General features: G+C 72.0%; 99 protein-coding genes and 2 pseudogenes (1 of these 101 cut by a window edge). 50 read left to right on the forward strand and 51 right to left on the reverse strand.

Going from position 1 to position 113,798, the window contains the following annotated elements; translation table 11 throughout:
• Together FRAEUI1C_RS25925 and FRAEUI1C_RS37720 are read left to right on the forward strand one after the other, a co-directional pair.
• A protein-coding gene (locus FRAEUI1C_RS25925; protein ID WP_013426325.1) for a hypothetical protein crosses the window boundary here: on the forward strand, positions 1-133 show its 3' portion. Its footprint begins 77 nt before the window's first position; 133 of the gene's 210 nt are visible here — the last part of the coding sequence; the start codon falls outside the window, past its left edge; it ends in the stop codon at positions 131-133.
• Positions 134-376: 243 nt separating this feature from the next.
• Complete coding sequence (locus tag FRAEUI1C_RS37720) at positions 377-1,252, forward strand: acyl-CoA thioesterase (RefSeq protein ID WP_013426326.1); 876 nt, start codon at positions 377-379, stop codon at positions 1,250-1,252.
• A gap of 849 nt (positions 1,253-2,101) precedes the next feature.
• Here FRAEUI1C_RS37720 and FRAEUI1C_RS42320 read toward each other — a convergent pair.
• From FRAEUI1C_RS42320 to FRAEUI1C_RS25960, 6 genes and pseudogenes are all read right to left on the reverse strand, one after another.
• Positions 2,102-2,800: pseudogene (locus FRAEUI1C_RS42320) on the reverse strand (flavin-containing monooxygenase); the annotation flags it as partial.
• 226 nt (positions 2,801-3,026) lie between these two features.
• A complete protein-coding gene (locus FRAEUI1C_RS25940) occupies positions 3,027-4,205 on the reverse strand; it encodes an ATP-binding protein (protein ID WP_013426328.1) in 1,179 nt (392 codons plus the stop codon).
• A 178-nt stretch (positions 4,206-4,383) separates the two neighbouring features.
• Positions 4,384-6,978 carry a beta-glucosidase family protein gene (locus tag FRAEUI1C_RS25945; protein ID WP_013426329.1) on the reverse strand — a complete coding sequence of 865 codons (2,595 nt, stop codon included), beginning with the start codon at positions 6,976-6,978 and terminating at the stop codon, positions 4,384-4,386.
• A gap of 337 nt (positions 6,979-7,315) precedes the next feature.
• Positions 7,316-8,602, reverse strand: coding sequence for an SAF domain-containing protein (locus FRAEUI1C_RS25950; protein WP_013426330.1), 1,287 nt, complete (start codon positions 8,600-8,602; stop codon positions 7,316-7,318).
• Positions 8,603-8,775: 173 nt separating this feature from the next.
• Positions 8,776-10,083, reverse strand: coding sequence for an apiosidase-like domain-containing protein (locus FRAEUI1C_RS25955; protein ID WP_013426331.1), 1,308 nt, complete (start codon positions 10,081-10,083; stop codon positions 8,776-8,778).
• A gap of 226 nt (positions 10,084-10,309) precedes the next feature.
• Positions 10,310-10,963, reverse strand: coding sequence for a TetR/AcrR family transcriptional regulator (locus FRAEUI1C_RS25960; protein ID WP_013426332.1), 654 nt, complete (start codon positions 10,961-10,963; stop codon positions 10,310-10,312).
• A 133-nt stretch (positions 10,964-11,096) separates the two neighbouring features.
• Here FRAEUI1C_RS25960 and FRAEUI1C_RS25965 point away from each other — a divergent pair, with 133 nt between their 5' ends.
• The 3 genes from FRAEUI1C_RS25965 to FRAEUI1C_RS25975 all read left to right on the forward strand — a co-directional run bounded on the left by FRAEUI1C_RS25965 (position 11,097) and on the right by FRAEUI1C_RS25975 (position 13,905).
• A complete protein-coding gene (locus FRAEUI1C_RS25965; RefSeq protein WP_013426333.1) occupies positions 11,097-12,128 on the forward strand; it encodes an ATP-binding cassette domain-containing protein in 1,032 nt (343 codons plus the stop codon).
• On the forward strand, positions 12,128-12,991 hold the full coding sequence (locus tag FRAEUI1C_RS25970; protein ID WP_013426334.1) for an ABC transporter permease: 864 nt from the start codon (positions 12,128-12,130) through the stop codon (positions 12,989-12,991). Before FRAEUI1C_RS25965 ends, FRAEUI1C_RS25970 begins: the two co-directional genes overlap by 1 nt.
• A 176-nt stretch (positions 12,992-13,167) precedes the next feature.
• The gene (locus FRAEUI1C_RS25975; RefSeq protein WP_013426335.1) at positions 13,168-13,905 is read left to right on the forward strand and encodes an enoyl-CoA hydratase-related protein; all 738 of its coding nucleotides are present in this window, start codon (positions 13,168-13,170) and stop codon (positions 13,903-13,905) included.
• A gap of 186 nt (positions 13,906-14,091) precedes the next feature.
• Here FRAEUI1C_RS25975 and FRAEUI1C_RS25980 read toward each other — a convergent pair whose 3' ends face one another.
• The 3 genes from FRAEUI1C_RS25980 to FRAEUI1C_RS25990 form a co-directional block, all read right to left on the reverse strand.
• Positions 14,092-14,736, reverse strand: coding sequence for a hypothetical protein (locus FRAEUI1C_RS25980; RefSeq protein ID WP_013426336.1), 645 nt, complete (start codon positions 14,734-14,736; stop codon positions 14,092-14,094).
• 256 nt (positions 14,737-14,992) lie between these two features.
• Positions 14,993-15,529, reverse strand: coding sequence for a GNAT family N-acetyltransferase (locus tag FRAEUI1C_RS25985; protein ID WP_013426337.1), 537 nt, complete (start codon positions 15,527-15,529; stop codon positions 14,993-14,995).
• Entirely contained in the window at positions 15,526-16,797 is a 1,272-nt protein-coding gene (locus FRAEUI1C_RS25990; RefSeq protein ID WP_157735043.1) for a hypothetical protein, read from the reverse strand. Before FRAEUI1C_RS25990 ends, FRAEUI1C_RS25985 begins: the two co-directional genes overlap by 4 nt.
• 278 nt (positions 16,798-17,075) lie before the next feature.
• Between FRAEUI1C_RS25990 and FRAEUI1C_RS26000 the strand changes: the two genes are divergently transcribed.
• Together FRAEUI1C_RS26000 and FRAEUI1C_RS26005 are read left to right on the forward strand one after the other, a co-directional pair.
• Positions 17,076-17,543 (forward strand): glycine-rich domain-containing protein, encoded by a 468-nt coding sequence (locus tag FRAEUI1C_RS26000; RefSeq protein ID WP_013426339.1) that lies wholly within the window; start codon positions 17,076-17,078, stop codon positions 17,541-17,543.
• A 60-nt stretch (positions 17,544-17,603) separates the two neighbouring features.
• Positions 17,604-18,440 carry an aminoglycoside phosphotransferase family protein gene (locus FRAEUI1C_RS26005; protein WP_157735044.1) on the forward strand — a complete coding sequence of 279 codons (837 nt, stop codon included), beginning with the start codon at positions 17,604-17,606 and terminating at the stop codon, positions 18,438-18,440.
• A 436-nt stretch (positions 18,441-18,876) separates the two neighbouring features.
• Here FRAEUI1C_RS26005 and FRAEUI1C_RS26010 read toward each other — a convergent pair whose 3' ends face one another.
• Positions 18,877-19,164: a hypothetical protein gene (locus FRAEUI1C_RS26010; protein ID WP_041259652.1), complete on the reverse strand. Its 288-nt coding sequence runs from the start codon at positions 19,162-19,164 to the stop codon at positions 18,877-18,879.
• A 59-nt stretch (positions 19,165-19,223) separates the two neighbouring features.
• Positions 19,224-19,649, reverse strand: a complete 426-nt coding sequence (locus FRAEUI1C_RS36690; RefSeq protein ID WP_013426342.1) for a hypothetical protein — start codon at positions 19,647-19,649, stop codon at positions 19,224-19,226.
• A 163-nt stretch (positions 19,650-19,812) separates the two neighbouring features.
• Between FRAEUI1C_RS36690 and FRAEUI1C_RS36695 the strand changes: the two genes are divergently transcribed.
• Positions 19,813-20,406 (forward strand): Rv1352/Rv1906c domain-containing protein, encoded by a 594-nt coding sequence (locus FRAEUI1C_RS36695; protein ID WP_013426343.1) that lies wholly within the window; start codon positions 19,813-19,815, stop codon positions 20,404-20,406.
• A gap of 79 nt (positions 20,407-20,485) precedes the next feature.
• On the opposite strand, the gene FRAEUI1C_RS26025 is transcribed toward FRAEUI1C_RS36695, so the two are convergent.
• On the reverse strand, positions 20,486-21,556 hold the full coding sequence (locus tag FRAEUI1C_RS26025) for an enoyl-CoA hydratase/isomerase family protein (RefSeq protein WP_013426344.1): 1,071 nt from the start codon (positions 21,554-21,556) through the stop codon (positions 20,486-20,488).
• 210 nt (positions 21,557-21,766) lie between these two features.
• Between FRAEUI1C_RS26025 and FRAEUI1C_RS26030 the strand changes: the two genes are divergently transcribed.
• The 3 genes from FRAEUI1C_RS26030 (at position 21,767) to FRAEUI1C_RS26040 (ending at position 25,781) form a co-directional block, all read left to right on the forward strand.
• Complete coding sequence (locus FRAEUI1C_RS26030) at positions 21,767-23,278, forward strand: CoA transferase (RefSeq protein WP_049806998.1); 1,512 nt, start codon at positions 21,767-21,769, stop codon at positions 23,276-23,278.
• A gap of 19 nt (positions 23,279-23,297) precedes the next feature.
• Positions 23,298-24,749 carry an amidohydrolase family protein gene (locus FRAEUI1C_RS26035; protein WP_095522676.1) on the forward strand — a complete coding sequence of 484 codons (1,452 nt, stop codon included), beginning with the start codon at positions 23,298-23,300 and terminating at the stop codon, positions 24,747-24,749.
• A gap of 138 nt (positions 24,750-24,887) precedes the next feature.
• Positions 24,888-25,781, forward strand: coding sequence for a sterol desaturase family protein (locus FRAEUI1C_RS26040; RefSeq protein ID WP_013426347.1), 894 nt, complete (start codon positions 24,888-24,890; stop codon positions 25,779-25,781).
• A gap of 47 nt (positions 25,782-25,828) precedes the next feature.
• On the opposite strand, the gene FRAEUI1C_RS26045 is transcribed toward FRAEUI1C_RS26040, so the two are convergent.
• The 3 genes from FRAEUI1C_RS26045 to FRAEUI1C_RS39790 all read right to left on the reverse strand — a co-directional run bounded on the left by FRAEUI1C_RS26045 (position 25,829) and on the right by FRAEUI1C_RS39790 (position 27,445).
• Positions 25,829-26,335: a pyridoxamine 5'-phosphate oxidase family protein gene (locus FRAEUI1C_RS26045; protein ID WP_013426348.1), complete on the reverse strand. Its 507-nt coding sequence runs from the start codon at positions 26,333-26,335 to the stop codon at positions 25,829-25,831.
• Between the two features lie 128 nt (positions 26,336-26,463).
• Positions 26,464-27,021, reverse strand: coding sequence for a DUF1442 domain-containing protein (locus FRAEUI1C_RS26050; RefSeq protein WP_013426349.1), 558 nt, complete (start codon positions 27,019-27,021; stop codon positions 26,464-26,466).
• A 16-nt stretch (positions 27,022-27,037) separates the two neighbouring features.
• The gene (locus FRAEUI1C_RS39790) at positions 27,038-27,445 is read right to left on the reverse strand and encodes a hypothetical protein (protein ID WP_013426350.1); all 408 of its coding nucleotides are present in this window, start codon (positions 27,443-27,445) and stop codon (positions 27,038-27,040) included.
• A 71-nt stretch (positions 27,446-27,516) separates the two neighbouring features.
• Between FRAEUI1C_RS39790 and FRAEUI1C_RS26060 the strand changes: the two genes are divergently transcribed.
• Positions 27,517-27,735, forward strand: coding sequence for a helix-turn-helix transcriptional regulator (locus FRAEUI1C_RS26060; protein WP_157735045.1), 219 nt, complete (start codon positions 27,517-27,519; stop codon positions 27,733-27,735).
• 15 nt (positions 27,736-27,750) lie between these two features.
• On the opposite strand, the gene FRAEUI1C_RS26065 is transcribed toward FRAEUI1C_RS26060, so the two are convergent.
• From FRAEUI1C_RS26065 to FRAEUI1C_RS26090, 6 genes are all read right to left on the reverse strand, one after another.
• Positions 27,751-28,422, reverse strand: a complete 672-nt coding sequence (locus FRAEUI1C_RS26065; protein WP_013426352.1) for a TetR/AcrR family transcriptional regulator — start codon at positions 28,420-28,422, stop codon at positions 27,751-27,753.
• 142 nt (positions 28,423-28,564) lie between these two features.
• Positions 28,565-29,680, reverse strand: a complete 1,116-nt coding sequence (locus FRAEUI1C_RS26070; RefSeq protein ID WP_013426353.1) for an NDMA-dependent alcohol dehydrogenase — start codon at positions 29,678-29,680, stop codon at positions 28,565-28,567.
• Between the two features lie 116 nt (positions 29,681-29,796).
• Complete coding sequence (locus FRAEUI1C_RS26075) at positions 29,797-30,465, reverse strand: response regulator (protein ID WP_013426354.1); 669 nt, start codon at positions 30,463-30,465, stop codon at positions 29,797-29,799.
• Complete coding sequence (locus FRAEUI1C_RS26080; RefSeq protein WP_013426355.1) at positions 30,462-31,760, reverse strand: sensor histidine kinase; 1,299 nt, start codon at positions 31,758-31,760, stop codon at positions 30,462-30,464. The genes FRAEUI1C_RS26075 and FRAEUI1C_RS26080 overlap by 4 nt, the downstream gene beginning before the upstream one ends.
• A 49-nt stretch (positions 31,761-31,809) precedes the next feature.
• Positions 31,810-32,271, reverse strand: a complete 462-nt coding sequence (locus tag FRAEUI1C_RS26085) for a hypothetical protein (RefSeq protein ID WP_013426356.1) — start codon at positions 32,269-32,271, stop codon at positions 31,810-31,812.
• 216 nt (positions 32,272-32,487) lie between these two features.
• Positions 32,488-34,026: a class I adenylate-forming enzyme family protein gene (locus FRAEUI1C_RS26090; protein WP_013426357.1), complete on the reverse strand. Its 1,539-nt coding sequence runs from the start codon at positions 34,024-34,026 to the stop codon at positions 32,488-32,490.
• A gap of 667 nt (positions 34,027-34,693) precedes the next feature.
• Here FRAEUI1C_RS26090 and FRAEUI1C_RS26095 point away from each other — a divergent pair.
• Together FRAEUI1C_RS26095 and FRAEUI1C_RS26100 are read left to right on the forward strand one after the other, a co-directional pair.
• Complete coding sequence (locus tag FRAEUI1C_RS26095) at positions 34,694-35,443, forward strand: enoyl-CoA hydratase-related protein (RefSeq protein WP_013426358.1); 750 nt, start codon at positions 34,694-34,696, stop codon at positions 35,441-35,443.
• Positions 35,444-35,638: 195 nt separating this feature from the next.
• Positions 35,639-36,568, forward strand: coding sequence for an aldose 1-epimerase family protein (locus tag FRAEUI1C_RS26100; protein ID WP_013426359.1), 930 nt, complete (start codon positions 35,639-35,641; stop codon positions 36,566-36,568).
• Between the two features lie 26 nt (positions 36,569-36,594).
• Here FRAEUI1C_RS26100 and FRAEUI1C_RS26105 read toward each other — a convergent pair whose 3' ends face one another.
• Together FRAEUI1C_RS26105 and FRAEUI1C_RS26110 are read right to left on the reverse strand one after the other, a co-directional pair.
• A complete protein-coding gene (locus FRAEUI1C_RS26105; protein WP_013426360.1) occupies positions 36,595-37,404 on the reverse strand; it encodes an SDR family NAD(P)-dependent oxidoreductase in 810 nt (269 codons plus the stop codon).
• A 39-nt stretch (positions 37,405-37,443) separates the two neighbouring features.
• A complete protein-coding gene (locus tag FRAEUI1C_RS26110) occupies positions 37,444-38,655 on the reverse strand; it encodes an acetyl-CoA C-acetyltransferase (RefSeq protein WP_041261479.1) in 1,212 nt (403 codons plus the stop codon).
• 366 nt (positions 38,656-39,021) lie between these two features.
• Here FRAEUI1C_RS26110 and FRAEUI1C_RS26115 point away from each other — a divergent pair, with 366 nt between their 5' ends.
• Positions 39,022-40,653, forward strand: coding sequence for an AMP-binding protein (locus tag FRAEUI1C_RS26115; RefSeq protein ID WP_013426362.1), 1,632 nt, complete (start codon positions 39,022-39,024; stop codon positions 40,651-40,653).
• A gap of 72 nt (positions 40,654-40,725) precedes the next feature.
• Here the strand turns inward: FRAEUI1C_RS26115 and FRAEUI1C_RS26120 are convergent, their stop codons facing one another.
• From FRAEUI1C_RS26120 to FRAEUI1C_RS26135, 4 genes are all read right to left on the reverse strand, one after another.
• Entirely contained in the window at positions 40,726-41,451 is a 726-nt protein-coding gene (locus FRAEUI1C_RS26120) for a GntR family transcriptional regulator (protein ID WP_013426363.1), read from the reverse strand.
• 305 nt (positions 41,452-41,756) lie between these two features.
• Positions 41,757-44,576, reverse strand: a complete 2,820-nt coding sequence (locus tag FRAEUI1C_RS26125) for an ABC transporter permease subunit (protein ID WP_013426364.1) — start codon at positions 44,574-44,576, stop codon at positions 41,757-41,759.
• A gap of 10 nt (positions 44,577-44,586) precedes the next feature.
• On the reverse strand, positions 44,587-45,402 hold the full coding sequence (locus FRAEUI1C_RS26130; protein ID WP_013426365.1) for an ABC transporter ATP-binding protein: 816 nt from the start codon (positions 45,400-45,402) through the stop codon (positions 44,587-44,589).
• Positions 45,403-45,516: 114 nt separating this feature from the next.
• The gene (locus FRAEUI1C_RS26135; protein ID WP_013426366.1) at positions 45,517-46,662 is read right to left on the reverse strand and encodes a thiolase C-terminal domain-containing protein; all 1,146 of its coding nucleotides are present in this window, start codon (positions 46,660-46,662) and stop codon (positions 45,517-45,519) included.
• Positions 46,663-46,799: 137 nt separating this feature from the next.
• On the opposite strand from FRAEUI1C_RS26135, the gene FRAEUI1C_RS26140 reads away from it, so the two are divergent.
• Genes FRAEUI1C_RS26140 through FRAEUI1C_RS26150 form a run of 3 tightly spaced genes read left to right on the forward strand, consistent with a single transcriptional unit; the run spans position 46,800 to position 48,234 of the window.
• Positions 46,800-47,327, forward strand: a complete 528-nt coding sequence (locus FRAEUI1C_RS26140; protein ID WP_013426367.1) for a MaoC family dehydratase — start codon at positions 46,800-46,802, stop codon at positions 47,325-47,327.
• Entirely contained in the window at positions 47,324-47,737 is a 414-nt protein-coding gene (locus tag FRAEUI1C_RS26145) for a Zn-ribbon domain-containing OB-fold protein (protein WP_013426368.1), read from the forward strand. The genes FRAEUI1C_RS26140 and FRAEUI1C_RS26145 overlap by 4 nt, the downstream gene beginning before the upstream one ends.
• Before the next feature lie 8 nt (positions 47,738-47,745).
• Positions 47,746-48,234, forward strand: a complete 489-nt coding sequence (locus FRAEUI1C_RS26150; protein WP_013426369.1) for an FAS1-like dehydratase domain-containing protein — start codon at positions 47,746-47,748, stop codon at positions 48,232-48,234.
• Between the two features lie 29 nt (positions 48,235-48,263).
• Here FRAEUI1C_RS26150 and FRAEUI1C_RS26155 read toward each other — a convergent pair whose 3' ends face one another.
• Positions 48,264-48,821 (reverse strand): TetR/AcrR family transcriptional regulator, encoded by a 558-nt coding sequence (locus tag FRAEUI1C_RS26155; RefSeq protein ID WP_013426370.1) that lies wholly within the window; start codon positions 48,819-48,821, stop codon positions 48,264-48,266.
• Positions 48,822-48,900: 79 nt separating this feature from the next.
• Here FRAEUI1C_RS26155 and FRAEUI1C_RS26160 point away from each other — a divergent pair, with 79 nt between their 5' ends.
• Together FRAEUI1C_RS26160 and FRAEUI1C_RS26165 are read left to right on the forward strand one after the other, a co-directional pair.
• Complete coding sequence (locus FRAEUI1C_RS26160; RefSeq protein WP_013426371.1) at positions 48,901-49,743, forward strand: class I SAM-dependent methyltransferase; 843 nt, start codon at positions 48,901-48,903, stop codon at positions 49,741-49,743.
• 108 nt (positions 49,744-49,851) lie between these two features.
• The gene (locus FRAEUI1C_RS26165; RefSeq protein WP_013426372.1) at positions 49,852-51,105 is read left to right on the forward strand and encodes a CaiB/BaiF CoA transferase family protein; all 1,254 of its coding nucleotides are present in this window, start codon (positions 49,852-49,854) and stop codon (positions 51,103-51,105) included.
• A gap of 440 nt (positions 51,106-51,545) precedes the next feature.
• Here the strand turns inward: FRAEUI1C_RS26165 and FRAEUI1C_RS26170 are convergent, their stop codons facing one another.
• A complete protein-coding gene (locus tag FRAEUI1C_RS26170) occupies positions 51,546-52,868 on the reverse strand; it encodes an ABC transporter substrate-binding protein (RefSeq protein WP_157735046.1) in 1,323 nt (440 codons plus the stop codon).
• A 269-nt stretch (positions 52,869-53,137) separates the two neighbouring features.
• On the opposite strand from FRAEUI1C_RS26170, the gene FRAEUI1C_RS26175 reads away from it, so the two are divergent.
• The 4 genes and pseudogenes from FRAEUI1C_RS26175 to FRAEUI1C_RS42230 all read left to right on the forward strand — a co-directional run bounded on the left by FRAEUI1C_RS26175 (position 53,138) and on the right by FRAEUI1C_RS42230 (position 55,132).
• Entirely contained in the window at positions 53,138-53,881 is a 744-nt protein-coding gene (locus FRAEUI1C_RS26175) for a helix-turn-helix domain-containing protein (RefSeq protein WP_041259654.1), read from the forward strand.
• 49 nt (positions 53,882-53,930) lie between these two features.
• The gene (locus tag FRAEUI1C_RS26180; RefSeq protein WP_232425130.1) at positions 53,931-54,392 is read left to right on the forward strand and encodes a GNAT family N-acetyltransferase; all 462 of its coding nucleotides are present in this window, start codon (positions 53,931-53,933) and stop codon (positions 54,390-54,392) included.
• Between the two features lie 197 nt (positions 54,393-54,589).
• A pseudogene (locus tag FRAEUI1C_RS42225) lies at positions 54,590-54,883 on the forward strand (NUDIX domain-containing protein); the annotation flags it as partial.
• A gap of 6 nt (positions 54,884-54,889) precedes the next feature.
• Positions 54,890-55,132 carry a hypothetical protein gene (locus FRAEUI1C_RS42230; protein WP_232425131.1) on the forward strand — a complete coding sequence of 81 codons (243 nt, stop codon included), beginning with the start codon at positions 54,890-54,892 and terminating at the stop codon, positions 55,130-55,132.
• Between the two features lie 27 nt (positions 55,133-55,159).
• Here FRAEUI1C_RS42230 and FRAEUI1C_RS26190 read toward each other — a convergent pair whose 3' ends face one another.
• From FRAEUI1C_RS26190 to FRAEUI1C_RS26205, 4 genes are read right to left on the reverse strand one after another with little or no spacing between them, the layout of a single operon-like run.
• Positions 55,160-57,316: an acetate--CoA ligase family protein gene (locus FRAEUI1C_RS26190; protein WP_013426377.1), complete on the reverse strand. Its 2,157-nt coding sequence runs from the start codon at positions 57,314-57,316 to the stop codon at positions 55,160-55,162.
• A 28-nt stretch (positions 57,317-57,344) separates the two neighbouring features.
• Positions 57,345-58,199 (reverse strand): enoyl-CoA hydratase/isomerase family protein, encoded by an 855-nt coding sequence (locus FRAEUI1C_RS26195; protein WP_013426378.1) that lies wholly within the window; start codon positions 58,197-58,199, stop codon positions 57,345-57,347.
• A 52-nt stretch (positions 58,200-58,251) separates the two neighbouring features.
• Positions 58,252-59,310, reverse strand: a complete 1,059-nt coding sequence (locus FRAEUI1C_RS26200) for an acyl-CoA dehydrogenase family protein (RefSeq protein ID WP_013426379.1) — start codon at positions 59,308-59,310, stop codon at positions 58,252-58,254.
• Positions 59,311-59,313: 3 nt separating this feature from the next.
• Positions 59,314-60,561 (reverse strand): acyl-CoA dehydrogenase family protein, encoded by a 1,248-nt coding sequence (locus FRAEUI1C_RS26205; RefSeq protein ID WP_232425132.1) that lies wholly within the window; start codon positions 60,559-60,561, stop codon positions 59,314-59,316.
• Positions 60,562-60,778: 217 nt separating this feature from the next.
• Between FRAEUI1C_RS26205 and FRAEUI1C_RS26210 the strand changes: the two genes are divergently transcribed.
• The 9 genes from FRAEUI1C_RS26210 to FRAEUI1C_RS26250 all read left to right on the forward strand — a co-directional run bounded on the left by FRAEUI1C_RS26210 (position 60,779) and on the right by FRAEUI1C_RS26250 (position 72,028).
• The gene (locus tag FRAEUI1C_RS26210) at positions 60,779-62,038 is read left to right on the forward strand and encodes an amidohydrolase family protein (protein ID WP_013426381.1); all 1,260 of its coding nucleotides are present in this window, start codon (positions 60,779-60,781) and stop codon (positions 62,036-62,038) included.
• On the forward strand, positions 62,035-63,345 hold the full coding sequence (locus tag FRAEUI1C_RS26215) for a hotdog family protein (protein ID WP_013426382.1): 1,311 nt from the start codon (positions 62,035-62,037) through the stop codon (positions 63,343-63,345). The genes FRAEUI1C_RS26210 and FRAEUI1C_RS26215 overlap by 4 nt, the downstream gene beginning before the upstream one ends.
• Positions 63,342-64,187, forward strand: coding sequence for an enoyl-CoA hydratase/isomerase family protein (locus FRAEUI1C_RS26220; RefSeq protein WP_013426383.1), 846 nt, complete (start codon positions 63,342-63,344; stop codon positions 64,185-64,187). Before FRAEUI1C_RS26215 ends, FRAEUI1C_RS26220 begins: the two co-directional genes overlap by 4 nt.
• 11 nt (positions 64,188-64,198) lie before the next feature.
• Positions 64,199-65,635, forward strand: a complete 1,437-nt coding sequence (locus tag FRAEUI1C_RS26225; protein WP_013426384.1) for an acyl-CoA dehydrogenase family protein — start codon at positions 64,199-64,201, stop codon at positions 65,633-65,635.
• A 14-nt stretch (positions 65,636-65,649) separates the two neighbouring features.
• A complete protein-coding gene (locus FRAEUI1C_RS26230; protein WP_013426385.1) occupies positions 65,650-66,522 on the forward strand; it encodes an enoyl-CoA hydratase/isomerase family protein in 873 nt (290 codons plus the stop codon).
• 37 nt (positions 66,523-66,559) lie between these two features.
• A complete protein-coding gene (locus tag FRAEUI1C_RS26235) occupies positions 66,560-67,531 on the forward strand; it encodes an enoyl-CoA hydratase/isomerase family protein (protein WP_013426386.1) in 972 nt (323 codons plus the stop codon).
• Complete coding sequence (locus FRAEUI1C_RS26240; RefSeq protein ID WP_013426387.1) at positions 67,528-69,060, forward strand: class I adenylate-forming enzyme family protein; 1,533 nt, start codon at positions 67,528-67,530, stop codon at positions 69,058-69,060. Before FRAEUI1C_RS26235 ends, FRAEUI1C_RS26240 begins: the two co-directional genes overlap by 4 nt.
• Before the next feature lie 30 nt (positions 69,061-69,090).
• Complete coding sequence (locus FRAEUI1C_RS26245; RefSeq protein ID WP_013426388.1) at positions 69,091-70,824, forward strand: alkaline phosphatase D family protein; 1,734 nt, start codon at positions 69,091-69,093, stop codon at positions 70,822-70,824.
• Positions 70,825-70,963: 139 nt separating this feature from the next.
• Entirely contained in the window at positions 70,964-72,028 is a 1,065-nt protein-coding gene (locus tag FRAEUI1C_RS26250; protein ID WP_013426389.1) for an NAD(P)H-dependent amine dehydrogenase family protein, read from the forward strand.
• A gap of 59 nt (positions 72,029-72,087) precedes the next feature.
• Here the strand turns inward: FRAEUI1C_RS26250 and FRAEUI1C_RS26255 are convergent, their stop codons facing one another.
• From FRAEUI1C_RS26255 to FRAEUI1C_RS26265, 3 genes are all read right to left on the reverse strand, one after another.
• A complete protein-coding gene (locus FRAEUI1C_RS26255) occupies positions 72,088-73,227 on the reverse strand; it encodes an ABC transporter substrate-binding protein (protein ID WP_232425133.1) in 1,140 nt (379 codons plus the stop codon).
• Between the two features lie 287 nt (positions 73,228-73,514).
• Positions 73,515-74,717 carry a thiolase family protein gene (locus FRAEUI1C_RS26260; protein ID WP_013426391.1) on the reverse strand — a complete coding sequence of 401 codons (1,203 nt, stop codon included), beginning with the start codon at positions 74,715-74,717 and terminating at the stop codon, positions 73,515-73,517.
• A 30-nt stretch (positions 74,718-74,747) separates the two neighbouring features.
• The gene (locus FRAEUI1C_RS26265; protein WP_013426392.1) at positions 74,748-75,140 is read right to left on the reverse strand and encodes a Zn-ribbon domain-containing OB-fold protein; all 393 of its coding nucleotides are present in this window, start codon (positions 75,138-75,140) and stop codon (positions 74,748-74,750) included.
• A 299-nt stretch (positions 75,141-75,439) separates the two neighbouring features.
• Here FRAEUI1C_RS26265 and FRAEUI1C_RS26270 point away from each other — a divergent pair, with 299 nt between their 5' ends.
• Complete coding sequence (locus FRAEUI1C_RS26270; RefSeq protein ID WP_013426393.1) at positions 75,440-76,051, forward strand: TetR family transcriptional regulator; 612 nt, start codon at positions 75,440-75,442, stop codon at positions 76,049-76,051.
• Positions 76,052-76,085: 34 nt separating this feature from the next.
• Here the strand turns inward: FRAEUI1C_RS26270 and FRAEUI1C_RS26275 are convergent, their stop codons facing one another.
• From FRAEUI1C_RS26275 to FRAEUI1C_RS26300, 6 genes are all read right to left on the reverse strand, one after another.
• Positions 76,086-76,409, reverse strand: coding sequence for a Rieske (2Fe-2S) protein (locus tag FRAEUI1C_RS26275; RefSeq protein WP_013426394.1), 324 nt, complete (start codon positions 76,407-76,409; stop codon positions 76,086-76,088).
• Positions 76,410-76,430: 21 nt separating this feature from the next.
• Entirely contained in the window at positions 76,431-77,213 is a 783-nt protein-coding gene (locus tag FRAEUI1C_RS26280) for an SDR family oxidoreductase (RefSeq protein ID WP_013426395.1), read from the reverse strand.
• Positions 77,210-78,487 (reverse strand): amidohydrolase family protein, encoded by a 1,278-nt coding sequence (locus FRAEUI1C_RS26285; protein WP_013426396.1) that lies wholly within the window; start codon positions 78,485-78,487, stop codon positions 77,210-77,212. Before FRAEUI1C_RS26285 ends, FRAEUI1C_RS26280 begins: the two co-directional genes overlap by 4 nt.
• A 101-nt stretch (positions 78,488-78,588) precedes the next feature.
• Positions 78,589-79,296: an ABC transporter ATP-binding protein gene (locus FRAEUI1C_RS26290; protein WP_013426397.1), complete on the reverse strand. Its 708-nt coding sequence runs from the start codon at positions 79,294-79,296 to the stop codon at positions 78,589-78,591.
• The gene (locus FRAEUI1C_RS26295; RefSeq protein ID WP_013426398.1) at positions 79,286-82,096 is read right to left on the reverse strand and encodes a branched-chain amino acid ABC transporter permease/ATP-binding protein; all 2,811 of its coding nucleotides are present in this window, start codon (positions 82,094-82,096) and stop codon (positions 79,286-79,288) included. The genes FRAEUI1C_RS26290 and FRAEUI1C_RS26295 overlap by 11 nt, the downstream gene beginning before the upstream one ends.
• Before the next feature lie 84 nt (positions 82,097-82,180).
• Positions 82,181-83,392, reverse strand: a complete 1,212-nt coding sequence (locus FRAEUI1C_RS26300) for an ABC transporter substrate-binding protein (RefSeq protein WP_013426399.1) — start codon at positions 83,390-83,392, stop codon at positions 82,181-82,183.
• A 697-nt stretch (positions 83,393-84,089) separates the two neighbouring features.
• Between FRAEUI1C_RS26300 and FRAEUI1C_RS26305 the strand changes: the two genes are divergently transcribed.
• The 4 genes from FRAEUI1C_RS26305 (at position 84,090) to FRAEUI1C_RS26320 (ending at position 87,953) form a co-directional block, all read left to right on the forward strand.
• Entirely contained in the window at positions 84,090-85,310 is a 1,221-nt protein-coding gene (locus tag FRAEUI1C_RS26305; protein WP_013426400.1) for a CaiB/BaiF CoA transferase family protein, read from the forward strand.
• Between the two features lie 140 nt (positions 85,311-85,450).
• A complete protein-coding gene (locus tag FRAEUI1C_RS26310) occupies positions 85,451-86,269 on the forward strand; it encodes an SDR family NAD(P)-dependent oxidoreductase (protein ID WP_013426401.1) in 819 nt (272 codons plus the stop codon).
• A 113-nt stretch (positions 86,270-86,382) separates the two neighbouring features.
• On the forward strand, positions 86,383-86,697 hold the full coding sequence (locus tag FRAEUI1C_RS26315) for a helix-turn-helix transcriptional regulator (protein WP_013426402.1): 315 nt from the start codon (positions 86,383-86,385) through the stop codon (positions 86,695-86,697).
• Complete coding sequence (locus FRAEUI1C_RS26320) at positions 86,697-87,953, forward strand: type II toxin-antitoxin system HipA family toxin (RefSeq protein WP_013426403.1); 1,257 nt, start codon at positions 86,697-86,699, stop codon at positions 87,951-87,953. The genes FRAEUI1C_RS26315 and FRAEUI1C_RS26320 overlap by 1 nt, the downstream gene beginning before the upstream one ends.
• A gap of 151 nt (positions 87,954-88,104) precedes the next feature.
• On the opposite strand, the gene FRAEUI1C_RS26325 is transcribed toward FRAEUI1C_RS26320, so the two are convergent.
• Positions 88,105-88,932, reverse strand: a complete 828-nt coding sequence (locus tag FRAEUI1C_RS26325; RefSeq protein ID WP_013426404.1) for an SDR family oxidoreductase — start codon at positions 88,930-88,932, stop codon at positions 88,105-88,107.
• Between the two features lie 166 nt (positions 88,933-89,098).
• Between FRAEUI1C_RS26325 and FRAEUI1C_RS26330 the strand changes: the two genes are divergently transcribed.
• From FRAEUI1C_RS26330 to FRAEUI1C_RS26345, 4 genes are all read left to right on the forward strand, one after another.
• Positions 89,099-90,223: an acyl-CoA dehydrogenase family protein gene (locus tag FRAEUI1C_RS26330; RefSeq protein WP_013426405.1), complete on the forward strand. Its 1,125-nt coding sequence runs from the start codon at positions 89,099-89,101 to the stop codon at positions 90,221-90,223.
• Between the two features lie 42 nt (positions 90,224-90,265).
• Complete coding sequence (locus tag FRAEUI1C_RS26335; RefSeq protein ID WP_013426406.1) at positions 90,266-91,528, forward strand: acyl-CoA dehydrogenase family protein; 1,263 nt, start codon at positions 90,266-90,268, stop codon at positions 91,526-91,528.
• A 223-nt stretch (positions 91,529-91,751) separates the two neighbouring features.
• Positions 91,752-93,041, forward strand: coding sequence for an amidohydrolase family protein (locus tag FRAEUI1C_RS26340; protein WP_013426407.1), 1,290 nt, complete (start codon positions 91,752-91,754; stop codon positions 93,039-93,041).
• Between the two features lie 109 nt (positions 93,042-93,150).
• Positions 93,151-94,275: a CaiB/BaiF CoA transferase family protein gene (locus FRAEUI1C_RS26345; RefSeq protein ID WP_013426408.1), complete on the forward strand. Its 1,125-nt coding sequence runs from the start codon at positions 93,151-93,153 to the stop codon at positions 94,273-94,275.
• 123 nt (positions 94,276-94,398) lie between these two features.
• Here the strand turns inward: FRAEUI1C_RS26345 and FRAEUI1C_RS26350 are convergent, their stop codons facing one another.
• Together FRAEUI1C_RS26350 and FRAEUI1C_RS26355 are read right to left on the reverse strand one after the other, a co-directional pair.
• The gene (locus tag FRAEUI1C_RS26350; RefSeq protein WP_013426409.1) at positions 94,399-96,816 is read right to left on the reverse strand and encodes a CaiB/BaiF CoA-transferase family protein; all 2,418 of its coding nucleotides are present in this window, start codon (positions 96,814-96,816) and stop codon (positions 94,399-94,401) included.
• Positions 96,803-98,350 (reverse strand): AMP-binding protein, encoded by a 1,548-nt coding sequence (locus tag FRAEUI1C_RS26355; protein WP_013426410.1) that lies wholly within the window; start codon positions 98,348-98,350, stop codon positions 96,803-96,805. The genes FRAEUI1C_RS26350 and FRAEUI1C_RS26355 overlap by 14 nt, the downstream gene beginning before the upstream one ends.
• A gap of 136 nt (positions 98,351-98,486) precedes the next feature.
• On the opposite strand from FRAEUI1C_RS26355, the gene FRAEUI1C_RS26360 reads away from it, so the two are divergent.
• From FRAEUI1C_RS26360 to FRAEUI1C_RS26380, 5 genes are all read left to right on the forward strand, one after another.
• The gene (locus FRAEUI1C_RS26360; RefSeq protein WP_013426411.1) at positions 98,487-99,413 is read left to right on the forward strand and encodes an enoyl-CoA hydratase; all 927 of its coding nucleotides are present in this window, start codon (positions 98,487-98,489) and stop codon (positions 99,411-99,413) included.
• 16 nt (positions 99,414-99,429) lie between these two features.
• A complete protein-coding gene (locus tag FRAEUI1C_RS26365) occupies positions 99,430-100,401 on the forward strand; it encodes a sucrase ferredoxin (RefSeq protein WP_013426412.1) in 972 nt (323 codons plus the stop codon).
• Positions 100,398-101,864 carry an aldehyde dehydrogenase family protein gene (locus FRAEUI1C_RS26370; RefSeq protein ID WP_013426413.1) on the forward strand — a complete coding sequence of 489 codons (1,467 nt, stop codon included), beginning with the start codon at positions 100,398-100,400 and terminating at the stop codon, positions 101,862-101,864. The genes FRAEUI1C_RS26365 and FRAEUI1C_RS26370 overlap by 4 nt, the downstream gene beginning before the upstream one ends.
• 76 nt (positions 101,865-101,940) lie before the next feature.
• On the forward strand, positions 101,941-103,131 hold the full coding sequence (locus FRAEUI1C_RS26375; protein WP_013426414.1) for a cytochrome P450: 1,191 nt from the start codon (positions 101,941-101,943) through the stop codon (positions 103,129-103,131).
• Positions 103,132-103,206: 75 nt separating this feature from the next.
• On the forward strand, positions 103,207-103,515 hold the full coding sequence (locus tag FRAEUI1C_RS26380; RefSeq protein WP_013426415.1) for a hypothetical protein: 309 nt from the start codon (positions 103,207-103,209) through the stop codon (positions 103,513-103,515).
• 436 nt (positions 103,516-103,951) lie between these two features.
• Here the strand turns inward: FRAEUI1C_RS26380 and FRAEUI1C_RS26385 are convergent, their stop codons facing one another.
• The 5 genes from FRAEUI1C_RS26385 to FRAEUI1C_RS26405 form a co-directional block, all read right to left on the reverse strand.
• On the reverse strand, positions 103,952-104,278 hold the full coding sequence (locus tag FRAEUI1C_RS26385) for a VOC family protein (RefSeq protein WP_013426416.1): 327 nt from the start codon (positions 104,276-104,278) through the stop codon (positions 103,952-103,954).
• Positions 104,279-104,336: 58 nt separating this feature from the next.
• Positions 104,337-105,161, reverse strand: a complete 825-nt coding sequence (locus tag FRAEUI1C_RS26390) for a MerR family transcriptional regulator (protein WP_013426417.1) — start codon at positions 105,159-105,161, stop codon at positions 104,337-104,339.
• A gap of 372 nt (positions 105,162-105,533) precedes the next feature.
• Positions 105,534-106,466: a zinc-dependent alcohol dehydrogenase gene (locus FRAEUI1C_RS26395; protein ID WP_013426418.1), complete on the reverse strand. Its 933-nt coding sequence runs from the start codon at positions 106,464-106,466 to the stop codon at positions 105,534-105,536.
• Positions 106,463-106,960 (reverse strand): VOC family protein, encoded by a 498-nt coding sequence (locus FRAEUI1C_RS26400; RefSeq protein WP_013426419.1) that lies wholly within the window; start codon positions 106,958-106,960, stop codon positions 106,463-106,465. The genes FRAEUI1C_RS26395 and FRAEUI1C_RS26400 overlap by 4 nt, the downstream gene beginning before the upstream one ends.
• Positions 106,961-108,664 carry a thiolase C-terminal domain-containing protein gene (locus tag FRAEUI1C_RS26405; RefSeq protein WP_013426420.1) on the reverse strand — a complete coding sequence of 568 codons (1,704 nt, stop codon included), beginning with the start codon at positions 108,662-108,664 and terminating at the stop codon, positions 106,961-106,963.
• 142 nt (positions 108,665-108,806) lie between these two features.
• On the opposite strand from FRAEUI1C_RS26405, the gene FRAEUI1C_RS26410 reads away from it, so the two are divergent.
• The 3 genes from FRAEUI1C_RS26410 to FRAEUI1C_RS26420 all read left to right on the forward strand — a co-directional run bounded on the left by FRAEUI1C_RS26410 (position 108,807) and on the right by FRAEUI1C_RS26420 (position 111,960).
• Positions 108,807-110,111, forward strand: a complete 1,305-nt coding sequence (locus FRAEUI1C_RS26410; protein WP_013426421.1) for an acyl-CoA dehydrogenase family protein — start codon at positions 108,807-108,809, stop codon at positions 110,109-110,111.
• The gene (locus tag FRAEUI1C_RS26415) at positions 110,108-111,142 is read left to right on the forward strand and encodes a phosphotransferase family protein (RefSeq protein WP_013426422.1); all 1,035 of its coding nucleotides are present in this window, start codon (positions 110,108-110,110) and stop codon (positions 111,140-111,142) included. Before FRAEUI1C_RS26410 ends, FRAEUI1C_RS26415 begins: the two co-directional genes overlap by 4 nt.
• Before the next feature lie 125 nt (positions 111,143-111,267).
• Positions 111,268-111,960 carry a GntR family transcriptional regulator gene (locus FRAEUI1C_RS26420; RefSeq protein WP_013426423.1) on the forward strand — a complete coding sequence of 231 codons (693 nt, stop codon included), beginning with the start codon at positions 111,268-111,270 and terminating at the stop codon, positions 111,958-111,960.
• A 137-nt stretch (positions 111,961-112,097) separates the two neighbouring features.
• Here the strand turns inward: FRAEUI1C_RS26420 and FRAEUI1C_RS26425 are convergent, their stop codons facing one another.
• A complete protein-coding gene (locus FRAEUI1C_RS26425; RefSeq protein ID WP_013426424.1) occupies positions 112,098-113,639 on the reverse strand; it encodes a class I adenylate-forming enzyme family protein in 1,542 nt (513 codons plus the stop codon).
• Positions 113,640-113,798 lie beyond the last annotated feature (159 nt).

The raw sequence follows: 113,798 nt of genomic DNA on the forward strand, positions 1-113,798 counted from the left end.
CGGCGAGGACCAGGCCGAGGGCCGGGCGGTGTACCGGTGGCGCCGCGTCGGCCGGCCGCCCGCGCCGCGCGAGGCGCCCGACCACGCGGGCCACTGGCACCGCGGCGCCCGGCCGGCCTCCGACGCCGTCTGACCAGAGCTCCGGCGACCCGCCGGCCCGACCATCGCCCCGGACCGCCCGGCCGAGGGTAGCGGCGGTCACGCCGGACCCAGCCCGACCATGATCGACCGATACGTTCGCGTAGGACGTTCGACGAACGTCGCCTGCCTGGTCACGTCCCATCGCGCGCGGAACGCACGGCGCGCCTCGGTCGACGGGCGCGCGGCCCGGCGACGCGGTGGACGTGGGGCTGGCAGGGAGGGCGGTGGGCGAGCGATGAGCACGGTGGGCGGGCCGAACGGGGCCGAGGCGGTCAGCCTGGACCCGGCTAGGAATGCGGGCAGGCCGTTCGACGACGGGACCGTGCCGCCAGGCCAGGCCGGCGTCACCCTGCTGGATCTGCTGGATCTGGAGGAGCTCGACCGGGACCTGTACCGCACCACCGCCGTCTTCGACGAGCCGTACTCGCTGTTCGGCGGCCAGGTCGCGGCGCAGGCGCTGCTGGCGGCCGGCCGGACGGTGCCGGACGACCGGCTGCCGCACTCGCTGCACGGCTACTACCTCAGCCGGGGCAACGCGGCCCGGCCGGCGATCTTCCGGGTGGAGCGGGACCGGGACGGACGGTCGTTCTCCGCGCGCCGGGTGGTCGCCATCCAGGGCGGCCAGGTGATCTTCAACATGTCCTGCTCGTTCCACCGGCCGCAGACCGGCCTCGACCGGCAGGCCGGGCCGCCGCCGGCGGCCGAGGCGCCCGCGTCACTGCCGCCGCTGCAACTCCCCCGGCTGTTCGACGTGGAATGCCGGCGCCCGGCGCAGCCGTATCCGGACGCCGACTGGGAGACCAGGTTCTGGGCCCGCGCGACCGTGCCGCTCACCGACGACCCGCTGCTGCACGCGAGCGTGCTGACGTACCTGTCCGACGTGTCCGGTGGGCTCGCCGCCTGGCACGACGGACGCTCCCACTCAGGCGCGAGCCTCGACCATGCCGTCTGGTTCCACCGCCCGGCCCGGCTGGACGACTGGGTCCTCATGGACGTCACGCCGCTGTCCGCCGCCGGCGGCCGTGGCCTCTACAACGGCACCATCCACTCCGGCGACGGCCGGCTGGTGGCCACCATCACCCAGGAGTGCCTGTTCCGCGACGTCGCCTGAGCGGCGCTGGGCCGGCACCGGCTCGAACCGCAGCTCGGGCCCGCCGACCCGGCCGAACCGCAGCGCGCGCACGTCGGCCAGGTAGTTCATCCGGGTCCGCCACGGCCCGCGCTCGCCCTGCCTGGGCAGTTCGGCCGCGCCTCGCAGCACGTAACCCGAGCTGAAGTCGAAGAACGACGCCTCGCCCGCCTCGCCCGCCCCGGCGGGTGGATCGGCGGGCTCCGGGACGAAGGCCTGGAGCCGGTGGCGGTCCAGATGGCGCAGCAGGCGCGCGAGGTGCTCGCCGACGAGGTCGACCTTCAGCGTCCAGGACGCGTTCGTGTAGCCGAAGGCGAAGACGAAGTTCGGCACGCCCTCCAGCATCAGGCCCTTGTACATCCGCCGGTCGGGTACGGGCACCAGGGCGCCGTCGACCGTGAGCGGGATGCCGTCGAACATCTTCAGCCGCAGGCCGGTCGCCGTGACGACGAGGTCGGCCGCCAGCTCCGCGCCGGAGCGCAGCCGGATCCCGCCCTCGACGAACGTGTCGATCTCGTCGGTGACGACGTCGACGCGCCCGCCCCGGATCGCGGCGAACAGGTCGCCGTCGGGCACGAGGCACAGCCGCTGGTCCCACGGGTCGTAGCGGGGGGTGAAGTGCCGGGCGACGTCGTAGCCGGGCGGTAGCGACCGTGCGACCCGGGCGAGCAGCGTGCGGCGCACCAGCTCCGGGCGCCACCGGCTCAGCCGGAACAGCAGCTGCTGGCGCACGATGTTGCGCCAGCGGACCAGCCAGGCGGCCCAGCGGTCGGGCAGGACGCGGCGCAGCCGGGTCGTCGCCGGGTCGACCGCGGGCATCGAGACGACGTAGGTCGGCGAACGCTGCAGCATGGTGACCCGGGCGGCCCGTTCCGCGAGCGCGGGCACCAGCGTCATCGCGGTCGCGCCGCTGCCGATCACGACGACCCGCGCGCCGGTGTGGTCGAGGTCGTCCGGCCAGTGTTGCGGATGCACGACCCGGCCGGTGAACGCGGCGCGGCCGGGGAAGTCCGGCTCGTAGCCGCGGTCGTAGTGGTAGTAGCCCGTCGCCGCGACCAGCACGTCACAGCTGAGCTGGATCCGGCGCGGCCGCTCGCCGGGCGGCACGGACGACCCGGCGCCCTCGGCCGACGGCCCGGCCGCGTCGCGGGTGAGCTCCACATCGACGGTCCAGCGGGCCCGCTCGCTCGACCAGCTGGCCGCGACGACGCGGTGTCCGTAGCGGATCCGCTCGTCGATGCCGTGCTCGCGGGCGGTGTCGGCCAGATAGCGCAGGATGGCCGAGCCCTCCGCGATCAGCCGGGGCTCGGTCCACGGCCGGAACCCGTAGCCGAGGCTGCTCATGTCCGAGTCCGAGCGGACGCCGGGGTAGCGGAACAGGTCCCAGGTGCCGCCCAGCGCGCCGCGCGCCTCCAGCAGGGCGACGGCCCGGTGGGGGTGGTGGTCCTTGAGGTGGACGGCGATCCCGATGCCGGACAGGCCAGCCCCGATGATCAGTACGTCCAGGTGCTCGACCGGTCGACTCACCATTGCCACCCCCGACCCCTGACCTGCCCTATCGCGGCAAGTCAACCCGAAGACGACGGTAGGTCGCGCAGCGGCCCTTCGGGCGGAATCCGGGTGGGAACGCGGACATCGGCCCAGGTCGGGCGGCCTGGGCGAGCGGGAGGCCACCTTTCGTGCCCATCAGCTGACCGTGAGTGCGGCCATCGGTCGGCAGCGCGCCGGGGAACGGCCCGACGCCCGACGGAGAGCCTCAGGAGGTCTCGGCGTCGAGGGCGGGCCGGGGACGCACCCGCGGGCTGTCGGCCTGGCGCAGGAAGTCCTCGAAGCTGGGTGGGTCCGGGAGCGGTCGCCCATCGGCCGCGGCGCGCAGCTGGTCCACCAGCGACGAGACGTACCACCGCCGGAATGCCCAGTGCTGCGGCGGCGCCTCCAGGGTCAGCAGCCGGGCCTGCCGGGCGTACTCGTCCGCCTCGTCGAGCGCCGTCAGGTAGCGCTCGCCGGCGTCGGCGGCGCTCGCCGGCAGCGAGAGCTCCAGGCGGGTGCTGCGCTGCCCGGCGGCCGCGGCCTCGATCGCCTGCTGGCGGATGAGCCGCCTGGCCTCGGCGAACCCGGTGGTCACCTGGCTGATCAGCTCGGCCAGCCGGGGCGGGACGGCCGAGCTCTCCCCGCTGGAGGCGCCCGACGCGGCCAGGGCGAACTCCCGGACGATGCTGTCGACGTGGCTCTTCGCCGCGAGCAGCAGCTCCGTCGAGACGTCCCCGAGGCAGACCCGGTATCGAGGCTCCGGCGCCGGTTCGGCCTGGCAGGGCGACCACGGCTGGGCCGCCACCGGCGACATCGGCGTCCCGGGTCCGGCGGCCGGCCGCGCCGGGGTCGGCACGACCGGCTGTGGTGCCGTTTCCGGTGGTGCCGTTTCCGGTGGTGCGGTTGCCGGTGGGGCGGTCGGCTGTGGCCCGACCGTCAGCGGCACCGGCGAGTCGGCGAGATCGAGCTCGGCCCAGACGACCTTGCCGTGACCGTTGAGCAGGGTGCCCCAGCGCGCGGCGAGGCCGGCCACCAGCGCGAGGCCTCGGCCGGTCATCATGTCGGCGCCGCCCCGGGCCCGCAGCGGCGCCACCGGGCTGGTGTCGGCCACCTCCAGGCGCAGGCAGTCGGGGCGAGCGACGACCCGCAGGTCGACCGGCGGCGCTCCATGCAGTACCGCGTTCGTCAACAGCTCACCGGCCAGCAGCTTCACATCCCCGACCAGGTCCCGCACCGGCGCGGACCCGTTCGCGAGCCCGGCGCCGAGTACCCGCCTGGCCAGCGGCACGGCATCCGGCGACGCGTCCACCCGTAGCTGCACGAGGACCTCACCGTCGGGTCGGCCACCGCCGGGCGGCTCCCCTTCGGGGACCGCGCCCCGCGGGCTCGGGTCGCGGTCGGTCACTCGCGTCCCCTGGTCGGCGGACCACTGGACAAAGCGCGCAAAGGTCTTCCCCGTCGCTCCGTAGGTCCTTCGGGATTATTTCCGTGCTTATCCCGGCCTACCCGGTCGAAGGATGGGCGAACCGCCGAGTCGCCTCCATGACAGTCAGGCCGATCCGCGGACAGCGGCCCCAGGGCGCTCAGCCGTCGACGGTCACCAGCAGCGTCGTTCCCAGCGGCAGGCTCGCGCTGGACGGGCCGACGCGCAGCTCGAACGCGCCGGGCTCCGCCAGCCAACCGGCGTCGGCGCCGGGGGCGGCGGGCCGCCAGTGCTCGAAGACGCGGCCGGTGAGGCGGACGGGAACGGTCACGGTCTGGCCGGCTGCGGCGTCGACGGCCGCGAACCCGGCGAGCCAGAGCGCCGGGCGCTCCACCCCCGACTCGGGCCGGCTCAGGTAGGCCTGGACGACGGTCCGGCCGGGCCGCGCGCCGGTGTTGCGGACGGTGACGTCGACCTGGGCCGACTCGCCGGCCCGGACCACAGCCGGCCCGTCGAGCGCCTCGTACGACCAGGTGGTGTAGCCGAGCCCGTGGCCGAACGGGTAGGCGGGCGCGGGCCCGGTCCGCCGGGCCCAGCCGCGGTAGCCCACGTGGATGCCCTCGGCGTAGTCGAGCGCCCCGTCGACGGGGGTGACCGACAGGACCGGGCAGTCCTCGGCGCGGTCCGGCCAGGTGGTCGGCAGCCGGCCGCCTGGCTCTGCCCGGCCGAGCAGCACGTCGGCGAGCGCCGCGCCGAACTCCTGGCCCGGGAACCAGGACAGCAGCACCGCGGCCACCTCGCCGCGCCAGGGCAGCGCCACGGGCGCGCCCGCGTTCACCACCGCGACCGTGCGCGGGTTCACCGCGGCGACCCGGCGGACCAGCTCGTCCTGGCCCTCCGGCAGTGCCAGCCCGGCGCGGTCGACGCCCTCGCTCTCGGCCCGGTCGGAGGTGCCGACGACGACCACCACCGCGTCAGCCGCCGCGGCCAGCGCGACGGCCGACTCGAACTCCACGTCCGGTGGCGACGACGGCTCCTCGGCGAGCAGCCCGAACGAGGCGACGGGCATCCCGGCGAGCAGATCGTGGCGCAGTGTGACCAGTGCGTCCTGGCCCTCGGTCAGCCGAAGACCGTCCCACCAGACCGAGGGCCGCATGAAGCCGGCGACGAGGTCCCCGCCCGGCGGCTCCATCATCCCGTCGAAGAGCACGGTCTCGGCGCCGTCGACCGTGACGGTCAGCGCGAACCTGCCGGTGCCGGCCATGCCGAACGAGTGACGCCCGGTGGCCTGCGCCCGGACCAGCGCGGTCACCTCGATCCGGGCGCAGTCGGCCAACACCGGGTCGTCCATGAACAGCAGCCGGCCGGCCAGCCGGCGTTCCACCCGCAGCTCCTGGCCGCGCGTCCCGAGGAAACGCAGCCGCAGCCCGGGCTCGCCGGACACGGGGTCACGGGCGTTGTCGCTCGTCAGCGGCGCCGGCCAGGGCTCGGCGCGCACGCCGGTGGCGGTCACCACCTCGACGTCGTCGCCGAGCGCGGCCCGCAGGCCGGCGGCCGGGCCGACCAGGTGCGGCGGGAAGACGGTCGCGCTACCGCCGCCCTGGCCGCGTGGCAGCGTCGCGTTCGGCCCGATGACGGCGATCCGCCGCCGGCGGGCCGCGCCGGCCGTGACGCCGGCACCGGCGCGGGACCGCTCCGAGACGGGCGACGCGAGATCGTCCCAGGGGAGCAGGCCGCCCTCGTTGCGCAGCAGCACCATCCCGGCCGCGGCGGCCTCCCGCAGCAGGGCGCGCGCCGGCGGCCCGGCCGGGTCGGCGCCCTCGTTCACCGCCCGCTCGACCGCCGGCGGCGCGGGGGTGGCCACGCCCGAACCGTCAGGGGCCGGGTCGGGCAGCGCGCCGACACGGGCGGCGAGGCGCAGCAGCCGCCGGGCCTTGTCCTCGACGATCTCCGCCGCGACCTCGCCGGACTCGACGGCCGCGACCAGCGCCGGCCCCCACGGTCCGAACGGGCCGGGCATCACCAGGTCCAGCCCCGACAGCGCGGCCGGGACCGCCGAACGGGTCGCGAACCAGTCCGAGACGACGACGCCGTCGAAGCCCCAGAGGTCCTTCAGCGGGTCGCGCAGCAGGGGGTTCTCGGTCATCGTGACGCCGGCGACGCTGTTGTAGGCGGCCATCACCGCCCAGGCGCCGGCCTCCGTCACCAGCGACTCGAACGGCGCGAGGTAGACCTCCCGCAGCGCGCGCTCGTCCACCCGGGCGTCGACGGTGAACCGGTCGGTCTCGGACTCGTTCGCCACGTAGTGCTTCACCGTCGCGGCGACCCCGCCGTCCTGGATGCCGCGGACCAGCGCCCCGCCGGCCCGCGCGGTCAGCAGCGGGTCCTCCGCGAGGCACTCGAAATGCCGGCCGCCGAGCGGGCTGCGGTGCAGGTTGACGGTCGGTCCGAGCACGACGTGCACGCCCTTCGCCCGGGCCTGCGCGGCGACGAGGTGGCCGACCCGGCGCAGCAGCGCCTCGTCCCAGGTGGCCGCGAGCGCGGACGGGCAGGGCAGGCTCGCCGAAGGTTCCCGTTCGTCGGCGCGTTCGCCACGCACGCCGGCCGGGCCGTCGGACAGCACCATCGCCTCGAGGCCGACCTCGGGCGCCGGCCGGGTCCGCCAGAAGGTGGCCCCGGTCAGCAGCCGGACCCGGGCAGCCAGGTCCAGCCCGGCAAGCGCCTCGACGACGACCTTCTCGACTGTGTCCGTCACGCGCTCATCGTCCACCCGGCGGGCCCCGGCCGTCTCTCGTCCAGGGGGGTGGTCGTCGGGCCCCCGCGGGGCTGGCCATCGCGCGGGTTCGGGGTCGCGTCGGGACGCGGTCCAACCTTCCACACGCAAGTAGTAGTAAGTTCCAGTAACTGGAGAGTTCTGCCGAACCCACCCCTAGGACCTCGTGCGCACCCACCCGCGGCCGCCCGCTCGCGGATTCCGCGCGCGCCCGAACCACGCATCGGGCACGGGCCCGATGCAGGTACCCGGAACCCGCCCGGTCCCGACGCCCGATCGACTGCCCCGATCTGGTCAGCGGGGCGCCCGGCGGGGTGGGCTACGGACGGACGCCCGGCTGCAGCGGCAGGGACGCCGCCCGGCCCTGGCCGGCGACGCCCGGCGTCGAGCACGCCGCGTCGAGCGTCCAGCGCCAGGCCCGCAGGGCCAGGCTCTCCGGCACGGACACGTCGGCGAACCGCACCGTCTCGCCGGCGGCCACCGGACGCTCGACGGTCGCGCCGGCCAGCAGGCCGATCGGCACGTGGTCGGGCTCGTCGGCGATCAGCACCGCCTCGCCGCGCACCTCGAACCCGCCGATCGCGGTCTCGATCCGCTCCCCCGCCGCGAGCGGGCGCTTGGCCACGGCCGCCACACCGACCCGCGGGCGCGGGCCGTTGTTGAAGGCGACCGGGTCGCCGCGCAGCAGCCGGTCGACCGTGAGCGGGACCTCCAGGTTGCACAGGTGGAACGGCCGCTCCAGGAGCACGTAGGGCGAGTCTCCGAGCCGGACCTTGTAGTACCGGAGGAACTCGCCGAGCTCCTCCTCGAAGGTCGCGACGACGAACACGCCCGGGTTGCCCCGCTCCGGGAGCACGTAGTCGGCGATCGGCGTGCCAAGGGTGGCCGCCGCCTCGGCGAGCGGCAGGGCACCGGTCGGCACGGAGTCGGTGCGCGGCCCGAGCAGGCCGCGGCGGGCGATCGTGGCCCCCAGGCCGTTGGCGACCAGCGCCTGCTCGATCTGGAGCTTGGTGCCGTCCGTGAACGACGTGACCTGGGTCAGCGAGATCCCCTGGCGCTCGGCCCAGTAGGCCATCTCCGCCGGCTTCGGGTGATGGTTCAGGAAGCCCTTGATGTTGCCGTAGACCAGCGGGGTCAGGCCCATCTGGCGGACCTCGTGCGCGAGCAGGGCGAGGCTGCCTGGCTGGTCGCCCTGGGCCTCGACGACCACTCCGAGGCTCGCCAGGTAGGAGCCGGCGGTCACCTGCAGCTCGGCGTCCATCGTGATGACCGGCAGTCTGGCGGCCAGGGCCTGGACGGCGACCTCGGTCCCGTGCACCGGGTCCCCGGTGGTGATGATGACGAGGTCCGACTGGGCGATCAGGCGGTCGGTCGAGTGCGTCAGCAGCCCGGCCCACGGCCCGTCGACCTCGTCGATCGGGCGCCGGGTGAGGACGCTGGACACGGTCAGCCGCGGGGTCCGGCTCAGCACGTGCGCGAGGCCGCGCGCGGTGTAGCCGGTACCGACGATCCCGACTCTGACATCGGTCGGCAGCAGCATCGGCGCCGCGGCGGCGGCGGTCGGCCACACGACGTGGGAGGCGGATCGCACGGTTCTTGTAGTCATTCAGCGCTCACTAGTCGTCAGAATGCCGGCGCGCAGGCCGCCGCCATTCGGGCTGAAGAGGACACACCACCACATTCCGGGCATCAGTGACCTCCCTCACATACCATTCCCCACAGTTGGCTGTGGACTCGTCACGCCCACAGCCGCCGCCGTCCCACCGGCTCAGGGCCGGGTCAGGTCAGCACCACGAGTGGGCCCTCCCGGGCCGCGTGCGCGACGAACTCACCCAGGTCAGGGGCGAAGTAGCGGGCACCGGCCGCGGTCCGCGCCGGGCCGGCGAGCGAGCCGTCGGGGAAGTACGTCACCGCGCCCGCGCCGCCGGGTCTGGACCGGGTGATGGACCGCAACGTGCCGCCCGCGGCGTCGACCGTGGTCGTGCCGGCGGCGTCCGGCCAGCCGGCCGCCCGCAGCACCCGGTGGCTCGCGCCGAGCAGCGCCGGGGTGGCCAGCGCGGCGGCGTCATCGAGGCTCTGCTTGCCCCAGTGCGCGAGGAACGCGCCGTCGCCGACGTTCCACATCCCGTGGGCGCCGTAGCAGTAGGCCGCCGCGCCGGACAGCATCGACACCCAGTAGGCGAAGAGCTGGTCGTCGGTGCCGAAGTCGTCGAGGATGCCCTCGTACCAGGGCTCCAGGTTGATGAACGGCCGCCCGGGGAAGCGCTCGGCGACCCGCGCGGGCCACTCCCAGAGCAGGCGCCGGCTCGCCGGGTCATGCCCGGTCTGCACGGTGACGGCGGCGAGCAGGTCGTCGCGGTCCAGGGCGTCGGCGCTGGTCTCGCCAGAGATCACGTGCGCGAGCAGCGGCCGGTCGGTCGACGTGGCGAGGCCGGTCAGGACGGCGTCCCAGCCCGCGCGGCGGGCCCCAACGGCGCCGGCATACCGGTTGTGGACGTAGGAGCGCCACAGCCGCCGCAGCACCGCCCGCGCCGCCGGGGACCCACGGTGGGCCAGCACCCGGCTGGACAGCTGGCTCCTGACGGCGGCGGGGATCAGGTCGTCGGTGGTCCGGTCCGGCAGCAGCAGGGACTCGGTGCCGATCCACAGATTGGTCTCGCCGCTCACGCAGTACAGGACGTCGAGGTCGTCGAGCCGCTCGACGAGGCGGTCCCACCAGCGCTGGGCGCCGGGCACGCCGAGCCAGGCGAGCTGATGGCCCCAGCAGCCGTAGACGACCGCGGTGAGCCCGGCGGCGTTGAGGGCCTGGATCTTCTCCCTGGCCCGGTCGAGGTACCCGGGGTTGGGGCGCCCGTCCGGGAACCAGGCCGGCCCGACCGTGCTCCAGGCGTTGCGGTTGCCGGGGCCGACCTCGGGCGGGATGCCGACGACGAGCTGCACGGCGGTGAAGCCCTGGGCGGCGCGCAGCCGGGCCAGCTCGGCGAACCGGTCGTCGGAGAGGCGCCCGGTGAGCGCGAACCACCATGTGTCGGCCAGGAAGCATGGAACGCCCCGGCGGGACGCGTCCGGCACTCCTGACGACGGCATGGACCTCAAGGCACTCCAGAAACCAGTCACTCGCGTCGCACGAGGCGCGGACCGTGGTCGACGAGCGAGGCCAGACGGATCACCACGGCCGGGACATAAGGCAACGATCGTGGGCAGCCCGAACTGTACCCGGGCACTCTGAGCCTCTGGCAGCACGTGTCTGTTGACGGACAGCGAAACGGCGTGCTAACGCAGGTCCGGACGCCTGTCGAGGCGCCGGCCGCGGTCAGGCCGTGACCGGCTGCGGGCGCTCCTGGTCGGGCTCCGCGGGCGACGCGGGCGTCCCGGAGGCGGACACGGGACGAAGCAGATCCCGGACGGCCGAGCGGAGCTCCATCCGCAGCTCGTCGACCGGGAGGTCGTCGAACACCTCGCTGGACATCGCCATCCCCGCCGCCACCGCGCCGAACGCGAACGACAGCCGCAGCCGCTGCGCGCGCGGCACGCGGGTGTCCGTCAGCAGCGCGCGGAACCGCTCCTCGATGTCGTGGTTCGCCTCACCGTGGGGATGCGAATGCGCGATCTTCTCCAGCGCCGCGTGGTTGCGCATGTGCAGCAGGAACAGCTTCCGGTTGTCGAACAGCTGGTCGATGAACTCGTCGAGCAGGCCCACCCAGTCGCCCGGGGCGACCCGGTCCCAGTCGAACCGGTCGATGGTGGCCTGACCGAGGTCGTGCAGCCGCAGATGCAGAGCCAGCAGGATGTCGTCCTTGCTGGCGAAGTGGTAGTAGAGCGCCGCCTTCGAGAAGCCCATCCGCTCGGCGATCTCACGCAGCGACGTCTTCTCGAAGCCCTCCGTCGTGAACAGGTCCAGGGCGACGTCGAGGATCTGTTCCCGCGTGCTCTTCTCGCCCGCGGGTCGTGCCGGCGGCCTGGGCATCACCCGATGTTACCCGTCTGACGTTCGACAGCCAGGGTTCCCGGAGCACTTACTTGACGACCGGCAGGTTTTCAGGTCCGCTTACCGTGCGGCAAGTAAACAACCCGAACGGGAGACCCCGGTGGCCCAGCTGATGATCGAGGCCGAGAGCCTCAGCAAGCGCTACGGCGAGACGCAGGCGCTCGCCGGCATCGACCTGACCGTGCCGGCCGGCACGATCCTCGGCGTGCTAGGCCCGAACGGCGCCGGCAAGAGCACGGCCGTGCGCATCCTGACCACGCTGGCCAGGCCGACCGGCGGCTGGGCCAGGGTGGCGGGCCACGACGTCGTCACCCAGGCCGGCGAGGTCCGCCGCCGGATCGGCGTCACGGCCCAGGACGCGACCCTCGACGACGCCCTCACCGGCCGGCAGAACCTGCGGATGGTCGCCGAGCTGGCCGGCCTGCGCCGTGGCGCGGCCGCGGCCCGGGCCACCGAGCTGCTCGACCGGTTCGAGCTGACCCACGCGGCCGAGCGGCAGGTGCGCGGCTACTCCGGTGGCATGCGCCGCCGGCTCGACCTCGCGGCGAGCCTGGTCGCGAACCCGCCGGTGCTGTTCCTCGACGAGCCGACGACCGGCCTCGACCCGACCAGCCGGGCCCGGATGTGGGACGTCATCCGGGAGCTGGTCGCGGCCGGGACCACCCTGCTGCTCACCACCCAGTACCTCGACGAGGCGGACGCGCTGGCCGACCGCGTCGTGGTCATCGACCATGGCCTGATCATCGCGAACGGGACCCCGACCGAGTTGAAGAGCGCCGTCGGCGGAACCCGCCTGGAGGTCACGCTGACCACCGCCCACCCGGGGGCGGTCGGCGCGCTCGCGCCGCTGGTCGGGGGCCGGGTCGACGTCAGCCAGGACGGCCGGCGGCTGCGGGCCGCGGTCGACGCCGGAGCCGGGGTCGCCACCGCGGTGATCCGCGCGCTCGACGCGGTCGGCGCCGTCGTCGACGACGTCGCGGTGCACGCGCCGTCCCTCGACGACGTCTTCTTCGCCCTCACCGGCACCGACAGCACCACCCAGCCGACCACCGACGAGCCCACTGCTCCGCTTCAGCGAAGCGGGACCGACCAGGCCGGCGCGTCGGCCGACGCCTCCTCCGACCAGTTGCAGGGAGCCTTGTGATGACCCAGCTCGCGCCGGCGCTAGACGGCGCCACCATCCCCTCCGTCGGCACCGCCGCCCGCTCCGGCGGCCTCGCCCGCGCCGCGCGGGACGTGATTGTCCTCACCCGCCGCAACCTCATCCACATCGCCCGCGAACCACTGCAGCTGTCCGACGTGCTCATCCAGCCGGTGCTGTTCACGCTGTTGTTCATCTACGTGCTCGGCGGCGGGATCTCGGTCCACGACGCCTCGTACAAGGACTTCGCGGTCGCCGGGCTGATCGCGCTGAACCTGACCACGGCGTCGATGGGAACGGCGGTCGGGCTGACGTCCGACCTGTCGACCGGGGCGATCGACCGGTTCCGGGCGCTTCCCGTCTGGCGGGCCGCGGTTCTCGTCAGCCGCTCGCTGTCAGACCTGCTGTCCGCGCTGCTCTGCGAGACGATGGTGATCCTGACCGGGCTCGCTATCGGGTGGCGGCCACACACCTCGGTGCCGGAGTTCATCGCGGCGATGGCGATCCCGCTGCTGTTCACCTACGCGTTGACCTGGGCGACGGCGTGCCTCGGCCTGGTCAGCGAGGGGCCGGAGAGCGCGCAGGGCATCGGGCTGGTCATCCTCTTCCCGTTGGCGATCGTGTCCAACTCGATGGTCCCCACCTCGGGAATGCCGGCGGTCGTGCGGGCGATCGCCGACTGGAACCCGGTCAGCTCGGTCGCCGCGGCGACCCGCGACCTGATGGGCAACCCGAACCCGTCCGCGCAGGTGCACGCCTGGCCGATGCAGCACCCGGTCGTCGCCGCGGTCCTCTGGTCGCTGGCGATCCTCGCGGTCTTCGCCCCGCTCGCGGTCAGCCTCTACCGCCGCCGGACCACCGACTGACGCGAACGGGGGCACAGCCGGGCGCGGGCTGGAGCACAGTCTGACGCGGGCTGGGGCACAGCCGGAGGCGTCGCGCGATCGGCGCTAGTAGCTTGCCTTCGACGGAACGGGCCGGCGGTCAGCCCGCCGGACCGTTCCCCGCGTTCCCCACCCGCCTCACCGCACAGGGACGGACCATGAGCGAGATCCGTTACGAGGTCAGCGACGGTGTGGCCGTCGTGACGCTGGACGCGCCCACCCGGCGCAACGCCCTCACGCTGGCGATGGCGGCGGAGCTGGTCGCGGCGCTCGACGAGGCCGACGCGGACCCGCGGGTCGGCGCGGTCGTCATCGGCGGCGGCGCGTCGTTCTGCGCGGGCGCGGACCGCGCGGTCCTCGGCGCGGCCGGCACGGACCCCGCCGCCGACGACCACTTCACGGCCATCGAGGCGATCTACCAGGCCTTCCTGCGGGTCGGCCAGGTGAAGACGCCGACCATCGCGGCGATCCGCGGCGCGGCTGTCGGCGCCGGGATGAACCTGGCGCTGGCCCCCGACCTGCGGGTCGTCGCCCACGACGCCCGGCTGATCTCCGGCTTCCTGCGGATCGGCCTGCACCCCGGCGGCGGCCACTTCGCGCTGCTCGACCGCGCGGCCGGCCGGGAGACGGCGGCCGCCATGGGCCTGTTCGACGCGCAGCTGTCCGGAACCCGCGCGGTCGAGCTGGGCCTGGCGTGGACGGCCGTCGAGGATGGCGCTGTCGACGCCACCGCGTTCGAGCTGGCCGCCCGCGCCGCCGCCGACCCCGCCCTCGCCCGGCGCGCCGTCGCCTCCTTCCGCCGCGAGACCGGCAACCCGGGCGTCTCCTGGGACGTCGGCGTCGAGGTCGAACGCTCCCCCCAGATGTGGTCCATGCGCCGCAAAGCCAAGCCCTAGCCGGGCGGCCCTGGCGTTATGCACTCCTAGCTTGATCACGGATCGCAATTCGCCCGCGTGATCTTATGAACAGGCCCGGTCGGACCATGCCTTGTCGATGATCCGGCGGGTCCGAGGCCTCAGAACGCTAAGCAGCCCCCCAGTTGACCGGGGGGCTGCTTGCGATCAGACGAATTGGGGCGACGACTAGATCGCTTGCGTCCGCTGAGCTGAGATGACGACGCACTTGAACTGGCCAGGTGGCTGTTTGAACGACTGGGCCTGCTCGGGCTGCTGCTGCCCCGCCGCCAGGGTGTTGATGATCGCGTAGCCGTCGCCGTACTTCTGTGCGCCGTCGACCGACTGGAACGCGATCTGAATCGAATAGTTGCTGGCCTTCCCCGACGTGTTGTGGACGAGGACCTGGGCGGTCATCATGCCGAGATCGTCGGTGCCGCAGCTGGAGATCGTGACGTCTTCAGGATGCTGGAACAGGCCCTGGGCCTGCGTCCCGCCCTTGGCGGCGGTACTGGTCGCCGAGGCGCCGGCCGTCCCGGTGCCACCGCCGCCGCTGGAGGCTACCGCGGCGACGCAGGACACGAGGATGATGCCGACGACGGCGAGCGCGGCCCAAAGCGGCCAGCGGCGCTTCTTCGCAGGGGCCGGCGGTGGGGTTTGCTGCTGGTAGCCATAGGTGGGCTGGTAGCCGACGGGCTGCTGGCGGCCGTCGCGGTCGCGGTAGTCGCCTCGCTGGTAGGGCTCTTGGTATCGCGGTTGCCGGTCATCGTGGTGGTGGCCGCGGCCGCTCTGGTCGCTGTACCCGCCGTCGTCGCCGTAGTCGTAGCGTGGCATCCCTGTGTCCCCCTGTAGATGGTCCGGGAACGCTAGCGCACGCTTGCTCGCCAGACAGCGACAAGGGTGTAGCGGATCGTCGGCGTGTCTGAAGGTCCTCCTGGTGCACGCGGGTAGTTGTCGGGATAGTGACGCCGGGCGGCGTCCTGTCAGCCTGTGCGATGCTGGGCGAACAGCAAATGATCTGGCGCGTCGGACCCACCGAATGGCGCCACGTGCACCCATCGAGGGTCACGCCTCCCGGTCGACCGTTGCTTCAGCCGTCCGGCGGCCTGTCTAGCCGGTAGAGGATCTGATCCTTCCAGGGCCCGACGCTGCCATGGCCGGTGACCTCGAAGCCGAGCTTGGCCGCGACCCGCTGTGAAGCGATGTTGGCGGGGTCGATGATCGAGATCAGATGGTCCGCTGGCAGAGTCGCCCAGCCCCAGGCGATGGCCGCGGCCCCAGCTTCGGTCGCCAGGCCCGAGCCCCAAAGGTCGCGTCGGATCGACCAGGCAGCTTCGACTGACGGCCACTCGAAGGCGGCGTAGAGGCCGGCCCTACCGACGAACTCCCCGGTCTCGCGCAGCTCGACGGCCCACATTCCGAAGCCGCGCAGCGCCCACATGCCGATCAGGTGGGTGACCAGACGCCACGTGCCGGCAGTGTCGAACGTGCCGCCGTTGTGCTTCATCGTCTCTTCGTCGGCGTTCATCGCCGTATAGGGAGCGATGTCGTCTGGACACCACGCGCGCAGGATCAGACGGTCCGTAGTCACGGTGGGGATCGTGAAGGAAGTGCCCGCGGACGTCATGACGCTGGGCCCGCGGTGAGGGCAAGCATCGCCGGGGCGTCGTGCATCCGGCCGTGCAGTTCCGTGACAGCCTGAACGGATCGGTGCGGCGCCATGATGCCGGCAAGTTCACCAGCTCGCGCCCAGACGGTGTAAGTCGGCCGCCCGGCGACGAGGTCGAGTGCCTGCGAAGCCGCGTCGGCTGCCGCGGGGACGTCGGCGCTCAGTAGGGCGCGGGCGTGTGCGAGCAGCGCGTTCGCGTGCATCTCGTAGGAGGCATCAGGTCGGCCCTCGTACGCGGCGACGGATGCGGCTGTGATCGGAAGTGCCTCGTCGTGCCGGCCGAGCCGGGCAAGGGTTCCACCGGCGATGAGCTGGCCCCAGGCCGCGGTGTAGGGCTCGCCCGACGGTTCAGGCACCGCTGGGTTCGGCGAGCGGTCCATCAGCTCAAGGGCCCGCATCGCCCCGGTCTCGTTGCCGAGCGCGCCGAGCGCTCGGGCCTCATATGCCGCGAGGGTCGCCGTGTCATACGAGTACCCCCAGCGCCGGCCCTCAGCGGCGACCACTGCGGCTTCCCGGTAGTCACCCGCGTAGAAGTGCAGGGTCGACCACATCGTCGTGACCGCGGAGGACAGAGCCGGATCGCTGGTGCCGACGGCGTGCTCTTCGGCAAGTTCGAGGAACGTAGCCGATCCCGCCGGGTCGCCCATATTGAAGGTAAGCCGGCTGAGCAGATAGGCGAGCTGTCCGGCCGCGACGCGGAACGCGGGGCGTAGCCGGTCGGACTTCCAGGCGTCCGCGACGATCCCCTCCGCGAGGTGCCAGTGCTGTCCGACGACGGGTAGCAGGGCTGCATGCGGCGTGACTCCGTAGGTCTCGGTCACGGTGCGGATGGCGTGCTGGAGAAGAAGCAGATCACCGCGGCCGGGGGCTGTCCGCCCGGTTCGGATACGAACCGTAATTTCACCGGCGCTGGCGATCAGTCCGGCGAGAAGATCACGACGATTCGTCGGGTCCACCTCCTCGTCTACCCGAGGGCAGTCGTTTCGTCCGTGCCGCTCATCGTCGTACGCCCGCCACGCCTCAGTCAGGATGTTCCGTCCGCCAAGCCCCCGATCAAGCGCGGCGGCCAGGTTCTGGGACATGCCCCTGCCCTGGCGGGCACGGCGGATTGCCGAGCCGTCGACGTGGCACAGCCGCTCCACGTCGGCCCAGGTCCGGTCACCTTTCAGGCGTTCCAAGACCCGCAGCAGGTTCCGGTGTGCCGACGGCAGCGACTGGTCTGTCACAGATTCTCCCTGGTCAGCAGCCTGGCCGGGTGGGAGGACAGCTAAGTTCTCCCGGGAGAACACCAATGTTCTCCCTGTCACCGAATGCCTCCAGATTGTGTCATGGCGGCTGTCGGAACCGTGCAAAACCGGGCGCACGACAAAGCAGGCTAACGCCACGTCATGTTGTTCGACTTCGCCGGCCGAATTCAGGCACTACCGCCCGACAGTGACCCGCGTCCGCCCCGGGTGATGACCCCGTCCCGGGGCGGACCCGCTCACACCGCGTAGGAGGCATCGTGACAACCCTCGCCCCACCACCCACCGAAACTCCGCCGACGGCACGACATGGCCGGGACATCCTCGACCCCGACCTGTTCGCCCGGCTCACCGCCCGGCTCGGAGCCGACCATCCGGACGTTGCCGACAATGCGGAACGGATCATCGACCAGACGTCCGCGTTCCTCGCGACCTGTGCCGCGAACCCCGACGCCCGCTTCAGCCCTTCGGCCGCCGTCGATCTGGGCTGGCACACCTTCCTGCTGTTCACCTGGGACTACGCCGTCTTCTGCCGTGAGCAGGCCGGCAGATTCCTGCACCACGTCCCCGACGAGCCCGGCGAGGCACCGGCCGGCGTCGCCGACCGCGGCGCTACCGTGGCCGCGATCCGCCAGGCCGGATACGAGGTGCACGCCGACCTGTGGTTCGCGGCCGGGCAGTGCAGCCAGTGCTACCAGGGTTGCCACGACGACCCGAAGGGGGTCTGAGTCATGCCCCGAGTCACCTGGACCGACCTTCCGGAAACCACCCGGACCGCCGTACAGGCCGTGTTCGGCGAGGCGAAGCGCGTCGACGATCTCGCCGGCGGGCTCATGCCGGGCATGGCGTGCCGCCTTCACGCGGACAACGGCATCGTCTTCCTCAAGGCGGTTCGCGCCGACAGTCCGGCTTTCCGTCTATATGTCAACGAGACGAGGGTGAATGCGGCCTTGCCGAACGACGCACCCTCGCCGCGACTGCTGTGGACGGCGGAGCTGAATGGCTGGCTGCTGCTGGTGTTCCCGTGCCTCGAAGGGCGGACCGTGGACCTCAGCCCGGCATCACCGGACCTGCCCGCCGTCCTCGACACGCTCGCCCTTCTCGGCAAGGCTCTGACCCCATCGCCGTGGCCGACCGCGCCGGCCGTCGCGGCGAACATCACCGCTCTGCAGGAGAAGGCTCACCGGCTTCTGACCCGTCACGACGTCGGGCTTCCCGGCCGCGACCTGTTCGCCGACCTGCTGTCCGGACTGGACCTCGACGAGTTCGCCGGCGGCAGCCTGGTCCACTACGACATCCACGCGGGCAACCTGCTGGTCACGGAGCAGGGCGTACAGGTCCTCGATTGGGCGTTCGCCGCCGCCGGTGCGCCGTGGATCGACGCCGCGATGCTGGTACCCCGCCTGATCGAAGCGGGCCACTCCCCAGCCATCGCGGAGGACCTCGTCTCCCGCCTGCCGGCTTGGGACTCCGCGCCGTCGGATGCCGTCACGCGCCTCGCCGCGCTCTGGACACTGTTCCGCCACTACAAGGCGCTGTTCGGACCGGCGGACGCCCGCGAGGCCCGTGTCCGGGCCACCACAGCTGGCCGGGCCTGGGTCGAGCACCGGATGGCCCTCCGGTAGGTCAAGAATCCTGCCGTCGAATCAGCCGGCCGGCGCGATCTAATCGCGCCGGCCGGCTCCACGTTTCGACCGAGATCTCTGCGCTAAACGCGGCCGGACGATGCTCATCAGCTCGCGGGCGGTCCGACCGTCGAGACCCTGCCTGCGGCCGAGTAACCGTAAGGGCCGGTTTGCCCCCTTCGGGCCGCCGTCACACGACACCACGGGCTTGGGGTCTCCCCCAGCGGGTCCACCAACTCACTGAACATCCGAGCTTCCCTGCCGCCGCCTACGAGGTACTCAGGGCGGGTCGGATCTGGCTCACCGAGGAGGTGGAGGCGTGGATGCACGCGACAGGACGGCCGATGGACTACTGGGGCAACGCCGACTTCCACGACAGGCGGCGCTCTGAGCGAGGCAAGGACTGCGGACGGCGACGCGGTGGGCATTCGCCCCTTCAGCCCAGAATGGCGTCTGCTGCGGCCGTCACGGCGGCCTTGTCTTCCCCGCCGACGGCCCACAGGTCGCGCTTCTCAACCGGGTAGCCGGTGGCCGTCACGAAGGTGACCCAGGCGTCGCGCTTGGCGTGATCGGTGAAGGCTGCGATCTGGATCGACTTGCCGTTGGTCGTCTGGCAGTCGCCGGACGTCGGGGTGATGGCGTCGCCAGCCCGATCGGTCAGCGTGCAGCCAGCCCGGCGTGCCAGTTCGTCGATGCGGACCGTGCCGGTCGGACCGCTTCTCACGCTGCCACCGCATGCGGCTACCGCCACCGCTAGCGCGAGTACCGCCAAGCCACGACGCATCAGGCACCGATCGCCGTCGCGAAAGTCTCCGCTCCTGCGGCCCCGATGGACCCCGCGGCCCACCGGTCTCCAGTCTTCGCGGTCATCCCGAGACCTTCACCGAAGCTCACCCACTGGTCGCGCTTGGCGTTGTCGTCGAAGGTCGCGACGGTGACCTCCTGACCGGCGAGGGTGCAGCGGCCCACCTCGCGCGAGTAGAGCTGCGGATCGATAACCCTGCCCTGGCAGCCGGCCTTGGCCATCAGGTCGGCGACGGAGCGCGGCGCAGCGGCGACACCCTTGAGGGGCACGTAGGCGCCGGAGTAAGACGCGCTTGAGCTGGGAACGGCGCCGACGGCAGTCCCATCGTCACTCCCGCACGCCGTGATGACCGCGAGTGGGCCCAGGACGAGGCCAGCGGTGGCGAGCAGACGGGTTCGACGCATGACAAATCCCCCTCGTGTCGTAGCGGGGACACCCTAGACCGTGCGTCAGAGTTGCGGCGCTGCCCCTTGTCCAAGACCAACCGCACTGCCACCTTGGTCCGATTGGACGCGCAGAGCGCGCGATCTCCCGCCCTGTGACGTCCCGGGGGGACAGGGGAACACAATGAAGACACGGATCGTGGCTGCGGTCGCGTTAGCGATGACGCTGGCGGCCTGCGGCGGGTCAGGCTCGGGCGGCGGGCAGGCAACAGCCGCGACGCGGAGTGAATCGGCGACGGCGGCGCCCGAGACTGCTACTGACACGCTGGGGGCGAAGGTCGACGATGCGTCGGCGGCTGTCTGTGTGGCACTCCGCGATGGCAACGCCGGCTCCGTGATCTCGAACATCGGGAACTACTTGCAAACCACCCAGACTGCCGCCACAGCGCTCGTAACCGCGATCGCCGCGGCCCGCTGCTCGGATCTGTTGGTACCTGCGGATCCGACGACCGGGCCCACCACGGTCCCGCCTGCGGCGGAGACGACCATCGGGCCGGGCACATGGCTGGTCGGCAAGGACATCCAGCCGGGCACTTTCGAGACCACGACCACCGGCACGGGGATCGGTAGCTCCTGCTACTGGGCGCGGCTGTCCGGCACGTCCGGCGACTTCAAGGAGATCCTCGCGAACGGCAACGTCGAAGGCCACGGCATCGTGACCATCAAGCCAACCGACGTGGCGTTCCAAACCCCCTGCACGTGGACGAAGATCAGCTGATCCGAGGGCGACGAACACCGATGCGTCTCAGCGAGATACAACGCCCCTGATAGCGACCACTGGAGGGCCAAAACAGCGATCATGGAGAGGCCGGGACCTGGCGAAGCTCCTCGATGGCGTCGATCAGACCCCAGCGCAGGGCTGTGGGGGCGTCGAGGAAGGTGCCGGTCAGGACGAGCCAGGCGGTGCGGCGGCGGCCGATCCGGCGGGTGACGCTGACGGTGCCGCCCGCGCCGGGGACCAGGCCGAGTGCCAGCTCGGGCAGCTGGATGGCGACGTCGGGGGCCGCGACGACCCGGTCGGCGAACGCGGGGATCTCGATGCCGGCCCCGACGCAGGCGCCGTGGAGGTGGGCCACGACGCGGTGCGGGCAGCGGATGATCTCGGCGCCGGCGCTCGCGCCCGTCCTGACCAGGTGTGCGCGGGCCAGGTCGCCCGCGGTGCCGAACTGGCTGAGGTCGCCGCCGGCACCGAAGGACGGCCCGTTCGCCGTCAGCACGACCTCGGTCAGCGTGGCGTCGGCGGAGGCCTCCCGCAGGGCGGCGACGAGCGCGTCGCGGGTGAACGTGTCGAAGGCGTTGCGCGCCTCGGGGCGGTTGAACGTCAGGACCAGGCGGTCGCCGTCGCGCCGGCGCAGCAGCGGCCGGTCGGCGTCCCGATGGGGGCGTGGGCCGCGGGCGGCGAGCCAGCGGGCGAAGTCCCCGCCGGCTAGCAGTGTCGAGTAGGCCAGCGACTCGGCCACCAGCCCATCCAACGGTTCGAGCCGTGGCGTCATCCGCAGCAGGCCCACCAGCGCGACCGCGGCCTCCGGATGGTCCGCGACGGCCCGGTCGAGGGCGGCCACCGCGGCGGGCACGTCGTCGCCCGGCCTGAGCACCTCGGGAAGCAGCACGTCGAGCGCCCCCTCGGCGCCCCTGCCGGGATCACCATGACGGCCGGTACCGCTGTCGGCGCCGGGGCCGACACCGACCAGCAGCAGGGGCGGGCGGCGGGCGGCGAGCGCGGTCAGGTCGTCCGGGTGGGCGTCCGCGAGGTCGACGCAGAGGATCGGCGCGGGGAAGAGGTCGGCCAGGTCCGCCGGTTGGAGCGACCTGACCAGGTCCAGCGCGGTCGCCGCCGGCAGCGGCTGCGCACCCAAGGTCGCTGTCACGGCTCTACCGTAGGCCTGCGCGGTTCCGCGAGACCGACGACCGGTTCGCCCGGTTGAACCGGCCGCCCGGTTTCGCCGGTCCGACCGGTTGAGCCGCGCCGTCGTGTGACCAGCGGCCAGGCTGCCGGTCCGCCGGCCTCGCCCGGGCTGCGCTCGGCGGGCGTCGGCTCGGTGCGGCTGGCCTCGGCCGGGCGATGACGACTTGTGGGCATGGGGGTGGCGACGATGGTGGGGGCCCTGCTGGACTCGGCGCTGACCGACTGGGCCGCCGACCTGCGGGCCGGCCGGATCGGCTCCGCCGGATGGGCTGGCGGTGTCGAGCCCGCCTGGGCGGCCAGCGGCGCGATGGCGCTGACGGGACAGCCCGACGGACCGCCGCTGGGGCTCACCGTGCCGCTCGTCGCCCGGCTGGACGCCGCACTGGCGGTGATCCGGACGCTCGCCGCCGGCCTCGGCCACCCGTTCCCCCCGGCTGACGCGTCAACCGGGGGTGCACCGCCCAGCGCGGGCCCGCTGCTCGGCGAGCGCGCCGCCGCCCTCGGGCTGACCCGCGGCGGGGTCCTGTCCGCGGGCCGGGCGGCCCGGCTGGTCCAGGCGGCCGACGGCTGGCTGGCGGTGAACCTGGCCCGGCCCGACGACGTCGACCTGCTGCCCGCCTGGCTGGAGGCGGAGGTCGAGCCGACCGCCGCCGACCGCGCCGCCGACGTGCGCCCGGTGGCCGAGCGGACCGTGGCTGCGCCGGTCCGGCCCTGGACGAACCTGGCCGCGCTGGTCGCCACCCGCCCGGCGGCGTCGCTGGTCGAACGGGCAGAGCTGCTCGGCCTCGCGGTCTCGCTCGCGGTCGATCCGGCCGCGGCGGCGGCCGACGAGCAGGCGAGGGCTCGGGGCCAGCGGTTCCCGTTCGCGCCCTTCCTCGTCGACGGGCTGCCGCCCGAGGCAGCCGCCCGCGCCGCGCCGCGCCGTCCGGAGGCCCGCCGGGACGGAGGGTTCAGCGTCGTGGACCTGTCCTCGTTGTGGGCGGGGCCGTTGTGCGCGCAGTTGCTCGGGCTCGCCGGCGGGCAGGTGGTCAAGGTCGAGGGGGCGGGCCGGCTCGACGGCGCCAGGCAGGGGCCGCCCGACTTCTACGACCTGCTGCACGCCGGGCAGGCCAGCGTGACCGTCGACCTGCGGGCGCCGGCCGGCCGGGCGGCGCTGGTCGGGCTGATCGAGCGCGCGGACGTCGTGCTGGAGGCCTCCCGGCCGCGGGCGTTGGAGACGCTCGGCATCGACCCGACCGCCATGATCGCCCGCAACCCGCGGCTGACGTGGGTGAGCATCACCGGCTACGGCCGGACCGGGCCGTGGCGGCAGCGGCCGGCCTTCGGCGACGACGCGGCGGCCGCGGCCGGTGCGGTCGCCGTCGACGGGGCCGGCGGCCCGGTCTTCCTCGGTGACGCGATCGCCGACCCGGTGACCGGCGTCCTCGCCGCGGCGGGCGCGCTCGCCAGCGTCGCGGCCGGTGGTGGCCACCACCTGGACGTCGCGCTGCGCGAGGCCGTCGGGTCCCTGCTCGCCGGTCGGCCGGTCCTGCCGGACCGTGACCCGACCGCCGCCGACGGCTCACCGGTCCGGGTCGCGCCGCCGCGGCTGCGCGCGCCGCGCGGACGGGCCGCGCCCGCGGGCCAGGACAACGACCGGCTGCTCGCCGGAGCGGGGCCGTCGACCATCGCGGGGCAGTCGTGACCCCGGGCACCGCGCACGCGTGGACGGGGCCGTCATGCTGATCGTGAACGCGGAGATCGACGGCCGGGGCGGCCGGGCCGTGCGGGTCGAGAACGGGCTGGTCGTCGCGGTGGGTGCCGGGCCGGGCGACAACCCCCGGCCGGGCGCGGCCGAGGACGTCGTCGACGCGCGCGGCGGGATGTTGCTGCCCGGCCTGCACGACCACCATCTCCATCTGCTCGCGCTCGCGGCAGTCGCCTCGTCGGTGCCGGCCGGCCCGCCGGCCGTGCGGACCGCGGCCGAGCTCGCCGCCGCGCTGCGGGCGGCAGCGCGGCCGGGCGGCTGGGTGCGAGCGGTCGGGTACCACGAGTCCGTGGCGGGCGATCTCGACCGGGCCGCGCTCGACGCGATCGTCGGCGACGTCCCCGTGCGCCTGCAGCACCGGTCCGGGGCGCTCTGGATCGTCAACTCACCCGCGCTCGCGGCGCTGCGCGCGGCCGGCGAGCGGGACGGCGCGGGCGCGGGTGGCGCGCTGCCCGCGGACGGCCGGCTGTTCCGGTCGGACGAGCGGCTCGGCCGGCTGCTCGGGCTCGCCGGGGCCGGTGGCGGCGTCGAGCTTGCCGACCTCGCGGTCGTCGGCGCCCGGCTGGCCGGCTACGGCGTCACCGGGCTCACCGACGCGACGGCGACCACCGGTCCGGCACAGGTCACGACGCTGCGCGGGGCGCTGGAGACCGGCGCACTCCCGCAGCGTCTGCTGCTGACCGGGCCGCCCGGCGTCGACGTCGCCGGAGCCAGCGTCTCCCCGGGGCGGCTCAGGCTCGGCCCGGTGAAGATCGTGCTGGACGACGGGCAGCCGGTCGACCTCGACGAGCTGGCCGAGACGGTGCTGGCGGCGCGGCGACGGGCCCGGCGGGTCGCGGTGCACTGCGTGACGAGGCTGCAGCTGGCGCTGGCCCTGGCCGGGTTCGACGCGGCCGGCGGGACGCTGCCCGGGGACCGGATCGAGCATGCCGCCGTGCTGCCGCCCGACCTGCTGGACGCGGTCGTCGCGGCGGGGCTGACCATCGTGACCCAGCCACACTTCCTGGCCGAGCGCGGCGACGCGTACCTGGCCGACGTCGACCCGGACGACCTGCCCTGGCTCTACCGGTGCGCCGGTCCGATCGCCGCCGGCGTGCCCCTCGCCGCGGGTACCGACGCTCCGTTCGGGGGCGACGACCCGTGGGCGTCGATGCGCGCCGCGGTCCACCGCGCGGCCCCGTCCGGCCGGGTCCTCGGCCCCGACGAGACCCTCACCGCGGCGCGGGCGCTGGAGCTCTACCTCGGTGACCCCGCCGACCCCGGCGGACCACCGCGCCGCGTCGTCGCGGGGACGCCGGCCGACCTGTGCCTGCTGGCCGAGCCCCGCCGCGCCGTCCTCGCCGATCTCGACCCCGGCCCAGCCGTGCTGACGATGGTCGACGGCACCGTCGTGCACCACGGCCGCTGACGTCCGCGACCCGCCACGCCCCCGCGGCCGAGCCGGCCGAGCACCGGGGCGGCCGGGAGCATTCGCGCATACGTGCCGTTCTTCCCGTCGCGGGACAGTCCCCTGCTCGACATCTGTCGGCCACGTACAGTCCACCGTATGGTTAACGGCTTCGGCCCACGGTCCGTCGCACGGCGGCTGGGCCCCGCCGGTTCCCTGCTGGTCGGCACGGCCAGGCTCACGAAGGCCGACGACGGCCCCGTCGCCTCGCGCGCACGGCAGCTGCGCGCGGCCGCGCGCCTGCGCCACCGCCAGCTTCTCCAGCTGATCGACCCGCCCGGGCCGCACGGCCGGGCGACCGAGATCAGCACGCTGTCCGGCGCCGCGCGCCGCTTCCTGACCCACCCCCGACCGCCCGTGCTGCTCGGCGTAGTGGGCACCCTGGCCGCGGCGCGGCTGACGCGCGGCGACTTCCGCCGGTCCGACGCGGCCGTCGCGCTGGGCCTGGCCTCGGCGCAGCCGTTCGTCGAGTGGGGCATCCACCGCTACGTGCTGCACGCCGCGCCGACCGGCCGGCTCGGCCGCGCCGCCTACCAGAGCGCCGGCTGGGGCCACGCGCAGCACCACGAGGACCCGGCGAACCTGAACTCCATGTTCATGCGCGGCCAGGACGTGCTCGGCGCGGGCGCCCTCGCGCTGGCCGCCGGGACTTTCGGCTCACCCCGGGTCTCGACCGGGATGCTGTGCCTGGGGGTTGCCGTGTTGGCCTACGACTGGACCCATTTCCTGATCCACACCCGCTACCAGCCCACCTCGGAGCTGTACCGGCGCATCTGGCGCAGCCACCGGCTGCACCACTTCCGCAACGAGCGCTACTGGCTGGGCGTCACGTCCCCCATAGCCGACCTGGTGCTGCGCACCAACCCGGCGCGCGAGGACGTCCCCGTCTCGGCGGGCGCCGCCCATCCAGAGATCCACCCCGTCCAGCGACGGGCCGGCGCGGACCCGGGCGGCTCCGCGCGGCCGGCGGCCGGATCACCCAGCCCAGCCTGACGGGCCGAGCCGGCGAGCCGCAGTGGCCCGCCGGCCGAGACCCGCGGCTAGAACCCGGTCTTGCGGAAGTCCCAGCTGACGACCTTCTCGGGGACCAGCTTCAGCCAGGCGTGCCGGCCGTCGATGTGGAACTTGCCGTTGCCGTACTTCTCGCCGAACAGCCGTTCCGGCTCGGCGAGAAGCTCGGTGTTGGCCGCGTCCCCCGTCCGCGGCGCCTCGCCCACCACGGCGACCTTGCCGATCAGCTCGACGCCGCGCAGCTCACCGAACCCGTGACCGGTGTCGATGATCACCGAGACCCGCGGGTCACGGATCACGTCGGTCCAGCGCTGGCTCTTCACGATGCTGTTGAGCCAGAACGCGGAGCCGTCCCAGACGAACCACAGCGCCGACGTGTGCGGAGCGCCATCGGCGCCGACGGTCGAGACCCGGCAGGTGCGCTCCTCGGCGAGGAACGCGTCGACCTCCGCCGGGGTCATCGCGATCCGCCGGCCGCGCCGCTGCTGGCGCGGCGCTGCCGCGGCCTGGCCGTCCGTCGCGGTCTCGAGACTCATCCTCGTCGCCCTTCGTCGCTTGACCGGAACCCCTAGGTCTGTCTGCATCCGGGCAGACCCGTTCCCGCCTGCGACTTTAGTGTGTCCCGCGGCGTGGACGCCCGAACTGCGACCGGCCCAGCAGGCGGCTACCGCAGGCCCCCGAGCCACGCCGGTACCTGTTCCCAGGTAAGCAGCTCCCAGACGAGCCGGTACTGCGCCCGCCCATCGACCTCGACCCGGACCTCGTGCGGGACGGCGGTCCGGCCCAGGCCGAGCGGCGGGCAGACCGCGCAGGTCACCACCGGCGTCTGCACCCCTCGTCGGTCGCGCAGGAGGTCGGCGACCGCGAGCGCGAGCGCCGTCCGCCCCGGCGACACCCCCACCGGGCACACCACGACCGCGCCCACGTGCCCGAGCCGCGCCATGCTCAGCGCCACCCGGGCCAGCTCGCCGGCCCGGAGCTCGACGAAGTGCAGGTCGGCCCGCAGCTCGCCGACGACGTCCCGCGAGCGCTTCGCCAGCAGCTTGTCCGACCGGTCCGCCTCGGCGGCACGCCGCTGCAGCAGCAGCCCGGCCCGGTCCGGCAGCGCGAGGCTCACCAGCTCGGTCCGCCGGGCACCTCCCGCCGCCCCGACGCCGGGCACGTCGATCCGCGCGACGTCCAGCCGCGCCCTGGTGACCATCTCTTTCGTCCCCCGTTCCATCGTTGGCTCCCTCGGGTCAGCGGAACAGCGAGCGCCACGGCCGGGCGGGCCCGTCGGCGGTGGCGCTGGACCAGAAGAATGACGTCGCGAACTCCTCCTCGGGCTCGGCGTCCGCAGGCTCAGCGTCCTCGGGCTCGGCGTCTTCGGGCTCGGCGTCCTCGGGGTCGGCGTCCGCGGGCGCGGGCAGAGCCGCCGGGCTGCCCGGCGCGGGGTCGTCCGCCGGCGTGGCCGCCAGCACCGCGTCCGCCACCTCCTGAGCCCACGGCACCTCGCCCGGCGACGGCCGGGCGCCCCGCGGGCCGAGCCTGGAAGCGAGCCCAGACCGCCTGGTCCTGGGTCCTCGGGTGTCATGGGGCGCCGTCGACGGATTGGGGTCGACCGCTCCCGTCTGTTCCTCGTTGCCGGCCTGATTCGGGTTGCGCATGGCCTCTCCTGACGCTCCTGGCACTGCCGTAGCAGACAGTGTCGCACCCGTCAGTTTTAGCGTCCGCAGGCGTGGAGCGCTTCGTGACTATCGGCTACCTGATGAGGCGGCTAAAGGTGTCGCGTACGCGCGCCTACCAGCTCACTCGCCGTCCGTCGTACCCCGTCCCGGCCGGCTTCGCCGACCACATGCGGATCTGGCGCAAGTCCGACGTCGACGCCTGGCTGACCGCCCACCGCCCCGATGCCCTGCCCGACGAGGAAGCCGCGCCGGACGACGAACCCGAGTGACCGCTGGCGGGTTAGCTACCCGCCGGCCGCGACGGCGGCGCAGAAGTCGATGAGGTGGCGGCACTCCTGCTCGTCAGGGATGGTGCCCGCACCGACGTGCCGAGCCAGGGTGCCGATCACCGCGCGTTGCACGACCCGGGCGTCCAGCTCGGGATGCGGGCGGCCCGCCGCGGCGAACGGGGCGATCAACAGCTCGCCGAGCTGGTCGTCGAGCACCGCCCGACCGGCCGGGTTGCCGCCGACCGACAGGCGGCTGAGCGCCGCGTCCGGACGGGCCGGGTCCGGGCGGGCCAGCGGCGCGAGCAGCCCCTCGACCCAGGCGGCGACCTGGTCGGCCGGCTCGCTCTGCTTCGACATCTGGTGGCGCAGGTAGGAGCGGGTGCGCACGACCCCGCGTTCCATCACGGCGTGCAGCAGCTCGTTCTTGCCGGCGAAGTACCGGTAGAAGGTCTGGTTGGACGTGCCGGCCTCGGCGACGATGTCGGCCACCCGTGGCTCGGCGGGCGCGATCCGCTCGACCACCCGCATGGCGGCGTCGAGAATCTGCTCGATCTCCTCGAGCGCGTCCTGCTGGGCGCGGCCGAGCGCCCGGTCCACCGCGGCCCGTACGGAGTCAGGCATCCGCTCCCAGTCCACCCCGCGAGTGTCCCGCGCGGTCCGCGCGCGCTCCGCGCCGGTGGTCGTCACACCGGAAATATAGTTCCCTCAAGACGGAAACGCTATTCTGCGCCCGACTCAACGCCGCTGCGGCAAGGCGCGCCCCACCAGCTCCGCGCGGCCCGCCAGGCGACGCGAGGCCGCCAGGTCCCGACGCCTCCCGACCCGAAGCCTAGAAGACGAGCGCCCCGCGCAGGATGCGGCCGGCGGCGAGGTCCGCGTAGCCCTCGTTGACCTGGTCGAGACGATAGGTCTTCGTGACCAGTTCGTCGATCTTGAGGATGCCGGCGCGGTAGAGGTCGAGCAGCTTCGGGATCTGCGCCCGCGGGCTGCTGGAGCCGTACAGGCAGCCGCGGATGTCCTTGTTCATCATCGCCATCGCGAACAGGTTGAGGTCGGTCTGGCCCTGCGCCATCGGGGCCACCGACGTCACGACGCAGGTGCCGCCCTTGGCCGTCAGCGTCAGCGCGGGCTCCAGCAGACCGCCGAGCATGACGCCGAACGTGCAGATCACCGCGTCGCACATCTGCCCCCGGGTGAGCGCCCCGACGCCGGCGATCGCCTCCTCGATCGAGGCGTAGACGTGTGTCGCGCCGAACCGCTCGGCCTGCTCACGCTTGAACGCGACCGGGTCGACGGCGATGATCTGACGAGCCCCGGCGATCTTCGCGCCCTGCACGGCGTTGATGCCGACGCCGCCGACCCCCAGCACCGCGACGGTGTCGCCGGGACGGACCTCGGCCCGGTTGACGGCCGAGCCGAACCCGGTCGCCACGCCACAGGACACCAGCGCCGCGGCGGTCCACGGGATGTCCTGGTCGATCTTCACCACGCTCGACTCGGCGAGCAGCTGGTGCTCGGCGAACGCCCCCAGCTGGGTGAACCGGGCGACCGGCTCCGTGCCGATCCGGTGCGCCACCCGGCCGTCGGTGATCATCCCAAGGTCGAACAGCTTCATGCCGTCGTCGCAGAGGTACCCGCGGCCGGACCTGCAGGACCGGCACCTCCCACAGGACGGGATGAACGACATCGCCACATGGTCGCCGGGCGCGACCGAGGAGACGCCCGGGCCGACCGCGACCACCTCGCCGGCCCCCTCGTGGCCGCAGATCACCGGGTAGTGCGGCATCAGCATGTCGCCGGTGCGCGCGTGCTCGTCGGAGTGGCACAGGCCGGTGGCGCGCAGCTCGATGAGGACCTCGCCCGCGCGGGGCTCGTCGATCTCGATGGTCTCGATCTTGTAGTCCTGACCGATGCCGAACAGCAGTGCCGCCCGCGTGCTGACCATGCCGGCCGTCCTTCCGTACGCCGCGCGACGGCTGGCCGCCGAGGCGCCCTCTGAGGGTGAGTCAGATCGACGGATTCTGTCACCCAGCGGCGTCGTGGCGCATCCCAGCAGCCGGTTCAGGCGCGGCGGGTGGCGGTGAGCAGGCCCCGGCCGAAGGCCTCGGCGACGGCCGCCGCGCGGTCGTTCACGCCGAGCTTGGCGTAGATGTTGAGCAGGTGCGTCTTGACCGTGGCCTCGGTGACGAACAGCTGGGCGGCGACCACCCGGTTGGTGGCGCCGGCGGCGACGAGCTGGAGGACCTCCAGCTCGCGCTGGCTGAGCGGGCCGGTCTCCGGCGTCCGGACCCTGTTCATCAGCGTCGCCGCGACCGACGGGGCCAGCACCGCCTCGCCGCGCGCCGCCGCGCGGACCGCCCGCAGCAGGTCGTCGCGCGCCGCGTCCTTCAGCAGGTACCCGGTCGCCCCGGCCTCGATAGCCGGCAGCACGTGGCTGTCCGTGTCGTAGGTCGTCAGCACCAGCACCCGGGCGCCCGCGCCGCCCCGGGCCAGCTCCCTGATCGCCGTGACGCCGTCCATGCCGGGCATCCGCAGGTCCATGAGGATGACATCCGGCCGCAGCCGCGCGGCGAGCTGGACCGCCTGCGCGCCTTCGGCGGCCTCGCCCACCACCTCGACGTCGGGCTCGCGGGCGAACATGCCGATCAGCCCGTCGCGGACCACCGGATGGTCGTCGACGACGAGCAGCCGGATCCTCGGAGCGTCCGCGTCGCCGGCGGTGCCCGTCACGCGCCGGCCCCCAGCGGCACCCGGGCGGAGATGCCGGTGCCGTGGCGCGGCCGCGACTCGATCTGCAGCGTGCCGTCAAGCGCCTCGATCCGCTGGCGCATGGCGACCAGGCCGAACCCGCCGCCCGCGTGCGGCCCGCCGGTCGCGCCCGGGTCGAAGCCCCGGCCGTCGTCCCGGACGTCGAGCGCGACCTCGTCGTCCAGGTAGGACAGGGTGACGCCGACGCGGCTGGCCTCGGCGTGCTTGGCGACGTTGGCCAGCGCCTCCTGGGCGGCGCGCAGCAGCGCGGCCTCCGCCTCGGGGCGCAGCGGGCCGGGTGCGCCGGTCGTCGTCACCTGCACCGCGAGGCCGTGGCGCGCCGACCAGCGGCCGGCGATGTCCGCGATCGCGGCGCCGAGGGCGGCGCATTCCAGCTCCTGCGGCCGCAGCGCGTGCACCGAGCGGCGCGCCTCGGCCAGGCTCTCCCGGGAGAGCTGGGCCGCCAGGGTGACGTGACGGCGCCAGCCGGCCCTGTCCGCGGGGTCCTCGGCCGCCAGGTCGTCGCCGGCCGCCTCGGCCGCCCGCAGCTGGGCGACGATGCCGGTCAGGCCCTGGGCGAGCGTGTCGTGGATCTCGCGGGCCAGCCGCTCGCGCTCGTCCCGGATGCCGGCGGCGCGGGCCTGGCCGACCAGCCGCTCCTGCAGCGCCGCGTTCTCGGCGAGCGCCGCCGCGAGCCGCTCGTTGGCCGCGCGGGCCTCGTCGAGCGCGCGCAGCCGCTCCTCCTGCCGCAGCCGGTCACGTTCCAGCGCCCAGGCCAGCGCACACATCGGCACCACGTTCACGACGACGACGGCGGCCCAGGTCAGCACGCCCGCGACGGTCGTGCGCGGGATGCCGGACGCCTGCGCGGTCCCGGCCACCACCGCGAACGCGCAGATGCCGCCCAGCCGCCACGGCCAGCGCAGCAGCCGGAAGGCGTAGACGTACCCGGCCGGGGTGAACACCCCGAACCACGGGTCCCGGACCACCAGGACCAGCGTGATCGCGGCGAGACCGACGAGGAAGACCGTCATCAGCACCGGCCGCTCCCGCCAGCCGGGCCGCACCGTGACCAGCGCGAGCATCCACAGCGCGGTCGCCGCACACAGCGCCAGGTCCACCGTGAGGGGGCCGGGCTCGGCGCGGCGCTGCGCCACCGTGTAGGCGGTCAGCGCCGCGAGCAGCGCGTACGGCCCGACGGCCACCAGCCGCAGCCAGGCCGTCACGTCCCGCACGACCGTCGCCGCCGGGTCGCGGATCGTCAGCTCCGCTGTCATGACCGGATGCTCCCGTCTGACCGCACGACTGGATTCTCCCGCGCCAAGGCTATTCGGCGGTGGCCGCGAAGACACCGCGCAGGTGGCGGCCGCGGACCAGCCGGACGACCCCGAGCAGGAGCAACCCGCAGACGCCCTGCTCGACCTTGAGCCACAGCGGGAAGTCACCGGGGATGGCGACGATGACCACGATCGCGACCACCATGACGGTCGAGACGATCCGCAGCCGCCGGAACGCCCCGCGCGAGCCTCGGGCGGTGGCCGCCGCGAAGGCGAAGGTCAGCACGGCGCTCACGGTCACGATCGTCGTGCGGGTCCAGACCGCGCTCGTGACCAGCGACGGGTGGCCGCGCAGCAGCACGACGGCGGCCATGGTCAGGACGCTCAATGTCAGGTAGCCGCCGGTGAGCAGCCGGACGGCTCGCAGCGCCGCACGGGTGCGCTGGTCGTCGAAACGGTCGAAACGGTCGCCGGCAACGGTCTGGCGCGGGGCTGCGGCAAGCTGGGCCATGGGAGATGCCTCCGGTCTCGGGCGAAATCGTCCGGACCAGGGTCGCCCGAACCGGCCCGCCCCCACATCGGCCGGTCTTCCGGTTCGCCGGTGGAACCGCGGCTCCACCAGACGGCTGAGCCGCTCCACCGACCGGTGGAGCGGCTCAGGAGCTCGGGCCAGGACCGCCGCCGTGGGCCGGGCGCCGACATCAGGCGGCGGTGTCAGGCGGCGGCCTCAGGACCCGACGGACTCCGCCTGGTCCGCGACGAGCGCGGCGACCTGGTTGCGCAGCAGCTTTCCGGTCGGGGTGTAGGGAAGCTCGCCGAGGAAGACGACCTCGTCCGGGGTCCGCGAGCCGCGCAGCTTGCCGCGGACGTAGTCGCGCAGCTCGTCGACCGTGGCGGTCTCGCCGTCGTGGAGCACGACCGCGGCCACGATCCGCTGGCCCCACGTGTCGTCCGGCGCGCCGTAGACGGCGACGTCGCGCAGCTTCTCGTGCCGGCCCAGGACGTCCTCGATCTCGGCCGGGGCGATGTTCTCGCCGCCGCGGATGATCGTGTCGTCGCTGCGACCGGTGATGAAGACGTAGCCGTCGGCGTCGACGAAGGCGCCGTCCTTGGTCGGGAACCAGCCCTCGGCGTCGAGTACCGAGCCGAGGCCCTCGTACTCACCGGAGACCTGCTCGCCGCGCACCCACAGCAGACCGGGCTCGCCGACGCCGACCGGGGTGCCGGCGTCGTCGCGGATCTCGAACTCGACGCCGGGCACCGGGCGCCCCGCCGAGCCGAGCCGGGCGCGGACCGCCGGGTCGTCGCTCGCGAACGCCTCGCGGTGGTCGTCCGGGCCGAGCACCGCGATCGTCGACGAGGTCTCGGTGAGGCCGTAGGCGTTGACGAAGCCGGTCTCCGGGAACGCGCCGAGCGCGGCCTCGAGCACCTTGCCGGGCATCCGGGCGCCGCCGTAGGCGATGGAACGCAGGTGCGGGGCGTCGGCCGGCTTGCCGCCGAGCGTCTCGACGACGCGCACCAGCATCGTCGGCACCAGCATCACGTTGGTGATCTGCTCGGAACGCACCAGGTCCAGCCAGGCCTGGGCCTCGAAGTTCGGCAGGTAGCAGATCCGCCGGCCGGAGTAGAGGTTCGTCAGCACGGTGCCGATGCCCGCCACGTGGTAGGGCGGGACGCTGACCAGGATGGCGTCGTCCTCCTCGGCCGAGGCGAAGTCGACCGTGCCGAGCACGTAGGAGACCAGGTTCGAGTGCCGCAGGATGACGCGCTTGGGCGCGGACGTGGTGCCGCTGGTGAACAGCAGCACGGCGGTGGCGTCCGGGTCGACGTCCGGCGGGTCGAGGTCGGTGAACGGGTCGGCGCCCTCGACCGGGGTGGCGGAGGCGGCGAACCAGTCCTCGGTGCTGACGAGGCCGGCCACGCCCTCGACTCCGCTGACCGTGTCCAGGTAGGCGGTGTCGGCGACGACGAGGGCTCGGCCGAGCTGGGCGATCTGGCCGCGCAGCTGGTCGGCGGACAGCCGGTAGTTCAGCGGGGCGATCGGCACCCCGGCCGACGCGGCGGCGAACAGCAGGACCGGGAACGCCGGCCCGTTCACCCCGACGAACACCACCCGCTCGGCACCGGACTCCCTGATCGCGGCGGCGCCGGAGGCGACTCGGGAGCCGACCTCCTCATACGACAGCCCGCCGCCGGAGCGCGAGCCCAGGGCGACTCGGTCGCCGTAGGCGCCGCGGGCCATGTCCAGCAGCATCGCGATCGTCATCCGTACTCCCGCTCCTTAAGGGTCACCGGAACATCCGAACCGAGCGTCCCTGGCGGGCGCCGTCGGGCGCGATCTCAGGGACCCTTGCCCAGCTCAGGGCAGTCGGTGGTTAGACGCTTGCACCCACTGGTCTACCCGCGCAACCGTTCGAAGCGATCGTCACAGGCCTGCCCGGGGGGCCGGGCGCGGAAGCCACAGATCCACGCAGGATCGAGATCACCACGACCGCTCCGAAACGACTACTCGCCGCCTCGAACCCCGATTCGGCTTGCCAGATTGCCGTTCTACGGTGGTACCCGGGGCGGGCGTCGATCGGGCTGGGCCGACAGCCGTGATCTGCGCGAACGGCGGAGCCCAGCCGGAGCGGCCCGGCCGGGGAGTGAGTGGGGTAGCCCGCGATTGGTCGATAGAATTGCATTTCAGATTGCGCGCGTCTCAACGCCGACGGGTATCCACGCAATCGGGTCGTCGCCTGCCGAATTAGCGCGAGTGCACTATCACCGCGTGGCATCACTTTTCCGCCGGGCGAGAATGTGATTCTATGGCGACTACGGTCGCGGACGGCCTCCCCAGGGCGGCCGGCACCTGGCGCGACCACCTCACCCGACATTCCGCGCCCCGCCGGCCTCACGAGGCTCCCGGCGGGCGTCCCGCGAAGGAGCTGCCCATGTCCGTCGACGTCGAACGGCGCGGCCCGATCACCGTCGTCACGATCAACCGGCCGCAGGCCGGCAACTCGCTCGACGGCGCGACCATGACCGGGATCGGCTACGCCTTCGAGGAGGCGGCGAAGGACCCCGAGGTCCGGGTGGTGGTCCTCACCGCCGCCGGCGAGAAGATCTTCTGTGCCGGCATGGACCTCAAGGCGTTCATGACCCCGGGTGCCATGGAGGTGCAGGGCCCCGGTCTGGGTGTCTTCATGCGCCAGGCCTTCCCCAAGCCGGTCGTCGCGGCGGTGAACGGGACCGCGGTCGGTGGCGGCTTCGAGCTGGCGATGTTCTGCGACATCATCGTCGCGGCCGAGACGGCGAAGTTCGGCCTGCCCGAGGTGTCCCGCGGCCTCATCGCCGCCGGTGGCGGCACCCGGCTGCCGACCCGGGTTCCGCTCGCCTTCGCGCTGGAGCTGGGCCTGACCGGCAAGCCGGTCCAGGCCTCCCGGCTCTATGAGGTCGGCCTGGTCAGCCGGGTCGTCCCGGCCGCCGAGGTGCTGGCGGCCGCCCTGGAGATCGCCGAGGCCATCGCCGACAACGGCCCGCTCGCCGTCCAGGTCACGAAGGCGCTGATGGTCGGCGAGGTCCCGGCCGCCGACTGGGACGCCATCGGCAAGGCCGTCGCCCCCGTCTTCGCCAGCGACGACGCCAAGGAGGGCGCGACCGCGTTCGCCCAGAAGCGCAAGCCGAACTGGGTCGGCCACTGATCTTCCCCGCTCGGCGCTCGGCGGGATGATCGCCGTTTTGGCCCTCGCGTGGTCGTAAAAGTCCTCCGGCCGCGACCATTCGAGGGCTGAAACGGCGATCATGACCGGCCGGTGGGGCAAGGCCGGGCCCCGACATGACGGGGAGTGGTCGGGCGTCCGGCGGACGCTGGGCGCCGACGTCGCGATACTGGCCCGATGGATCCGATCGCGCCGTCGGGGCGTCAGCTGGAGCTCGTGCACGGGGACGCCGCGGTCACGATCGTCGAGGTCGGGGGCGGCCCGCGTGACTATCGGGTCGGCGGTGTCGCCGTGCTCGACGGTTATCCCGTCGACGCCATGGCCAGCCACGGCCGCGGCCAGCTGCTCGTGCCGTGGCCGAACCGGATCGCCGGAGGCCGTTACCGCTGGGACGACGCGACCCTGCAGCTGGCGATCAGCGAGGCGAAGACGGGCAACGCGATCCACGGCCTGGGCCGCTGGTCGGCCTGGGAGCTGGAGCGGGTCGGCCCGGCCACGGCGACCGCGTCGTTCATCGTCCGCGCGCAGAGTGGTTATCCGTTCACCGTCGCGTTCCGGGCTGCCTACGTGCTCGGGGACGACGGCCTGACCGTGGCGATGACGGCGACCAACCTGAGCGCCCGCCCCGCCCCGGTCGGCATGGGCGCCCATCCCTACCTCTACGTCCCGGGGCCGAACGGCACGCCGGCCCGCGCCGACGACGCGCTGCTCACCGTGCCGGCCGAGCGCCGGCTGCTGGTGGACGAGGCCCTGATCCCGAACGGCGACGAAAAGGTCGCCGACGGGCCGTACGACTTCCGCGCCCCCCGCCAGGTCGGCGATCTCGTCATCGACCACTGCTTCTCGGAGCTGCGCCGCGACCCGGACGGCAGGGCCAGGGTCATCCTGGCGGGCGACGGCGGCGCGGTGACCGTCTGGATGGACGAGGCCTGGGAGTACATCCAGGTGTTCACCGGCGACACGCTCAGCGCCGACCAACGGCGGCGCAGCATCGCCGTCGAGCCGCAGACCTGTCCCGCCGACGCCTTCAACAGCGGCCACGGCCTGCGCACCCTCGAACCAGGCGAGACCTTCACCGGCACCTGGGGCATCACCCCGACCCTGTAGGCCGACGTCGCCGGGTCGGCTGCTCGCTAGAAGTCGCTGCCGCCGTCGACGTTGATGTCTGCGCCGGTCATGTAGGTGTTGAGGCGGGAGCCGGCGAAGGCGATGACCGGGCCGATCTCCGCCGGGTCGCCGGCCCGCGGCAGGAAGGCCGGATGGCCGAAGTCCTCCTTGATGACGCGCATCGCGTCGGTGAGGCTGTCGGGGTCGATACCGCGCTCGGCCGGTAGCGCCCGCAGGTAGCCCTTCATCCCCTCGGACAGGAACGACCCGGGCGAGACGGTGTTGACCAGGATTCCCTCGGGCGCGAGGGTCTGCGCCAGGTTCTTGCTGAGGCTGGTCAGCGCCGCCTTCGACGCCGTGTACGCGATCAGGCCCGGTGACTGACGGCGGGTCGAGTGCGCCGAGACGTTCACGACGCGGGCCCACTCGGCGGCGCGCAGCAGCGGCAGGGCGGCGCGCACGGTGCGCACGGCCGAGAGCGTGCCGATCTCCAGCGTGGCGATCCACTCTGCGTCGTCGGAGCCCTCGAAGCCCTTGAGGCCGGACTCGACCGGCCCGGCCGCGTTGACCAGCACGTTGAGCGAGCCCCACCGGGCGCCGACCTCGTCCAGGGCGGCCGTCACCGAGGCGCTGTCGGTGAGGTCGGTGCCGATGCCGAACGCCTCGGCCGCGCCGAGCGCGAGCGCGCGCTCGGCCGTCTCGTCGAGCGCCGCCTTGCCGCGGGCGAGGATCGCCACCCGAGCGCCCTCACGGGCGAAGCGCTCGACCGCCGCCCGGCCCATCCCCTTCGAGCCACCGCTGACGACGACGGCCGCGCCGCCCAGACCCAGGTCCATGCCGTTCCTCCCGCGTGCTGGTCGGTCGATGCGTGCCGGTCAGTCGATCTTCTCGAAGATGGCGGCGATGCCCTGGCCGCCGCCGATGCACAGGGTCTCCAGGGCGTAGCGGGCGTCCCTGCGGTGCATCTCGTGCAGCAGGGTGGCCAGGATCCGGCCCCCGGTGGCGGCGACGGGGTGGCCGAGGGAGATCCCCGAGCCGTTGACGTTGAACCGGTCCCAGTCGGACTCGGTGAAGCCCCACTCGCGGGTGCAGGCCAGCACCTGGGCGGCGAACGCCTCGTTGAGCTCGATCAGGTCGATGTCCGCGAGCTTCAGGCCGGCCCGCTCCAGCGCCTTGGCCGTCGCCGGGACCGGGCCGATGCCCATCGTCCGCGGCGGCACTCCGGCCACGGCCCAGGAGACGAGCCGGGCCAGCGGGCGCAGCCCGAGCCGCTCGGCCTCGGCCGGATGGGTGACGACGCAGGCCGAGGCGCCGTCGTTCTGGCCGCTGGCGTTCCCGGCGGTGACGGTGGCCTCGGGGTCCGCCTTGCCCATGATCGGCTTGAGCCGGGCCAGGGTCTCCAGCGAGCTGTCCGGGCGGGGGTGCTCGTCGGCGGTGACGACGACGTCCTGCTTCCTGCCCGGGACGGTCACCGGGATGATCTCGTCGTCGAACAGGCCGGCCCGCTGCGCGGCGACGGCCCGCTGGTGCGAGCGCAGCGCCAGCTCGTCCTGCTCGGCGCGGGAGATGCTGTACTCGCGGCGCAGGTTCTCCGCCGTCTCGATCATGCCCCCGGGGACCGGGAAGTTCTTGCCGCCGGCGGTGACGCGGCCCCGGGCGAGGGCGTCGTGGAAGGTCAGCCCCGCGCCGCGGATGCCCCAGCGGCCCTCGTGGGAGAAGAACGGCGCGTTGCTCATGCTCTCGGCGCCGCCGGCGATGACCAGATCGGCCACCCCGGTCTGCACCTGCATGGCGCCCAGCGTCATGGCCTGCACGCCGGACCCGCAGCGCCGGTCGAGCTGCAGGCCCGGGACCTCGACGCCCAGGCCCGCGTCGAGCCCGACCACCCGGCCGAGCGCGGGGGCCTCCATCGACGGGTAGCAGCAGCCGAACAGGACGTCGTCGACGTCCGCCGGATCCAGGTTCGTCCGCTCGACGAGCCCGCGCAGCACGGCCGCGCCCAGCTCGTGGGCGGCGAGCGGCCGCAGGGCGCCGCCGTACCCACCGACGGGCGTCCGCACCGGGCTACAGATCACGGCGTCACGCATGAAGTCCCTCCACCGCCAGACGACTCGGGCCACCCGGGCGGTCACCCCGGCCACGGGCATTCGGCCCCCGCCCGCACGTTAGCCGGGTGGGGCCGCGGCTGGCTTCCGATCGATCGGCCAGCTGCCCGCTGCCGCGCCGACGGTGAGGAACAGCCCTGGCCGCCTCGACCGGTGCGACCCGCACCGCGCACGGGACGAGCGACCCTGCGAGGGCCTGCCGCCGACCGGCGCTCGGCGGCAGGCCCGACGCGCATCCTACGCAGGATTACATACAATATGCAACCGAGGTCCGAGCGCACTCGGAGTGCGACCGAAAGTCGGATAACTTATACAATCTCTGGCGACCACGAGAAGCGGGAGAGCCACGTGACCGACGGCGTGTGGGGCAGCGCCCCCCGGCACACGACCACAGCGCTGTTGCTGGCGCGCGTCGAGAAGGACCCGGACTCGGAGTACCTCGACGTCGGCGGCACCACGTTCAGCGCCGCCGACGTCGCCCGGGCCGCGGCCGCGCTCGGCGCGGCGCTGGTCGAGCTGGGGGTGCGGCCCGGCGACCGGGTCGCGAGCCTGATCGAGAACTCGCCCGAGGCGCTGCTCGTCTGGTGGGGCACCCAGTGGGCCGGCGGCATCGCGGTGCCGATCAACACGGCGTACAAGGGCGAGTACCTGCGCCATCAGCTGCGCGACTCCGGCGCCACGGTGCTCGTCATCGCGGGCGACCTCGCGGACCGGGCCGTGGCCGTCACGGGCGACCTCGACGCGCTGGCGCATGTCGTCGTCACCGGGCCGGACCTGCCCGAGTTCCCAGGCAGCACCGGGCACCGCTGGGACGACCTGCTGACGACCGCCCCGCTGGCCGCCCCGGTCGACCGACGGCCAGCGGACCTGGCGACCTTCATCTACACCGGCGGGACGACCGGCCCGTCGAAGGGCTGCATGCTCAGCCACAACTACCACGAGGCGCTGGCCACCCAGATCGGCGTCACCTGGGGCCGGACCGCGGACGACGTGCTGTGGACGCCGCTGCCGCTGTTCCACTTCAACGCGCTGACCACCGCGGTGATCGGCGCACTGGTCTTCGGCGGGCGCTCGGCGATCTACCGGCGGTTCTCGGTGTCGAACTTCTGGCCCGAGATGAACCGCGCCCAGGCGACCCTCACGTCGACCCTGGGCACGATGGCCTACCTGCTCGCCCATGACGTCGACCGGCCGGAGATGCCGAAGTCGGGCGCCCCCGAGGCGAACACCTCGCTGCGGATGATGGGCGCCGCGCCGCTGCCACCCGAGGTGGACGACATCATCCGCGGCAGGTTCGGCATCGACACGTTCTCCGGCGCCTACGGCGTCACCGAGGCAAGCCTCATCTCCTCGCTGCCGACCGGCGTCCGCAACAAGCCGAGCGCCGCCGGAATGATCAACAAGGACTACTTCGACGTCCGGATCTTCGACGACGACGACAACGAGCTGCCGCGCGGCACCGACGGCGAGATCGTCGTCCGGCCGCGGCTCGCCCACGTGATGTTCGAGGGCTACTGGGGCCGGCCGGAGGCGACCGTCGAGACCAGCCGGAACTGGTGGTACCACACCGGCGACATCGGCCGGGTCGACGAGGAGGACTTCCTGTTCTTCGTGGACCGCAAGGCCGACTACCTGCGCCGTCGCGGCGAGAACATCTCCAGCTTCGAGGTCGAGCGCGTCATCATGGGCCACGGCGACATCGCCGACGTGGCCGTGCACGCCGTCTTCAGCAAGCTCACCGAGGACGACGTCAAGGTGACCGCGACCCTGGTCGAGGGGGCCGCACTCACCCCTGAGGCGCTTTTCCGCTGGTGCGTGGACGCCCTGCCGTACTTCGCGATCCCGCGCTATATCGAGTTCCGGTCCGAGCTGCCGCGCAGCCCGGTCGGCCGCGTCCTGAAGCGCGAGCTGCGCGCCGAGGGCGTCACCGCCGGCACCTGGGACGCCGAGGCCGCCGGTGTCACCTACGAGAAGCGCTGACCCGCCGGCTCAACGACGATCGCCTCGCTCGTTCCCGGCGGGAACGAGCGAGGCGAGGACCCGGCAGAGCGGCTAATTCTCCGGCGCCCAGAGGATGTTCCGGGACTGCAGCAGGTCGACGACGAGGTCGCCGTGGCCGCGCAGCATCCGCACGAACTCCTGGGAGGCCTTTACGCCATTGCCGGCCTTGATGGCCCGGTTGACGGCGGCAATACCCCGCTTCTGCGGCTGGATCGTGCCGGGAACGAGCGCGAAGAAGTTCCCCGGAATGACCCCGGTCATCAGCCGGCCGAACGACGACAGCCGCGGCGAGTGCGCCATCGCGAAAATCTGCCGGAGATACGCCTCGTTCGCGTGCAGGATGTCTTCCGGGTCCTCGGCGTCACGCAGCGCGCGCTCGGCCGCGGCCAGCGCCTCGATCCCGTCCTCGTCACCACGCTCGGTCGCCCGCTCGGCGGCCAGCCCGTACAGCTGGCCGAGCAGCGCGTAGTGATCGCGCACCGAGTTCAGGTCCAGGCCGTGCACGAACGCGCCGCGGTGCGGCTCGATCGAGATCCAGCCCTCGCTCTCCAGCGCGATCATCGCCTCGCGCACCGGGATGCGGCTGACGCCCAGCTCCTCCGCGATCTCGTCCTGGCGGACGTGGTCACCCTGGCGGAGGGTTCCGGCGAAGATCAGGCCCCGGATATGGTCGGCGACCTGGCTGCCGCTGCTCCTGCGGTCGACAACGGACCGTTTGCCCGGGGCATGGTGCGAAAGCGGGCTTACGGCGGTCGCCGTCCGACGGTTGGGAGGGATGACCGTGCTCCTTCAGCTGAGGGCGAGGGTGTCCGTTGCGCGCGCCCGTTCACCTGATCGAGCCAGCCGATCGAGTCATGTCGCGAGCAGCGGACCGCGAAGTTGCAGGAAGTATACGACCGCACTGCTCCGACAACGCGGACCTCGGTGTTCGGTGCGCGCATTAGATCCATCACGTCCGGCTAGTCCTGTGACCCTTCGCACTGATCCCACGGGACGTGCCGCAAAGGCCCGTTGCCGGCTCCCCGCGCGTTCGTCCCGAGTGTCGACCCGCGCGTTCGAAATGCACCGGGAAACGGGACGGATCAGTCCTCCCCGTCCCGGCCCGGCGCACCCGAGGTCGCGACGGCATCGCGACGCCCGATCGGGGCCGTCGCCGACGAGACGGCGGCGCCGGGCGCGTCGGGCGCGATACCCAGGTAGGCGGTCGCCAGCCGGTCGGCGTCGACCTCGGCCGACGGCCCGGTCCAGGTGATGTGGCCGACGGTGAGGAAGGCGACCCGGTCGGCGATCGCGAGCGCGTCGCGGGTCTTCTCCTCGGCGATGAGCAGTGCGGTGCCCCGGCTCTGCAGCGCGCCCAGTGCCGCGAAGATCTGCTCGATGATGAGCGGCGCCAGGCCGAGCGACGGCTCGTCGGCCACCAGCAGCTTCGGCGGGCGGACCAGCGCCGGCGCCAGGGTGAGCATCTGCTGCTCGCCGCCGGACATGGTGCCGGCGGCCTGGCCGCGGCGGGTCTTGAGCACCGGGAAGGCGTCGAAGGCGGCCTCCCGCTCTGCCGCGTCCCGCAGCCAGATCGTGAGGTTCTCCTCGACGGTCAGGTCGGGGAAGATACCCCGCCCCTCGGGCGCCAGATAGACGCTGTCCCGCTCGCGCCGGCGCGCCGGCACCTGCGTGACGTCGCGGCCGGCGAGCCAGACCGAGCCGGCACGCGCCTCGACCAGGCCGCCGACGACCGAGCACAGCGTCGTCTTGCCCGCGCCGTTGCTGCCCAGCAGCGCGACCGCCTGGCCGGCACCGATGGTCAGGTCGAGCCCGTGCAGCACCTCGATCTCGCCGTAGCCGGCCTTCAGGCCGGAGACCCGCAGCACCGGCTCGGCGGCGTCGGCGGCGCCCGCGTCGAACGAGGCGGCCGGGGCGGTCGTCGCGACCGGGACGTGCCTCGCCGCGGCCGCCTTCGCGGCCCGGCGGACGGCCCACTCGCGCCGGGCCCGGGAACCGGCGGCGAGGCCGCCGTCCGGGTCACGGGCCAGTGAGATCGCGCCGAGGCCGAACACCATCTGCATGAAGTAGGTGGACGCCGGGACATGCTCCAGCACCTGCGGGGCGAGCGCCGAGACGAGTCCGGCCAGCACCGCGCCGGCAGGTCGGCGGATCGACAGGGTCACCGTCGTCGCCAGCCAGACCAGCCCGAGCAGCACGGTGAAGTCGGTCCGGGTCACCCTGCCGTGGGCCGCGGCCAGCATCACGCCGCCGAATCCCGCGATGCCCGCCGAGATGACGAACAGCAGCAGCTTCATCCGGTCGACGGCGATGCCGCTGGTACGGGCACCCACCTCGGAGGAACGGACGGCCAGCATCGCCCGGCCCGTGCTGGAGGAGCGCAGCGCGTGCACGACCCAGACCCCGAGGCCGACCAGAAGCACCAGCAGCAGCACGAGCCAGCGTGGGTTGGACGTGTCGAGGCCGCCGATCCTCGGCGGGGTCACCGGCCAGCCGCTGGAGCCGTTGGAGATGCTGTGGATCTGGAACAGCAGGTTCTCGCCGATGAACGCGAGCGCGAGCGTCGAGAGCGCCAGCGGCAGGCCGCCGAGCCGGCGGGTCGGCAGCGCGACGACGAGGCCGACGAACGCCGAGACCAGGGTGCCCGCGATCAGCGCGGGCACGAACGGCACCCCGTGCCCCAGCAGGATGCCGGCGGTGAAGGCCCCGGACAGCACGAAGGCCGCCTGCGCGAGGCTCACCATGCCACCGATGCCGGTGACGACGGTGAAGGACAGCAGCACGATCGCCGTCGCCAGGCCCTGGGCGAGCAGGCCGGCCCAGAAGTCGGTCGCCCCCCAGGCGGTGTAGGCGAGCAGGCCGACCACGGCGATCGACCACAGCGTCCGGCGCCGCCACCGCGCGGCGTCGACACCGAGCTCGTCGGCGGACGGCTTCTCCTCCAGCGTCGTGCCGGCGCTGCGGCCCCGCTCGGCACCGAAGTAGATCAGCAGGCCGAACAGGATGATGAACGGCACGGCCGTGGGGAACCCGGTGATGTCCAGGGTGACGTAGCCGTTGACGAGGTTCTGCACGACACCGAGGAGCAGGCCGCCGAGCATCGCGATCGGGATCGAGGCCATCCGGCCGAGCACGACCGCGGGGATCGAGATGAACAGCAGCGTCGTGTAGCTGAACGAGCTGAGGCCGAACATCGGCGCGAGCAGCACGCCGACCAGGCCGGCCAGCCCGCAGGACGTGATCCAGGAGACCGCGGACGCGCGGTCCGGGTCGACGCCGCGCAGCGCCGCGAGGTTCGGCCGGCTGACCGCGGCCCGCATCTCCAGGCCGATCCGGGTGTGCCGGACCAGGTACCACAGCAGGACGGCCGCGAAGACCGCCGCGCCGAGCATCGACAGCTGGTCGCTGTCGATGATCAGGCCGTTGCCGATCGAGTGGATCTTCTTCGGGCTCGGGCCGAGGCCCGGAATCCGGAAGACGTCCTCGATCTCGGGAACGCACCGGGCCTTCGGGTTCTGCTGCGAACAGCTGGAAAGATTCAGCCAGTCCTTGAGCAGGGCGACGATCCAGAGCCCGAGCGACGGGAGCGCGATGAGCAGGCCGAGCGACGCGACCATCTTCGCCGCGATCGACGACTCCCGCAGCGGGTTGAACAGCACTAAGTGCAGCACCCAGCCGAGCAGCGGCGCGAAGATGCCGATACAGATGATCGCGCTCACCACGACCGGCAGCTTCTGGCCGGTGTTCAGCTGGAAGAACAGGTAGGCGGTCGAGAAGGCGACACCGCCCTGGCCGAAGTTGAAGACCCCGGACGTCTGATAGCTCAGGGTGAGGCCGGACGCGAGGATCGCATAAAGGGCGCCGGTGACCAGCCCCGCGACCACCAGGTTGACGAACTCGGTCACGAAATTCTCCTCAGCCGAGATAGGCGTCGCGGACGGCCTCGTCGGCCTGGATCTCGGCCGGCGTGCCCTCCGCGAGCACGGAACCGAGGTTGAGTACGGCGATCCGGTCACACATCCGCATGACGAACCCCGCGTCGTGCTCGACCAGGAGCACCGCGGCGCCTCTGCCGCGCAGCGACTGGATCAGCTCCCCGAACCGGTCGGACTCGCCGTGGTCGAGCCCGGAGGTCGGCTCGTCCAGCAGCAGTAGCCGGGGCTCGTCGACGATCGCCCGGGCGAGCTCGACCAGCCGCTGGAGGCCGAGCGGCAGCGAGCCGGCGGCCACCCGGCGGCTGTCGGCCAGGCCGCACCACTCGAGCACCTCGTCGACCCGCTCGCGGCGGGCCTTCTCCAGCGAGCGACGCTTCGGCCAGGCGACCAGGTCGGCGAGCACACCACCCCCGCCGCCGTGCCACTCCAGCGCGGCCAGCACGTTGTCCTCCACCGACAGCCAGCTGAAGACCTGGGCGCGCTGGAAGGTGCGGCGCATGCCGAGGCGAGCGCGGCCGGTCGAGCCCTGCCGGGTGACGTCCTGGCCGGCGAACTCGACCCGGCCGGTCGTCGCCGGGGTGATGCCGGAGATGACGTCGAACAGCGTCGTCTTCCCGGCGCCGTTCGGACCGATCAGACCGCGCACGGTCCCGGCGGTGACGTCCAGTGAGACGTCGGTGAGCGCCTGGACGCCACCGAAGCGCTTGCTGATGCCGGTCAGCCGCAGCAGGGGCCGGTCACCGGTCGCCGCCGGCGTGGTCGCGGCCGGTGCTGGCTTCGAGACGCCAGACGGCATGAGGCCTCCAGAGGGTGGATCACCGGGCCGCACGGGATCTGTCGCGCCAGACCAGGTGTGATAGTGGATACTATATGCAATCTCACCGCACGGTAACAAGTACTAGTCGCTGGACTAGTCGACGCCGAGCAGCACCGTCGAGGTCGAGGAGAACCAGCCGCCGGTGCCGTTCACGCACGCCACCCGCGCATGCGGCACCTGCCGGCCGGTGGCCTCGCCGCGCAGCTGCTTCACGGCCTCCACCAGGAGGAAGATGCCGCGCATGCCCGGATGGCACGACGAAAGCCCGCCGCCGTCGGTGTTCGTCGGCATTCGGCCACCGACGCGCATGGTCCCGCCCTCGAGGTAGGCCCCGCCCTCACCTCGGCCGCAGAAGCCGAGCGCCTCGAAGGTGAGCAGGACGGTCGAGGTGAACGAGTCGTAGAACTGGCAGACGTCCACGTCCGCCGGGGTGAGGCCGGCCCGCTCGAACGCGAGCTTCCCGGACACGGCCGCCGGCGAGACCGTGAAGTCGGTCCACTCCGACATAGTCGTGACGTTGCTGGCGGTGCCGGTGCCGAGCACCCGCACGACCGGGCGCCCCAGGTCGGCGGCCCGGTCGGCGGCCGTCAGCACGACGGCCCCGCCGCCGTCGCTGCGAATGCAGCAGTGCAGCTTGGTGAACGGTGTCGCCACCATCGGCGCCGACAGCACGTCGTCCACGGTTATCGGATCCCGGTACATCGCGTCGGGGTTCAGCCCGGCGTTGTACCTGGTGTCCACGGAGATGTTCGCGAACTGTTCGATCGTCGTGCCGAACTCGTGCATGTGCCGTCGCGCCGTCATCGCGTACTTGGCGATCAGGGTGTGGCCCCACGGCGCCTCGAACTGGCTCGGGCCGCGGGTCGACAGCGACAGGTTCGCCGTGCGCAGCCGCTTCTTGAGGTCGGCGCGGGCCGTCGAGCCGTAGACCAGCAGGACGGTCTTCGCGGTGCCGGCCCTGATCGCGTCGACGGCGTGCTCGACCATGACCTCCCAGGTCGACCCGCCGACGGCGGTCGAGTCGACCCAGGTCGGCCGCAGCCCGAGGTACTCGGCGAGCTCGACCGGCTGCAGTACGCCCAGCCCGGTCGAGCCGAAGCCGTCGACGTCGGCGTGGCTGAGGCCCGCGTCGGCCAGCGCGCGCGCCGCCGCCTGGTAGTGCAGCGCGAACGGCGTGGCCGTGTCGACCCGCCCGCAGTCCGACAGCGCCGCCCCGACGACAGCCACCTCGCCCGGCATACGCCCTCCCGTGGCTCATCCAGCTCCGGCTGCCGGTGTCGGCAGCCCAGGTTCGCGGTCCCGGCCGGTCGCGGTGGGCCGGCCGTTCGACGGCTGCCACCTGCCCCGGGACTGCAGTTTGTATATACTATGCGATTATGGGATCGGTCACCGCCTCGGACAACGACGCTTCGGAAAAGGGCGTCTACTTCGAGGACCTTGAGGTCGGCGGCAAGGCACCGGTACGCACGCTGCGGCTCACCCGCACGGACCTGGTCCGGTACGCGGGCGCGTCCCGCGACTTCAACCCGATGCACCACGACGACGAGCGGGCTCGCGCGGCCGGGATGAAGAGCGTCTTCGGCCACGGCATGTTCAGCGCGGGCCTGCTCGCGACGGCGCTGACCGACCTCGTCGGCATCGGCAACCTGCGCGGCTACAAGGTCCGTTTCACCACCCAGGCGTGGCCGGACGACGTCCTGTCGACCGACATCACGGTCACCGGCCGGGACGAGACGACCGGCCTGGTCGAGCTGGACTGCCAGGTCCTCAATGGGGACGGGGCCACCGTCGTCGCCGGGTCCGCCGTGGCGTCCCCCGCCCGCAGGCCAGCCAGCACGCCAGCGGCGGACACGCCGTCGGCGAGGCCCGCACTCGGCCCTGAGAAAGACAGGAGTCAGGCATGAGCGGTCCGCGGTTCGACCTGCCGACGATCGAGGAGGAGACCGCTCCCTGGTGGGAGGCCGCCCGCAAGGGCGAGCTGCTGATCCGCCGCTGCGGTGACTGCGGGAAGGCGCACCTCTACCCGCGGCCGTTCTGCCCCGCCTGCTGGAGCGAGAACGTCACCTGGGAGCGGGCCGCCGGCACTGGCACCCTCTACACCTGGTCCGAGGTCCGCTCGAACGACCTGCCTCCGTTCAAGAGCCGGGTCCCGTACCTCGCGGCGATCGTGGACCTCGACGAGGGCCCCCGCCTGGAGACCACGATCGTCGACGCGGCCGAGGCAGACCTCACCATCGGCATGCGGGTGACGGTCGACTTCCAGCACGACGACGAGGCAGACCTGACCATCCCCGTCTTCCGCATCCCTGGCTGAGGAATCCCGTGACCGTCACCGACCTGATCGGCACCGAGCTGCCCGCGGCGACCGTCGTCGTGGAGCGCGGCGCCGTCGCCGCCTTCGCCGCGGCCGTCACCGACACCTCGCCGGTCTACCGCCGCGCGGACGCCGCCGCCGCGGCGGGCTTCGACGCCATCCCCGCGCCGCCGACGTTCACCTTCGCCGCCCGGCTGATCGGCGCGTTCGAGGACCTCCAGCCCGAGCAGCCCGCTGGAGCCCTCGATGTCGCCGAGGTCATCGCCGAGCTGCGCAAGGACGGCGGGCTGATCCTGCACGCCGAGCAGGAGTTCACCTACCACCGCCCGGTGCTGGCCGGCTCGACCGTCCACGTCAACGGGCGGGTCGAGGACGTCCGGGTCACCACCAACAGCCGGGGCAAGCAGCTGACCTTCGTCAGCATCCGGACCGACACCCGTGACGAGGCTGGCGAGCTCCTCGTCACCGAGGTCATGACCCTCCTGCACCGCGCCTAGCCGGCAGGACCCTCAGCCGAGCACGACCTTCAGCCGAGCACGGCGAGGACCATCTCGGACAGCGCGGCGACGTCGGCGTCGACCATCGGCTCGCCGGTCATGCCCATCCGGTGGAGCAGGGTTCCGACCACCACGTCGACGAAGAACAGGACCCGGTGCTCCGGTTCGCCGAGTGCGTCCTGGAGCGCGAGCCGATAGGGGTCCTGCAGCCGCGCGGACAGGATCTCGCGCAGAGCCGGATCGCTGACCGCGTCGCTGAACACACCGGCGAACGCGTCGCCGACCCCGGGTTCGCCGATCTTCGCCGCGACCCAGTGGATGGCCGAGGACATGATCTCGGCCTTGCCGCCGCCCTCCAGTGGCGCCGGGCCGAACGCGTCCAGCAGGCAGTCCACGATCAGCTCGCCCTTGGACGGCCAGCGCCGGTAGATCGTCGTCTTGGCGACGCCTGCCGCCGCGGCGATGCGCTCGACAGTGGCCTGCGCGTAGCCGAGTTCGTGGACCGTGCTCAGCGTGGCGGCGAACACCGCGGCGTGGACGCCGGCGCGCGGGCGGCCGGGTGATCTGGCGGAAGTCGCCGATGCCATTGCCACACGCTACCTGTTTTCGCTACCGTAGGTTTCGATACCTCGGGTAGCGAAACCTACGGTAGCGGCTGGAGTGGTCATGACCGATGGCAAGACCGACGGCAGGATCGACGGCGCGGCCCTGGATGGGGTGGCTGCCACGTGCCTGTGGACGCTGCGCAACCGCGCCGAGGAGTCGATGCATCCGGGCTCGGCGTTCGACGACCCGCTGGCGGAGCGCCTGTACCGCGGGATCGACTACGACTTCGAGCGGTTCGGCAAGCCCAGCCAGAGCCATCCGCTGCGCGCCCTCGCCCTGGACAGCGCCATCCGCGGCTACCTGGAGCGGCATCCCGCCGCCACGGTGGTCGCCCTCGGGGAGGGTCTGCAGACCACCTACTGGCGCCTGGGACGACCCGGTCTCGACTGGCTGTCCGTCGACCTGCCGCCTGTCATCGACCTGCGCCGACGCCTGCTCCCCCAGGAGCCAGGCCTGACCGCGATGCCGACCTCGGCGCTGGACCGCGCCTGGATGGACGTCCCCGACCCGGGCCGTGGCGTGTTCATCTCCGCCGAGGGCCTGTTCATGTACCTCGAACGCGACTCGGTGATGTCCCTGATCGCCGAGTGCGCCGCGCGTTTCCCCGGCGGGCGGCTGTTCTTCGACTCGATACCCGCCGCGTTCAGTAGTCGGACGATGAAGGGCTACCGCATGTCAGACCGCTACACCGCGCCGCCCATGCCGTTCAGCCTGTCGGTCTCCGAGGCCGCCCGCCTGCCCACCCAGATCCCTGGCGTGGCCACGGCCGAGGACCTCCAGCCGCCGCCCGGCCGCAAGGCCTGGCGGTCACGGACGCTCCGGAAGGTCGCGAACCTGCCAGGACCACGCGATCTTCGCCCTTCGATCACTCTGTTGAGCTTCGCCACCGCCCCCGGGCAGTAGGCCCCGAGCGCTGTCCGGCCGCGGCCGCGCGTCGTGGTGGTAGTCGCATTTGGGCGTCGAGGAGCCGCGCGGAATGCGGGCGGGCGCTCGTCACGGAATGATGCGAACGTGACGACTTCCGCCTCGACGACCGAGTCCGCCCCTTCCGCCGAGCCCGTCGAGCCCAAGGCCGGCCCTGGCGCGCTGCCGCTGGCCGGGCTGCTCGTCGTCGGCTTCGAGCAGGCCGTCGCGGCTCCGCTGGCGACCCGGCACCTGGCCGACTTCGGTGCCCGCGTCATCAAGGTGGAGAACCCCAACGGCGGCGACATGGCGCGCTCCTACGACGGAGCCTGGCATGACGAGATCGGCGCGCACTTCGCCTGGCTGAACCGGGGCAAGGAGTCGTTCGCCGTCAACCTGCGCGACGAGCGCGGCGCCGCGGCGCTGGAGGAGCTGCTCGCGAAGGCGGACGTCGTCGTCCAGAACCTGGCGCCCGGTGCCGCCGCCCGCCGGGGCCTGGCCGCCGAGCAGCTCGTCGAGCGCTTCCCGCGGATCATCGCCGTCGACATCTCGGGCTACGGCGACGGCGGGCCGCTCTCGCACAAGCGGGCGTACGACCTGCTGGTCCAGTCCGAGTCCGGCTCGTGCGCGATCACCGGCCACGAGGGCCACCCCGCGAAGGCCGGCATCCCGCTCGCCGACATCGGCGGCGGCATGTACACGCTCACGTCGGTGCTCGCCGCACTGCACGCCCGCACCGCGACCGGCCGGGGCGCCGCGATCCAGGTGAGCCTGTTCGACGCGGCCGTCGAATGGATGGGCTACGCGCTGAACTTCACCATGGGCTCGGGCCTGGTCCAGGAGCCGAACGGCGTCAGCTCCCCCGCGGTCTCGCCCTACGGCAACTACCGCACCAAGGACGGCCAGGTGCTGGTGCTCGGCACGACGAACAACGGCGAATGGCAACGGCTGGCCCGCGAGATCCTCGGCAGCGCGGACCTCGCCGAGGACAAGCGGTTCACCGAGAACGACGACCGGGTCCGCCGCCGCGCCGAGCTCGACGTGCACCTCGCCGCCTGGGCGCGCAGCGTGACGCTCGCGGACGCCCGGGACCAGCTCGACAAGGCCGGCATCGGCAACGCCCGCCTGAACACCGTGCCGGACGTCGTCGACCACCCGCACCTGGCCGCCCGGGACCGCTGGCGCGAGGTCGCGACCCCCGCGGGCCCGATCCGGGCTGTCCTCCCGCCGCCGGTCAACAAGGACTGGACCTTCCCGATGGGCGACATCCCCGCCCTCGGCGCCCACACCACGTCGATCCTCACCGAGCTCGGCCGCACCCCCGACGACCTGGCCGCCCTCCACGCCGACGGCGTCATCTGACCGCCCGGCGCCTGCTCCAGGTGCCGTAACGGGCGCTCACGCCGCGTCTGACGAGGTTGGCCTTGTCCCGCCACGAGCAAGATCGCAGTTTTCGGCCTCGTCCTGCCGGTTCGGATACCAGTCCGGCGATCTTCGACCGGTTCGGGGCCGGTCATCGTTCTTGATCGCAAACCTGGTATGGATAAATACGACAAAAACGACACAGGACGACGATTTCGATACCCGGTTGGGGATCATGGACCGAGACGGCCGCCATCGGGGCCAGTGACCGCCGGTTGGGTATGGAAACCGGTGCCCGACCGGGGCCGCGACCGGGTGGACTTGCTCTGTGTGACCGGCGGCGATCAAGCCATCGGGCCGGCCTTGCCGGACCCGCGTTGACTTACGTGGCACGTGAGTTACGTGCCACGTAAGTCACGCAGCTCTCGGTCCTGCTGGGCTCAGCCGCCGACGGCGCGGTAGGTGGTGGGCTCGCCCTTGCGGTCGAGGTCGGTGACGAGGCCGCCCTTCACGCAGACCGCGGGGGTCGCCGGATTGGCCTTGCCGCCGCACTGGAACTTCATCGGGTCGGCGCCCGGCAGCGGCTGCTCGGGCATCGACTTGATGGCCGTGGTGATCGAGGCCGGCGTGACGTCACCCGTGAGGCCCGTGGTCGCGGACTGCAGGGCGGCGACAACGGTGAACATGCTCAGCGAGCCCTGCCGGTTGATCTCGATTTTCGAGTCCTTGCCGTATGTGTTCACGACCGCGGCGAACAGCCGGGTGGACGGGTTGTCGGTCCCGATCGGCGCGGTCGCGGTCACGGTGACGCCCTTGAGCACGGAGCCGGGCACCGCCTTGCGGGTGGCGTCGGTGATGCACTGCGCGATGGCCGTGACCGGCCCGGTGAACCCGACCGTGTGCAGGCCGTTGAGGGCCGCGATGCAGAACGAGTCGCTACCGATCACCTGCACGACCCGCGGGCCGGCGGCGGCGATCCGCTGCATCTGCGGCGTCATGTCGGCGGTGCCCGGCGGGACGGCCACGACGTCGAGCTTGATACCCGCCGCCTTGAACGCGGCCGGCGCGATGGTCTGGTAGATGCTCATGACGGCCGGCACGTCGATGGCGACGGCCGAGACCGTGTCGACCTTGTGTTCCTTGGCCAGCTGGATCGGCAGGGTGACCAGGCCGAACAGCGCGTCCGCGAGGACGAACGACGAGTCCTTGTCGGTCATGATCGACGCCGAGTTGGCGCCGCCGAACAGCACCGGGATATGCGCCTGGTGCAGTGGCGGCCACATGCCCTCGCTGACGGCCGTGGAGCCGACGACGACCGCGGCCACGTTGTCCTCGACCATGCGGTTCGCGCAGTCGGTGCCCTTGGCCGGGTCGGCGAGGGTGTCGCACTTGACCAGCTCGATCGGGTGGCCGGCGAGGCCGCCCTTGCGGTCGTTGAGGTACTTGACGGTCACGTCGGCCACGGCGCTCTCGAAGGACAGGTCCGTGACGGCACCCTTCCCGTCCGAGATCATGCCGATCTTGACGGGCGTGCCCTTGGCCTGGTTGACCGGGCCGAGCAGCTGGTCGGCGGCGGCGCCGGCACTGGTCGCCGCGGGCGACGTCCCGGAGCTCGCGGTGCTTCCGCCGCAGGCGGCCAGCGCCAGGGTGACGGTCAGGGTGGCTAAGGCGGTCAAGCCGAGGGCGCGCTTCGGTAACCGGCCCGGGCGCGCCGCGGCGTCCGGCACGGCCCGCGGGCCTGCTGAGATCCCCAGGTGAGGCATGCGAGGTGTCCATCTCTCGTGGCGTAACAGGGTGTGGCGAGTGAGAGTGAATGCTCGCGTACCAACACATCGACGTCAACGGGTCAACAAGACCTCTATGTGAATTGCGTCAAGTTTCCACCGAGGCCGTCCTCGGAGACCCTAGCCGGCGCCAGGACGCCGGAACCGCGAAACTGGTCCTTCTCACCATCACGTCGGCCCCGACCTGGCTCTCCAGCTCACGGCCAAGCGAGTGGAGGCTCATGATGGTTCTGGAAGGGAGCACGGCCATGGCGACGGGACCCGAGACCCGGTTACGGGCGGACGCACGGCGCAACCGCGACCGGATCATCGCCACCGCGAAGCTGGCCTTCGCCGACGACGGCCCGGACGTGCCCATGGAGGAGATCGCCCGGCTGGCCGGCGTCGGGGTCGGCACGCTCTACCGGCGGTTCCCCGACCGTGACGCCCTCGTCGTCGCCGTCGTCCGCGACAGCCTCGCGACCGCGCTGGCCCGCGCCCGCACCGCGGTCGCCGAGGCCGAGGAGCCGGCCCGCGACGCGACGGGCCCCGACCTCACCGCCCGGCCCGGGACTGCCCCGAGCGGCGGCACCGGCCGTGGGCCGGCAGGCGCGCCGGGTTCAGGGCGAGCCTGGAAGACTCTCGTGCACAGCCTGAGCAGCCCGCGCGAGCTGCGGCTGACGATGCGGCTGGCCACCCTGTTCTCCCCGGGGACGGCCGCGGCGGTCCAGGCCGACCCGTCGATCCAGCAGATCCGCCGGGAGTACGCCGAGACGCTCGACAGCCTGGTCCACGCGGCGCAGGCCGAGGGGTCGCTGCGTCCGGACGTCGGCGCGGGCGACGTCGCGCACCTGCTCTCGCTGGTCGCCTACAGCCTGAACCGCGCTCCGCACGAGAACGCCGAGATCGCCTTCGAGCGCGCCCGCGCGATCGTCCTCGACGGCCTGCGCGCCCAGCCCGCCGCCCCGCTGCCCGGCCGCCCGCTCACCACCCGGGACCTCGGGCCGGAGTAGCCGGACGAGCGTTGGTTTCGGGGCTCTCGCGCGACCCTACCCTCGGGTGGTGCGGATCCCGGATGCCACTGACCCGACGCCGGTCGCCATCAGCCACGCGACGCTTGCCGACGTCGACGAGCTGCTCGCGCTGTGGCAGGTCGCGGCGGAGAACGACGCGCGGCCGACCGACACCCGCGAAGCGGTCCGCGCGCTGCTCACCCGCGACCGCGAGGCCTGCCTGGTCGCGCGGGAGAACGGCCGGATCCTCGGCACTCTGGTCGCAGGTTGGGACGGCTGGCGAGCGCATCTGTATCGCCTGGCAGTGCACCCGGACGCTCGTCGGCGCGGCATCGCGCAGGCCCTGCTGGAAGCGGCCGCGTCGAGGCTGACCGCGCTCGGCGCCACCCGCCTGGACGCGATGGTGCTCGAGGGCAACGAGCTCGGCCACGCCTTCTGGCGAAACTCGGGATACGCACCGCAGCCAGAATGGCGCCGCTGGGTCAAACCAGCCACCAGCCGGCCGGCTTGACCCAGCGGCGGACACGTTTGATGTTTGGTCAGCCCAAGGTTTAGTACGGTCCTTGCTGAAAGCTGGATGGGAACATATCGGTCGCTACCGTCACCGATGCCGAGGTCAGCTGCCCCGGGACGTCGGCCACGCGGGCACCTCATCCTCGCGATTCGGGGACTGGAAACGTGAACAGGATTCGTCACACCACGGCTGGCATGTTCCTGCTGCGCTGGCCGGCTTCGGAAGCTCGTTGGGTGCTGGAACTGGTACGCCGTCCCGGCGAGGCCCGGTGGACCCTTCCCGGTGGCCACGTCAAACCGGACGAGAATCCGGCGCAGGCCGTACTTCGGACAGTACGGGAGGAAACCGGCTATTCGGCGGTCCTGGTAGCTCCACCCCATCAGGTCCCGGTGCCGGCCGGTTTCGGGATCGGTAGGCAGAAAGCAATCCAGGTGCCCTGGTGGATCGTCCAGGAACCCGTGGCGGGCGACCGGCAGCCGGGACCTCACATTCACGTGGACTATCTGTACGTCGGCCTCATCGACGTCGGATGCCCGGTCACTCGAACGGGGCCACGACCCGTGTTCCGCTGGGTCGGGGTCGACGACCTGCCGGGCCTGGACCTGCTCGACGGCACCCGGCTGCTGGCCACGGACATCCTGGACCGGGCCGCGGCCGGCCACCTGGTCCCCCGGCCGGCACGATCAGGACGCCGCGACGAACCAGACCCTGGCCGCCGCCCGGCGTCCAGACCGTGACGAACCAGGGTCAGGTCGCCCTCGGGATCAGGTCGCCGTCGGGACCACGAGGGCGTCCACGGCCACCACGCCCTTGCCGGCGGGGCGGACCAGGATGGGGTTGATGTCGAGCTCGGCGATCGAGTCGCCGAGGTCCTGCGCGAGCGACTGGAGCCGCAGGATGACGTCGACCAGGGCGTCGATGTCGCCGGCCGGGCGCCCCCGGGTGCCATGGAGCAGCATGGCTCCCTTGGTCGACTCGATGACCTTCCGCGCCCGGTCGGCGTCGAAGGGCGGGACCGCGAAGGCCACGTCCTTGAAGACCTCGGTGAACACGCCGCCCAGGCCGAACGTGATGGTCGGGCCGAACGGGTGCTGGTGGGACAGGCCGAGGATCACCTCGGCTACTGCGTCGGTGACCTGCTGCGCGACCAGCACCCCGTCGAGCGTCGCCGAGGGCGCGGCGGACGCGGCGGTGGCGAGCAGGCGCTCGTAGGTCGCGCGGACGCCCGCCTCGTCGGCCACCCCGACCACGACGAGGCCGAGGTCCGACTTGTGCGCGATGTCGGCGGAGACAATCTTCATCACGACCGGGAGGCCGAGCTCGCGCGCCGCGGCGACGGCGTCGTCGGCAGACCCGACGACCCGCTCCCCCGCTACCGGGATGCCGTAGCCGGCGAGCACCTTCTTGGAGTCGGCCTCGTTCAGGCCCACCCCGGCGGCGCCGGCGAGCAGGTCACGCGCGGCGGCGGCGCCGGCGGCCCGCTCGGTGGCGGACGGAACGCCGGTCTCGATCCCGAACGGGCTGCGGTACTCGCGGACGAACCGGGAGAAGCGGCCGAGCTCGGAAAGGCCGCGCACGGCCGCGTTGAACGAGTGGAAGACCGGCACGCCGGCCGCGCAGAGCGCCCGGTAGGAGTCGTCGCGGATCGGCGAGATCCAGGCGGCGACGACCGGCTTGCCCTCGCCCGCGAGAAACCGCTGGTGCAGCGCGATGAGATCCCGGGAAAGGGCGTCGCTCATGCCGGGGAAGACACCGGTGATCGGCGCGAACAGCACGTCGGTGTTCGGGTCGTCGAGCATGAGCTGGAGGACCTCGCGGTTCTCCGGGCGGGCGGTGATGACGCCACCGGAGTCGACGGGATTGTCCCGGCGCAGATACCAGGGGATGTACTTTTCCAGCGCGTCGACGGTCGATGTCTCGAACTTGGGAATCCGCACCCCGGCGGCGCCGAAGAGGTCGGCGACATGAGAGGCGGTGCCGCCGGACATCGCGTAGATCGCGATCCCGCCGGGGCCGTCGAGCAGGCCCGTCTGGCAGAACAGGTTCGAGATCTCGATGACCTCGTCGAGGTCGTCGACCCGGATGATGCCGTACTGGTCGAAGACCGCGTCGTGCACGGCGTCCGGGCCGGTGAGGTGGCCGGTGTGCGCGGCGGCCATCACCCGGCCCTCCTCGGAACGGCCGATCTTGATGGCGACGATCGGGATGCCGGCGCGCACGCAGGCGTCGGCGGCGAGCATCAGGGACTCGCCGTTCTGAAAACCCTCGACATAGGTGGCGATCGCGCCGACGTCGGGCCGGTGCTCGGCGAGGTAGCCGGCGAAGTCGGCCCATTCCAGGTCGGCCTCGTTGCCGATCGTCGCCCAGATCTCGATGCCGGTGCCCAGCGCCTGGGACTGGGTGATCGGCCGGCCCTGGTAGCCGGACTGGGTGATGATGGCGAGCTTCTTGCGGCTGGGCAGGTCGGTCGGCCAGGGCTCGAAGATGTTCAGGTTGGTGTTCGGCCCGAGGATTCTCGACTTACCTGAGGCCAGCTCCTTCAGCCGAGCCTCGGCGGCGTCACCCTCCGCGGTGCCGAGCTCGCCGAAGCCGGCCGAGAAGACGACGACGAACGCCGCGCCCCGCGCGACGGCCTCCTCGACGACCGGCAGCGGGTCACGGACCAGCACGATGACGATGTCCGGGTCGGCCGGCAGCGCCGTGACGCTCGGATACGCCGCCACCCCGAGGATGTCCGGCTTCTTCGGGTGCACCGGGATGACCTCGGCGCCGAGCGCGCCGAGGCGCTGGTGGACCTGGGTCCACTGGGCCCGCTGCGGGCTGCCCGCGGTGTCGGACGCCCCGACGACCGCGACGACCTTCGGGGAGAACAGCCGCGACCAGTCGACCTGTCGCAGCTCAGGGTGCCCCGGCTCGGACATGAGGATCCTCCTTGTGCTCGGTCGAGGGTCAGAAGCCGCGGAAGCGCGTGGGCCTGCGCTCGACGAAGCTCGCGACGCCCTCGCCGGCGTCGACCGTGTTGGACAGCACGTCGACGATCCAGGCCTCCTCCTGCGCGAGGGTGTGCCGGTCGACGTCGAGGGAGCGGTTGAGCAGCCATTTGTTGGCGGAATGCGCCCTGGTCGGTCCGTCCGCGAGCCGTCTGGCGATGTCGGCGACGGTCGGCGCGAACTCCTCGGCCGGCACGGACCGGGTGATCAGCCCGATCTGCTCGGCCCGGTCCGCCGTGACGTCCTCGGCGAGCAGCACCAGCTCACGCGCCCGGGTGAGGCCGACGAGCCGGGGCAACAGCCAGGTGCCCAGCCCGTCCACGGCCAGGCCGCGGCGGGCGAAGACCTCGATGAACTTCGCCTTCTCGGTGGCGATCACGAGGTCGCAGGCGAAGGCGATGTGCGCGCCGATGCCGGCGGCGGTGCCGTTGACGGCCGCGATCACCGGCTTCTCGCAGTCGAGAATCGCGTGGATCAGCCGGATCGCGCCACGCAGCATGCTGCGCCGGACGTCGCCGACGAGCTTCTCCGGGACGTCGTCCGGCCGGGCCGGCGGTGGCGCGGAGTTGCGCAGGTCGGCGCCGGTGCAGAAGAACCGTCCGGTCGCGGTCAGCACGACGCAGCGCACGGTCGGGTCCTCGTTGAACCGGTCCAGCCAGCTGATGATCGCCTCGCGTTGGTCGCCGGTCAGCGCGTTCCCTGCGTCGGGTCGGTTCAGCGTGATCGTGGCGATCCCGTCGGAGATGTCGAGGGTGACCTCCGGGGGCGGAACGTCAGCCCCTTCGACACCCTCGATGACGGCCGAGCTGGTCATGCGGCGTTCCTTTCTCTATGGCGCGAACGGGCGGCACGGCGGCGAGGGAAGGTCATCGCCGCGCTCCGACCGGTCGGTTGAGGGAGTTCGCGACCGTGTCGGCCGCCTCCTCGGGAGTGGTGAACGCGTTCTGCAGGAGCCACGCCCGCTTCAGGAAGAGGTGAATGGTGGTCTCCCAGGTGAAGCCCATGCCGCCGTGGACCTGGATCGCCGTCTTCGCGTTCTGGGACGCGGCCCGCGCGGCCAGCACCCGGGCGCCGGCGACAGCGCGGACCGGATTCGCGGTCGGGTCGGCGAGGTCGTCCGCCAGATCGCCGGTGGCGTCGTCCAGGGCTGCGTCGTCGAGAGCTACAGCCGCCGCGTCGACGGCGACCCGGGCGACCTCGGCGCGGGTGAACGCCTCGGCGAGCAGGTGCTTGACCGCCTGGAAGCCGCCGATCACCCGGCCGAACTGCTCTCGCTGCCTGGCGTAGGCGGTCGCGAGGTCGACGGTCCGCTCGGCGTTGCCGGCGAGCAGCGCCGAGCTGAGCACCGAGCCGCGCAGCTGCCAGGCCCGCGCGAGCTCCGGGCCGCCGACCCGCTCCCCGGCTGGGACGACGTCGGCCAGCCAGACCGGGGTCGCCGGGTCGAGTGGTTTCGGCACCGCCTGGCCGTCGATCGCGGCGGCCTCGACCCGCGACACGCCCTCGTCGTCCAGGACGTAGACCGCCTCGGCGAGGTCGAGATGCGGGATCACCCAGGGGCCGCCGGAGCGGGCCGGGCCGGAGCCCGCTGGTGGCCTGGTCACGACGGTCACGAGGGCCTCGCCGGTGGCGACCCGGTCGTCAAGGTCGGCGACCAGCGCCGCCGCGACCAGCGGCCCGGGTACCAGCTCGGCGCCGAGCACCTGGAAGACCAGGCCGGCCTCGGCGACACCCAGCTCCAGTCCGCCGCGTTCCGCCGGCTGGGTCATCGTGAACGCGCCCAGCTCCGCGAGCGTGCGCCAGGCGTCCCGCCCGAAGCTCGCGGCGTCCGTCCAGTCTCGGGTCCGCTCCAGCGGGAGGTACTCGACGCACAGGTCGCGGACGGTCGCCCGCAGGGCGAGGGCGTCCTCGTCAAGATCGAAGTGCATCGCTCAGCGCTCCCGGGGCAGGCCGAGGACCCGCTCGGCGAGGATGTTCTTCTGGATCTGCGAGGTGCCGGCGCCGATGCTGATCGCGAAGGCGTGCAGGTGCTCCAGCAGGTGCCGCCCGGCCGGCAGCGTCGCGCCGCCGGGCAGCTCCAGGTCGTCCAGGCTGACCGCGTAACGCTCCAGCACCTTCATGGCGACCTCGCCGAAGTGGTGCAGCGCCTCCGAGTAGGTCAGCTTGAACGCCGAGCCGCCCGCCGGCGGGACTCCACCGCCGCCGGCCGCCCGGGTCACGTTGCGCCGGGTCAACGCCCACATCGCGTCCAGCTCGGCCGCGACCTGGCCGATCTCCCGGCGGATCGCGTCGTCGTCCCAGGCGGTGCCCCCCTGACCGTGCCCAAGCGTCTTCGCCAGCGCGGCCAGCTCCTCGACCATGGTCATCGCGGTGAGCAGCTCGCGGACCAGGGCCGTGCCGCGCTCGAAGCTGAAGGTCACCATCGCGACCCGCCAGCCGTCGTTCTCCCGGCCGACCAGGTTCTCGACCGGAATGCGCACGTCATCCAGGAACATCTCGGCGAACTCGCTCTCGCCCTGGATCGTGCGCAGCGGCCGGACGTCGATGCCGGGGGTGTCCATCGGCATGATCAGCCAGCTGATGCCGCGGTGCTTGCCGGCGTCCGGGTCGGTCCGGACCAGCAGCTCGCAGTAGTCGGCGGCGAAGCCGTACGACGTCCAGATCTTGCTGCCGTTGACGACGTAGTGGTCGCCGTCGCGGACCGCGCGGGTCCGCAGGGCGGCCAGGTCGCTGCCGGCGCCCGGCTCGGAGAAGCCCTGGCACCAGATCGACTCGCCGCGCAGGATCTTCGGCAGGTGGAACGCCCGCTGCGCGTCGGTCGCCTCGGCGATCAGCGTCGGGCCGGCGTGCAGCTGGCCGACGAAGTGCACGCCCAGGTCGGGAGCGCCGGCCGCGGCCGACTCGGCCAGGAAGATCAGCTGCTCGGACGCGGTGGCGCCACGGCCGCCGTAGGCCGCGGGCCAGTCGATGCCCGCGTACCCGGCGTCGAAGAGCATCCGCTGCCAGCGCTGGTCGTAGGCCTTCTTGGCCGGCCAGTCACCGTAGGGGGGCGGCGGCCCGAGGGCCGGTGAGTTCTCGGCCAGCCAGGCGCGCACCTCCTTGCGGAACCTCGCATCGGACTCGGAGTCCCGCAGCCGCATCGTCCACCTCGTCTCGTCCCCGCCACCGGCGACACGCACCCGGTGTCCCGCCACCGGGCGGCGGCTCGACCGGTTGGCCACGCAGATCGTATACATTATGCTGGAGTCGAGCCAGGGTTCCACGGGCCGCGGCACGGCCTGAACAGGAACCCGTTCTATTCACGTGGACAGACCGCGGCCAGGGCGAACCAGCCAGGGCCGGGCAGGCGACGACAGCCACCAAGGACGACCGAGCCGGATCGGCGGTGCGATTGCCATGACAGACCTCGCGACAGACCAGGCGAGGCCGGGCCTCGAGGCCGACCTCGACGCCTCGGTCGTGGCCAGAATCCCGGACATCGTCGACATGGACGCCCATGTCGTGGAGCCGCCGGACGTGTGGAGCTCACGGCTGCCCGCGAAGTACCGCGAGGCCGGGCCGCGCATCCTGCACGCCCCGGCCGGCGAGGTGAAGCTCGTCGGGTCCAGCTACATCGAGGCGCCGGGCACCGAAGGCCCCGAGGTGGCCTGGTGGAGCTACGAGGGCAAGCTGACCAGCCTCAAGCGGTACATCGCGGCCGCCGGGGTCCCGGCCGACGAGGTCACCATGGACGGCATCACGTACGCCGACATGCGGCCCGGCTGCTGGAAGGTCCCGGACCGGCTCGCCGACATGGACCTCAACGGGGTCCACGCGCAGCTGGCGTTCCCGAACTACCCGCGCTTCTGCGGCCAGATGTTCCTGTGGGGCCAGGACAAGGAGCTCTCGAAGCTCTGCGTCGAGGCCTACAACGACTGGATGGTCGACGAGTGGTGCGGCACGTCCGGCGGACGGCTGCTGCCGCTGTGCCTGGTGCCGCTGTGGGACGTCGAGCTCGCCGCCGCCGAGGTGCGCCGCAACGCGGCCCGGGGCGTGCGCGCGGTCGCGTTCAGCGAGCTGCCGGCCTACCTGAACCTGCCGAGCCTGCACTCCCGCTACTGGGACCCGTTCTTCGCCGCCTGCGAGGAGACCGGGACCGTCGTCGCGATGCACATCGGCTCCGGGACGAAGACCCCGCAGACCTCCCCCGACGCGCCGGAGGCCGTGCAGGCGACGATCCTGTTCGGCAACAGCGCGGCGAGCCTGGTCGACTTCCTGTTCGCCGGGGTGCCGCACCGGTTCCCGAACCTGAAGCTGCTGTACGCCGAGGCGCAGATCGGCTGGATCCCCTACGTGCTCGACCGCGCGGACGACGTCTGGCTGACCCACCGGGGCTGGGCGCACGGCCAGCAGAACTGCCCGGAGCCGCCGTCGACGTACTACCGCCGGCAGGTCTACAGCTGCTTCTTCAAGGACCCGGTCGGCGTCGACCTGCTGGACCGGGTGGGTGTCGACAACGTGGTGTTCGAGACCGACTACCCGCATCAGGACGGCACCTGGCCGGACTCGAAGAAGGCGGCGGCGCGCCAGTTCGGCCACCTGCCGCAGGCCGACATCAACAAGATCGCCCGTGACAACGCAGCGTCGCTGCTGGGCCTGACGCTCCCGACGCCGTGACGCGCCCCATCGACCAGACCGTCGACCAGACCACCGCGCCGCCGGCGGACCGGGAGCGCAGGCCGGGCGGCACGATCACCGACGAGGGGATCGCCCGGCTGCGGGCCCGGATCGGGATTCCGGAGCCGCACACCGCGCCGCCGCAGTACCGCCGCCCGAACGTCGACGCGTTCCGCAACGTGGCCCGGTGCTACGGCGACGACAACCCGCTGTGGTGCGACGAGGACTACGCGACCGCCTCCGTCTGGGGCGGGCCGATCGCGCCCCCGCCGCTCGTCGGCGGCGACACCCTCGTCGGCGAGGACGAGGTCACCAGCATCCCGGACGACCTGCGTGCCGTGATGAAGGGCGACCCGCTGCGGGGGGTGCACGCCTTCTACTCGGCGGCGTCCCGGGAGTGGTGGGCGCCGCTGCGCCCGGGGCTGCGGGTGTTCCGCCGCAACGCCCTGGTCGGCGTGCACGACAAGGCCAGCGAGTTCGCCGGCCGGGCCGTCCACGAGTGGGGCGGCCAGGTCTTCATGGACGAGAACGGCACGCCGCTGTCCGGCCAGTACCGCGACATGGTGCGCACCGAGCGGCGCAAGGCCAGGGAACGCGGGAAGTACGCGAAGATCGAGCCCGCCCGCTACACCGACGAGGAGATCGCCGAGATCGAGGCGGCCTACGACGCCGAGGTCGCGGCCCGCCGGGGCGCTGAGCCGCGGTACTGGGAGGACGTCCGGGTCGGCGACGAGGTCGGGCCGATGGTGAAGGGCCCGCTGCGGGTCACCGACATGGTCTGCTGGCACGTCGGCATGGGCATGGGCCTCTACGGCGTCGCGCCGCTGCGCCTCGCGCTCACCAACCGGCGCCGCATCCCGTCCTTCTACTACCGCGACGACCTGAACATCCCCGACGTCCAGCAGCGGGTGCACTGGGACCCCGAGCTCGCCCGCCGCGCCGGCAACCCGACGACGTACGACTACGGCCGGATGCGCGAGACCTGGCTCATCCACCTGTGCACCGACTGGATGGGCGACGACGCCTGGCTGTGGAAGCTGTCCTGCCAGTTCCGCAAGTTCAACTACGTCGGCGACACGCAGTGGCTGCGCGCGACGGTGGTGAAGCACTACCTGGCGGACGGTGGGCGCCCGGCCGTCGACCTGGAGCTGTCCGCGACCAACCAGCGCGGCGAGCTCACGACACCGGGCACCGCGACGATCCTGCTGCCGAGCCGGGAGCACGGCGCCGTCCGGCTACCCGACCCGCCCGGGGGCACGGGCAGTCTGCAGAACACCCTCGACGCGATCGTCGAACAGTTCCGGTGAGCGCGGACACGGATCCCGGGCAGCCGGAGCAGGCCTGGGCGGCGCGGAGCGTTCCGGGGCTGGACGTCGCGCTGGACGGCTCCGCCCTGCGGCTCACGCTGGACCGGCCGACGAAGCGGAACGCGATCAACGACGTCATGATGGCCGGCCTGATCGCGGCCGTGGAGCAGGCCGGGACGGACGAGGCCGTCCGGGTGATCGTGCTGCGCGGCGGCGGGGCGAACTTCTGCGGCGGCGCGGACATCGTGGCCCGCAACGCCGCCGGCGGGGCCAGGCCGCGGGCCGGCTCGATCCAGCGCCGGCTGCCCTACCAGGCACACCGGCTGATCCCGCTGATCCGCGAGACGCAGACCCCGGTGGTATGTGCCGTCCAGGGCTGGACGACCGGTATCGGCCTGGCGCTGGCGGTCGCCGCCGACGTGACGATCGCGGCGAGCGACACCCGGTTCTGGGCGCCGTTCAGCGAGCGCGGCTTCACCCCGGACAGCGGGCTGACCTGGCTGCTGCCACGGCGGATCGGTGAGGTGCGGGCCCGGCGGATGCTGCTGCTCGGCGAGCGGGTCGACGCGGCGACCGCCGTCGACTGGGGCCTCGTCCACGGCACGGCGAGCGCCGACGAGTTCGAGGCGACGCTCGACGACGTCGTCGGGCGGCTCGCCACCGGGCCGACCGTCGGCCTGGGCCTGACGAAATGGCTGCTGCACGCCGGGGCCTCGAACACCCTCGACGAGCACCTGCGCAACGAGGCGTTCGGCATGGAGCTCTCCAGCCGCAGCGAGGACTTCCGGGAGGGGCTGGCCGCCTTCGCGACCAAGCGCTCCCCAGACTTCCGGGGACGGTGAAGGTCATGGCCATGGCACCTGGTACTGAACCCGCACCAGGCACGGAGCCGGCGGCTGGCACCGACACAGCGGACAGCGGGCCGGTCCCGAAGGGCGCGGCCGACGCCCGCGGGCCGGTCGGGCCGGACGGGCGGCTGCTGCTCGCCGCGGACGCGTCCCCCGACCAGGCCCGCGCCCTCGTGACCGAGTGGGTCGAGGCGAACGTGCCGGCGGCCTGGCGGGCGGCCGCGGCCGGCGGCCGGGCGGCGATCCGCAAGGCGCGCAGCCGGGCGGACTACGAGCGCTGGTACCCGGTGTTCGGCGTCTCCGGCCTGGTCGCGGCCCGCTGGGCCCCCGAGTTCGGCGGGCTCGGCCTCTCGGCCGACGCCGCGAAGGCCGCCGACGAGGTGCTGCGGCCCTACAACCTGGGCCGGCTGAACCCGCTGGGCCTCGCCAACGCGGCCGCGGCGTTGTTCGCGCACGGGACCGAGGAGCAGAAGCGCCGCTTCCTGCCGCCGATCGTGCGCAACGAGGAGGTCTGGTGCCAGCTGTTCTCCGAGCCGGGCGCCGGTTCCGACCTCGCCTCGCTGTCGACCAGGGCGGTGCGCGAGGGTGACAACTGGATCCTCACCGGCCAGAAGGTCTGGACGACCTGGGGCTTCCTGGCCGACTACGGCGTCGTGCTGGCCCGCACCGACCCGGACGTGCCCAAGCGCAACGGCCTGACCTACTTCCTGCTCGACATGCGCCAGCCGGGCGTCGAGGTGCGCTCGCTGCGGCACATCACCGGCGAGGTCGACTTCTGCGAGGTGTTCCTCGACGAGGCCGTCGTGCCGGACGGCCAGCGCCTCGGCGCGGTCGGCGACGGCTGGCGCGTCGGTAACTCGACCCTGTCCGGCGAGCGGCAGATGGTCTCCGGTTCCGGCTCCGGCGGGGTCGACCGGATCGGCGGCTCGGGCGCTCTGCACCTGGTGAAGCTCGCCAAGGACGTCACCGCGGCCGGCCGGCCGGGTGGCTGGGCCGAGCCGACGGTCCGCCAGGAGATCGCCAAGCTCTACAGCGAGGAGCGGATCCGGGGCTGGACCAACGAGCGGATCCGCGCGCGCCTGGCCGCCGGGCTCGCGCCGGGCCCGGAGAGCTCGATCGGCAAGGTCCACCAGGGCGACCTCAACCAGCGGACCCAGGCGCTGGCCGCGGACCTGCTCGGCGCCCACGGCGCGGCCTGGGAGTCGGAGCTGCTGCCCGGCACCGAGCACCTGGGCGCGGACGGAGCGCCCCTCGACCCGGCCGAGGTCTACGCCGACTCGCTGCCCCACGAGGTCAGGGGGATGCTGCGCAGCCGGGCGAACACCATCGAGGGCGGGACGTCCGAGGTGAACAAGAACATCCTCGCCGAGCGGGTGCTGGGCCTGCCGCGCGAGCCCGACCCGCACCGCGGCAAGCCCTGGAAGGACGTCCCCCGCAGCTGACCGGAGTCGAGCACATGTCTGAGAAGTACCAGACCCTGCGCGTGTCCACGGACGGGCCGGTCGGCTGGCTGGAACTGCACCGGCCGAAGGCCGGCAACGCCATGGACGGCGCGATGTTCGAGGAGCTGCCGCGCGCGTGGGCCCAGCTCGACACCGACCCGTCCGTGCGCGTCATCGTCAACGTCGCCGCCGGACCGGACTTCTGCACCGGTCTCGACGTCGTCCAGCTCAACCGGGACCCGGCGGCGCTGCGCGCGCAGTCCCGGCGGACCAAGCGGTCCGAGCTCCAGATCACCGCCTGGCACTGCGGAGTCGTCAAGCCGGTGATCGCGGCGATCCAGGGCCGGGTCGTCGGTGGCGGGCTGCACTTCGTCGCCGACGCGGACATCGTCCTCGCGGCGGCGGACACCCGGTTCATCGACACGCACGTCTCGGTCGGGCAGGTGACGGCATTCGAGGGGATAGCGCTGACCCGCAAGCTCGCGGCCGAAACGATCATGCGGCTGGCCCTCGCCGGCCGCCACGAGGCGCTGGGCGCCGACCGTGCCTACCAGCTGGGCATGGTGAGCGAGGTGGTCGACCCGCCGGGCGAGCTGCGGGCCCGGGCCGGCGACCTGGCGGAGAAGATCGCCCGGAACTCGCCGTCCGCGATGGCCGCGACCAAGCGCGCGCTCTACCGGGCGCTGGAGGACGGCCTGACCACGGCCTGCACGTCGGCCGCGGCGGATCTCGTGGACCTCTGGGGCCACCCCGACCAGCTCGAGGGCCCGGCGGCGTTCGTCGAGCGCCGGCCGGCCCGCTGGGCGCCACTCGACCGCGAGCCGGAGCACGCCAAGGTGCTCGCCTCCCGGCACCCGGACCAGGCGGCCACCCGGCCCGGCGCCTGACGCCGGCCCATCTTCGGAGTACAGGAGCGTGACGGACATGAGCGTGACGGATTCGCGCCCCGCGGCGCCGCGGCCCGGGGCCCCGGGGACCCCGGCGAGCGCGGCCGACTTCGACCACGTCTACCCGGGCTACGAGACGCTGCTCGTCGCCCGGCGCGGCCACCTCGGCTGGCTGATCTTCAACCGGCCCAAGCAGCTGAACGCGATGAACAACCGGATGCGCGACGAGCTGGCCAAGGCCTGGCTGGAGCTCGACGATGACCCGGAGGTCCGGGTCATCGTGCACACCGGGGAGGGCCGGGCCTTCCAGACCGGCGTCGACGTCGCCGAGATCGCCACCGACGGCCTGGGCATGGAGCGCTACCGGGCCGAGGCCGAGGTCTTCGACCTGCACTTCACCGCCTGGCACCAGCGGGTGGAGAAGCCGGTGATCGCCGCCGTCAACGGGCTGTGCGGCGGCGGCGGGTTCCACTTCGTCGCGGACGCGGACATCGTCATCGCCGCGTCCGACGCGAAGTTCTTCGACCCGCACGTGTCGGTCGGCCAGGTGGTGTCGTTCGAGCTGATGGCGCTGCTGCGCAAGATGCCGTTCGAGCCGGTGATGCGGATGGCACTGGTCGGGGCGCACGAGCGGATGCCGGCGTCGCGGGCCTACGAGCTGGGCATGGTCAGCGAGGTCGTCGAGGATCCGGCCCGGCTGCGCGAGCGGGCGACCGAGATCGCCGAGCTGGTCGCCCGCAACTCACCGGTCGCGATGCGCGCGACCAAGCGCGCGCTGTGGGGCGCCCTGGAGGACGGGCTCACCGCCGCGTGCAAGGCCGGCGCCGCGCACCTCGTCTCGGTGTGGGGCCACTCCGACCAGCTCGAAGGCCCGGCGGCCTTCGTCGAGAAGCGGCCGGCGCGGTGGGCCGAGCTCGAATCCGACCCCAAGCCGGCGACCGCCATCGCCGCGGCGAGGCGGGCCGACGAGACGGTCGTCGCGCCCGAGTCCGGGACGGGCCAGGCATGAGGCTCGTCGACCTGTTGGAACCGCGTGACGGCGACGAGACGACACCCGCCGTCTTCGTCGAGGATCGGGCGGTCACTCGGGCGGCGCTGCGCCGCGGCGCCGAGGCGCTCGCGGCCGAGCTGCGCGCGGCCGGGGTCCGTCCCGGCCATCCGGTCGCGGTCATGCTGCCGGGTGGGCCCGAGGTCGTCGCGGCGATGTTCGGCGTGTGGACGGCCGAGGCGGTCTACGTGCCGCTCAACCCGCGTACCTCGGACGCCGAGATCGCCTACCTCGTGGAGGCGGTCCGCCCGGCGGCCGTCGTGACGCTGCCCGAATGGGCCGACCGGCACACCGGCGGCGCACTCCCGGTGGTCGTGGCGACGAACGCCCCGGACTCGGCCGAGCTGAGCTGGGCCCCGACCGAGCCGGGACGCGTCACACCGCCGGACGTGCCGGCGCACGACCTCGACACCGCGCTCGTGCAGTTCACCTCCGGCACGACCGGCCGGCCGAAGCCGGTGCTGCTGCGGCACTCGGGCTACCTGGCGCTGCTGGAGCCGGTGCTGGCCAAGCTCGTCGGCGACAAGGCGAAGGACGCCCTGGCGGCGCGCCGGGCGCCGATGCCGAACCTCATCCCCACGTCGATGGCGCTGTCCGCCGGGATCTACAACGTGCTGTTCGCGTTCCGGGTCGGCGCCCCGGCCGTGATCATGCCGGCCTTCACCACGGCCGCGTTCGCCGCCGCCGTGGGGCGCCACCAGATCCGGTCGACGGTGCTGCCGCCACCGGCGATGAACATGCTGACCGACGACCCGTCGATCACGTCGCTCGCCCCGCTGCGGATCGTCCGGGGTATCACGGCACCGCTGTCGCCGCTGCGGGCCCGGATGTTCAAGGACAAGTTCGGCGTCACGGTGCTCAACTGCTACGGCCAGACCGAGATCGGCGGGGAGATCGTCGGCTGGAACGCGGCCGACGCCCGGGAGTTCGGCGACACCAAGCTCGGCTCGATCGGCCGGCCGCATGCGGGCGTGACACCGCGCATCGTCGGGCCGGACGGTTCGGACGTCGAGGCCGGCGGCCAGGGCGAGCTGTACGTGCGCACGCCAGCGGTCTCGGCGGGTTACGCCGACGGCAGCGCGCTCGGCGACCGGCTCACCCCGGACGGCTGGTTCCGCACCGGCGACATCGCCCGGATCGACGCCGAGGGCTTCCTCTGGATCGAGGGCCGAGTCTCCGACATGATCAACCGGGGTGGGCTGAAGGTCTTCCCCGGCGAGGTCGAGGAGGTCATCCGGCTCTCGCCCGAGATCGCGGACGCTGCCGTCGTCGCCGTGCCGGACGACCGGCTCGGCGAGGTCCCGTGGGCGTTCGTCGTCCTGCACCCGGGAGCGGCGTTCGACCCGGCGGCGCTGACCACGGCGGCCCGGGAGCGACTCCTGCCCTACAAGATCCCGGCCCGCTTCATCCAGCTCGACGAGCTGCCCCGCACCGAGGTCGGAAAGGTCCGCGCGACCGACCTCATCCAGATCGCCAAGGAACACGTCTAAGACACCGGCTTCCGCTACTCTGCCGGACCTGTGACCAGTGACGGCGCTGGGGCGCCAGCAGGCCAGAACCACCCGACGACCGACCGCGGTGCGGTCTCGGATACCAGCCGGAAGACCGGCCCGCATCGGCGCTCGCTCCTGTTGGGTGGGCTGGGGCTGGGTGCCACGGCGCTGGCCGTGGCCGCGTGCGGCGGCTCCGACAGCGCCACCCCGCCGGCGGCGCCACAGCTGCGCGCGGCGACGCCCGTTCCGGGCGTGGCTGAAGGAGTCTTCGGCCTCGGCGTGGCGAGCGGTGATCCGCTGCCCGACGGGGTGATCCTCTGGACCCGCCTCGCGCCTAAGCCGACCGCCGGCGGCGGGATGCCGGCTCGGGACATCCCGGTCGACTGGCAGGTCGCCACCGACGCTGGCTTCCGCTCGGTGGTGCGCGCCGGCACGGCGACGGCGCAGCCGGCGTTCGCGCATTCGGTCCACGTCGACGTCCGCGGCCTGCAGCCGGGGCGCGACTACTACTACCGGTTCCGGGCCGGCACGGTGCTCAGCCCGGTCGGCCGCACCCGGACCGCGGCGGCGCCGGGAGCCGGCCCGGAGGCGGCCGGTGGGTCGCTGGCGTTCGCGCTCGTGTCCTGCCAGGACTTCCAGAACGGCTACTGGCCCGCGTTCGACGCGATCGCCGCGGACCGGCCGGACCTCGTCGTGCACGTGGGCGACTACATCTACGAGTACGACCCGGACAGCAAGTTCCCGGACCGCCGGCACACCACCCCGCAGACGCCAGGTCTCGACCAGCTCCAGACCCTGGCCGACTACCGGAACCGCTACGGCCAGTACAAGGCCGACCCGGCGCTGCAGGCCGCCCACCGGGCCGCGCCCTGGGTCGTCACCTGGGACGACCACGAGGTTGAGAACAACTACGCGAACCTCGTCGACGAGCCCGGCGACACCGGGGCCAAGCACCAGGACCCCGCGACGTTCGCCCGCCAGCGCGCGGCCGCCTACCAGGCCTACTACGAGCACATGCCGATCCGCGCGACGCTGCACCCGGGCTCCCCCGACCTGCAGATCTACCGCCGCCTGACCTTTGGAAGCCTGGCGACGCTGAACGTCATGGACACCCGGCAGTACCGCACGCCAGCGCCCGGCAACTTCGCCTCCGCGATCGGACCGGCGGCCCTCGGCGCCGACGACACCACCGGCACGATGGCGGGCGCCGCGCAGGAGAAGTGGCTACAGGACGGACTGGCCGGCTCCCGCACCCGCTGGAACCTCATCGCGCAGCAGACGATGATGGCCCAGCTCGACGGCCAACTGCCGCCAGGAAGCGGCCAGATGCTGACGAACCTCGACCAGAACGACGGCTACCGCCCCTACCGCGCCCGGGTCCTGGCCGGCGTGCGCGACAGCAAGGCGCTCAACCCGATCGTCCTGTCCGGGGACCTGCACTGCGCCTGGGTGAACGACCTGCGGGTCGACTTCGACCGGCCCGACACGCCGGTCGTCGCGACCGAGTTCGTCTGCACGTCGATCAGCTCGGCGTTCTTCCTGGTCAGCGACGAGTTCGTCCGCGACAACAACACCCGGCTGAACCCGCACGTCCGCTACTTCCGCGGTGACCGGCGCGGCTACACCCGCTTCCAGGTGACGCCGACGGAGTGCCACGCCGACCTGCGGATCGTCGCCGACATCTCGCAACGCCACTCCCCCGTCAGCACCGACACCTCCTGGGTCATCGAGGACGGCCACCCCGGCGCCAGACCCGCCTGACCCGCGGCGTCACCCGCGCAAGTCACCCCGCGAACCCACGGTCGTCGCCCGGCCCACGCCGGCGCGGCTCAACCGGTGTACACGGCCGTCCCCGTCGCCATATATTCAACTCAGTTCAAAATTGGGCGAGGAGGCAACCGTGGCTTATCGGGTCATCCAGTGGGCAACCGGGACGGTCGCGAAGGAGGCGGTGCTCGGCGTTCTGGGTCGCCCCGACCTGGAGCTGGTCGGCGCCTGGACCCACTCGGCGGACAAGGACGGCCGCGACCTCGGCGACCTCTACGGCTTAGGAGAGCTGGGCGTGCGCGTCTCCGCCGACAAGGAGGCCGTCCTCGCGACACAGGCCGACGCCGTCCTGTTCATGGTCGGCCGCAACTGGGTCGACACCCCGGAGGAGTCGTTCGACGACCTGCTCCAGATCCTGCGGTCCGGCAAGAACGTCGTGAACCTCTGGTGGCCGACCCTGGTGTACCCGCGCGGGCTCGCCGGCGACTACTACGAGCGGCTGGAGCGGGCCGCCCAGGAGGGCGGCTCGACGTTCTGCACGATCGGCATGGACCCCGGCTACGGCACCGGGGCGCTGGGCCTGTCCGCGCTCGGGCTGTCCCGCGAGGTCCGCCAGGTCAGGCTGCACCAGGTCATGAACAACGCCTTCTGGGAAGGCCCGGGCATCACCAAGTTCTTCGGGTTCGGCCAGCTCGACACCGCGGGCACGCCGATCCTGCAGCCGGGGGTGACCACGAGCTACCACGAGACGACGATCCATCTGCTCGCCGACGCCCTCGGCGTGACGGTCGACGAGATCGTCGAGGAGAACAGCGTCATCTACTCCGACGTCGCCTTCGACGTGGCGTCCGGGCACATCCCGCAGGGGACCATCTGCGGGCTGCGCTACGACGTCAAGGGCATGGTCGGCGGCGAGCCTCTGATCGTCGTCGGGCACCTGGAGCGGCTGCGCGAGCACGACTTCGCCGACTTCGACTTCCAGGGCGACGGCTACCGCGCCGAGGTGACGGGTGAGCCCTGCATCCGCCTCGATATGAAGATCTCGGCGCTGCCCGACTTCGTCGGCGACCCGATCGCGGTCGCGTCGGCGATGAGCGCGGTCAACGCCGTTCCCCGGGTCTGCGCCGCGCCCGCCGGCGTCACCTCGCTGCTCGACCTGCCGCCGTTCCCCTCGAAGAACACGACGATCAAGAGCTAGCCGCTCGACGCCGCTTCGTTCGCCGGCCCCGGCGGGTCAGGGCTGGGGCCGGCGCACCGTTAGCCGGCGCCGAGGCGGGTGCCGCACCACTCGTTCGGGTCGGGGGCGCCGACGCTGGGCACCACCTCGAAGGCACTCCCGGCGTCGTTGACCCGCACGAAGCTGTAGCACAGGTTCGGCTCGCCGAACCGGCTCAGGTCGGTGACCGGGATCAGGCCGCCGGCGTCATAGTTCTTCAGCGCGCGCAGGTTGGTGATGAAGGCCGCGCGGGTCGGGCAGGCCCCGGCGAGCGCCAGGCCGCGCAGGAACTCGTCCGTCGTGATGTAGGCGCCGAGGGCGACCTCGTTCGTCGGCTGGTCGAGCTCGGGCGCGTACTCGCTCATCGCCGCCTTGTAGTCCCGCAACGCCGTCGAGTCGACGCTGAACGGGATGTGCGGCGTCAGGATCGACATACCGGCCATGCTCGCGCCCTGGCTGGACAGCAGCTGCGCGTCATAGCCGGAGGTCGCGAGAGCGACCTTGAACGTCAGCCCGGACTGCCGCGCCGCGGTGTAGATCGGCAGGAAGTCGTCGGCCGAGAGAATGCTGATCAGCGAATCCGCCCTCGACGCCCTGATCTGCGTGACGACCTTGCCGGGATTGGTCACGGTGGGGTTGTAGACGATCGGGTCCGCCACGGCGATGCCCTGGGACTGCAGGCTCTCCGTGAACAACTGCACCAGCGCGGTGGCCGACTGGGACAGCGTGTCGTTGTAGACGATGGCCGCGCGGGTGGCGTTGAACCGGTGGGCGTAGAGCCCGAAGGTCGTCACCGACGAGCTCGCGGACCGCGTCGCCCCGAACGTGAAGCCGAACGTGAACATGTTCCGGTGCTCGGTCCACACGCTCTCGCCAGGCAGGCCGGTCACCGGGATGCCCTGCTTGTCCAGTTGCTGGGCCGTGCCGCCCACGGAGATGCTCTGGGCGATCAGACCGAAGTCCTTGTCCTGCGCGAGCAGGTCGCTCGCCGCCACGGCGAAGCCCGAGGTGCTCCCCTCGTCGTCGTGCCAGTCGAGCACGATCTTGCGCCCGTTGATGCCGCCGGCCGCGTTCGCGACCGCGACCCTGGCCTCGGTCCCGCTGCGGGCCGCGCGGAATCCCGGGGCGATCGCACCGCTGTCCGGGTAGATCAGGCCGACGTGAACCTCGGTCGGGCTCACCCCGGGGCTGTCGCAGGAAGCAACGGCGCCCTGGCCGGATTTGGTGCATCCGGCCAGGGCGAGGGAGGCTGCGACGGTGCAGACGGCTGCCGCGGCGAAGTGCCGTCGGCGTAATTCGACAATCACGTTGTGCATCTCTCTACTGGCAGGGGGAAAGGGCGCCCGGCTCTGATCGGGTGCCGGGCGCCCTCTGACACAGAAGATTCGGTGGCTCAGAAGATTCGGTGGCTCCGAAAACTCGGTGGCTCAGAAGATTCGGTGGCTCACGCGAATGCGGTCGGTCTACCTCAGACGGCCGCCTTCTCCAGGACGTGCACGCCGCAGGCGCTGCCCAGCCCGATGACATGGGCGAGACCGACGCGTGCGCCCTCGATCTGGCGGTCCCCGGCCTCACCGCGCAGGTGATGGCAGATCTCCCAGACGTTGGCGATACCCGTCGCCGCGATCGGGTGTCCCTTCGACTCCAGGCCGCCGGACACGTTGACGGGCGTCTTCCCGTCGCGCCAGGTCGCGCCCGAGTTGAAGAAGTCGACGGCGCCGCCCTCGGCGCACAGCATCAGGTTGTCGTAGTGCACCAGCTCCGCCGTGGCGAAGCAGTCGTGCAGCTCGACGAGGTCCAGGTCCTCCGGGCCGATGCCGGCCTGCTCGTAGGCCCGGGCGGCGGCCCGCCGGGTCAGCGTGTTGACGTCGGGGAGCACCTGGCAGGCCTCCTGCCAGGGGTCGCTGGTGAGCACGGAGGCGCTGACCTTGACCGCGCGGCGGCGCTGCTCCAGCGACAGCGTCCTCAGCTTCGCGTCGCTCACCAGCACAGCGGCGGCCGCCCCGTCGCAGTTCGCCGAGCACATCGGCCGGGTGTTCGGGTAGGCGATCATGACGTCATTCATGATCTCTTCGACGGTGAACCGCTTCGAGTAGGCCGCGAGCGGGTTCAACGTCGAGTGCGCGTGGTTCTTCTCCGAGATTCGGGCGAACAGCTCGAAATCAACGCCGCCGTATTTGTAGCCGTACTCCAGACCGATCTGGGCGAACACTCCCGGCATGGACTCGGTGCCCGTCCTGCCGTCAAGCCCGGCGACCGCGCCGAAACGACCCTCCGGCACCCAGCGGTCGTTCTCCTTGCGGCGGCCGGCCGGGCCCAGCAGCCCTGCGCCGGAGAGCTTCTCGACGCCGACCGCCAGGCCGTAGTCCGCCTCGCCCGACCGGATCGCCATGATCGCGACTCGCAGGGCGGTCGCGCCGGTGGCGCAGGCGTTGGCGACGTTGTACACCGGGATTCCGGTCTGGCCGATCTGCTTCTGCAGCTGCTGGCCGAAGGCCGACGTCCCGGCCATCAGGCTGCCCGCGGCGAGCACGTCCATGTCGCGCATGCCGACGCCCGCGTCCGCGAGCGCGCCGAGCGCGGCCTCGGAGGCCAGGTCGACGGTGTCCTTGTCCTTGTGCTTGCCGAACTTCGTCATCGAGATCCCGAGGATCCAGACGTCCTGGCTCACCGCGGACATCCTTTCGTCTTGTCCGGCACGTCAGGCCGGCTCGAATCCATAACCGACGGCCTCGACGCCCGCCTCGTCCGCGCCCAGGGAAACGGTGGCGAGCCGGACCCGCATACCCGGCCTCACCTGCCTGGGATCCGGCTCCACATTCACCAGGATTCCGCGCGCGGTGATTCCGTCGCAGTCGACGACGGCCGCGACGAATGGCACCGGGACGCCCGGGCCGGCGGTCGACACGATCGTGAAGGTGCGCAGCGTTCCCTCGCGCGGGACATTCACCTCGCGAAAGGCGGTGGCGCCGCACGAGGCGCACGCGTTGCGGCGGTCGAAAAACCTCGCCGCGCACTGCTCGCACTCGTGGGCGACCAGCCGCGGATCGTCCGAGAGAACCAGGTAGTCGACCAGCGGAATCCGATCTGCCACGAACAGCTCCAAGCGCCGGGTGCGCGTCTGGACGACGTCGCACGAATGAATCTCGGTCAGGCTCCCCCGGGCCGCGGCGGCTCACTCGCGGCCGGGGATCCAACGGATCGGCAACCGCGGCTCGACACGGGCCCGTGGGCGCGGCCGGCCGCATGGCCTACGCCACACCCGCGTGCCCTTTCCCGGCCGCCGGGGCGCCCGGGAACCCTCTTTCCGGTCGAGCCACATGCGCCCAGGGTGACGACGCCGCTATACTTTGGGCGATGAGTACCCCACCAGCCCCGCGCCGAGCCCGTCTTATGCAGGAGCGCTCCAGGGAGACGCGGCGCCGTCTGGTGCGCGCAGCGCTTCAACTGTGGTCCGAGCGTGGATTCGAGACCGGGATCGAAGAAACGACGGCCGAAGAGATCGCCCAGGCGGCTGGCGTCACGAAGGGCACGTTCTACTTTCATTTCGCCCACAAAGAGGAGATCCTCCTCGAAATGGGCTATGAGACTGCTTCCGTGCTCAGCGAGGAAGCCGCCCGCTGTATCAAGGCGGAACGCCCTCTCGAGGATTCGCTGCGCCTGCTGATGAACGCGCTCGCGCGGGCCATCAAGGCCGCTGACCCGGCCGCCGTCACCCGTGCCCTCGCCGAGTTCCGGCGGCCCCGCAGGTCCGACAGCGAGACGCCGTCCTTCACCCCGGCTTTCGCCGAGGCATTCGAGGTGCTGTTCGAGCGGGCGCAGAAAGAAGGCGAGGTCACCGACCAGGTCGAGCCTGCCGAGATGGCGCAGATCGTCGAGGCGCTGGTCGTGGACTCCCTGCTCGAATGGGCGGGCGGCCGCCTTCCCAAGCTCAACGTCTCGCTGCACCGCCGGACGGCCATCGTGCTGGCCGGGCTGCGCCCGGACAACACTCTCACGTTCTGACATCCGCCCGGCGGTTCCTCTCGTCTCCCTCACGTCAGATCTGTATCTGCACCACGTCGTCCTGAATGCGGACCGGGAACACCATCAGGTCCTGGTTGAACCCGTCGGAGTTCGACGGCCGGACGCAGGCACCCGAACGCACGTCATAACGACTGGCGTGCGTCGGGCAGACGATGAAGCAGCCCTGGTCCAACGAGCGTCCGCCGAGTTTGCTGCCCTGGTGTGGGCAGAGGTTCTGGAAGGCGAAGTACTCGCCGTCCACGTTGGCGACGGCCACTGGAAAACCATCCACCATGACGGTCGTCGTCTCGCCCGGCTCGATGAAGTCAATCGGCAGGGCGTCATAGAACTCGGCCACTGAAATCTCCGGCGCCCGCGCCTAGTAGCTGCGGGCGCGAACGACGTCGAGCTTCTGGCCGCGCGGCCGGGTGACGATGAACACGTGGACGTCGGCCACGCTTTCGACCGTCATTCCGCCGTGCTTGCCAATCACTCGGTTGACAGTTCCCTCGGCCTGCAGCCGCGGCCAGACCAGGTGGGTGTGCTCGCCGCTGTCCACCCAGTCGGTCGACCCACCGCCCTCGCCGAGGGCGACGCCCTGGATGAGCGTGGTGACCCGGATCTCCTCCTTCTCGAACTCCAGGGACAAGGCCTGGCCCAGCGCCTCGAGGCCCGCCTTTGTCGCCTTGTAGATGGCCTCGTACGGGAAGACCTCGAGGGTGACCTCGGACGAGGTGTTGACGATGTCGCCACCACCCGCGGCCCGCAGCAGCGGGATCGCCGCGCGGCAGGTGTAGACGGGGCCGAGCAGGTTGCACCGTACGACCGTGAGGATCTCGTCGTCGGTGAGCACCTCGAACGGTGCCGGCCGGTGCAGGCCGGCATTGTTGATGAGGACGTCCAGCTTCCCGAACCGGTTCTTGATGGCGTCGAAGCTGGCCTGGACGCTGTCGGGATCACCGACGTCGGTCGTCAGGCCCAACGCGCGCGGCCCGAGCTGTTCCTCGAGGGCCTTCAGCCGGTCGGCGCCACGAGCCAGCAGCACCACGTCGGCGCCCTCGGCCGCGAACCGCCGCGCGATGGCGAGCCCGGAGCCGCTGGTCGCCCCGGTGACCGCGACGACCTTGCCGGCGAGCTGTCCCGCGCCGTTGCTCTCGCTCATGCGCTCAGCACCCCGATCCCCGCGGCCTCGTTGCGGCGCCGCCACTCGTTCTTGGACATCCGGGTGACGTCGACGTGCGCCGCGCTGGCCCGCGCCCGCAGCGCGCCGACCGTGGCGTCCTCGCGCGCGATCGTGGTGAAGGGGTCGAAACCGAAGAACCGGCAGGCGTTCTGCCAGGTGATCTTGTGGGTCTCCTCCTCGGTCACCCCCGCGTCAGTCAGCTCGCCCCACAGCAGCTCGGGGGACTCCGGCCAGGTGGTGTCCGTGTGCGGGTAGTCGGACTCCCACGCGATGATGTCGATCCCGATCTCGTGCCGGTTCTTCAGGCCGATCGGGTCGGTGATGAAACAGCCGAGGACGTGCTCGCGGAACAGATCCGACGGCAGCTTGCCGCCGAAGTCGTTGTGCAGCCACACCTGGTTCTTGACGTGCCGGTCGGCCCGCTCCAGGTAGAACGGGATCCAGCCGATCCCGGCCTCCGAGAAGGCGATCTTCAGCGTCGGGTACTTGAGCAGCACCCCGCCGAAGATCAGGTCCTGGGCGACCAGCGTCATGATCTGGGTCGACAGGATGATCGAGTGGTCCGGCGGCGCCTCGGTCGGCAGCTTGAGCAGGCCCATGCCACCGCCGATGTGCAGGCAGAGCACGGTCCCGGTCTCGACGACCGCCTCCAGCAGCGGGTCCCAGTGGCCGGACAGCAGGCTGGGGTAGCCCTGCGCGTGCGGCGCCTCCAGGAAGCTGACCGCCGGGCAGCCCTTCGCGGACAGCCGGCGCACCTCGGCCGCGGCGATCGCCGGGTCCCACATCGGCAGCATCCCGATCGGGATGAACCGCCCGGGCGCGCCGGCGCACCACTCGTCGATGTGCCAGTCGTTGTATGCCTGCAGCATGATCAGCGAGAGCTGCTTGTCCGGGGCCTCGGCGAAGGTCCTGGCGTTGTAGCCGGCCATGCTGGGGAAACACATCGAGGCGAGCACACCGTTGGCGTTCATGTCGTCGACCCGGGCCTTCAGGTCGAAGCAGCCCGGTCGCAGCTCGGTGTAGGTGCCGGGGTCGCGGCCCCACTCCTCCGCGGGCCAGCCGACCGTGGCGGCCATGCCGAACGGTGTCGAGGTCGCCGCGCCCTGGAAGACCCACTGGTCGATCCCGCCGGGGGTACGGATGACCTTCGGCGCCAGGTCCCGGTACTTGGCGGGCACGTGCCGCTCGTACATGTCGGGCGGCTCGATCGAATGATCATCGATACTCACGAGGATCATGTCTTCTTTTTGCATCCGCACGTGACCTTTCGTGCTCCACGATCGGCACTGTCAGTATTTTGACTCAGTTTAACTATGAGTCGGCTTCTCCGCCAGCGGCGGCCCGTCGGCAGTGCTCAGGCGCCCACGTCCTGGCCCAGGTAGGCGCGCTCGATGCGGCGCAGGTTCTGCCGCGCCTCGTCGGCCGAACCGGACCAGACCAGGCTGCCGCGCTGCAGGATGTAGGCCCGGTCGGCGACCGCGAGGGCCTGGCGGGCGTGCTGTTCGACCAGCAGCACTCCCGTTCCCCGGTCGGCCGCCCCGCGCAGCGCCTGCATGAGCCTCGTGACGATCTTGGGCGCGAGCCCCAGCGAGAGCTCGTCGGCCAGCAGGACGGCGGGGTCGGCCGCGAGCGCCCTGGCGGTCAGCAGCATCCGCTGCTCACCCCCGGACAGCAGGCCGGCCCGGCGGCGCAGCAGCGGCCGAAGCTCGGGGAAGAGCTCCAGCGCGTGCTCGATCGGCCCGCGCCCGATCCGCAGGTTGTCGTGCACCGACAGCCGGGAGATCACCGAACGCTCCTCGGGGATCACCCCCAGGCCGGCCCGGACCCGGTGGTGCAACGCGGCCTTCATCGGGCTGTCGCGCCAGAGCACCTCGCCGCCGAGGCCGGGCAGCGCCCCGGCCATCGTCAGCAGGGTCGTCGTCTTGCCGGCCCCGTTCGGGCCGAGCACGACGACGATCTCGCCGGGACGCACGTCCAGGCTCACGTCCCGCACGCACGGGACCTTCCGGTAGCCGGCGAACAGGCCCCTGGCCTCCAGCACGGGTGCCGTCTCAGCGGGCATCGCCGACCACCTCCTGCTCCCGGACCTGCTGTTCCTGGCCGGCCGGCCGCTCGTCGTCCGGCTCGTCGTGGCGCTCCTCGCCGAGGTAGGCCGCGACGACGCGCGGGTCGTCCCGGATCTCGGCCGGCGTCCCGGTGGCGATGACCTTGCCGAAGTCCATGACCACGATCCGGTCACAGACCCGGTTGAGCATCGCCACGTCGTGCTCGACCAGCAGGATGCCGATGCCCCACTCGTCGACCAGCCGGCGCACCAGCGCGGACAGCTCCTGTGTCTCGGTCTCGTGCAGGCCGGCGGCCGGCTCGTCGAGCAGCAGGATCGACGGCTCGGCCGCGATCGCCCTGGCGATGGCGACCTGGCGGCGCCGGCCGTACGGCAGCTCCGACGGCACCCGGTGCAGGTCGCCGGCCAGCTCGAACATCGCGATGGCCGACCGCGCGGCCGGGGTCAGCTCGGTGCGGCGCGGCACGACCAGGTCGGACAGGTAGGACGCCGAGTCGCGCGGGTCCGAGGCGGTCCGCAGGTTCTCCAGGACGCTCAGCTGGTCGAACAGCTCCAGCGACTGGAACGTCCGGCCGATGCCCAGCCGGGCCCGCCTGCGGGCGTTCAGCCCGTCGATCCGGACGCCGTCGAGCAGGATCGTCCCGCCACCGATGCGGTTGAAGCCGGTGACGGCGTCGATGAAGGTGGTCTTGCCGGCGCCGTTCGGCCCCATCACCCCGACGACCTCGCCGGGGCGGACGTCGATCGACACCCCGCCGAGAGCCTGGACACCGCCGAAGCGGACCGAGACGTCCTGGACCTCCAGCACCCGCGGCGTCACCCGGCGCGGGACGGCCGGCGACGCGGCCGCCGAGGCGACCAGCTGCGCCACCTCGGCCGGAAGCGCCTCGGCCGGCGTGCCGTCGCCGGGCGGCGTGCCGTCCGAGGCCGCCGCGCGGCGCGTGGGCAGCCGGACCCGCGACCACCGCAGCGTGACGATCCTGGCGGCCAGCCCGTTCGGATAGCCCACCAGCGTCGGTACCAGCAGCACGGCGAGCGCCAGGGTCACGTACTGGTTGATCGAGCCGCTGGTGATCAGCGAGCCGAAGATCTTGGTGGTCAGGCCACCCGTCACGTTGGCGCCGGCCAGGACGGTGCCGACCAGGAAGCCCACGCCGCTGATGACGGTGTTGATGATCACCGAGATCGAGTTGAAGACGTTGTACTGGCTGAAGTCCACGTAGCTCGCCTGGAAGGCCAGCAGCACGCCGCCGAGCCCGGCGATCGCCGCCGACAGCGCGAACGAGTAGAGCTTGGCGCCGTAGACGCTGATCCCGAGCGAGGCGGCGGCCCGCTCGTTGCCGCGGACGGCGACGAGGCGCCGGCCGGACCGTCCTCGCCGGATGTTGCCGGCGACCAGCGCGGCCAGCAGCAGCGCGACGAGACAGACGATCGCGTACCGCTTGGGGTGGTTGACCGCGTCGATGTCCCAGCCGAACAGGGTGGGCGGGTTGACGACCGTGCCCTCCAGGCCGCCGGTCAGCGGCACGCTCTGGAACAGGATGCTCTGGAACGAGTACGCCAGGCCGAAGGTCGCGATCGCGAGGTGGATGCCCCGGGTCCGCAGCGCCGGCAGCCCGACCAGCACGCCGACCGGCACGGCAGCGGCCACGCCGATGACGAGCGCCAGCAGAAACGGCAGGCCATGGGTGGCGGCGAGCCGCGAGGCGACGTAGCCACCCCAGCCGGCGAACGCGTACTGCGCGAGAGACAGCTGGCCGGCGTAGCCGGTCACCACGACGAGGGAGACGCAGATGATCGCCCCGATCGTCGTGGCGGTCAGCGCGTCGTTCCAGTCGTTGGGCGTGGTGAGGATCAGCACCACCCCGGCCGCGACGGCGACCGCCAGCCGGGTCGGGCGCAGGACGCCCGTGCCGATCTCGGGCAGCAGCTCGTTGACATGGCTGCGCAGCGGCAGGCTCTGGCCCCGGGCGACGAGCACCAGGATGACCAGCAGGAACGGGACCGCGTCGCCCCAGCCCGCGGCGCGCACGTAGTTGGTGATCTCCGACTGCGCGATGCCGATGACCAGGGAGGCGATGAGCGCGCCCACGAAGGAGTCGAACCGGGCCACCATCGCGGTGGCCAGGGCCGGGATGATCAGCAGGACGAGCGTGTTGATGTCCAGCCCGGCGATCGGCGCGATCAGGATGCCGGCGAGCCCGGCGAGCATCGCGCCCAGGGCCCAGTTCACCGCGGCGATGACGTCGGGCGAGTGGCCGGCGAGCTGGGCGGCGCGCTCGTTCTCGGCGACCGCCGAGGTGATCGCGCCGAACCTGCTGTACCGGTAGACCGCCCACAGCGTCGCCGACACCACGATCGCGAGGCCGAGCAGGACGAAGCGGTCCAGCCCGACCGCCGCCCCGCCACCGATGTCGATGCTCTTCGACGGCAGGAAGGACGGCACGATCCGGATCGAGGACCCGAACACGATGCGGCCGAGCTGCTGCAGCATCACCATGACGCCGAGGGTCGCGATCACCCTCGTCAGCGGCGGCGCGTTCCGCAGCGGGCGCATCACCAGGAAGTGCATGAGCAGCCCGGCCACACCCGAGATGAGCAGGGCCACCACGACGGACGGAACGGTCGGCAGACCGGCCCGGACATGCAGGTCGTAGTAGGCCAGGGCGCCCACGGCGGCGAACGCGCCCTGGGCGAAGTTCAGGACACCCGAACCCCGATAGACGAGGACGAGGCCTTGGCCGGCAAGGGCGTAGATGCCCCCGAGTCCCAGGCCTAGGAAAAGGAAGCGGATCACAGGACCACCCCCTGCCCGCGGGTCGTTACCGACCCGCGGGCATCGCGGCTGTCAGCCATCGAGTTCGTCACGGATTGGCGTTCGTTACGGCTTGGGCGTGAAGATCGGCACGTAGCCGTCCGACGTCTGGACGAGCTTCCCGTCCTTCACGACGCCCTCGACGATCTGGTGGTTGAACAGGCGACCGAGGCCGGGGAAGTCGAAGTCCTTGGTCGTCGTGTAGCCGTCGGGGAGCAGGCCGAAGACGTTGAAGTTGGTCAGGTTGCTCAGCGCCGCGAGCATCGAGGCCCGGGTGACGGGACCGGTCACGGTCCGGGCGACCTGCGCGAACGCCCAGGTGCTGAGCCAGGCGTTCAGGCTGATCGCGTCGACGGCAGCCTTCGGCTGGTACTTGGCCATCTCGGCGCGGAACCGGACGATGCCCGCGTCCGAGCTGGTCACCAGCGGCAGTCCGGCGGAGACCAGCACGCCGTCGGCCTTGCCGCCGAGCGCCGAGAGGGTGCTGGCCGTGAGCGACGCAGCGCTGGTGGAGATCTTCTGGCTGAAGTTGCCGCTCTTGGCGACGTTGAGCCAGGCGGCGAACTGGGTCGGCATCACGGCCAGCGCCACACCGTCGCCCTTGGCCCCGCTGGTCACCTGCGGGGTCAGGTCGGTGGCGGACACCTCGATCGGGATGCCACCCATCAGCTTCAGGCCCCGGCCCTGCTGCAGCACGATCTGGTTGAACGGCACCGCGGCAGCGGCAGCGGCGACGTTGGTGTAGGCGACCTGGATCTGCTTCGCGCCGCTGTCGGCGAGCACGGTCGACAGGCCGGCCCCGTCCGACCCGGCGAGCGGGAAGGAGTTCTTCGCCGTGAGGATCGACTGGGCCGTCGGCGAGGCGCCGATGTTCGCGATCTTCGCCGCGTTCAGGATCGTGTTGACCTGCTCGGGGAACGCCTCGTAGTCGCCGACCTCGGCGAGGACGTTCGGGTCCGAGACGATGCCGCGGGCGCAGGTCACCGCGGCGGTCGGGCTGTCGGTGCCCTTCGCGTCGCAGACCTTGACCTGGAGCGGGTGACCGTTGATGCCGCCCGACGCGTTCACCGCCGCGGCGGCGGCCTGGGCCGCCTGGTACGCCTCGGTACCCGGCGTGACGCTCGTCAGGGTCGTGATCACCTCAACGGTGTACGGCGTGCCCTTCAGGCCGTTCGTCGAGTTGTCCGTGCTCTTCCCGTCGCTACCGCCACAGGCAGCGACCAGTGCCGCTAACAAGCCAGCGGCGGCGGTAAGCGAGATCAACTTGTGGTTCTTCACGCCGGGACTTCCCTTCGAATACGGACTTTCTCCGCGATGGCGTTCGGAGACTTGTTGCGGTGAATTGCTGCAGGACTTGTTGCGGTGGCCGTTCGAACTCGGCGCCGCGACCCGCGCGACACCGTCGGCTCCTCACGAGTCGGGCGCGGCCAAGGCCCGGACTTGCATTGATCGTTTACTTGGCTGCCGGACAGCGGAAACTGGCCGTGCCCGCGTTCGCCTCGGCCCCACGCCACCCCTCCCGGGCGCGGACCTCCCAGGCCTGGACCTCCCGGGCTTCGCCGGCGCGGGCCGTCAGGTTTGTACTGAGTACAAGATCTGAGGGGTACTGTTTAGCAGGTGGCGGCAGGTCGCACAAGGCTTCGCCGCGAACCCACGGCCCCACAGCGGCCCGCGACGGCACGGCGGCTCCGCCGGCCCGCTCGCCCAACCTGGGCCCAATATGGGTGGCGACCCCAACGTTCACGCATCCCACGGCCACCACACCGACATGGCCGGCACCCGCCGCGCGGGACCGGCCGCGCTCCGCCGCGGACCGCGCGCCCGGCCCACCGCCACGCATGGAAGCCGGCCGGCCACGAACCCGCCGCTTGTAAACTTATACTCAGCCTAACTATGGTGTTCCGTGACGAGCCGTTCGCCGACCCACCCGAGGTCCGACCGGCTTCCAGCCGTACGTAGGAAGGACCGCGGATCCGTGCACCAGCCCATGGCAGGCGTCAAGATGGTCGAGGTCGCCCAGTTCACCTTCACCCCGGCCGCGGGTGGGGTCCTCGCCGAGTGGGGCGCGGATGTGATCAAGGTCGAGCACGCCGAGCGTGGCGACGCCCAGCGGGGAATGGTGAACCACCCCAAGGACGGCACGTTCCACCCGATCATGGATCACCCCAACCGGGGCAAGCGCAGCATCGGCCTCGACCTCGAGAACCCCGCGGGGTACGAGGTGCTGCTGGAGTTGCTCAAGGACGCGGACATCTTCCTCACCAACTTCCTGCCGGACGCCCGCAGGCGGCTGAGGCTGGAGGTCGAGGACATCCGCAAGGCCAACCCGGACATCATCTACGTGCGGGGCAGCGCCCACGGCCAGCGTGGGCCGTGGGCGGAGAAGGGCGGGTACGACGGCTCGTCGTTCTGGTGCCGCATGGGCAGCGCGTGGGGGGTGACGCCACCGGACAGCCCTCGGGTCATCTCCATGCCGGGCGGCGCCTACGGCGACTCCATGGGTGGGATGACGATCGCCGGCGGGATCGCCGCCGCGCTCTACGGCCGGGCGACGACCGGCGAGACGTCGGTCATCGACGTCTCGCTCATGAGCGTCGGAGCCTGGGCCTTCGCCCTCGACCTGAGCAACGCGGCGCTGAACGGGCCCGAGAAGGAACCGATCTCCATCAACCAGATGATGGCGAACGCGCCGCTGAACCCGACGGTCGGCCACTTCCGTACCTCGGACGGGCGCTGGATCAACTTCACCATGATTCAGCCCTTCCGGTACTTCGCCGACGTCTGTCGTCACCTGGGCCTCGACGAGCTCATCGACGACGAGCGCTTCAGCACGGCCGCGAAGCTCATGGCCAACGCGACCGAGGCCGCCCGGTACATCACCGACGCGATCGCCCAGCAGCCGTTCGCCTACTGGACCAAGCACCTGCAGACGCTGGAGGGCCCCTGGGCCCCCGTGCAGGGCCCGTTGGACATCCTCGACGACCCGCAGATGGAGGCCAACGGCTACATCCGGCCCGTCCTGGACAGCGAGGGCAAGGAACGCCGGCTGGTCGCCAACCCGGTGCAGTTCGACGCGCAGCCGCCCACGATCGACCGTGGTCCCCTGTTCGCCGAGCACACCGACGACCTGCTGCGCGAGCTCGGCCACTCGGAGGACGAGATCCTCGACCTGAAGATTGCCGGCGCCGCCACCTGACGGTTCCACCCGGGCCGTGGCCCGCCCCCATGATCGCCGTTTTGGCCCTCCGGTGGTTGCGAAATGACCGCGAATACGACCCCCAGAGGGCTGAACCGGCGATCATTCCGCCCGGAGAAAGCCGCGAGAGAGGCAGCAACGTGAGCTTCACGATCGACCTCGGTGAACGCACAGCTCTGGTGACGGGTGGCGGCCAGGGCGTAGGCCGCGCGGTCTGCCTGTCCCTCGCCGCCGCGGGGGCCAGGGTGCTCGTCAACGACTTCGTGCCCGAGCGGGCCGACGAGGTCGTCAAGGAGATCGAGGCCGCTGGCGGGACCGCGGCGGCCCGGCCGTTCGACGTCTCCGACTACGCGGCCGTGACCGGCGCGATCGGCGCCGACCAGGTGGACATCCTGGTCAACAACGCCGGGAACGCGGGGCCCGGCGGCTGGGACGTGAAGGCCCCAGCCGCCGGTTCCAAGGGGGTCTCGGTGAGCGTCGGCGCGTTCGCGACCACCGAGCCGGCCGACTGGGACCGCTACTTCGCCGTCAACCTGTACGGCGTCATGAACTGCACCCGGGTCGCGCTTCCCGGCATGATCGCCGCGGGCGAGGGCCGGGTCATCACGATCGTGTCCGACGCGGGCCGGGTCGGGGAGCCGAACATGGCCCCCTACTCCGCGGCCAAGGCCGGAGCGGCGGGCTTCATGCGGGCACTGGCCCGAGAGGTCGGCGGCGGCGGCATCACCGTCAACAACGTGTCGCTCTCGACCGTGGACACCATGGGGCTGGAGGAGCGAGCCCGCGAGGACGACCAGCTGGCCGACCGCCTGCGCCGCCAGCTCAAGCGGTACATGGTCCCGCGGCTGGGTCGCCCCGACGACGTCGCCGGGCTCGTCACGTTCCTGGCGAGCCCGCTCGCCGCGTGGATCACCGGCCAGACCTACCCGGTCAACGGCGGCTACTCCGTCTCCGTGTAACGGCCGGGCCCCGGCCACAGGCCCCTGACCTCCATGCTGCCCCGCCTGGCCAGGCAACACGTGAGGCCGCTTAACGGCGAACGTAGCCTCCGTAGACCCGTAAGATGAGGGCCATGGTCGGCGACAGAGCCTCGCACGCCACGCCGTTGTCGGTGGCGCGGTCGCTGCGTCTGCTCGGTGAGCATGTGTCGACCTGGCGGAAGCTGAACCGGCTGACCGCGGCCCAGGTCGCCGAGCGAGCCGGGATCTCACGGGACACTCTGCGCGCCATCGAGCAGGGCAAGGGCACCGCGAGCACCGAGAACCTGTTCCGGGTGCTACGCACCGTCGGGATCATGGACGCCGTCGTGCGGGCCACCGACCCGTACGAGACCGACATCGGCCGCCTGCGCATGGACGAGATCCTGCCCAAGCGAGTACGGCGCTGATGGCCGGGCGGGATCCTGTCGAGGTCACCGTCGAGATCGACGGACAGGAGACGGTCGCCGGAACGTTGTGGCTTCACGACCGTGGCGGACAGAGCGCCACGTTCCGATATGCCGACGCCTACCTGACCAACCCGGCCGGATATGACCTCGACCCGGCGTTGGCCAGGGCTGCCGGTGTCTTCCACACGCCGCCCGGGTCGGCAATCTTCAACGCGTTCGCAGACAGCGCCCCCGACCGATGGGGTGAGAACCTCATGAGGCGTGAGGAGCGCGAGCGCGCGCGTGCCGCCGAGACCACTCCTCGCACCCTCGGCAAGGCCGACTTCCTTCTCGGGGTCCGGGACGACACCCGCCAGGGAGGTGTCAGGTTTCGCCGGCCGGCAACCGCCACCTACTATTCGACGCATCGGCACTCGGTCCCACGGCTGATCGACCTGGCCCGGCTCCTGCGAGCAGCCGACCGTGTCCGGGCGGAGGGCGACTTCGACCGCGACCTCGCGGACCTCATCGACGCAGGTAGCTCGCTCGGCGGTGCGCGCCCCAAGGCAGCGGTGCGGGACGCGTCCGGTCGGCTCTCGATCGCCAAGTTCCCGCGTCTGGACAGTGACGAATGGGATGTAGCCGGTTGGGAGGAAGTACAACTGAGACTCGCTCGGAGAGCGGGGCTCACGGTGGCCGAGTCGGAACTGCTGACCGTTGCCGGCCGGCACGTACTACTCCTGAGCCGTTTCGACCGCATCGGCGCGCGGCGTCTGGGGTTCACGAGCGCCCTGACAATGCTCGAGGCCGCCGACGGGGACCTCCGCAGCTACCTCGAGATCGCCGAGGTGATCGAACGCTACTCGCCACGAGCTGACGCTGACCTGCGTGAACTCTACCGACGGATCCTGTTCTCCATCCTGACTGGGAACACCGATGACCATCTACGCAATCATGCGTTCCTGCGTGAGCGGGACGGTTGGGCGCTCTCTCCTGCCTATGACCTCAACCCGAATCCCGACTCCCCAACCCGACTGAGCACCGCCGTCGATCTCGACAACACCGACGCAAGCATCGACGTCGCGCTGTCGGTAGGCACCTACTTCCGTCTGTCGCCGCCGAGTGCCCGCGACCTCGTCAGGGAAGTGGAGACTGCCACGGCGGGCTGGCGGCAGGCCGCCGCCGCGCTCGACATCCCGAAAAGCCAGGCCGACCGGATGGCGGTGGCCTACGAGAGCGACCAGCGGCGGATCGCGCGCGCGCTCAGCGTGCCTTGACGATCCGTGCAGGCGCGCGCACTCGCGGCGGAGCCTTCCCGACGATCCGGTAGGTGATGTTCCGGTCGGGTGCTTCGCGTGGTCGTTCGCCCGCTGGGCTGGTGTGGCGGAGGTCCTCCCGGGTGGGTCCGGGAGGACCTGCGCCAGGAGCTCAGACCTTGGTCTCGCTCATCAGGAAGTCGATGGTCGGCTTGCCCGCCTCCCAGGAGCCGGCGATGGAGGCTTTGACGTGGCCGTAGTCGACGAGGACGCTCTCGCCGCTGAGCCCGATCGCGGCGTCGCTGTTCAGGAAGGCCATCACGTTGCCCATCTGCTCCGGCTGCAGCGGCGGGGCACCGACGGCCTCGCGGTACTGCTGGTCGAAGCCGCCCCAGGAGTTCGCCTTGGCCAGCGGTGTCTCGGTCGGCCCGGGGCAGATCGCGTTGATCCGGATGCCCTTGCTGGCGTACGTGTAGGCCGCCCGGGCCACCCAGGTGTTCACGGCCTGCTTGCTGAACATGTAGGTGTCCGTGTCGGCGTGGGAGGCCACCCAGGCCTCGGCCTCCTCGTAGGACTCGGTCGCCAGGAAGTCGACCAGCGCCGGCAGGTGGTTCGTCCAGCCGAGGCCGGCGACTGACGAGATCAGGCAGATCGCCGACCCGGCGCCCAGCCGGCCGTCGGCGATCAGCCGGTCGACGATGTGGCGGTGCGAGATGAAGTTGACCCGCATCGTTCCCGGGCCGCCGCCGATCCCGGCCGCGGCGAACACCGCGTGCACCGGGCCGGGTACCTGGTCGAGCGCCGCGTCGATGCTCGCGCGGTCGAGCAGGTCGACCTCGATCGACTTCGCGACCGCGTAGTCGACCGGCACCCGGTCCAGCACCGTGACCTCGGCTCCGAGGGCCGCGACCGCGTGCGCCGCGGCGGCGCCCATGCCGGTCGCACCGCCGACTACCAGGGCATGTTTCCCGTCGTAACGGAAGGCCTGCGCATCGCCCATCACTCTCTAACCTCCGGGATCGCCAGTCAGCTCCGGTCCGTGCTAGAACCGTGCAACACGGTAAATTATACTGAGTTGAAACTTCGAGCGCCAGGACGGCTCGGGCACGCGCGGCCAGGCCCCCAGGCAGGCACGGCGCGGCACGAGACCTCCGAAGGGAACAGGCATGGACCCTGATCTCAGCTCCGACCAGCGGCTCCTGCGCGAGACCACTGAGCGGTTCATCGAGGCGAACCTGCCGTTGGACAAGCTCCGGGAGCTGATCGACACGGGCCGCGAAGTCGACCCGTCCTACCGGCTCGACGGCGCGGAGCTCGGCTGGTTCGCCTTCCTCGCCCCGGAGTCCCTCGGCGGCGGCAGCGTGTCGGGCGACGGCGTGCTCGACCTCGTCATCCTGGCCGAGCTGCGCGGCCGCCACCTGCAGCCGGGCACGTTCATCGACACCAATCTCGCGGTGGCGACGCTGTCGCGCGAGGGCTCCCACGAGCACCACGACACGGTCGTGCCCGCGCTGATCGCCGGCGAGCAGGGCGTGGCCTGGGCCGCGGCGGACCTGACCGGCGACTGGTCCGGCCCCGCCGGGGTCGACTGCGCGCCGGTCCCTGGTGGCTACCGGCTCACCGGCCACAAGGGCCTGGTCGTCGAGGCGCAGTCGGCCGAATGGCTGCTCGTGACGGCCGGGACGCCCGACGGGCCGACGCAGTTCCTGCTACGGGCCGACACCCCCGGGGTGACCGTGGAGGTGCTGGCCGGCCTGGACCTCAGCCGCCGGCTGTGCCAGGTCCACTTCGACGACGTCGAGGTCACCGACTCCGCGCTGGTGGGCACACCCGGTGGCGCGGCGGCGGCCGTCGAGAGCCAGCTGCGGCTGGCCAGCGTGCTCAGCGCCGCCGAGACCGTGGGCGCCATGCAGTACCTGTTCGACCTGACCGTGCAGTACTGCAAGGACCGGACCGCGTTCGGCCGGCCGATCGGCTCGTTCCAGGCGGTCAAGCACCAGCTGGCCGACACCAGCCTGGCGCTGGAGATGAGCCACGCCGTGGCCACCGCGGCGGCGCGCGACTCCCAGCGGGAGACCGACGGCGCGGCGCACGCGGCGAGCATGGCGAAGGCGTTCGTCGGCGACGCGGCGGTCGAGCTCGCGCACAAGTGCTGGCAGCACTTCGGCGGCATCTCCTACACCTGGGAGCACGACTTCCACCTCTATCTCCGTCGGCTGACCACCGACCCGGCGCTGTACGGATCGCCGACGTGGCACCGGGAACGGCTCTGCCAGCTCGCCGGCCTCTGATTCACAACAGGCTCTGAGGCCGAAGGGAAACGAGGAACCACGATGACCGACACACCGGAGATCGCGCGCTACCGCGCGGCGGCGAGGCAGTGGCTCGCCGCGAACCTCGAGGCACGCGACCCGAGCCAGCCCCACAACGTGCGCGGCGCCGGCGAGCTCAGCCCCGAGGAGTACCGGGCCGAGCGGGCCCTGCAGAAGAAGCTCTACGAGGCCGGGTACGCGGGCATCAACTGGCCGAGCGAGTACGGCGGCCAGGGGCTGACCGACCAGCACGCCCGCGTCTTCGCCGAGGAGGCGGTCCAGTACCGCACGCCCGAGCTCGGCCACGCGGGCGGGACGACCTACGGGCCGTGCGGGCAGACCATCGTCCGGCACGGCTCACCCGAGTTCCTGACCAGGCACGTCCCCCGGATGCTGGCCGGCGACGAGCTGTTCGTCCAGCTGTTCTCCGAGCCGAGCGCCGGCTCCGACATGGCCGGCATCACCACCCGGGCGGTGCGCGAGGGCGACCGGTGGCTGATCACCGGGTCGAAGATCTGGACGAGCGGCGCCCACTACGCCGACTACGGGATGTGCCTGGCCCGCACCGACTGGGACGCGCCCAAGCACCGCGGCCTCACCTGGTTCGCCGTCCCGCTGCGGGCCAAGGGCGTGGCCATCCACCCGATCCGCGAGATCACCGGCGACGCCGAGTTCTGCCAGGAGTTCCTCGACGAGGTCGAGGTCGGCGACGAGGACATCATCGGCGAGATCAACCAGGGCTGGACCGTCGCGCAGACGCTGCTGCTGGTCGAGCGGGGCGCCGGTCGCGACGACCCGCTGAACATGCCGGCGGCCCAGCCCGCCGTCATCGACCCGCAGTTGCTCAGCCTGACCCGGGCCGCCGGGCGGGCGCAGGACCCGGTCGCCCGCCAGACCGTCGCGCGGATCCACACGGCCGACTGGGCCAAGGCCATGCTCGGGCAGCGGATCACCGGACTGCTCCGATCGGGCGAGAAGCCCGCGGCCGGCGTCGCCTCGTACTGGAAGCTCGCGGCCGGCATCTACAACCCGGAACGGGCCCGCCTCGTCCTGGAGATCGGCCAGGGCCTCGGCCTCGTCTGGAAGGACGGCGACGAGGAGGGAAACCGCGCGGCCCTGGACTACCTGAACAGCCGGGTCTGGTCGATCGCCGGCGGCTCCAACGAGATGCAGCGCAACGCGATCAGCGAGCAGGTCCTCGGCATGCCCCGGGAGCCGAGCTTCGACAAGGGAAAGCCGTTCCGGGAGGTCGTGAACAACGCCCGCGAGTGGCTGAAGTCCTGACCGGGTAGCCAACGCGCCGCCATTTTCGCGGCGACACCACGAATTGAGGCGCGAAGCCGCCTCGACCGTTTGCGCGCCCTGCTGCCGGCGGGGTGCTCGTAAGCGCGCCTTATTGCTGACCGAAGTGCGGGCCACGACACCCCCGGCGGGGTGGCGTCCGACGCCCGACATAGTTAGACTCAGTCCAAATACACGGTATCCGTGAACTACCTAGGAGGGCCCGTTGACCGACACGCCTCAGCTCGGATCACGCGGTATTTACGTGGCGGATGTCGAGCAGAGCCTCCCGTACGGCATTTTCGATGCCGACCATCACCTGTACGCCCCGGCGGACGCGGTGACGCGATACCTGGCTCCCGAGATGGTTGAACGGGCCTGGCTGCCGGGCGAGCCGCGCATGCTGACCGAGGAAGAGCACGACGAGGACGTCGACCACGAGCGCCGGACGCTCGGTGTGCACTCCGCGCCCGAGGGCGGCTTCGGCGGTGTCGACCTCTCCCAGGTTTCCGGGATGGACGGGAACATCCCGATCCCGGGCGCGATGCTCAACAAGCTCAACCCGATGAAGGACCTCGACCAGCTCAGCCGCGAGCAGCTCATCGAGCGGTACAACGCCATGCGGCCGGCCTTCGAGAAGAAGGACCCGCGGCTGGCCCTCATGGACCTGCAGAACGTCGAGCTCGCCGTCCTGCACACGGTCGGTACCGGCTGGGAGAGCGCCTTCGGCCGGGGCGACATCGAAGCCGGCTACGCCGTGAACCGGGCCTACAACGACTGGCTCTTCGAGGACTGGGGCTTCGCCCACGAGAACCGCATCCTGGTTCCGGTGCCGATCCCGCTGCTGGACGTCGACTATGCGGTCGCCGAGCTCAAGCGGTCGCTGGAGCGCGGCGCGAAGTTCGTCGACCTGCAGCCCGGCCCGGCCTGGAACGGCCGGTCGCCGTTCGACCCGTACTTCGACCCGTTCTGGAATCTCGTCAACGAGTCCAACACCCGGGTCGCCGTCCACCTCGGCGGGACCTACGCGCGCCACGGCGCCGAGTGGGGCGAGAAGGCCGACGCCCGCTACGTGGAGTTCAACGGGTTCCAGTGGGTGTCCTACTGGGGTGACCGTCCGATGATGGACACCCTGACCTCGATGTTCTACCACGGCATGTTCGGCCGCTTTCCCAACATCAAGGTGCTCATCGCCGAGTTCGGAACGGTCTGGCTGCCGTATCTGCTCCGCAAGCTGGACCACGCGATGCTGCTCGGCCGCAAGCCCAAGTGGGGCACGCTGCCGGGCCGGCCGTCCAGCGTCTTCAAGGAGCGGTGCGTCATCGCCCCGTTCCCGGAGGAGGACATCAACCGCGGTATCGACACCGTCGGCGCCGACTGCCTCGTCTTCGGGTCGGACTTCCCGCACTCCGAGGGCGTTCCGGACCCGATGCAGTACGTCGCGCTGCTCAAGGATCTGGACGACGCGACGATCCGCAAGATCATGCGGGACAACCTCGTCCGCTTCATGGGCTGACCGACCAGCGCCGCACCGTGCCTCCACCGCCGTAACCCGGGCGGTGGGGGCGCGGTCGTTATGGTCCGGACAGCGATCCGTCCTGCCCACGGTCTGCGAGGAGAAAGCCATGCCCGACCCGAAGCTGCCCTTGACCGGCGTCACGGTACTGGACCTCACGCGGCTGCCGCCCGGGGCGTTCTGCACCGTGCTGCTCGCCGACTTAGGCGCGGACGTGATCCGGGTCGAATCGCCCAAGGGGCGGATGTTCGACGGCCCGATCGGGCTGAACCGCGGCAAACGCTCGGTCGCGGTCGATCTGCGTCATCCACGCGGACTTGAGGTGCTCCGACTCCTGGCCGCGCACGCCGATGTTCTGGTGGAGAACGAGCGGCCCGGCGCCCTGGACGAGCGGGGTTTTGGCTACTCCCACGCCTCGAAGGAACTGCCGAAACTCATCTGGTGCTCTATTTCCGGCTACGGCCAGGATGGCCCGTACGCGCAGTGGTCTGGGCACGATCTGTCGTTCGCGGCCCATTCTGGCCTGCTGACCGGCCTGAGCCCGGAGCTGCCCTGGCACCCGCAGCTGATCCTGCCGATTCCGATCGGGGCCCTGATGGCCGGCGTCGGAATCCTCGCGGCGCTGCGGGAGCGGGACCAGACCGGTGCGGGGTGCCAGCTCGACATCAGCCTCTCTGAGTCCGCGACCTGGCTGCTCTCCTCGGCGGATGGAACGTTCGACCGCGGCGGGCGGGGCGTCCCGATCGGCCCGGACCGGCGCCTGTATGCCTGTGCGGGTGGGACCTGGGTCGCGGTGACGGCCGCCGAGCCCCGCACCTGGGGGGCGCTCTGCGACGGGCTCGGCCTGCCGGACCTGAAGGGCTCGCTGCACCGGTGGGACGACCCGGACGGCGTGACGCGGCGGCTCGCGGCTGTCTTCCTGACCCGCCCGGCCGAGGACTGGGTCGCCGAGCTCGGGCCGCAGGGCGCCAGCGTGGTGCGGGTGAACCGGGGGCCGGACCTGACCAGCGACCCGCACGCGACCGCGCGCGGAGTGCTCCAGCAGGTCGGGGACCTGCTGGTCCCGCGCACCCCGATCAGGATCCGCGACGAGGACGGCCCACGGCCCCCCGCGGAGACCTACCCGCCGCCCCCGGCCGGCGCGCACACCCGCGCGGTGCTGGAAGAGGCCGGACTGGCCCCGGCCCTCATCGACGAGCTGGAGGAGTCCGGCGCCGTCGGGCCGGACAGCTGACATGATCGCCGTTTGCGCCCTCTGGTGGTTGCGATCGAGCCCCGATTACAACCACCAGAGGGCCGAAACGACGATCACTCGGGCCGAGCCGGGCTGAGCCGGGCCGGCGTCGGCGTCGGCGGGCTAGGTCAGGCGCTGGAGCTGGGGAAGGGCGTCGGGTAGGCAGATGACGTTCTCGCTGGCCAGCGTCTTCATCTCGGGCTCGGTTACGCCCAGCTCGGCCAGGATCTCGACGGCCTGCGAGCCGACCGCGCCGGGGCTCGCCCCGACCCGCGGCGGTGTCTCCGAGAGCCACCGCCCGATGCCAGGCCGCGCGACGTCCTCGCCGTCCAGGCCGCGTTCGAAGTAGACGACGCCCCGCCGGTGCAGGTAGGCGACCGCGTCGTCGATGGGGACGAGGATCTGCACGGCGATGCCGGCCTCCGTCAACAGGGCCACCCAGTGGTCGGCCGGCTCGTCGGCGAACCGGGAGGCCAGCATCTCGGCCAGGACTCCGCCCGGGTTCCGCCAGCTGTAGTCCGACTGGCTGCCTTCCAGGCCCGTCGCGCGCAGCAGCGCGACCAGCTCCTCCCGGCGCGCCGCGAGGAAGATCCACCGATCCTTGGTGGCGTAGAAGCGGTACAGCGCGTGGGCGCCGTACTCGTTGCGCAGCCGGTCGGGACCGCCGTCCCTCACATCACCATCCCTCACCTCACCGTCCCGCAGGTCACGGTCGGTCACCTGCGCCTCGGCCGTGAGGTAGGCGGCCTGGTGCAGCGTCGAGCCCTGGGCGAGCGAGGCGCCGACCTTCTGGCCGCCACCGCCGCGCAGCCGCGCGAACAGGCCGACGGCCACCGCGTAGGCGCCGAGGATCCCGGTGTCGGCGTCGTTGATCGGCGTCGGCTGATAGAGCGTCCAGCCGAAGCGTGAGCCGTAACGCCAGCTCATCCCGGTCGCCGCGTTGCACTGGTTCTCGTAGCCGCGGCGGTGCGCCCACGGGCCGGTGAGGCCGTAGGCGGTGATGGAGCAGTAGACGAGCCCCGGGTTCAGCCGGCTGGCGCGGTCGTAGTCGATGCCGTACCTGGCCTGCGACTTCGGCGTGAAATTGGTGACGAGGACGTCGGCGGCCCGGATCAGGTCGCCCGCGAGCCGCCCGCCCGCCTCGCTCTTCGCGTCCAGCAGGATGGTGCGCTTCCCCCGGTGCAGCTGGCCGACGATCCCGTCGGTGACCGCGGGAACCGTGTTGCCGACCTTGATGACGTCGGCGCCGAAGTCGGCCAGCAGCCGGGCCGCGGTCGGGCCGGCCACGGCCTGGCTGACGTCGATGGCCTGGTAGCCCTCCAGGGGTAGGTCGATCGCGCCCACGGCCGGCCCGCCCAAAGGCGTGGGCCCGGCGGGGATGGCGCCGAGCTCGGCGAGGATCGCGGCGCGGTCCTGATCGGGCAGGTGCCGCGGCCGGGGTGCCGGGACCGCGGCCAGGTCGAAGCCGCGCCCCGGCAGGACGATCGGGCCGGCCAGCGGGTCATCGAGCGTCACGACGGCGCCGGACTCGGCCGCGTGCTCGGTGGCGACCCACTGCGCCGGAGTACGGACCATGGAGACCGGCATCTCCGCCTTGGCCGCGACCTCGTCCCACCAGGTCGCCGGGTGGCTACGGACCAGCTCGGTGAACATCGCCATGGCGGTGTCCCGCTTCGCCCGCGAGAACGTCCGGGCCGCGACGTCGATCAGCCCGAGGCGCTCCCACTCCGGCGCGACACCTGCGGCCACGAGCAGCGGGATGACGAACTTCGAGTAGGGCGACAGGTCGATCATCCCGCCGTCGGCGCAGGTGTAGGTCAGGTCGCGCAGCATGTGGTTGTCGCCCATGAGCGGGTTCTCGTAGACCCGCATGCCGAGCATCGTGCTGTAGGCCTCGGCGTAGGCCTCCGCGAGCGGGACCTCGACCCGCTGCCCGCGCCCGGTGCGCTCGCGGGCGATCAGCGCCATGACGACGGACACCGCCCCCATCAGGCCGCCGAAGTTCGACGCCGTGGTGATCGGGGTGAACAGCGGGGCCGCGGGGTCCTGGACCGTCGCCTTGTTGCGGCCGGACGGGTCCCAGTGCTCCCTGAGCGGCCGGTACCCGGCGACGGCCGTCTGGATCACGCCTTCCCAGCCGGCCAGGCCGGCCTTCTCGTCGTCGGACGCGAAGCCGGGCAGCGAGCAGTAGACCAGCCGCTCGTTGAGGTCCCGCGCCGCCGCCGGGCCGAGGCCGAGCCGGTCCATCACGCCCGGCCGGAAGTTCTCGACCACGACGTCGGCACGCGCCACGAGGTCCCGGGCGGTGGCCCGGTCGGCCGCACCACGCAGGTCCAGCGTGATCCGCCGCTTGCTCCGGTTGAAGAACGCGTCGGTCGGCCCGGGCGAGCCGGCGGAGCGCGGGGAGTCGACGTGCACGACGTCGGCCCCCGCCTCGGCCAGCAGCAGCGCCGCCAGCGGCCCCGCGATCTGGTGGCCGAAGTCCACCACCCGGACCCCGGCCAGGCCCGCGCCGGGCTGGCCGGGGCTAGTTGACGGCACGGTCGCGGCCCTCCCAGTAGGGGGCGCGCAGCTTGAACTTCTGCAGCTTCCCGGTAGCGGTCCGCTCCAGCGCGTCACGCAGCTCGACGGACGTGGGGCACTTGTAGTGCGCCATCCGGTCCCGGCAGAAGGCGATCAGCTCGGCCGGCTCGACCCGCTCCCCCGGCCGCAGCACGACGAGGGCCTTCACGGTCTCGCCCCACTTCGGGTCGGGCACCCCGATCACGGCGGCCTCGGCCACCGACTTGTGCAGGTACAGGCAGTCCTCGACCTCGATCGACGACACGTTCTCGCCGCCGGTGATGATCACGTCCTTCTTCCGGTCCGTGATCGCCAGCGTCGCGCCGTCGAGGGTCCCGCCGTCGCCGGTGTGGAACCAGCCGTCCTCGATCGCGAGAGCGGTCTGCTCCGGCTGCTCCCAGTACCCGTCGAAGACGTGGTTCGAGCGAGCCATCACCTCGCCGGAGGGGTCGAGCCGCAGCCGCACACCCAGCGCCGGGACGCCGGCCTGCGCCAGCAGCCGCGACCGCTCGTCGACGGCCAGGCCGTCCCACTCGGCCCGGGACCGGTTGATCGTCAGCAGCGGCGCGGCCTCGGTGAGGCCGTAGATCTGGATGAACTCCCAGCCCAGCAGCTCCTCGACGCGCGCGACGACGGCGCTGGGCGGCGGCGCGCCGGCGACGACTATCCGGACGGTGTCGCGCCCCGGGACCGGCTGGCCGGCCTCCAGCCGCGCCGCGGCGGCGTCGAGGATCGAGGCGACGACCGCGGGGGCGCCGCACAGCAGCGTCACGCCCTCCCGCTCGACCCGGGACAGGATGTCCTCGCCGTCGATCTTGCGGATCGCGACGTGGGTGCCGCCCATGCCGGTCACCGCGAAGGGCATCCCCCAGCCGTTGACGTGGAACATCGGCAGCGTGTGCAGGATGACGTCCCGGTCGGTCACCGTGGTGTGCCAGCCGAACGAGACCGCGTTGAGCCAGTTGTTGCGGTGGGTGAGCCGCACGCCCTTGGGGCGCGCGGTCGTCCCGGACGTGTAGTTGATCGTGCAGACCGCGTCCTCGTCGGGCTCCCAGGCCACCGGCGTCGCGCCGGGCGCAGCCTCGGCGAACAGCTCGGCGTCGGCCACGCCGTCCAGGACGATCCGCTCCTTCGCCTTCACCCCGGACAGCACGTCGTCCAGCTCCGGGTCGACGAGCAGCACCGACGCGCCCGAGTGCTCCACGATGTAGGAGACCTCAGCCGCGGTCAGCCGGTAGTTGATCGGCACCAGGACCCGGCCGTACCCGCTCACCCCGTAGAAGCTGATCAGGAAGCGGGCGCAGTTCGGCGACACGATCGCGACGCGCTCGCCGGCGGGGACTCCCAGCCGGTCCAGCGCCAGCGCCATCCCGCGGGCCCGCGCCGCCACCTCTCGATAGGTGAGCCGCCCGAACGAGCCGGGCCGGCCCGGCTCGTCGACCACCGCGAGGCGCTCCGGGTACACCGCCTCGGCCCGATCCAGAAAGTCCGCGACCGTCAGGGCAACCTTCATCAGCCAGTCCCTCCTTTGACCGGGTTGAAACTAGCGGTTCTTCAACTTAGTGTAAATATGGGCGGCAACGGTCCAGGCTGGGCGGGCACAGGCCCCGGCCAGGACGGGTTCCAGTGGGCAGGGTGGAAAGGCGCTGATGATCGACTCGAAGTACCGGTACATCACGTACGAGTCCCTGGACGACGGGACGATCGTGCGGATCATGCTCAACCGCCCCGAGACGAGGAACGCCCAGAGCCGGGGTCTCCTGGTGGAGCTGGGCGAGGCTTTCCTGCGGGCCGAGGCGGACGACACGGTCCGAGTCGTGATCCTCGGCGGCCACGGCCCGATGTTCTCGACGGGCCACGACATGGGCTCGAAGGAGGGACGGGCGGACCACGCGCCCGGGCCGAACCAGCACCCGTCGGCGACCGTCAACGGCGCGACCCGCCAGGGCGCGGAGAAGCTGATGCTGCAGGAGTGGCACCACTTCTTCGAGAACACCCGCCGGTGGCGCAACCTCCGCAAGATCACCATCGCGGCGGTGCACGGGCAGGTCTACGCCGCCGGCCTCATGCTGATGTGGGCCTGTGACCTGATCGTCGCGGCCGAGGGGACGACCTTCGCCGACATGGTCGGGACCCGGCTCGGCATGTGCGGGATGGAGTACTTCGCGCACCCGTGGGAGTTCGGCCCGCGCAAGGCCAAGGAGCTGCTGCTGACCGGCGACTCCATCGACGCCGACGAGGCGCACCGGCTCGGGATGGTCTCCAAGGTCTTCCCGGCGGACGAGCTGGCCGACAGTGCCGTGGCCCTGGCCCGGCGCATCGCGGGCATGCCCACGATGGCCGCCCTGATGATCAAGGAGTCGGTCAACCAGACCGTCGACAACCAGGGCTTCTACAACGCGCTGAACGCCTGCTTCACGCTGCACGAGCTGAACCACGCCCACTGGGCCTGGGTCCACCAGGGCGGTTTCCCGGTCGCGACGCCGGCCGAGGACGGCGTCCCGGACTGGCGGACCAGCCCGCCCGTGCTCCCGGCGCTGCGTGGCTTCGCCGCGGCCCCCGACCCGGTCGGTTGACGCCATGGAGAACACGGTGAGCGCTGAGGCCGCCGAAGTCGACCTTGACGCGAGAATTCGTTGCAGCGACTGGTCCCGGGTCACCTCGCTGTCCCCGGCCGGGACCGCTGGGACCTACCCCGGCTACCTGCTCGTCGAGCTCCCGCTGCCCTGGCCCCGCGATGTCGCCGAGGCCCCCGAGGCCGCCGCGCTCGCGCCGCTGCTGGCCTCGACCGGCTACCGGCTGCAGGCCGTCGTCCCATCGGACCCGGCGGCGGCGCCCGCCGAGCGTCGGGTGATCCTGCACGCGCGCCCGCCCGGCCAGCGGTGGTTCGCCGGCTACCGCCGGTTCGAGCGCCCGGTCGGCGTGTCGCTGCCCGAGGCCGTCGCCGACCTGCTCGCGGCCGCCGCCGAGCCGGGGCCGTCGCGTCTCGAAGCGCCGGCGATCGACGTCCTGGTCTGCGGCCACGGCACCCGGGACAGCTGCTGCGGCCGGCTGGGCGCCGGGCTCACGGCCCGGCTCGGCGCCGTCGCCGCGCCGGACGGCGTGACGATCTGGCGGACGAGCCACCTGGGTGGCCACCGGTTCGCCGCGACCTTCCTGCTGCTGCCGGAGGGCACGTCCTGGGCCTACGGCGACGTCGAGCTCGTCGAGACCGTGCTGCGCCGCAAGGGCGACTTCGACGCCGTCGCCGGCTACTACCGCGGCTGCTCGGGCGTCGACGGCCCGCAGGCGCAGGCACTGGAGGGCGAGGTCGCGCGCCAGGTGGGCTGGAGCCTGTTGGACTCGCCCAGGACCAGCACGTTCGACGGCTCGCGCGCGGACCTGACCTGCGTGTATGACGGCGAGACGGTCACCTGGTCCGCTCAGGTCGGCAAGGGCCGTGCCGTCTCGATGCCCGACTGCCAGAGCCCGCCCTCATCCGCGACCAAGACCCAGTCCGAATGGGCGGTCTCGGCGATCACTCGCGACCAGCACCTGCCATCACCTGACGGAGGAACCACATGACTTTCGCGGGACTGAACGTCGCCAAGCTGCTCATCGACGGTCAGCTCGTCGATGCGGAGGGTGGCGCCACCTACGAGAACATCAACCCGGCGACCGAACAGTCGATCGGCGTCGCGGCGGATGCCTCGACAGGCGACATCGACGCGGCCATCGCCGCGGCCCGCAGGGCCTTCGACGAGACCAGCTGGAGCACGGACGTCGCCCTGCGGATCCGCTGTCTGCGTCAGCTGCACGAGGCGCTGTCGAAGCACGCGGAGCCGTTCAAGGCGATGATGACCGCCGAGGTGGGCCTGCCCACCAAGATGGTCGGCTCGACGTTCGACATGCCGGTCGAGAACGTCGGCTGGGTGACCGACCTGCTGGAGAAGTACGAGTTCAGCCAGGACCTGGGCCTCGGCAGCATCGAGGGCTTCGGCGCGCACCGCTGGACCGAGCGGGAGCCCTATGGGGTCGTCGGCGCGATCGTCCCGTGGAACCAGCCGCTCCAGGTCGCCCTGGCGAAGGTGGCGCCGGCGCTGGCCGCCGGGAACACGGTGATCCTCAAGGGCCCGCCGACCACTCCGTGGTGCGTCAGCGCCCTGGGCAAGCTCGTCGCCGAGTACACGGACATCCCGGCCGGCGTCTTCAACGTCATCACCAGCTCGGCCAACGATCGGGGCGAGGAGCTGATCACCGACCCGCGGGTCGACCTGATCAGCTTCACCGGCTCGACCGCCGTCGGCCGTCGCATCATGGAACTCGGCGCCCAGACCGTGAAGAAGTGCTTCCTGGAGCTGGGCGGCAAGTCCCCGAACATCGTCTTCGAGGACGCCAACCTGCAGCAGGGGATCGGCATGTCGACCTTCATGGTCTGCCTGCACGGCGGCCAGGGCTGCGCCACGCTGTCGCGCCTGCTGCTGCCGCGGTCCATCTTCGAGCAGGGCGTGCAGATCGCCACCGCGATGCTCTCGGCGATGCCGTACGGCGACCCGCTCGACCCGAACAACGTGATGGGCCCGCTGAACAGCGCCCGGCACCGGGACAGGGTCGAGGCCATGGTCGACCGGGCGGTCGCCGCCGGCGGCACGCCGATTCTCGGCGGACGGCGCCCACCGCAGCTGGAGACCGGCTACTACTTCGAGCCGACGCTGTTCGCCGACCTGCCGGAGGACGCGGAGATCGTCCAGAACGAGGTCTTCGGCCCGGTTCTCGTCATCCAGGCGTTCGAGGACGAGGACGACGCGGTCCGGATCGCGAACAACACCATCTTCGGGCTTTCCGGCGCCGTCTTCTCCGGCGACCACGAGAAGTCCAAGCGGGTGGCCCGCAAGGTCCGCGCCGGCACGATGATCGTCGACGGCGGCATCTACTACGGCTCGGACGTCCCCTTCGGCGGTTACAAGCAGAGCGGCATCGGGCGCGAGATGGGCCAGATCGGCTTCGAGGAGTACCTCCAGGTCAAGGCGCTGTGCGAGCCGGCATGACCGTCAGCACCACAGGTCCCGGCGCCCCGGGAGCAGCAGTGTTATCCGCACGTGTACCTGTTGAGAGGAACTCCACGTGAGCGCCGCCACGGAGATCTACTACGACCCGTACGACTTCGCGATCGACGAGAACCCGTACCCGGTCTGGAAGCGCATGCGCGAAGAGGCGCCGCTTTACTACAACGAGCGCTACGACTTCTACGCGGTCTCGCGCTACGCCGACGTCGAGGCGATCTCGGTCGACTGGCAGACGTACACGTCGTCCAAGGGCATCCTCATGGAGATGGTCAAGGCGGGGATTCCGACCCCGCCCGGCCTCTTCATCGCCGAGGACCCGCCCGAGCACGACATGCACCGGCTGATCCTGAGCCGGGCGGTCACCCCGAAGCGGGTGCTCGTGCTGGAGAACCGCATCCGCGAACTGTGCGCCGAGTACCTCGACCCGCTGGTCGGCAGCGGCCGGTTCGACCTGATGCAGGACTTCGCCAGCCAGCTTCCGATGCGGGTCATCGGCGCCCTGGTCGGCATTCCCGACGAGTACCTGCTGACCCTGCGCGACCAGGTGGAGGAATCCGCCCGGCTCAAGGAGGAGAAGCCGCAGGAGGAGCAGCGGCTGCCCAGCATCGGCGAGCCGTACGCGCCCTTCCTGGAGTTCAAGAAGGCCAATCCCGCCGACGACTTCCTGACCACGCTGATCGAGGCCCGGTTCAAGGACGTCCTCACCGGTGAGCAGCGTGGCCTGTCCGACGCGGAGATCCTCAACTACGTCGGCATGCTCTACGCCGCCGGCGTCGAGACCACGGCCAGGCTGATCGGCTGGCTCGGCAAGACCCTCGCCGACAACCCCGACCAGCGTGCTCTGGTGGTGGCGGACAAGTCCCTGATCCACAACACGGTCGAGGAGACGCTCCGCTACGAGGTGCCGTCGCCGATCCAGGTGCGGGTGACGACCAGGCCCGTCGAGCTGCACGGCCAGACCGTGGAGGCCGGGAAGATCGTCACCTTGCTGACCGGCGCGGCCAACCGCGACCCGGCCGCCTTCCCGGACCCGGACACGTTCGACATCCGCCGGAAGATGGACGCCCACATGACGTTCGGCAAGGGCGTCCACTACTGCTTCGGCGCCGCGCTGGCCCGCATCGAGGGCCGGATCGCGCTGGAGGAGATCCTGGACCGCTTCCCGAAGTGGGACCTCGACCTGTCCGGTGCCGAGCTCATCCACACGGCCACGATCCGCGGCTACCACAAGCTGCCCGTGGTGCTCTGACCAGGCTGGACCGCCCCGGCCGGCCAGGCCCGTTCGAGCCTGGCCGGCCGGCGTCCCCGACAAGGAGAGACAACGTTGCAGATCAAGAGCGGCGCCCGGCTCCGTAGCCAGGTAGACGCCACCGAGCTCGTCGTCGTGCGCCCGATTCCCGGGGATGTCGAGCTGACCTGCGGCGGCCACCCGGTGGTCGACATCAAGGCCGAACCGAGCCCCGGCCTGACCGCCCTGGCCAGCGCCACCGGCGGGACGCTGCAGGGCAAGCGCTACACCCTCGCCGACACCGGTCTGGAGATCCTGGTGACCAAGGCCGGCACGACCTCCCTGGCCATCGGCGCCGAGCAGTTGGTCCTCAAGGAAGCCCGCCCCCTCCCCGCCAGCGACTGACCCCGGCGCGGCCCTCGCCGGCGGCTTGATCGCCGCCTCCGCCCTCAACTGGTCGTGAGAAGGCCGCAATCGCAGCCACCCGAGGGCCGAGACGGCGATCAAGCCCCGCGCCGGAACGGCGCGACAGCGTCAGGCCCGACGATGTCGAACAGGTTGCCCTCGGGGTCTGCGGCCTCGTAGCGGATCCCTCTCGTGGATCACGCGTCAACGCCCGTTTCCCTACCCATCTGGCGATCACACGCGCCCTACTCCACCCCCGAACGCCATGATCGCGAACTGCGCAGGGAAACGGGCGTTCCGTGCCCCGATTTGCACCTTTCCTCCCTGCGCAACTAGCGATCATGACTGGCCGGGGGCTCGACGCCGGGCCAAGATCCGCGTCTGGGTAGGGAATCCGGCGTGGATACGCCCGGTGGCGTATCCACGCTGGGGCCTGTCAGGCGCCGACGATGTCGAACAGGTTGCCCTCGGGGTCGGCGAGGGTTGTCCAGACCGAGTGGTCGGCCACCCGCTTCGCGCCGAGGCCGATCGCCCGGTCGACCTCGGCCGAAGGGCTGGCCGCGGCCAGGTCGAGGTGCAGCGCGTTCTTGCCGGGCGTCCGGTCGGGGACGCGGGCGAAGCCGATCGGGGGCGTCGCCGCGACCGTGGCCCAGTCGGCGCTGGCGCCGTCGTCGATCGGCGCGCCGAGCAGCTCGGACCAGAAGCGGGCGAGCGCGAGCGCGTCGGCGCAGTCGACGACGACGCTGGCAAGGGCGATTGACATCGGAGATTCCCTTCGTTCGAGCAAGGCGCGTCCAAGCCAGGCGGCCTGGACGGTCGGGTCAGGCGGCCTGGACGGGCCAGTAGACGTCGGTGCGGTAGGACGCCGGATCGGGGGTCTCGGCCGGTCCGACGCGGTAGAACTCGCGGATCGGGTCCGAGAGCCCGACCGCGTGGCGGACGACGTGGCTGCCGAGGGCGCCGTACGTCCGGTCGAAGTCGTCGAACCCACCGAGGTGTTCCGCGACGGCGAACCGCCCGCCGGGAAGCTCGGTGCTCGCCACCCCGTCCGGTGCACCCGAGCGGGCCCCAGCCCGCACCGGCACGAAGGCGACGATCTCGCCGCGCTCGTCCTCGAAGTACTCCCGCGCCCAGGTCGCTCCATGCGGACCGGCCGCGCGCACGCCGGCCTGGCCGAGCGCGGCGTCGAGGCGAAGCCGGGCGTCGTCGTACCACCGGCCCGCGCCGGCCGCGTCGACGACCGCGCGCAGCGCGAAGACCGGCTGTGCCGGCACCTCCACGAAGGTCACCGCGAGCGGCGACGCGGGCGAGAGCAGCTCGCGCAACGAGGCGACGACGGCCCGTGTTCGGGCGAGCTCGGCCTCCATCCGTTCGAGATGCGCCCGCAGCGTGGCGTCGCGCGACGCCACATCCGGGGCGAGCAGGACGGCACGGACGTCGGCCACCGGCATGTCGAGGTCGCGCAGGCGCCGGATCAGGTGCGCTCGTCCCACCTGGTCCAGCGAGTAGCGGCGGTAACCGGTCGACGGGTCGATCGACGCCGGCTCCAGCAGGCCGACCTCGTGGTAGTGGTGCAGCGTCTTCACGCTCAGATAGGTGAGCCGCGAGAACTCACCGATCGGCACGACGTGGGCTGGCTCGAACATGGCCCCAGCCTCACCCCTCCGGTAACCGGAGGGTCAAGCCGGGTCATCGCGCTCCGGCCCACCGCCGCCCTTCGTGGCCTCAGCCGGCTGAGCGCCGAACCGGTCGTGGCCCGTCGGTGCCTGTGATCGCCGATTTGGCCCTCCGGTGGTCATAGACGGACCCAGACGACAACCACCAGAGGGCCAAAGTAACGATCAAGGCACCAACGGGCGGTCGCCAGCTCAGGGCTCGGGCGCCAGCGGCTACCAGCCTTGGCCAAGCCGCGCCGGACAGGCCGGGGGCGAATCCGGGCTGGCCGGCGCGGCGGTCTGGCCGACGATCTTGCCGACTGCCGGCGACATGGCCGGAGGGCGGGGGGAGACCGCGCCTGGTCAGGGCTCTACGACGACGCGGAAAGTGCCCTTGGATCTGTCTCGGGCGGCCTCGAAGGCGGCGGGGGCGTCGTCGATCGGGTAGCGGCCCGTGATCAGCAGTTCGGGCAGCTCGGGGCGGGCGACCAGGAGGTCGGCGACCTCGGCGAACTCGCGCCGGCCGTCGGGGCTGCCGCTGTACCCGAGCGAGGGCCGCAGCGCGACCTCCTTCAGCGCCAGCTTCGAGTGCGGCAGCGCGGTGTCCTCGAAGATCCCGACGTAGACCACGGTTCCCCGCTGCCGAGCGAGCTCGATCGCCCGGTGCAGGGCGGCCTCGCTGCCGCCGGTCTCGATGACCACGTCATAGAGACCACGGGGCTCGCCCGCGCCGAGGCGTTCGCGGGCCGCGTGCTGGTGCGGATGGCGAGCCTCGACGGCCACCTCGACGGCGCCCAGGGCCTGGGCCGCGGCGGCGGCGAGGATGCCGATCGCGCCGGCCCCGACGACCGCGACCCGGCTGCCGGGCCCGACCCCGCCGAGCCGGCAGGCGTGCCAGGCGACCGACCCGGGCTCGACCAGGCAGGCGTTCCGGACCGCGAGCCCGGCGGGCAGCGTCAGCAACGCGCGGCGTGGAGCGCGGAAGTACTCGCACATCCCGCCGGGCGCGGTCATCCCGAGCGCGGTCTCCAGCAGGTTCGCGCAGAACTGGTAGTTGCCGTCTTCGCAGTGCTCGCAGTGCCCGCAGCCGGTGATCGCCTCGACGGCGACGGGGGTGCCGTCACCGAGGACTCCGGCGATCTCGTGGCCGGCGATCTGCCGGCTCCCGTAGCGCAGGTAGAGGAAGTCCGAGGCGCAGATGCTGACCGCGGCCACCTTGACCAGCTCACCGTCGCCGGTCGGCTCCTCGACCTCGACAACCTCGACACCTGGCGGCGCGTTGCGGACCGCCTTCATGCGCCCGCCTCCTGGACGTCGGCCGGCGTCGCGGCGAGAAGCACCTGCATGTCGCGCAGCACCGAACGGTTGACCACTTCGATCCGCAACCCGGTGCCGGTCGTGTGGTACGCGAACCCGCTCGGCCGGGTCGGGCCCCTGCCGCACATCTCCAGCGGCAGGCCGGCCTCGGCCAGCGCCCGGGACGACGCGACGAGGTCGTCCACGAAGTAGCCGATGTGGTGGATCCCGCCGCCTGGCGCCGGCACCCAGGTCGTGCCGGGGACCTGTTCGATCAGTTCCAGGAGCGGCTCGTCCAGCGAGTAGACCATCCGCAGCGGCACCGCCGACTCGCCTGCCGGGGTCCAGACGCCGGTCAGGTGCTCGACCACCGGCCTCCACCGGTAGCCGGCCAGCCAGGTGAGCTGCTCCATCGAGGCGCGCAGGTCCTCGACCACGACGCAGGCGTGGTAGAGGTCCGCCGCGTGCAGGGGCAACGGGCAGGGCTGATCCATCTAGGACCTCCGCAGCAGGATCGCGCCGGCGGGGGCGAGCCCACCGGTGCTGACGGCGACGGCCGAGCAGCCGTCGACCTGGCGGGCTCCGGCCTCACCGCGCAGCTGGACCACGGCCTCGTGGATCATTCCCATGCCGTGGGTGCGGCCGGCCGAGAGCTGGCCTCCGTGCGTGTTCAGCGCGACGACCCCGCCCTCGCGGGCGATGTTGTGGCCGCCGGCGACGAAGTCGGCCGCCTCGCCGATGCCACAGAACCCCAGCGCTTCCAGCCAGGACAGGCAGTTGAAGCTGAACCCGTCGTACAGCTCGGCCACCTGGACGTCGGCCGGCCGCAGCGAGGTGCGTGACCACAGATGGGCCGAGGGCCCGAGCGTCTGCGGTTCGTGGCTCATCGTGCTCTGGTGCCAGAGGAACCGCTCGGTCGTCTGGGTGCCGACCGCCTCGACCAGAACCGGGGGGTTCGCCAGGTCGGGCGTCGTCTCGACCGCGGAGACGACGCAGGCGAGGCTCGCGTCCATCGGCACGTCACAGTCGTAGAGCCCGAACGGGGTCGTGATCATCCGGGCGCCGAGGTAGTCGTCCATCGTCAGTGGCTCGCGGTAGACCGCGTGCGGGTTGAGTGCCGCGTTCGCGCGCTGGTTGATCGCGATCCAGCCGAGCGCCTCGCGCGTCGCGCCGTAGCGGTGGAAGTAGTTCGAGGCGATCATCGCCAGGTTGATCGCGACCGAGCCGACCCCGTACGGCGCGACGTAGCCCTGCGCGCCTTCGACCCGCCCGACCCGGCCGATGCCGTAGGGGCTGCCACCGCCGGGGTTCGCCGCCCGCGCCCGAGCGGCGTACGTCGCCTGCCAGACCGTCCGGAAGCACAGGACGTGGCGGGCCAGCCCGCTGGCGACGGCGAGCATCGCGGCGACGACGGCGCCGCCAGGGCCGAAGGTCTCCGAGCCGCCGTTGTACCAGGTCGGCCGGATGCCGAGGGCGTCCGCGACCGCGGTCACGCCACCCTCGGTGAAGCCGCCGATCAGCTCGCCGCCGGGGAAGGTGGACAGCCCGTCGATGTCGGACAGCTCGAGACCGGCGTCCGCCACCGCGTCCTTGGCCGCGGCGACGGCCAACGTGATCGGCGGCAGCATGAGCCGGCGCCCGACCGGGGACATCCCGATCCCGGTGATCGCCACCCGGTCCTCGAACTTGTCGGTCCGCGCCATCGGCCGGATCCGGCCGGCATGCTCGGCCGGGGAGATCGGGTCGTCGGGCAGATCCCCGACCACTGTGCCGGCGGTGTCTCGGACCGGTGCGAACACGGGTAGCCAGACGTCCTCCGCCGGCTCGAACCGGACCCGCACCCGCATCCCGACCGCGGCCTCGTCGAGCGCGACGTCGACCAGGTTCGTCACCAGCCGCACCCGCGGGTCGTCGTCAAGGGCGACCCACGCGACGACGAACGGCGGCGGGAAGGCGGGCTCCCACGGCTGGTGGTTGACGGTCGTTCCCACGACCGTGCCGAGCCCGCTGACCTCGGCCGGGTCGAGGCGCTCCGAGTGGCAGTAGCAGCAGACCGGCTGTGGCGGGTGCACCAGCGACGCGCAGTCCCCGCAGCGCTGGATCCGCAGGACACCGTCTCGGCCGGCCGTCCAGAAGAAGCCGTTGAGATCGTCGAGCGCCGGCAGGGGGCGGGGTGGAGGGCCCGCGTCGGACGTCATGGCCAAATAATATATTTTCGACTTGAGACTTGCTACTTTAGATCCGGCGAGTCCGGATCCGGCTGGCGGAGACCTGACCAGCGCGGATGCCGCGATCGCGGATCTTGTGACGTGCGACAGTGGCCGACCACGGAGGCGCTACGTGTGGGAGTTCGAGACCGAGCCTGAGTTCCAGGAGAAGCTCGACTGGGCCGAGAGGTTCGTCCGGGAAGAGGTCGAGCCGCTGGACGCGCTCTGGCGGCACCGGGTGTTCGAGCGCCCGATCGACCCGACCATCGGAAGGATCGTCGGCCCGCTCAAGCAGCAGGTGCGCGACCAGGGGCTGTGGGCCTGCCACCTGGGCCCCGAGCTCGGCGGCCCGGGCTACGGCCAGGTGAAGCTGGCCCTGCTGAACGAGATCATCGGGCGGGCCGCCTGGGGGCCGGTCATCTTCGGTACGGCGGCGCCCGACACCGGCAACGCCGAGATCCTCGCCCACTACGGCACCGAGGAGCAGAAGCGCCTCTACCTGAAGCCGCTGCTGGACGGCGACATCGTCTCGTGCTTCGCGATGACCGAGCCACAGGGCGGTTCCGACCCCCGGGTCTTCACCACCCAGGCCGTCCTGGACGGCGACGAGTGGGTGATCAACGGCCTGAAGTTCTTCGCGTCGCACGCCAAGTGGGCCGCGTTCTACATCGTCATGGCCGTCACGAACCCGGACGTCGACATCCACCGCGGCGCGTCGATGTTCATCGTGCCGAAGGAGACGCCGGGCATCGAGATCGAGCGCAACATGGCGCTGTTCGGCCACGAGCCGGTCGGCGAGGGCACCCACGGCCTCGTGCGCTTCACCGACGTGCGCGTGCCGGCCGAGAACATCCTCGGCGGCGAGGGCCAGGCGTTCGCGATCAGCCAGACCCGGCTCGGCGGCGGCCGCATCCACCACGCGATGCGCACGGTCAGCCAGGCCCGCCGGGCGCTGGACATGATGGTCGAGCGGGCACTGAGCCGCGAGACCCGGGGCAGCCTGCTCGCCAAGAAGCAGTCCGTCCAGAACTACGTCGCCGACTCCTACGCCGAGCTGATGCAGTTCCGCCTCTTCGTGCTCTACGTCGCCTGGCGCATCGACAGGATGAAGGACTACCAGGCCGTCCGCCACGACATCGCCGCGGTGAAGGTGCTGACCCCGCAGGTCATGCACAACATCACCCAGCGGGCGCTGCAGGTGCACGGCGCGCTGGGGACGACGAGCGACCTGCCGCTGAACGAGTGGTTCTCCGGCTCGATGATCCTCGGCCTCGCCGACGGCCCGAGCGAGGTCCACCGCCTCACGGTCGCCCGCGCGGTCCTCGCCCAGGGCAAGCCGGCCGAGGGCATGTGGCCGACCGCGTGGCTGCCGCTGCGGCAGGAGGCGGCCCGCAAGAAGTGGGCCGAGTTCCTCGACGCCGACGAGGTGAACGCATGACGACCGAGACGCCGAGCATCGACGTCGCCGCGCTGGGGGCCTGGCTGGACACGCTCGACCTGCCGGGGAGCGGCCTGCCGGTCGAGGCGCGGCTGCTGTCCGGCGGGCGGCAGAACGAGATCTTCGAGATCCGCCGGGGCGACTTCGCGGCCGCGCTGCGCCGGCCACCCGTGGCCGCCCCGGCCGAGCGCGACGCCGGCATCCTGCGGGAGTGGCGGCTCATCGAGGCACTGACCGGGACCGACGTGCCGGTCGCCGACGCCATCGCCGCCTGCCCGGACCCGACCGTGCTCGGGCGACCGTTCTACCTGATGGACGTCGTCGACGGCTGGTCGGTCATGAACACGCCAGGCTGGTGGCCGGAGCCGTTCGACACCGACCGCGCCGCCCGCGACCAGCTGGCGTACGAGCTGATCGAAGGCATCGTCCGGATGGGCGCCGTCGACTGGCGGGCCCGCGGCCTCGGTGACCTGGGCCGGCCGGACGGCTACCACGACCGGCAGGTCGAGCGCTGGACCCGCTTCTACCAGCGCATCCGGGCCAGGGAGATCCCCGGGTTGGACGAGGCGACGGCCTGGCTGGCCGTACACCGGCCGCTCGATTTCGTGCCGGGCGTCATGCACGGCGACTACCAGTTCCCCAACGTGATGTTCCGCCACGGCGCGCCCGGCCGGCTCGCGGCCATCCTCGACTGGGAGATGGGCACGGTCGGCGACCCGAAGCTGGACGTCGCCTGGGCGCTGCACAGCTGGCCGGAAGACCCGGACGGCCCGTCGGACAACGAGTTCCTGGTCGGCATGCCGGGCCGCGCCAAGCTGCTGGACTTCTACGCGGAGCGCTCGGGGCGGCAGGTCGACGACTTCGACTACTACCTCGTACTGGCAAAATGGAAACTCGCGATCGTCCTCGAGCAGGGCTACCAGCGGGCGAACGGCGATCCCAAGCTCGAGGACTTCGGCGGCTACGTGGTCACGTACATGCGGGAGGCGGCCGACATTGCCGAGTCGAGCGACTACCCCGCGGTGTCGTGACCGAGATCTGTCGTGACGGAGATGAGGACATCGGTGGCAACGGCCCCGACCGGGCTCACCGCCGTGTTCGGGCCGCTTCGGCCCGGCGCGGCGGCGACGCCGGCTGACCGGGCGGCGAGCCAGCCGTGAGCACCCATGACGTCGACCCGAGGCTTGCCTCGGGTCGACGCCCCTACGGCAACCTCAAGGACGAGGCCGCGAGCTTCCTCCGCGACGCGATCGTCTCCGGTGCGCTGCCGCCGCACAGCAAGATCGACCAGGACCAGGTCGCGGACACGCTCGGGATCAGCCGGGCCCCGGTCCGCGAGGCCCTCATCGAGCTGGCGCAGAAGGGCTTCGTCGACGCGATACCGCGCCGCGGCGCGTTCGTCGCCGCGGTGACCGTCGAGGACATCGAGGACCACTACGAGGTGGTGGCGCTCGTGTCGGCGATGACGGCGAAACGGGCGGTCAAGCGGCTGACCCCGGCCCAGATCGACGAGCTGCGCCGGCTGGACCAGGAGATCGCCGCGACCACCGACGTGGTCCGGGTACGGGACCTCGACCGCCGGTTCTTCCACCTGATCGCGAACGCGGGCCGGTCACCGCGCCTCGACACGATTCTGCGGTTCCTCGGCGGCGCCCTGCAGGGCAGCTTCTACTTCGACGCGCCCGGCTGGGCCCCGCACGAGGCCACCTACCGGCAGCAGATGCTCGGCGCCATCGATGCGGGCGACGTACTGGCCGCGGCCCGGATCAGCGAGGAGCACGTCCGCCGCTGCGCCACCCTGTCCGTCGACCACCTCCGCTCCCGCGGCTACTGGCCCGACGCCGCCTGAGCGGTAGCACCTTGGCGCTGGTGATCGCGGTTTACGCCCTCGTGTGGTTGCGATAACGCCCCAATCACGACCACCCGAGGGCCCAAACGGCGATCAAGGGCCAGCCTGCGAAGCCGGACCGCGGCTAGGTGGCCGGGCTACGACGCCGCGGCCTCGGGGGCTTCTCTCAGCTCGGCGAGGGTGCGGCGGTTGATCTTGCCGGACTCGGCGCGGCCGACGTCGTCTACGAGCTCGAAGGTTCTGGGCACCTTGTAGGGCGCGAGGTGGCCGCGGCAGTGTGCGCGCAGGGCGTCGGTGAGGCCGTCGCGCTCAGCCTCGGGCCGGGGCTGGACGATCGCGTGGACCCGGCGGCCCCACTCGGGGTCGCGCAGGCCGATCACGACGGCGTCCTCGACGTCGGGGTGGCGCAGCAGCGCCGCCTCGACCTCGGAGACGTAGACGTTGGCGCCGCCGGTCTTGACCAGGTCGGTCCGGCGGTCGGCGATGTAGAGGTAGCCGTCCTCGTCGACCCGGCCGAGGTCCCCGATCGACTGGTAGCCACCGGGCAGGGTGCGCGGCGCGGCGGCGCCGACGTACCGGACCTCGCGGGTCCCCTGGACCGGACGGAAGTAGAGCTCGCCGACCTCGCCGGCCGGCAGGGGCGCGCCGTCCTCGCCGACGACGAGGATCTCGGTTCCCACCGGGCGCCCGACGCTGCCCGGGTGGCGCAGCCACTCGTCGCCGCGGATCTGGGCGCTGCAGACTCCTTCGGAGGATCCGTAGCCCATGATGAAGCGCTCCGGGCCGACCAGGTCGATCCATTCTCGGACCACCCACTCGGGGCAGGCGCCGGCGCCCTGGATGACCCGGCTGAGGCTGGACAGGTCCCGGTCGCGGATGCTCGGGCTGCGTAACAACCGGATCAACATGGTCGGCACGAAGGCCGCCATCATGACCCGCTCGGACTCGATGAGATCCAGCACCACTTCCGCGTCGAAACGGGAGACCAGAACGTTCCGGTAACCATCGACCAGGGTGTGGTGCAACATGGCGAAGCCCTGGGTGTGATAAAGCGGTGAGCAGACCAGATTGACGGGATGGCGCGCGCCGGCGTTCTCATGGAAAAGCGCGGCGCCGACCGAACGCGCGCCGGTGGGCACCACCGTCGACGCCGAGGAGGCGATCAGCTTCGGCGCCCCGGTCGAGCCGCCCGACGCGATGAGCCAGGCCGGGTTCGCCACGACAGGCGCCGGGTTCGCCACGGCGGGTGGGAGCGCAGCGGCCGGTCCCTCGCCGTCGCTCAGCAGCCGCGCGGCGGAAATCTCCTGGTCGGCGCCGGGCTCGCGGCCCACGAGGACGAGGGCGGGACGGGCGAGGGCGACCAAGCGCTGGCGTTCCGGTGCCGGCAGGTCCGGGCGCAGCGGCAGCACCGTGGCACCCAGCCGCCACGCGCCGAGCGTGCACAGAACGTGCGCGGCGCCATTGGGCAGCTCGACGCAGACGATGTCTCCCGGGCGAATACCGAGCTCGTTCAGGTGTGCGGCGGCGAGAGTACTGCGCCGGGAGAGCTCGCCCCAGGTAAGGGTTTCACCACCTAAAGCCGTGGTCCTCAGGGCAACGATTTCCGGATCGGCGGCGGCGAGCTCGTCGATACGCTCCGGCCAGGTGAGGTGACCGACCGGCGCGATAATTCCCGTCATGAACAGATCCTACGGCCGGGGCGCACGGACATTCCACGGAATGATGGCCGGCGGGAATGTCGGGCACTGATTTCGGACCGGCGGGCGACGCCCGGTGACGGCCGCCCGGACGCTGTCCGCCAGCTGGATCGACGTGTCGCCGAGGTGGGCGTGGGCAGG

This window comes from Pseudofrankia inefficax (assembly GCF_000166135.1).
Classification (GTDB): domain Bacteria; phylum Actinomycetota; class Actinomycetes; order Frankiales; family Frankiaceae; genus Pseudofrankia; species Pseudofrankia inefficax.

What these genes read in the sequence shown, in the direction of transcription:
- FRAEUI1C_RS37720 (WP_013426326.1), top strand. Translation starts at nt 377, where the DNA reads ATGAGCACGGTGGGCGGGCCGAACGGGGCCGAGGCGGTCAGCCTGGAC.
- FRAEUI1C_RS25950 (WP_013426330.1), bottom strand. Translation starts at nt 8,602, where the DNA reads ATGACTACAAGAACCGTGCGATCCGCCTCCCACGTCGTGTGGCCGACC.
- FRAEUI1C_RS25955 (WP_013426331.1), bottom strand. Translation starts at nt 10,083, where the DNA reads ATGCCGTCGTCAGGAGTGCCGGACGCGTCCCGCCGGGGCGTTCCATGC.
- FRAEUI1C_RS25960 (WP_013426332.1), bottom strand. Translation starts at nt 10,963, where the DNA reads ATGCCCAGGCCGCCGGCACGACCCGCGGGCGAGAAGAGCACGCGGGAA.
- FRAEUI1C_RS25965 (WP_013426333.1), top strand. Translation starts at nt 11,097, where the DNA reads ATGATCGAGGCCGAGAGCCTCAGCAAGCGCTACGGCGAGACGCAGGCG.
- FRAEUI1C_RS25970 (WP_013426334.1), top strand. Translation starts at nt 12,128, where the DNA reads ATGACCCAGCTCGCGCCGGCGCTAGACGGCGCCACCATCCCCTCCGTC.
- FRAEUI1C_RS25975 (WP_013426335.1), top strand. Translation starts at nt 13,168, where the DNA reads ATGAGCGAGATCCGTTACGAGGTCAGCGACGGTGTGGCCGTCGTGACG.
- FRAEUI1C_RS25980 (WP_013426336.1), bottom strand. Translation starts at nt 14,736, where the DNA reads ATGCCACGCTACGACTACGGCGACGACGGCGGGTACAGCGACCAGAGC.
- FRAEUI1C_RS25985 (WP_013426337.1), bottom strand. Translation starts at nt 15,529, where the DNA reads ATGACGTCCGCGGGCACTTCCTTCACGATCCCCACCGTGACTACGGAC.
- FRAEUI1C_RS36690 (WP_013426342.1), bottom strand. Translation starts at nt 19,649, where the DNA reads ATGCGTCGAACCCGTCTGCTCGCCACCGCTGGCCTCGTCCTGGGCCCA.
- FRAEUI1C_RS36695 (WP_013426343.1), top strand. Translation starts at nt 19,813, where the DNA reads ATGAAGACACGGATCGTGGCTGCGGTCGCGTTAGCGATGACGCTGGCG.
- FRAEUI1C_RS26030 (WP_049806998.1), top strand. Translation starts at nt 21,767, where the DNA reads ATGGGGGTGGCGACGATGGTGGGGGCCCTGCTGGACTCGGCGCTGACC.
- FRAEUI1C_RS26040 (WP_013426347.1), top strand. Translation starts at nt 24,888, where the DNA reads ATGGTTAACGGCTTCGGCCCACGGTCCGTCGCACGGCGGCTGGGCCCC.
- FRAEUI1C_RS26045 (WP_013426348.1), bottom strand. Translation starts at nt 26,335, where the DNA reads ATGAGTCTCGAGACCGCGACGGACGGCCAGGCCGCGGCAGCGCCGCGC.
- FRAEUI1C_RS26050 (WP_013426349.1), bottom strand. Translation starts at nt 27,021, where the DNA reads ATGGAACGGGGGACGAAAGAGATGGTCACCAGGGCGCGGCTGGACGTC.
- FRAEUI1C_RS39790 (WP_013426350.1), bottom strand. Translation starts at nt 27,445, where the DNA reads ATGCGCAACCCGAATCAGGCCGGCAACGAGGAACAGACGGGAGCGGTC.
- FRAEUI1C_RS26070 (WP_013426353.1), bottom strand. Translation starts at nt 29,680, where the DNA reads ATGGTCAGCACGCGGGCGGCACTGCTGTTCGGCATCGGTCAGGACTAC.
- FRAEUI1C_RS26080 (WP_013426355.1), bottom strand. Translation starts at nt 31,760, where the DNA reads ATGACAGCGGAGCTGACGATCCGCGACCCGGCGGCGACGGTCGTGCGG.
- FRAEUI1C_RS26085 (WP_013426356.1), bottom strand. Translation starts at nt 32,271, where the DNA reads ATGGCCCAGCTTGCCGCAGCCCCGCGCCAGACCGTTGCCGGCGACCGT.
- FRAEUI1C_RS26090 (WP_013426357.1), bottom strand. Translation starts at nt 34,026, where the DNA reads ATGACGATCGCGATGCTGCTGGACATGGCCCGCGGCGCCTACGGCGAC.
- FRAEUI1C_RS26095 (WP_013426358.1), top strand. Translation starts at nt 34,694, where the DNA reads ATGTCCGTCGACGTCGAACGGCGCGGCCCGATCACCGTCGTCACGATC.
- FRAEUI1C_RS26100 (WP_013426359.1), top strand. Translation starts at nt 35,639, where the DNA reads ATGGATCCGATCGCGCCGTCGGGGCGTCAGCTGGAGCTCGTGCACGGG.
- FRAEUI1C_RS26105 (WP_013426360.1), bottom strand. Translation starts at nt 37,404, where the DNA reads ATGGACCTGGGTCTGGGCGGCGCGGCCGTCGTCGTCAGCGGTGGCTCG.
- FRAEUI1C_RS26110 (WP_041261479.1), bottom strand. Translation starts at nt 38,655, where the DNA reads ATGCGTGACGCCGTGATCTGTAGCCCGGTGCGGACGCCCGTCGGTGGG.
- FRAEUI1C_RS26130 (WP_013426365.1), bottom strand. Translation starts at nt 45,402, where the DNA reads ATGCCGTCTGGCGTCTCGAAGCCAGCACCGGCCGCGACCACGCCGGCG.
- FRAEUI1C_RS26135 (WP_013426366.1), bottom strand. Translation starts at nt 46,662, where the DNA reads ATGCCGGGCGAGGTGGCTGTCGTCGGGGCGGCGCTGTCGGACTGCGGG.
- FRAEUI1C_RS26140 (WP_013426367.1), top strand. Translation starts at nt 46,800, where the DNA reads ATGGGATCGGTCACCGCCTCGGACAACGACGCTTCGGAAAAGGGCGTC.
- FRAEUI1C_RS26145 (WP_013426368.1), top strand. Translation starts at nt 47,324, where the DNA reads ATGAGCGGTCCGCGGTTCGACCTGCCGACGATCGAGGAGGAGACCGCT.
- FRAEUI1C_RS26155 (WP_013426370.1), bottom strand. Translation starts at nt 48,821, where the DNA reads ATGGCATCGGCGACTTCCGCCAGATCACCCGGCCGCCCGCGCGCCGGC.
- FRAEUI1C_RS26160 (WP_013426371.1), top strand. Translation starts at nt 48,901, where the DNA reads ATGACCGATGGCAAGACCGACGGCAGGATCGACGGCGCGGCCCTGGAT.
- FRAEUI1C_RS26170 (WP_157735046.1), bottom strand. Translation starts at nt 52,868, where the DNA reads ATGCCTCACCTGGGGATCTCAGCAGGCCCGCGGGCCGTGCCGGACGCC.
- FRAEUI1C_RS26175 (WP_041259654.1), top strand. Translation starts at nt 53,138, where the DNA reads ATGGCGACGGGACCCGAGACCCGGTTACGGGCGGACGCACGGCGCAAC.
- FRAEUI1C_RS26190 (WP_013426377.1), bottom strand. Translation starts at nt 57,316, where the DNA reads ATGTCCGAGCCGGGGCACCCTGAGCTGCGACAGGTCGACTGGTCGCGG.
- FRAEUI1C_RS26195 (WP_013426378.1), bottom strand. Translation starts at nt 58,199, where the DNA reads ATGACCAGCTCGGCCGTCATCGAGGGTGTCGAAGGGGCTGACGTTCCG.
- FRAEUI1C_RS26200 (WP_013426379.1), bottom strand. Translation starts at nt 59,310, where the DNA reads ATGCACTTCGATCTTGACGAGGACGCCCTCGCCCTGCGGGCGACCGTC.
- FRAEUI1C_RS26210 (WP_013426381.1), top strand. Translation starts at nt 60,779, where the DNA reads ATGACAGACCTCGCGACAGACCAGGCGAGGCCGGGCCTCGAGGCCGAC.
- FRAEUI1C_RS26225 (WP_013426384.1), top strand. Translation starts at nt 64,199, where the DNA reads ATGGCACCTGGTACTGAACCCGCACCAGGCACGGAGCCGGCGGCTGGC.
- FRAEUI1C_RS26230 (WP_013426385.1), top strand. Translation starts at nt 65,650, where the DNA reads ATGTCTGAGAAGTACCAGACCCTGCGCGTGTCCACGGACGGGCCGGTC.
- FRAEUI1C_RS26235 (WP_013426386.1), top strand. Translation starts at nt 66,560, where the DNA reads ATGAGCGTGACGGATTCGCGCCCCGCGGCGCCGCGGCCCGGGGCCCCG.
- FRAEUI1C_RS26240 (WP_013426387.1), top strand. Translation starts at nt 67,528, where the DNA reads ATGAGGCTCGTCGACCTGTTGGAACCGCGTGACGGCGACGAGACGACA.
- FRAEUI1C_RS26270 (WP_013426393.1), top strand. Translation starts at nt 75,440, where the DNA reads ATGCAGGAGCGCTCCAGGGAGACGCGGCGCCGTCTGGTGCGCGCAGCG.
- FRAEUI1C_RS26280 (WP_013426395.1), bottom strand. Translation starts at nt 77,213, where the DNA reads ATGAGCGAGAGCAACGGCGCGGGACAGCTCGCCGGCAAGGTCGTCGCG.
- FRAEUI1C_RS26285 (WP_013426396.1), bottom strand. Translation starts at nt 78,487, where the DNA reads ATGCAAAAAGAAGACATGATCCTCGTGAGTATCGATGATCATTCGATC.
- FRAEUI1C_RS26290 (WP_013426397.1), bottom strand. Translation starts at nt 79,296, where the DNA reads ATGCCCGCTGAGACGGCACCCGTGCTGGAGGCCAGGGGCCTGTTCGCC.
- FRAEUI1C_RS26315 (WP_013426402.1), top strand. Translation starts at nt 86,383, where the DNA reads ATGGTCGGCGACAGAGCCTCGCACGCCACGCCGTTGTCGGTGGCGCGG.
- FRAEUI1C_RS26320 (WP_013426403.1), top strand. Translation starts at nt 86,697, where the DNA reads ATGGCCGGGCGGGATCCTGTCGAGGTCACCGTCGAGATCGACGGACAG.
- FRAEUI1C_RS26325 (WP_013426404.1), bottom strand. Translation starts at nt 88,932, where the DNA reads ATGGGCGATGCGCAGGCCTTCCGTTACGACGGGAAACATGCCCTGGTA.
- FRAEUI1C_RS26330 (WP_013426405.1), top strand. Translation starts at nt 89,099, where the DNA reads ATGGACCCTGATCTCAGCTCCGACCAGCGGCTCCTGCGCGAGACCACT.
- FRAEUI1C_RS26335 (WP_013426406.1), top strand. Translation starts at nt 90,266, where the DNA reads ATGACCGACACACCGGAGATCGCGCGCTACCGCGCGGCGGCGAGGCAG.
- FRAEUI1C_RS26345 (WP_013426408.1), top strand. Translation starts at nt 93,151, where the DNA reads ATGCCCGACCCGAAGCTGCCCTTGACCGGCGTCACGGTACTGGACCTC.
- FRAEUI1C_RS26355 (WP_013426410.1), bottom strand. Translation starts at nt 98,350, where the DNA reads ATGAAGGTTGCCCTGACGGTCGCGGACTTTCTGGATCGGGCCGAGGCG.
- FRAEUI1C_RS26360 (WP_013426411.1), top strand. Translation starts at nt 98,487, where the DNA reads ATGATCGACTCGAAGTACCGGTACATCACGTACGAGTCCCTGGACGAC.
- FRAEUI1C_RS26370 (WP_013426413.1), top strand. Translation starts at nt 100,398, where the DNA reads ATGACTTTCGCGGGACTGAACGTCGCCAAGCTGCTCATCGACGGTCAG.
- FRAEUI1C_RS26385 (WP_013426416.1), bottom strand. Translation starts at nt 104,278, where the DNA reads ATGTCAATCGCCCTTGCCAGCGTCGTCGTCGACTGCGCCGACGCGCTC.
- FRAEUI1C_RS26390 (WP_013426417.1), bottom strand. Translation starts at nt 105,161, where the DNA reads ATGTTCGAGCCAGCCCACGTCGTGCCGATCGGTGAGTTCTCGCGGCTC.
- FRAEUI1C_RS26395 (WP_013426418.1), bottom strand. Translation starts at nt 106,466, where the DNA reads ATGAAGGCGGTCCGCAACGCGCCGCCAGGTGTCGAGGTTGTCGAGGTC.
- FRAEUI1C_RS26400 (WP_013426419.1), bottom strand. Translation starts at nt 106,960, where the DNA reads ATGGATCAGCCCTGCCCGTTGCCCCTGCACGCGGCGGACCTCTACCAC.
- FRAEUI1C_RS26405 (WP_013426420.1), bottom strand. Translation starts at nt 108,664, where the DNA reads ATGACGTCCGACGCGGGCCCTCCACCCCGCCCCCTGCCGGCGCTCGAC.
- FRAEUI1C_RS26415 (WP_013426422.1), top strand. Translation starts at nt 110,108, where the DNA reads ATGACGACCGAGACGCCGAGCATCGACGTCGCCGCGCTGGGGGCCTGG.
- FRAEUI1C_RS26425 (WP_013426424.1), bottom strand. Translation starts at nt 113,639, where the DNA reads ATGACGGGAATTATCGCGCCGGTCGGTCACCTCACCTGGCCGGAGCGT.